Origin of the sequence: Agromyces sp. NPDC052230 (assembly GCF_040679595.1) — a bacterium.
Classification (GTDB): domain Bacteria; phylum Actinomycetota; class Actinomycetes; order Actinomycetales; family Microbacteriaceae; genus Agromyces.
Genome location: NZ_JBFAVC010000005.1, coordinates 110,983 through 224,359 on the forward strand (window position 1 = coordinate 110,983; position 113,377 = coordinate 224,359).

Here is a 113,377-nt window from a genome sequence, read left to right on the forward strand (position 1 = left end):
AGCGCTTCGCCGACTGGGACTCGGCCTATGTGCTGGGCGCCCTCTCACCTGCCGAACGTCGCGAGTACGAGGGCCACCTCGAGTCGTGCGAACGGTGCCGGAGAGCGGTCGAGGAGCTCGCGCCGATGCCGGGGCTCCTCGCGCGGCTCACGCCCGAGCGCGCCGAGGCGCTCCTCGAGGACGGCGACGCCGTGGGCACGGGGCCCGCTCCGGCTCCCGCGCCGCGCCCCGAGCTGCTGGCCGCGGTGCGCCACGAGGCGCGTCGTCGGCGCATCCGTCGCTCTCGCGTGCGCTTCGCCGTAGCCGCCCTGGCCGGGGCCGCTGCGATCACGGCCGTCGTCGTGCCGCTCGGGCTCACGAGGACGCCACCCGGTGTCGAGGTCATCGCCTTCGAGACGGTCGCCGACGTGCCGGTGACGGCGACGGCCGAGCTGACTCCGGTCGCCTGGGGGACGCGCATCGACCTCGACTGCACCTACGAGACCGATGGCACGGATGCCGCGGGCGCACCGGTCGACGGATGGCCGTACGCCCTCTACGTCGTCGACCACGACGGCGAGCGCCGCGAGTTGTCGAGCTGGCGGGCGAGTCCCGGCGCGACGGCGCGACTCGAGGCGGGCACTGCGGTGGAGGTCGACGACATCGCGTCGCTCGAGATCCGGTCGGTGACGAGCGGCGACGTGCTCCTGCTCGGCGAACCCGAGTGAGTTCCGGCGAGTCCCGGCCGAGTGAGTTCCGCCCGGGGAGTTCCGTCGGGGCGTGAACCACGAGGCGCCGCCTCTCGTGTTCTCAGCGGACCGCCCTCGCGGTCCCGAGAATGAGAGAGGTTCCACCATGAAGCTCCGAATCGCATCCGGGCTCGCCGTCGCTGCGCTGGCCGTCGCGCTTGCCGGCTGTTCCGCTACCGCCGGCACCGACTCCGAGGCCCCTGCAGGCGAAGGCTACGGCGCTCCGGCCGAGACCGCATCGCCGACCCAGGAGTCGGCCGCGGGGGAGGCGGCGCTCACCACCGCCGACTCCGACCTCGGCGAGATCGTCGTCGACGGCGAGGGCATGACCGTCTACATGTTCGACAGCGACACGCAGGGCGCCGGGGCGAGCACGTGCGAAGGGCAGTGCGCCACGAACTGGCCTGCCGTCACGACCGACTCCGAGGTGCCCGTGGTCGAGGGCGTGACCGGCGAGGTCGGCACGATCAGCGGAGTCGACGGCGCCACCCAGGTCACGCTGAACGGCTGGCCGCTCTACTACTTCGCGGGCGACTCGGCCGCGGGCGACACGACCGGCCAGGGGGTGGGCGGCGTGTGGTGGGTGCTGACTCCTTCGGGGGAGAAGATCGGCGGCTGACGACGCAGCCGAGCGGTCACGCGCTCCTCCGCCTCGCGGATCTCGGCTTCGGTCGAGCGGTCGCGGCGCTCGGTGGCGCGGGCCGCGAGGCCGCTCGCGATGATGGCGTGTGGCAGGTCCATGATCGATCCCCCAGACCCGCGGCCGGTTCGACCGCGGTCGCCGTCCATGCTCGATGCGCCGGCGATGCGCCGGATCCGGGATGTCCCTCCTGCGCCGCCCGGGAGTACACTGAGGTTCTCTCGGCTCTGGGGGTTCGCATGTTCTCGGTCGATCTCATCGCAACGCTCGCGTCCGTCGCGTTCGTGGGCCTGCTCATCGGAACCTCGGTGCTCGCGGCCGGCGGCCTCGGCCCCGAACGACGCGCCGACCTCCTCGAGCGCCGCGACCCCGGTACGGCGGAGGCACTGCGCCGCGCCCAGTCGTTCACGGGCTTCGCGAGCGGAGCCGTATTCGGCGCGGAGGGGTTCTCCGCGGTCTGCACGCCGAGTCGGCGGAGCTGGCATGAGATGGCACGCGTGCGCGCCGCCGATTCCGATCTGCGGGTCGAGCCGCCCGAGGAGGCGCTGCCGCCGATGCCCGCGACCGTCGTCGCGCTGCGGCGCAGCGAGCACGTGGCGCAGGCGCCGCGGCCGCGGCATCCGCTGCGTGCCGTTCAGGCCGCGGACGGCACGAAGGTTCAGGCCGCGGACGGCACGAAGAGCTCGGGCCACCAGCCGACCGCGAGCGGATAGCCCACGAACGACACGACGTCGAGCACGAAGTGCGCGACGACGAGCGGCATCGTGCGCCCCCAGCGGTGGTAGCACCAGCCGAACAGGACGCCCATCGCCGCGTTGCCGATGAACGGGCCGAAGCCCTGGTACAGGTGGTACGTGCCGCGCAGCAGGGCGCTCGAGACGATGGTCGCCCATGGGCCGACGCCGAGCTCGCGGAGCCTCGTGAAGAGGTAGCCGACGGCGATGACCTCCTCGGTGAGCGCGGCCTCGAGGGCACGGAACACGAGGATCGGCACCGTCCACCAGAACCAGTCCGCCGGTGACGTCTGCACGGCGACCGTCACCCCGAGCGCCCGCCCGGCGGCGTAGAGCGCGAGCCCCGGCACGCCGATCACGGCGACGAGGAGCAGGCCGGATGCCGCGTCCCGGCCGAACCGTGAGGCATCGAGTCCGATGCGACGGAACGGGTCCACCCCGGGGTGCCACAGCAGGTAGAGCACGAGCGCGACCGCGAAGAGGCCGAACAGCGGATCGAGCAGCTGGTACGTGAAGTCGAGCCACTCGCGGGGCGATCGCGAGGGATTGAGTGCGACGGACTGGTCGCCGAGCGCACGCTCCTCGGTGAGCTTCGCGATGAGCGAGACCACGGCGTACACGGCGGATGCCCCGAGCGAGAGCCCGAGGACGATGACCATCTCGACCCGCAGGCGCCGTGCAGCCGACATGCGGATATCCTCGCACGCTGCCCGAGGACGCAAGAATCCTGCGCTGAAAACGAGGAATCCGCACGGCCTCCGATTGGTAGATTGCGCGTCGGTAACGGTTTCCCGAAGAGTTTGCGCCCGGGGTGGCCGCTTCATAGTCTCGGGGTACCAGCGCTCCAGCGCGGCCAGAAGCCGAGCTGTCGACGCACATCTCACAGGAGGAACATTGAAGATCAAGAGAACTGGCGTTGCCGCCATTGCTCTTGCGGCTGCGGGGGCGCTCGCGCTCTCCGGCTGCACCAGCGGTGACGCCGGGTCGACCGGCGCTGCCGGCGACTCGGCCGCAATCGTCTCGGTCGACAACATCGAACCCCAGAACCCGCTGTGGCCGACCAACACGAATGAGGTCGGTGGTGGTCTGGTCATCCAGAACCTCTTCGCCGGCTTGGTCTACTACGACGCCGAGGGCGCCGCGCACAACGACGTCGCCGAGTCGATCGAGACCGAGGACGCGCAGACCTACACGATCAAGATCCGCGATGGCCTCACGTTCACCAACGACGAGCCCGTGACCGCTGAATCGTTCGTCAAGGCCTGGAACTACGGCGCTGCACTCGACAACGAGCAGCTCTCGAGCTACTTCTTCGAGAGCATCGAGGGCTTCAGCTACGACGAGAACGTCGACGAGCTGTCGGGCCTCGAGGTCGTCGACGACCTCACGTTCGAGGTGACGCTGAGCCAGCCCGAGTCGGACTTCCCGCTGCGCCTCGGCTACACGGCGTACTTCCCGCTGCCCGAGGCGGCGTGGGAGGACCCCGAGGCCTTCGGTGAGAACCCGATCGGCAACGGCCCGTACATGCTCGACGGCGAGGGTGCCTGGCAGCACGGCGAGCGCATCGACCTCGTGAAGAACGAGGACTACGATGGCCCGCGCGAGGCGCAGAACGCCGGCGTCGACATGATCCTCTACGCCAGCAACGATGCCGCGTACGCCGACCTTCAGGGCGGCAATCTCGACGTCATCCAGACGATCCCCGACAGTGCGCTCCAGACGTTCGAGACCGACTTCGAGGGCCGCGCGGTGAACCAGCCGTCGGCCGCGAACGCCACGATCACGATCCCCGAGCGACTGCCGCACTGGAGTGGCGAGGAGGGCAAGCTCCGCCGGGCCGCCGTGTCCCACGCGATCGACCGCGAGGAGATCACCGACGTGATCTTCAACGGCACCCGCACGCCTGCGAAGGACTTCACGGCGCCGGTCATCGACGGCTACTCCGAGGACATCCCCGGTGCCGAGGTGCTCGAGTTCGACCCCGAGCTGGCGAAGGAACTGTGGGCGCAGGCTGACGCCATCGCCCCGTGGTCTGGTGCGTTCCAGATCCAGTACAACGCCGACGGCCCCAACCAGGGCTGGGTCGACGCGGTCGCCAACCAGCTGAAGAACAACCTCGGCATCGATGCGTCGGGTGCACCCATCCCGACCTTCGCCGAGCACCGGACGATGATCACGAGCCGCACCACGCAGACCGCGTTCCGCACCGGATGGCAGTTCGACTACCCGTCGATGTTCAACGCCCTCGGCCCGCTCTACGGCACGGGTGCCGGTTCGAACGACGGCGACTACTCGAACCCCGAGTTCGACAAGCTGCTCGACGAGGGCGCTTCGGCGACCGAGGTCGAGGAGGGCATCGAGAAGTTCCAGCAGGCTCAGGAGATCCTCTTCGAGGACCTTCCCGTCATCCCGCTCTGGTACACGAACGCCATGGGCGCCTGGGGTGAGCAGGTCGAGAACGTGAAGTTCGGCTGGGACGGCTGGCCGATCCTGCACGAGGTCACCAAGAGCGAGTAAATTCTCGTTCCGAGGCGAGCCGGGGTTAGACTCTGACCCGCCCGTGGGGCGGCGGCCGACAGGCTGCCGCCCCACTCCCACGTAATCCCGCGACGCCCGCCCGATCGGCGTAGCATCGTGTGGACGAACCCACGACGACGAGGTTTAATCGATGTCAACTCTCACGAACTGCGGGGCATGATCCATGACCGGCTATATCGTGCGCCGATTGCTGCAGACCATCCCCGTGCTGCTCGGCACCACCTTCCTGATCTACTTCATGGTCTTCGCGATGCCCGGAGATCCGATCATCGCCCTCTTCGGCGAGAAGTCCCCGCCCCCGCAGGTGCTCGAGGCGCTCCGTGCGCGGTACCACCTCGACCAGCCGTTCATCGTCCAGTACCTGATCTTCCTCGGCAACATCTTCCGTGGTGACCTGGGCGTCTCGTTCTCCGGCCAGCCGGTCACCGAGATCCTCGCGCAGACCTTCCCGGTCACACTCCGTCTCGCGGCGCTCTCGACGTTCTTCCTGATGGTCGGCGGCATCACCGTCGGGCTGATCTCGGGTCTCCGCAAGGGGGGCATCTTCGACGCGAGCGCGCTCGTGGTCGCCCTCATCTTCATCTCGCTGCCGATCTTCGTCGTCGCCTTCGTCGGCCAGTACGTCTTCGGCATCCAGCTCGGCTGGTTCAGAACCACGGTGGGCACGGGTGCCCCCCTCCAGGATCTGGTGCTACCCGCGCTGGTGCTCGCAACGGGCAGTTTCGCCCAGATCGTGCGACTGACGAGGGCGTCGGTCATCGAGACGGAGAGCCTCGACTTCGTTCGCACCGCCGCGAGCAAGGGCCTCTCCCGTCGGCGCATCGTTCCGGTGCACATCCTGCGCAACTCGCTGATTCCGGTCGTCACCTACCTCGCGGTCGACTTCGGCATCCTCATGGTGGGCGCCGTCGTCACCGAGGGCATCTTCAACGTGCCGGGCGTCGGTCGCACGGTGTACCAGGCCATCATCCGCGGTGAGAACCCGACCGTCGTCGCGTTCGTGACCGTGATGGTGCTGATCTACCTCCTGGTCAACCTGCTGATCGACCTGCTGTACGCCGTGCTCGACCCGAGGATCCGCTATGCCAAGTAACGCCAACACCCGACCCGATCAGCAGCACTTCGTCGCTCCCCTCGAGGAGACCCCGCTCGTCGCGATCGATTCCGTCAAGGCGGAGGGGAAGCCCTCGAACCTCTGGCGCGATGCCTGGGCCGACGTCCGCAAGCGGCCGATGTTCTGGATTTCAGCTGCAATGATCCTGCTCGTCGTCATCGTGGCGCTGTTCCCGAGCTGGTTCACGCAGGTGGCGCCCAACAACGACTGCCAGCTGGCGAACAGCAACGGCGGACCGGCCGACGGGCATCCGCTGGGCTTCACCAAGCAGGGATGCGACATCTACTCGCGCATCATCCATGGCACCTCGACCTCGCTCTCCGTCGGCCTCATCGTCACGTTCCTCGTGGCGTTCCTCGGCATCGTCTTCGGGGCGCTCGCCGGGTTCTACGGCGGATTCATCGACTCGCTGCTCTCGCGACTCGGCGACATCTTCTTCTCGATCCCCTACATCCTCGCGGCCGTAGTCGTGATGTCGGTGCTCTCGAAGTACGCCAACGTGTGGGTGATCTCGCTCGCCATCGGCATCTTCGCGTGGCCATCCACGGCTCGCGTACTGAGAGCCGAGGTGCTCCGGGTGAAGAACGCCGATTTCGTGATGGCGGCAACCGCCCTCGGTGTCTCCCGATTCCGGATCCTGCTGCGCCACGTGCTGCCCAACTCGATCGCCCCGGTCATCGTCATCACGACGATCTCGCTGGCCTCGGCGATCGTTGCGGAGGCGACGCTCTCCTTCCTCGGGGTCGGATTGCCCTCGAACACCATGTCGTGGGGCAACGACATCTCGGCGGCGCAGATGGACCTGCGCACCGCACCGCAGACCCTCATCTACCCGTCCATCGCACTGTCGGTGACCGTGCTGAGCTTCATCATGCTCGGCGAAGTCGTCCGTGATGCACTCGACCCGAAGGCGAGGGCCCAGCGATGACCGAGACCGTGCACGGAACCGACGTGTTCCAGGACAACGACGGCCGCGGTGAGCGTCCGATCCTCGAGATCAAGGACCTCCAGGTCGGGTTCAACACCCAGGAGGGCCTTCTGAAGGCCGTCGACGGCGTCAACATCACGCTGTATCGCGGGCAGAGCCTCGCCATCGTGGGGGAGTCCGGATCAGGCAAGTCGACGACCGCCCACGCGATCATCAACCTCCTCCCCGGCACCGGACACATCTCCGGCGGCCAGATCCTGCTCGACGGCGAGGACCTCACCAAGGCGTCGAAGAAGGAGATGGAGGCGATCCGCGGTCGCAAGATCGGCTTCGTCCCCCAGGACCCGATGTCGAACCTCAACCCGGTGTGGTCGATCGGCTTCCAGGTCGAGGAGGCCATCAAGGCCAACGGCATCGCGACCGGTCGCAGGGAGGTCAAGAAGCGCGCCATCGAGGTGCTGAAGCAGGCGGGGCTCCAAGACGCGGATCGCCGACTGAAGCAGTTCCCGCACCAGTTCTCGGGCGGCATGCGCCAGCGCGTGCTGATCGGCATGGGCCTCGCGGCCGACCCCCAGTTGCTCATCGCCGACGAGCCCACCTCGGCGCTCGACGTCACGGTGCAGCGCGTGATCCTCGACCACCTCGAGTCACTCACCCGTGAGCTCGGCACGACCCTGCTGTTCATCACCCACGACCTGGGCCTCGCGGCCGAGCGTGCGGAGCAGCTCGTGGTCATGTACAAGGGCAAGGTCGTCGAGTCGGGCCCGTCGGTCGAGATCCTGCAGAACCCGCAGCACCCGTACACGCAGCGGCTCGTGGCCGCGGCGCCGAGCCTCGCCTCACGCCGCATCCAGGCGACCGGCAGCGTTCAGGCCGCCGAGGCCGCGATCTCGGAGGATGCCTCGGCGGTCGCCGGCGAGGAGATCGACTTGGTCGCCACGGCGGAGGCTCGAGCCGAGATGCTCGAGACTGCGGCATCCGCACCGCCCGCGATCATCGTCGAGCACCTCACCAAGGTGTTCAAGATCCGCGGGTCGGGCGAGTTCACGGCGGTCGACGACGTCTCGTTCGAGATCGCCAAGGGCACCACGACGGCGCTCGTGGGCGAGTCGGGTTCGGGCAAGTCGACCGTGGCCAAGATGCTCCTCAAGCTGGAGGAGGCCACGAGCGGCAAGATCGTGGTCGGCGGCAAGGACCTCGCGTCCACCACGGGCCAGGAGCTGTTCAAGCTGCGCAGCCGCATGCAGCCGGTCTTCCAGGACCCGTACGGCTCGCTGAACCCGCTGCGCAACATCGGCAACACCATCGCTGAGCCGTTGTTCACGCACAAGGTGGGCACGAAGGCCTCGCGTCGCGAGCGCGTGTACGAGCTGCTCGACCAGGTGTCGTTGCCGAAGTCGCTCGTCGGCCGCTACCCGAACGAGCTCTCCGGCGGACAGCGCCAGCGCATCGCCATCGCGCGTGCGCTGGCCCTGAAGCCCGAGATCGTGGTGCTCGACGAGGCGGTCTCCGCGCTCGACGTGCTCGTGCAGGCGCAGATCCTGCGCCTGCTCGCCGACCTGCAGGCCGAGCTGCAGCTCACCTACCTCTTCATCACCCACGACCTCGCGGTCGTGCGCGTCATCGCCGACAACGTCTGCGTGATGCAGAAGGGGCGCATCGTCGAGGCGGCGGCCACCAACGAGGTGTTCGACGACCCCAAGGAGCAGTACACCCGCGACCTCCTCGCGGCCATCCCCGGGGCGAGCATCGAGCTCGGCGCCTAGCCGACCGCATGCCGCGAACGCCCGGTCTCCGCTCGTCGGGGACCGGGCGTTCGTCGTTCCCGCCGGCGCGCGCCGGAGGCACACGGCGTTCGTTCGGGCGGGCACGGTAGTGTAGAGGCGCGCGAACCGTCGATTCACGGTCGTCGCGCTCCCACAGACTCTCATCAAGCGCTTCCGCGCCGTCGATCCGAGCCCGCACGCTCGCGATCGACCGACGGATGCCCCACCGCGAGGAATCCACCACATGGCTAACGCCACCCGCAACGACCTGCGCAACGTCGCGATCGTCGCCCACGTCGACCACGGCAAGACGACGCTCGTCGACGCGATGCTCAAGCAGACCCACTCCTTCGCCGAGCACGCCCACGTCGACGAGCGCGCGATGGACTCGAACGAGCTGGAGCGCGAGAAGGGCATCACGATCCTCGCCAAGAACACGGCGATCGAGTATGCGGGCGTGCACGCGACATCCGGCCCCGTCATCATCAACGTCATCGACACCCCGGGCCACGCCGACTTCGGCGGCGAGGTCGAGCGCGGCCTCTCGATGGTCGACGGCGTGGTGCTCCTCGTGGACGCAAGCGAGGGCCCCCTGCCGCAGACCCGGTTCGTGCTGCGCAAGGCGCTCGAGGCGCGGCTGCCCGTGATCCTTCTCGTGAACAAGACCGACCGTCCCGACGCCCGCATCGACGAGGTCGTCACCGAGAGTCAGGACCTCCTGCTCGGGCTCGCGTCCGACCTCGCCGACGACGCGGTGTCGGCCGGCACCGACGGCGAGCTCGATCTCGATGCCGTCCTCGACGTTCCCGTGGTGTACGCGTCCGGCAAGGCCGGCCGAGCCTCGACGACGAAGCCCGAGAACGGGAGCCTGCCCGACAGCGACGACCTCGAGCCGCTGTTCGAGGCGATCCTGAAGCACATCCCCGCACCGACGTACGACGACGAGGCCCCGCTGCAGGCGTGGGTCACCAACCTCGACGCGTCGCCGTTCCTCGGCCGACTGGCGCTGCTTCGCGTCTTCAACGGCACGATCCGCAAGGGCCAGACGGTCGCGTGGGTGCGCCACGACGGCTCGCACTCGAACGTGCGCATCACCGAGCTGCTGAAGACGAAGGCCCTCGACCGCTTCCCCGCCGAGGAGGCGGGCCCGGGCGACATCATCGCCGTCGCCGGCATCGAGGAGATCACGATCGGCGAGACGCTCGCCGATCCCGAGGACGTGCGCCCCCTTCCCGCGATCCACGTCGACGACCCCGCCATCTCGATGACGGTCGGCACGAACACGTCGCCCCTCGTCGGCAAGGTCAAGGGCCACAAGCTGACGGCGCGCATGGTGAAGGACCGCCTCGACCGCGAGCTCGTCGGCAACGTGTCGCTGAAGGTGCTCGACATCGGCCGTCCCGACGCGTGGGAGGTGCAGGGCCGCGGCGAGCTCGCCCTGGCGATCCTCGTCGAGCAGATGCGCCGCGAGGGCTTCGAGCTCACGGTCGGCAAGCCCCAGGTGGTCACGAAGACGGTCGACGGCAAGGTGCACGAGCCGTACGAGCACCTCACCATCGACGCACCCGAGGAGTACCTCGGCGCCATCACGCAGCTGCTCGCCGCCCGCAAGGGCCGTATGGACAACATGGCGAACCACGGCACCGGCTGGGTGCGCATGGAGTTCATCGTGCCGAGCCGCGGGCTCATCGGCTTCCGCACCGAGTTCCTCACCATCACCCGTGGCACGGGCATCGCGAACGCGATCTCGCACGGCTACGGCGAGTGGGCCGGCAACATCACGACGCGCAGCAACGGCTCGATCGTCGCCGACCGCGCGGGCGTGGTGACCCCGTTCGCGATCATCGCCCTGCAGGAGCGCATGACCTTCTTCGTGAATCCCACCGAAGAGGTCTACGAGGGCATGGTCATCGGTGAGAACTCGCGCAATGACGACATGGACGTGAACATCACGAAGGAGAAGAAGCTCACGAACATGCGTCAGTCCACTTCGGACACCTTCGAGTCGATGACGCCCTCGCGCCAGCTCACGCTCGAGGAGTGCCTGGAATTCGCGCGCGAGGACGAGTGCGTGGAGGTCACTCCCGAGAAGGTGCGCATTCGCAAGGTCGAGCTCGACCAGACGGCGCGGGCGCGTGCGGTGTCGCGCCTCAAGAAGCAGGCCTGAGCTCGGCTGAGCTCAGCCGAGAGCGGATGTCGCGGGCTCACGCGGCATCCGCTCTCGTCGTTTCGGCCGTGGTCTTCGGCACCGGATGCCAGATCACGGAACGGTAACGGGAAATTCTCAGACTCGATGCGTACGGTGGCCGCTTACCGTCCGAAGCCCCCGAACCCGAACTTCGCAACTGAATGAATCCCCCAAAAACCCACGGCCGCCGTGCGGCCGCCCCCGCTCCTGTCCGAATCCGACCCCGTCCCTCACGTGAACCCGGCGCTCCCCGCGCCGTTCACACCGCGGCGAGCGCTCCCAAGTCGCAGCCGACCCGCGGTCGCCGACGCACTGCGTCGCGCGGTCTTCGTCCCGCCCTCTCGACGATCGCGATGACCTTCGTCGGCGGCATGATGATCGCGACGAGCGTTCCCGCGCTCGCCGTCACGGCCACCGACCCCGAGCACCGCGCCTCCGTCTACGCACCCGTCGTGGAGGACACGATCTCACTGCGCTCGCAGACGATCGAGGTCGCGAGCGAGGCCGAGCTGTCGCCGATCGCGAGCGAGAGCTACGCGATCGAGGCGGCACCGCCGCCCATCGTCTCCCAGGTGGCCGGCATCGGCACCGTCGCCGTGATCGAGTCCGACCTCATCGTGTGGCCGGTCATCAACGCCGAGAAGCGTGCCTCGGGCTTCGGTCCGCGTGCGGCGCCCTGTTCCGGCTGTTCCACGTACCACGACGGGGTCGACTTCAATCCCGGCAACGGAACCCCGGTCATGTCCATCGCCGATGGCGTGGTCGTGCTCGCCACCGAGAACGGCGGCGGCCTCGGCGTGAACGTCGAGGTGCAGCACAACATCGGCGGCGAGCTCATCACCTCGTCGTACGCGCACATGCAGTACGGCTCGCTCGCGGTGTCCGAGGGCCAGCGCGTGAGCGCGGGTCAGCAGCTCGGCCTCGTCGGCTCGACCGGGCAGTCCACCGGCCCGCACCTGCACCTCGAGATGTTCGGTGCCGACGGCGTGCGGTTCGACGGCTTCGCCTGGCTCAGCGCGCGCATCGGCTGAGCCGAGGCAGCCCGAGGTTCGAGTCAGCCGCCGAAACGCGGTTCCCGCTTCTCCAGGAAGGCGCTGACGCCCTCCCGCATGTCATCGGTGCGGAAGGCGCTCTCGAAGCCCTGCACCTCGAGGGCTGAGGCGACGTCGGTCGGCGTGCCTGCCGCGGAGACGAGCACCCGCTTGGCGATCGCCACCGCGGTCGGCGAGTTCGCGGAGATCTCGGCAACGGTGGCGCGGGCGCCGGCGAGGAGCGCGTCGCGGTCGGCGAACCGGCGCGCGACGAGGCCGAGGGCGACCGCCTCGTCGGTGCCGATGCGCCGCCCGGTGTAGATGAGCTCCTTGGCCCGGGCGAGGCCGACCGCGCGGGGGAGTCGCACGGTGCCGCCGAACCCGGGGATGAGTCCGAGCCGCACCTCGGGCTGGCCGAAGGCCGAGGCATCCGTCGCATAGATGAGGTCGCAGGCGAGCGCCACCTCGAGCCCTCCGCCGAGGGCGAACCCGTCGACGCACGCGATCACGGGAGCGGGCAGCGCCTCGATCGCCGCGGCGACGCGGTGGCCGAGGCGGGCGAGGTCGGCAGCGGGCTCGGGCTGGAGCGAGGCAAGGCCGCGGATGTCGGCCCCGGCCACGAACGCGCGGCCGCCGGCACCCACGAGCAGTGCGCCTCGGAGGTCGCGCTCGTCGGCGAGCCGGGTGAAGACGGACTCGAGCTCGGAGAGCACCTGAGCCGAGAGGGCATTGAGCGAGGACGGTCGATCGATCGTGACGACCGCGACCCCGCCTTCCAGCTCGACCCGCACCGCCGGGCCCTCGGTGGTCGCTCCTCCTGCTGCGGCATCCGACATCGTCATCGATCCTCCCCGAGCGGCCCCTGCCGCACCGCTCACCACGCTACGGCATCGTCCCGACGGCCCCGGCCGATAGAATCCGACACGAGCGGATGCCGCGTGCGCCGCGACCCCCTTCGCACCCTCGAGGAGCCCGCATGCCCACCCTGCCCATCACGACCCGAGCCGCGATGGCCGTCGCGATCGCCGGCGTCACCGCGTCGCTCCTCACCGGATGCTTCGCGAACCCGATCGAAGAGCTCGTGAACCGCAGCGTCGAGGGCGCGGTCGAGGAGGCCACCGGCGGAGACGTGAGCCTCTCGGGCGAGCTGCCCGCCGACTTCCCGGCCGAGGTGCCCGTGCTCGAGGGCAAGATCGGCCTGTCAGCGGGCGCCGGTGGCACCGAGGGCTGGATCATCGCGGTCACCACGACGTCGAGCGATGCGCTCGCCGACGCGGCCGGCGAGCTCGAAGCGGCCGGCTTCACCGAGGACACGTCGGTCTCGGGCGGCCAGCTCGGCGCGAAGGTCTACACCGGCTCCGCATACCTGGTGCTGCTCGCCGGCGAGGGCAGCACGGTCACCTACACGGTGACGCCGAAGGCGCAGTGACCCCCGCGGCCGACACGTCGACCTGGACCTCACGCGCGGGCATCCTCGCGCTGGGGATCCTGGTCGGCATCATCTACGGCTCCGTGGCGACGATCGGCCACCGCAACGAGCTGTCGATCGGCGCCGTGGTGGTGCCGTGGGGGCTCGTCGCAGCGATCGTCGGCGTGCTCGCGCTCCTCGTCGGCGTCCGGCTCGTCGCCGGCGGCCGGCTGGCGGCCGTCGGTGCGGCGGTGGGCATCGTCGGCACGGTGGCGCTGCTGACGCTGCCCGGCCCCGGGGGGTCGGTACTCGTCACCGGTGACGTCCGCGGCACCGTGTGGGCCGTCGCGCCCGCGCTCGTTGCCGTGCTCGTCGTGGCGTGGCCCGAGCTTCCCGCTCGGCGACGCGCGGCGACCGGGGCCGCATAGACTGGAAGCCCAGCCCTCCGAGAGGACACCGAGCCAAAGTGACCTACGTCATCGCCCTGCCGTGCGTCGATGTCAAAGACCGCGCCTGCGTCGACGAGTGCCCCGTCGACTGCATCTACGAGGGTGAACGCTCGCTGTACATCCACCCCGACGAGTGCGTCGACTGCGGCGCCTGCGAGCCCGTGTGCCCGGTCGAGGCGATCTACTACGAAGACGACCTCCCCGAGCAGTGGGCCGACTACTACAAGGCCAATGTGGAGTTCTTCGACGACATCGGGTCGCCGGGCGGCGCCGCGAAGATCGGCGTGATCCCGAAGGACCATCCGCTGGTCGCCGCCCTGCCGCCGCAGGTCCACTGAGCATGGCGCGCGGCGAGCTGCCCGACTATCCGTGGGACCTCATGGGTCCGTACCGCGAACGGGCGGCGGCGCACCACGACGGCCTCGTGGACCTGTCGATCGGCTCGCCCGTCGACCCCACGCCGGTGATCGTGCGAGACGCACTCGCGGCCGCCACCGATGCGCACGCCTACCCCACGACCGTTGGCACGCCCGAGCTGCGCACCTCGATCGTGGAGTGGTTCGAGCGGCGGCGAGGCGTGACGGGTCTCACCGAGGCGAACGTGCTGCCGACCATCGGATCGAAGGAGCTCGTCGCGCTCCTGCCGTTCCTGCTCGGCCTCGGCGAGGGCGATGTGGTGGTGCATCCGCGCGCCGCGTATCCCAGTTACGAGATGGGTGCCGTGCTCACCGGCGCAACCGCCATGGCGTCCGACGACCCGTCGGAGTGGCCCGCGCAGACCCGGCTGGTGTGGCTGAACAGCCCGGGCAACCCCGACGGCCGGGTGCTCACCATCGAGGAGCTCCGTGCGGCCCGCGCCCGGGCCCGCGAAGTCGGCGCGGTCATCGTGGGCGACGAGTGCTACGCCGAGCTCGGCTGGGAGGGCCGCTGGGCCGATGAACCGGTGCCCAGCCTGCTCGACCCCGCAGTGACCGACGGCGATCGACGCGACACGCTCGTCATCTACTCCCTTTCGAAACAGTCGAACATGGCCGGCTACCGGGCCGCGTTCGTCGCCGGATGCCGCACCGTGATCGCCCGGCTCACGAACGTGCGCAAGCACGCGGGCCTCATGCTGCCCCAGCCGTTGCAGCACGCGATGGCCGTCGCCCTGCGCGACGAGGTGCACGTCGTGGAGCAGAAGGAGCGCTATCGTGCCCGCCGCGCCACGCTCAAGTCGGCGCTCGAGGCGGCCGGCTTCCGCATCGACCGCAGCGAGGCGGGCCTCTACCTCTGGGCGACCGAGGGTCGCGACGCGTGGGACAGCCTGGGCCGGCTCGCCGACCTCGGCATCCTCGGTGGTCCCGGGCACTTCTACGGCGTGCACTACCCCGAGCACGTGCGGCTTTCCCTCACCGCCACCGACGAACGCATCTCGGCCGCGGCGGAGCGGTTGCGGGCCTCCGCGGCCGTCTGACGGCGCGACTGTGCGGTCGGTCCAACGAATGCCGGTCCCTCTTGGCGGATGTCACAGTGTGCCCCGAGCACGTCTAGGCTGTATTCGGGCCGCGGCCATCGGCCCCTGACCGAAGGCAGGTGACCGCGCAAGTGACGATCACAGGAGGCGCCGTGAGCGACGTCGTGAACCAGCAGGCACCCGGGCACGAGCCCCGGACCGCCACCCTCAGCTTCGCCGACGGCACGGCCGAGTTCCCGGTCCGGGAGGCGGTCGACGGCCACTCGAGCATCGACCTGTCGACCCTCACCCGCCAGACCGGTCTCACCGCGCTCGACTACGGCTTCGTCAACACCGCGTCCACCCAGTCGAAGATCACCTACATCGACGGCGAGCAGGGCATCCTCCGTTACCGCGGCTATCCGATCGAGCAGCTCGCGGAGCACTCGACCTACCTCGAGGTGGCCTGGCTGCTCCTCTACGGCAGCCTCCCCACCGCCAACCAGCTCGGCGAGTTCGACGAGCGGATCCGCCGCCACACGCTCCTGCACGAGGACCTCAAGCGATTCTTCTCAGCGCTGCCGCACACGGCGCACCCGATGTCGGTGCTCTCGAGCGCGGTGTCGGCGCTCTCCACGTACTACGAGGACTCGTCGGACCCCCACGACCTCAACGACGTGGAACTCACGATGATCCGGCTCCTCGCGAAGCTCCCGGTCATCGCGGCGTACGCGCACAAGAAGAGCACCGGGCAGGCCTTCCTCTACCCCGACAACTCGCTGAGCTTCGTCGACAACTTCCTGCGCCTCAACTTCGGCAACATGGCCGAGCCGTACATCATCGACCCCGTGCTGTCCAAGGCGCTCGACCGCCTCCTCATCCTGCACGAGGACCACGAGCAGAATGCCTCGACGTCGACCGTGCGACTCGTGGGTTCGACGGGCGCGAACCTGTACGCGTCGATCTCCGCGGGCATCCAGGCGCTCTCGGGCCCGCTGCACGGCGGTGCCAATGAGGCCGTGCTGCAGATGCTGGCGCAGATCCGCGACTCGGGCGAGGGCGTCGCGAAGTTCGTCGAGCGCGTCAAGCGCAAGGAGGACGGCGTGAAGCTCATGGGCTTCGGCCACCGCGTCTACAAGAACTACGACCCGCGCGCGCGGCTCGTGAAGGAGTCGGCCGACGAGGTGCTCGCCGGCCTCGGCGTGAACGACCCGCTCCTCGACCTCGCCAAGGAACTCGAGCAGATCGCGCTGGAGGACGACTACTTCAAGGAGCGTCGCCTCTACCCCAACGTCGACTTCTACACGGGCGTCATCTACAAGGCGATGGGCTTTCCCACGCGCATGTTCACGGTGCTCTTCGCGATCGGCCGGCTGCCCGGCTGGATGGCGCACTGGCGTGAGATGAACCTCGATCCCCAGACGAAGATCGGTCGCCCGCAGCAGCTCTACGTGGGCGAGCCCGAGCGGCGCTACCCCGGGGCCTGAGCCGCCCTCGGGCGGTGCTCGACGTCAGTCGGTGCCCGCCGGGCGCAGGTGCAGGGTGTCGTGCGCGGCATCCTGCAGCGACCTGAGCGTGAACGGCCACTCGCGCATCTCGCCGCGCTGCCACAGCTTGGCCTGATCGTCGTAGTGCGGGTGGAACGCGTGGCCCGACGCACCCGTGAGGTTCACCCAGCGCGAGGCGTCGAAGTCGCCGACGTCGACGACCATGCGCATCGACGGAACCCAGTTGACCTCGTAGCCCTGCGACACGTCCCAGCCGATGGCGTTCACGATGTCCGAACCGCCGCCGAGCGCGAACGGCCCACGGTTGAAGAGCCATTCGATCGGGGCGATGCCCGATTCGCCGAACGTCGAGTTCGTGAGGGTCAGGGTGTGCAATCTGCCCCAGCGCCACGAGTCGCTGGCGGGGCCCATGCGGTCGGATGCCTCGCGCCACGCCGCCTCGAGCGCGTGCCCGATCATGGCGTCACGGCCGGCGACGCCGAGGTCGTCGTTCGTCCACCACCGGGCGTCGGGCTCGTCGAGGAGGTCCCCGACGACGGTGAACCAGCGATCGCCGCCCTTCGGTCGGGTGTCCTCTGGCAGGGACCCGAACATGCCGTCGAGGAGGTTGCGCCAGAACACCGCGAAGTACGCCGCGTCGGCGCTGTCGGCGTCGGCGCGCGCGTTCCAGCCCTCGAGGAGCGCCGCGCCGCGTGCGGCGTCGCCGTCGAGCTCGAGCTCCGCGATCACGGGAAGGAGGGTCGCGGCGTTCGCGTCGGCGGTGTCGAGCTGCATCTCGGCGAGCTCGTCGACCGTGAGCTTCTCGCCCGCGGCGATGCGCTCGTCGAGCAGCCCCTCGATGCCCGCGGCGCGATACCCGTGGTCCCAGTCGCGCGTGAACATCGGGCCGTTCGCGCTCACGGCGTTGTTCGCGGTGACGAGGTAGCCGCGTTCGGGGTTCTGCACCGAGGGCAGCTGGTCGAAGGGCACGGTGCCCGACCAGCCGTTCGCGCTCGTCCAGCCGGGCAGCGGCACGGTGCCGTCGCCGGACTTCCTGATGGGGATGCGTCCGGGTGCCTGATAGCCGATGTTGCCGTCCACGTCGGCGTAGAGGAGGTTCTGGGCAGGGACATCGAAGAGCGCGGCGGCCTGACGGAATCCGTCCCAGTCGCGTGCGCGGTTGATGTTGAAGACGGCCTGCGCCGTGCTGCCGGGCGTGAGCGCCGTCCACTGCAGCGACACGGCGTTGCCGACGTCGCCCTCAGCGGATGCCGCGGCGGGGCTCTCGGCGATCGTGGCGTAGTCGCCGCCCGCGTCGCTGACGAGGGGTCCGCGGGCGGTGGAGCGCACGGTCACGGTGACTGCATCGCCGCCGGCGACCTCGATGACCTCCTCGCGGACGGTGAGCGGCAGCATCACGCCATCGAGCTCGTAGGTGTCGCCCTCGACGCGCTCGAGGTAGAGGTCGGCCACGTCGGGGCCGAGGTTGGTGAACCCCCAGGCGATGCGCTCGTTGTGTCCGATGATGACGCCGGGCAGCCCCGAGAACGTGTAGCCGGCCACATCGAACGCGCAGTCGTCGCGGAGCTCGGCGCAGTGCAGGCCCATCTGCGTCCAGATCGACGGCATCGCGGGGCCGAGGTGGGGGTCGTTCGCGAGCAGCGGCATGCCCGACTCGGTGTGCGCGCCCGAGACGACCCACGAGTTGGAGCCGAGGTCGCCGCCCTCGGGGCCGAGCAGTTCGGGGATGGCGTCGACCGCAGCGCGAAGCGACGCCAGGGGAGCAGCGTACGTCGTGAGATCGGTGGTCGGGGCATCCGGAGCATCCGGAGCATCCATCTTCGCACTCGCGTCGACCTCGCGAAGCGGGGTGACCCCCAGCGTCGCGGGGGCCGCGGCGAGGCCATCGACGATGGTGGGCTTCTCGCCCCACGGGAAGTCGGGATGGAGCCGGGCGACCTCGTCCGGCGGCAGTGCGGTCGCGAGGAGCGCGCGGTCGATCTCGTTACCGAGGTTCGACCGGAGGTCCCAGGCCATGGCCTTCAGCCACGCGATCGAGTCGACGGGCGACCAGGGCTCGGGGGAATAGCCCGGGTTCTGGAGTCCGAGCACGGCGTATTCGAGCGAGAGCGCGGAGCCGTCGCGTTCGTCGAGGTAGGCGTTCACACCGGCGGCGTACGCCTCGTAGAGGGCGCGCGAGGTCTCGTCGAGGAGCTGGTACTCCTGCTCGGCGATGCCGCGCCAGTCGAGGGTGCGGATGAACGTGTCGGTCGCGATCTGGGACTCGCCGAAGAGCTCGGCGAGGCGCCCCGCGGTCACGTGCCGGCGGAAGTCCATCTCCCAGAACCGGTCCTGGGCGTGCACGAAGCCCTGGGCGAAGAACAGGTCATGGTCGGTCTCGGCGACGAGCTGCGGGATCCCGGCGTCGTCGCGATACACCGTGACGGCGGCCCTCAGACCCGGCGCCTCGATGCGGCCGGCGGTCGTTGGGAACGAGCGCTGCACCGTCCACCAGCCGAATCCTGCTGCGGCGACCACGAGCACGAGCACCGTGACCAGCATCACGGTGAGGAACCGGAGGCCCCCGTGCCGACGGGTTCTCGGTGCGTCGGTACCCACGTCACTCCTTCGTGCGGCGCATGGCGACGGCCGCCCCGCGGCGGCCTGAGCACACCACTGTACCGCTCCGGAGTTCGAGGAGCGCGGGCGCCGGCGACGCGTCTCGAGACCGTCAGGCGTGCAGCGCGGCGTTCAGCACGATGCCCTCGCCCGTGCGGGAGAGCACCTCCACCCGACCGTTGAGCGAGTTGCGGCGGAAGAGCAGGTTCGGTTGTCCCGACAGCTCGAGGGCCTTCACGGTGCGGCCCTCCCCGCCGGCGCCGCCGAGCACGACGACCTTGGTGCCCGCGGTGACGTAGAGGCCCGCCTCGACCACCGAGTCGTCGCCGATCGAGATGCCGATGCCCGAGTTGGCGCCGAGCAGGGCCCGCTCGCCGATCGACACGCGTTCGGTGCCGCCGCCCGAGAGCGTGCCCATGATCGAGGCGCCGCCGCCGATGTCGCTGCCGTCGCCCACGACGACGCCCTGCGAGATGCGACCCTCGACCATCGAGGCGCCGAGCGTGCCGGCGTTGAAGTTCACGAATCCCTCGTGCATGACCGTCGTGCCGGGTGCGAGGTGCGCGCCGAGACGCACCCGCGAGGCATCCGCGATCCGAACGCGGTCGGGCGTGACGTAGTCGAGCAGGCGCGGGAACTTGTCGAGGCCCGTGGCGTGGATCCCCGCGCGCTGCAGTCGCGGCCGCAACCGGTCGAAGTCGGCCGGATGCACCGGGCCCGCGCTCGTCCAGACCACGGCCGGCAGGTGCGCGAACACGCCGTCGAGGTTGAGCCCGTTGGGACGCACGACGAGGTGCGAGAGCAGGTGCAGGCGCAGGTACGCGTCGGCCGTGCCTGCGGGTGCCGCGTCGAGGTCGATCGTGGTGGTGACGGGCCGCACGGTGACGGCGCGCCGCACGTCGGGGCCGGCGAACTCGTCGAGGTCCGCCGACGACGGGCCGCCGTCGTCAGGCGTACCGAGCGCCGGCGCGGGGTACCAGGTGTCGAGCACGGTGCCGTCGGCGGCGACCGTCTCGAGACCGTGACCCCAGGCGAGGCGGGCAGGGGGGGAGGCGGTGTCGTCAGCGGGCATGCATCCAGCGTATCCGCGCACGCCGTGCCTCGTTTCCGGATGACGACACGGAGACGGACCCCGGGGCATCCGTAGACTCGTGGCATGCCGACTCCCGCCTCGCCCAGGGCCGCGCTCGACCTCACCGCCGACTCGGTCGCCATCACGCAGGCCATCTGCGACGTGCCGAGCGTCTCGGGCGACGAGCAGACGCTCGCCGACCTCATCGTCGCCGCGCTCGCCGGTGCATCCCACCTCCAGCTCATCCGTGACGGCGACACCATCGTCGCCCGCACGAACCTCGGACGCGATCGCCGGGTGGTCATCGCCGGCCACCTCGACACGGTGCCGATCAACGGCAACGTGCCCACCCGGTACGAGACCATCGACGGCCAGCGCTACCTGTGGGGCCGCGGCACGGTCGACATGAAGGCCGGCGTCGCCGTGCAGCTGAAGCTCGCGCTCGAGCTCACCGAGCCCATCGTCGACCTGACCTGGATGTGGTACGACCATGAGGAGGTCTCGGCGGAGCTCAACGGACTGGGCCGGCTCGCCCGACACCGACCCGACCTGTTCACCGGCGACTTCGCGATCCTCGGCGAGCCGTCGAACGGACAGGTCGAGGGTGGATGCAACGGCAACCTGCGCGTCGAGCTGCGGGCGTACGGGCTCCGCGCGCACTCCGCGCGCAGCTGGGTCGGCGAGAACGCGATCCACAAGCTCGCGCCGGCCATCGAGCGGCTCGCGGCGTACGAGCCCGCGACGGTCGAGGTCGACGGACTCGAGTACCGCGAGGGGCTCAACGCGGTCGGCATCACGGGCGGCATCGCCGGCAACGTCATTCCCGACGAGGCGATGCTGCACGTCAACTACCGCTTCGCGCCCAACCGCACCGTGGCCGAGGCGATCGACCACGTCGCCGCGCTGTTCCCCGAGTATGAGCTCACGGTGGTCGACGAGGCCGAGGGGGCTCGGCCGGGTCTCGACGCGCCGCTCGCGCAGCAGTTCGTGCGTGCCGTCGGCGCGCAGGCGAAGCCGAAGTACGGGTGGACGGATGTCGCGCGGTTCAGCGCCCTCGGCATCCCGGCCGTGAACTTCGGCCCGGGCGATCCGCTCAAGGCGCACGCCGACGACGAGCGCGTGGCCTGCGACCAGATCCTGTCGTGCGAACGGGCGCTTCGGGCGTGGCTGACCGGCGCGGCCTGAGCGACGCGGTGACGAGCGCGTCACTCGAGCGGGAGAACGACCCCCTCCGGGCGACGCGATGGTCGCCGCGCGTGCGGTGGCGACTGGCACCGTGGTGGGCGAAGGTGATGCTCGTCTACGTCGCCGCGCGGGCGGTGACGACCGCGTTCGTCCTCGGGCTTGCAAGCGTGCAGGCGGCCAATCCGTGGACGGGGGCGAGTCCCGACCTGTTCGAGTACTCGAACCTGTGGGACGCGCGCTGGTACCAGGTGATCCTCGCCGCCGGATATCCCGCCGAGCTGCCCCTCACCGACGACGGGCACGTGGCCGAGAACGCCTGGGCGTTCCTTCCCGTCTACCCGGCGCTCGTCGGGGCGTTCATGCTCCTCGGGTTGTCGTGGAACGTGGCCTCGGTGCTCGTCGCCACGCTGGCCGGGCTCGGCGCCGCCCTCGTCTTCCACCGGCTCATGTCGCGCTTCCTCGAGCCCGATCGCGCGCTGTTCGCCGTCGTGCTCTTCTGCGTCGCCCCGGTCGCGCCGATCATGCAGTTCGGCTACGCCGAGTCGCTCGGATTCCTCTGGCTCGCCCTCGCCCTGCTGCTGCTCGTCGATCGTCGGTACGCGTGGCTATTCCCGGTGATCGGGGTGTGGTCGTTCACGCGCCCGGGCGCGCTCGCCTTCGCCCTCGCGCTCGGACTGCACTGGCTGTGGCGCTGGTTCCGTCGGAACCGGGAGGCGTTCCCCCTGCGAGAGCGCGTGCTCGTGGCATCCGTCGCCGTGTTCGCCGGTCTCGCCGGTCTCGCCTGGCCTGCGATCGTGTGGGCCGTGACCGGCGAGCTGCACGGCTACACCGAGACCGAGCTGGCCTGGCGCTCGGCGTACATCGGCTACGAGGAGCTCGTGCCGTTCACGGCCTGGTTCCAGTCGGGCGGATGGTGGCTCGGGCAACCGCTCGGAACCATCTCGGTCATCGCGGTCGTCGTCGCATTCGGCCTCGTGATCGCGTCGCCGGCGGTGCGGCGGCTGGGCGTCGACATCCGGCTCTGGAGCGTGAGCTACGCGCTGTACCTGCTGGCGGTGTTCTTCCCGCAGTCGAGCACGTTCCGCATCCTCGCTCCGCTGTTCCCGCTGCTGGGCGCGATCGCACTCCCGCGCGCCCGGTGGTACCGATGGGCCGTGGTCGCGCTCTCCCTCGCGCTCCAACTGGGGTGGCTGCTGCTCTGCTGGGGCATCGACGGCCGGGATTGGACTCCGCCCTGATGAGGCGACGAATCGGCACGCGGCGAGCCTTCACGCGTGGTGACCGGGCAGTAAACGTTGTCCACAGACCCGGCGAGGATTTCCCAGCGCCGCTTCGCATGGCCGATAATGGAGGGGACAGCCACGAAAGGGGTAGCTCAATGGCGGCCATGAAGCCACGCACCGGAGACGGGCCTATGGAGGCTGTGAAGGAGGGTCGCCTCATCATCGTGCGGGTTCCGCTCGAGGGGGGCGGTCGCCTCGTCGTCTCGGTGAACGACGCTGAGGCCAAGGAGCTGTACGACGTCCTCGGCGGCGTCGTGAACCCCGCCTGAGGCGAGGGTCAAGCGCCCAACTTCACGATCTGCAACAGGCCGTCTCCCGCAGGGGAGACGGCCGTTGCCACTGCTGGGGACGCTGACAGCTCCGCGATGAGCTCCCGGAACGCCGTGGCAGCGTCGTCTCGACGGGCGGGATCGGCGACGCGTCCTTTCCAGAGGGCTCGTGCGACGAGCACGCAACCGCCGGGCTTCGCCAGGCGCAGGCCGTGCTCGACGTACTCGATCACCGACGGGGCATCCGCGTCGATGACGACCACGTCATAGCTGTTCTCGTTCATGCGCGGCAGCACCTCGCTCGCCCGGCCGGCGATGAGCCGCACGCGTGCGGGCGCAATGCCCGCGTCGGCGAAATGCTCGCGCGCGTGCTGCTGGTACTCGTTCTCGGTGTCGATCGAGGTCAGCAGCGCGCCGCGCACGGCCTGCAGCATCCACAGTCCCGAGACGCCCACTCCGGTGCCGACCTCGATGATGGACTCGGCACGCGCGGCAGCGGCGATGACGGCGAGCTGCGCGCCGACCGCCGGGGAGACGGGTTCGATGCCGAGCTCGAGTGACTGCTGACGGGCTTTCACGACCGCCTCGGTCTCGACGACGGAGTCGTCGACGTACTTCCAGTTCAGGTCTCTTTCGGACACGTGGCGACTCCCGGTGGCTGGCTCTCGACCCATTAGCCTACGGGCCCGCGGGCGACGGCGTTCGCACGCCTCGCCGCCCGACTATCCTGTAGGGGTGTTCGGTCTGACGTTCGAGAAGCTCCTCATCATCGGGGTGATCGCCGTCTTCCTGCTCGGACCCGATCGTCTGCCTCACTACGCTGCGCAACTCGGCCGTCTCGTGCGTTCCATGCGCGACATGGCGAACGGGGCGAAGACCCGCATGAAGGAGGAGATGGGTCCCGACTTCGACGACGTCGACTGGCGCAAGCTCGACCCCCGCCAATACGACCCGCGACGCATCATCCGCGAGGCGCTGACCGAGGTCGATCCGTTCGCCGAACCCGAGAAACCCGTCGTCGCGCGCGCCGCGGTGAACGAGAACTCCGCCTACCTCCAGCGCAAACGCAAGCTCGACGCGCTCGGCGCGGGCGAGGCGGCGCCGTTCGACTCCGAGGCGACCTGACGACGGCCGCCTGACGATCGAGGGCTCGCGCCGCGGTTCAGCGCCGCCGCACGCCGCGCAGCACGCGCGCGAGCAGCACGAAGAGCTCGGCGAGCGCCCCGTACTCGCGCCCGGTGCGTGGCAGCTGCAGGAGGCCCGTCGAGCGGGACACGGTGATGGAGTCCGCGAAGCGGAGCAGACCTTCGGGTCCGTTCCGGCGGCCGACACCCGATGCCTTGAGGCCGCCCATCGGCGCGTCCACCGAACTGAACGTGCCCCGGTAGCCCTCGTTGATGTTGATGCTCGCAGCCTCGAGCGCGTCGGCCACGCGCTGTCCCCGGCGGGCCGAGCGCGTGAGCACCGAGGCGTTGAGACCGTACTCGCTGTCGTTCGCCGCCAGCACCGCCTCCTCCTCGGTATCGACGAGGTAGAGCGAGACGATCGCGCCGAACGTCTCCTCGGCGTACACGCGCATCTCGGGCGTGACGCCGGTGAGCACGGTCGGCTCGAAGAACCAGGGCCCGAGGTCGGGGCGGGGGTTGCCCCCCACCAGCACGGTGGCGCCCTTCGAGAGGGCGTCGTCGAGGTGCGCCTGCACGTTCTCGAGCTGCTCTCGGCTCGTGAGCGACCCGAAGTCCATGGTGTAGTCGCGCGCCGTGCCGACCTCGGCCGAGCGGAGGCGCTCCACGAGCGCCCGGGTGAACTCGCCCGCCACCGCCCGGTGCACGTAGAGCCGCTCGATCGAGACGCAGAGCTGGCCCATCGCCGAGAAGCACGCGTACGCGGCATCCGCCGCCGCCTTCGCGGGGTCGACGTCCTCGAGCACGATGAGCGGGTTCTTGCCGCCGAGCTCGAGCGACGCGCCGATGAGACGGCGGCCCGCCTTCTCGCCGATGCGGCGGCCCACCGCCGTGGAACCCGTGAAGCAGATGTAGTCGACGTGGTCGGTGAGCGTCTCGCCCACCTCGTGCGCCGTGCCGGTGACGACGGCCCAGAGCGCCTCGGGCACGCCCGCGTCGATGAACGCGCGGCGGAGCGCGAGGATGGTCAGCGCCCCCTGGTCGTCGGCCTTCTGCACCACCGCGCAGCCGGCCGCGAGTGCGGGCACCACGTCCATCGCGGCGAGGCTCAACGCGAAGTTCCACGGCGTGATGACGCCGACCACGCCCTTCGACCGGTACCGCACGCGCGTCGTGGTCACGAGCGGAACGCCCGCGCGACGGCGCCGGCCGCGGAGCACCCGCTGTGCCGACAGCGCGTTGTACCGGGTCACCGACGCCGACTGGAAGACCTCCTCGAGCGCCTGGCCGCGGCTCTTGCCGCTCTCGAGCTGCACGAGGTCGAGGAGCGTCTCGCGCCGGTCGAGCAACAGGTCGTGCGCGCGCAGGAGCACGCGACGGCGCTCGGCGAAGCCCGCACGGGCCCATGCCAGATGGGCCAGCCGGGCCCGCGCGATGGCGTCGCGTACGTCGTCGGCGCTCGAGCGCGGGAGCTCATGGATGCCTTCGCCGTCGAGCGGGGAGGGCATGCTGATCGTCTCGGTGCCCGAAGCGACGACATCGTCGGCGAGGCTCGTGAAGAGTTCGGGGGAGGCCGTCGGCGCACGCATGGGCACAGTCTAGGTCAGACGTCCCACTTCGCTGCGGGATGAGTACACTGCCACCATGACCGCACCGGAGCGACTCCTCTCCCGCGGCGTCGTCACCCGGTATGCGATCGGTTCGATCGGCACCGGCGGCTTCGCGACGCTGCCCGGACTCGTGCTCGTCTACTACCTCACCGACACGCTCGGGGTGACAGCGCTCCTCGCCGGTCTCGTGGTCACGGCCGCGAAGGTGTGGGACGTCGTCGTCGACCCGTGGATCGGTGAGCGCAGCGATCGGGCGCTCGTCCGCACCGGCACTCGCCGCACGTGGATGACGATCGGCGCGGCGGCGCTGCCCGTGGGATTCCTGCTGACGTTCGCGGTTCCGGCGGGGCTCGTGCCCGAGGCATCCGCCGTCTGGGTCTTCGTCGCGTTCCTCGCGACGGCCACCGCCTTCAGCGTGTTCCAGGTGCCGTACATCGCGCTGCCCGCCGAGCTCACGCCTGATTACGACGCCCGCACGAGGCTCCTCACGTGGCGGGTCGTGGTGCTGACGGTCGCGATCCTGTTGTTCGGCGCGGGCGGTCCCGAGATCCGCGCCGCGTTCCCGGGTGATGAGCGCCTCGGGTACCTCGTGATGGCGCTCGTCGCGGGTGTCGTGATCGGGGTCGGCATGCTCATCGCCGCGACGACGGCGGCGCGCGGCATGGCGGTGTCGGATGCCTCGGCGACGGCCGCTCCGGTGTCGGAGGTCTCGGCGACGGCCGCCCCGGTGTCGGAGGTCTCGGCGACGGCCGCCCCGGCCGGACACCGCATCGGCGTCGGCTACGCCGAGGGCATCGCGGCCCTGCGGCGGAGCGCGCCGTTCCGCGCACTGCTCACCGCGTTCGTGCTGCAGGGCCTGGCGACGGGTGCCATGCTCGCGGGCGCCCAGTTCGTGGCCACGTGGGTGCTCGGCAACGAGCGCCTCGTCACCGCGCTGTTCGTGGCGCTCATCGCGCCCGCCGTGCTCTGCGCCCCCGCGTGGGAACGGGTGGCACGCCGGATCGGCAAGGAGCGTGGCTTCGTGATCGCGAGCGCGCTCTTCGCGGTCGCGGCGGCGAGCCTCGTCGGCATGCTCTGGGCGCCGGGCCCGTGGGTGTACGCGCCGGTGGCGCTCGCCGGCGCGGCCTACGCGGGCATGCAGTCGCTGCCGATGGCGATGCTGCCCGACGTCATCTCGCACGACGCCGGGCGTCACGGCGCCGGCCGGGCCGGCAGCTTCGGCGGCGTCTGGACGGCGGGCGAGACGGCGGGCATGGCGCTCGGCGCGACGCTCCTCACGATCGTGCTCGCGGTGACCGGCTACGCCGAGTCGACCGGATCCACCGTCGTCGAGCAGCCCGGTGCGGCGATCGCCGGCATCACCATCGCGTTCAGCCTGCTGCCCGCCGCCCTGGTGCTCCTGAGCCTCCTCCCGCTGCGCCGATATCCGCTGCGCAAGGGCGACATCGACGCGGATGCCGCGGCACCGGCGGCGCTGCGATGAGCGCCTTCGAGCGCAGCCCCGACGAGGTGCTCGCGGAGCTGGAGGCGTTGCGCCGCGCCGATGCGCCGACCCACGGCGGACGCGTGCTCTCGTACGTGTACGACTCGGGGCTGCCCGAACTCGACGACCTCGCGGCCCGCGCGGCGCGGATCGCGCAGGCGGTGAACGGGCTCGATCCGACCACGTTCACGTCGGTCGCCGCAATGGAGGCGGACGTCGTCGGATTCGCGCGGCGGATCTTCCACGGCGAGTCCGCCGCCGACGGTGAGGAGGTCATCGTCGGCTCCGTCACATCGGGCGGCACCGAGAGCTGCCTGCTCGCCGTGAAGACGGCCCGCGACGTGTGGCGCGCGGCACGCGCCGGCACGCCGCGCACCCCCCGGATCGTCGCTCCGACGACGGTGCACGCGGCATTCCACAAGGCGGCGCACTACTTCGGACTCGCGCTCGATCTCGTGCCCGTCGATCCCGACACCGGTGCGCCCACGCCGGCCGCGATCGAGGAGCGCCTCGGCGATGATGTCGCGCTCGTCGTGCTCAGTGCGCCGTCGTACCCGTTCGCGACCCTCGACCCGATCGCCGACGTCGCGGCGATCACCGCGCCGCGCGGCATCGCCCTGCACGTCGACGCGTGCATCGGCGGGTTCGCGCTGGCGTTCTGGCCCGAGGCCGTGCCCCCGTGGGACTTCCGCGTGCCGGGCGTCACGAGCCTCTCGGCCGACCTGCACAAGTACGGGTACGCGCCCAAGGGGGTCTCGGTGCTGCTCACGCGGGGGCGCGACCGGCAGCGCCACCAGTACTTCGCGACGACCGACTGGCCCGGCTACCCCGTGGTGAACCCCACGATGACCGGGTCGAAGCCCGCAGGGCCCCTTGCGGCCGCCTGGGCGATCGTCCGCGTGCTCGGCACCGGCGGCTTCGCCGAGCTCACGGCCCGAGCCGCCTCGGCCACCCGCGAGCTCCGCGACGTGATCGGCGGCATCGAAGGACTCCGGGTGGTCGGCGAGCCGACCGGTCCGCTCCTCGCGGTGGCTGTCGACGAGCGGGCGCCGGTCGAACGTCGGGTCGACCCGCATCAGTGGGCGGATGCCGCGCGCGAATCCGGCTGGCACGTGCAGCTGCAACCGGGCCGTACGCAATCCGACGGTTCACGCCTGCCGCATACCACGCACCTCACGGTGACCCCCGTCACGGACGCCGTCGTGGGAGAACTCGCCGTTGCGCTCATCGATGCGGCCGACCGGGTTCGTGGCGTGCCCACGATCGACGGCGGCGAGCTCGTCGCGGGGCTCGCCTCGCAGGTTCCGGGCGGGGCGGACGCGCTCGCCGAGGCATCCGTTGCCGGGATCGACTCCGACGGTGCCGCGGCGCTGCTCGGCGCCTTCGGACTCCTCGCCGGCGAGGGAGCGGGCGGAGCGCTGCCCGATCGCCTCGCGCCCGTGCTCGCGCTCGTCGAGGCGCTGCCCGGGCCGCTCACGGAGCGGCTGCTGATCGAACTGCTCGCCCGCGTGGTCGAGCCGCGCGACTGAGCGGGCGCGGTCGCCCCGGGCCGCATCGCCCTCGAGGGTCGAGAAGTCGCGTTCGCAGCGTGCGACCGTGCAAACGCGACTTCTCGATTCGAACGGACGAGCTGTCGCAGCATCCGGTCGTGCCCGCCCCTGATCGAAATGTCGCGTTCGCAGGGTGGCACCGTGCATTCGCGACTTCTCGATCCGCGGCGCCTCAGCCGGCGGGCACGGCGAGGCCGCAGCGCTCGCCGTAGTAGGCGTACAGCTCGGCCTTGAGCCCATTGTCGGACGGCACGTCGAGGCGGCCGGCCCGGCCGTCATCGGTCGCGATCTCGAACGGGAGGATCGTGCCGCGCTTGTCGTCGGCGATCGCGTGGGCGTCACAGCGCGCGGGCCGCACCGGCAGGCTGATCGTGAACGGCGCGTCGCCACCGGCGACGTCGAGGCCGAGGGTCCAGTCGATGCCGTCCTCGGCGTTCAGCAGCGTGGTGCCGTAGACGCGCTCGATGCGCATCGATCCGTCGGCGGATGCCACGGGCTCGACGCGGACATCGATGAAGGCACGCCGCTCGGCGCCGGCGCCGGTCGAGCGCAGGTGCTCGGGCATGACGAGTGCCGCGATGGCGGCGACCGACTCGCCGAGGCAGTCCGCCGCATTCACCCGGGCGATGGTGTCGAACGGGTCCTCCGCGGTGAGGCGACCCTCCTGAGCGCCATCGGCAGTCGCCACCGTGAGGTCGACCTCGACCGGGTTCGGCTCGGCATCGCAGACGCTCGCCGGAAGGTCGAGCCTGATGTCGATGGCGTCGCCGGCGTCGAGCTCGATCGGCTCAGAGCGCCCGAGCCCCGGTTCCAGGGTCGGGATGTCGAGTGCGAACGACTCGATCGTGACGGGCGTGGTGCCGTGGTTCTCGAAGTGCACGACGAGGCGGCCCGCCGGCACGTCGAGGCGGCCCTGCTTGATGGAGACCGCGAGCCCGTCGGGGAGCGCGGGTGCCGGGGCGGGTGTCGCGCACCCGCCGAGCACGGGCGCCACGGTCGCGAGGGCGGCGACGAGCGCGAGCGAACGGAGACAGTGGGCGCGAGGCATCCGACTCATCGCTCGATCACCGCACCGAGACGTCGAGCCGGCGTCCGGCCAGGGAACGGGGGAGGGCGGCCAGGTGCTCGGCGACCTGCTCGATCGCGCGGGCCGCCGGATCGTCGGGCGCCGAGACGACCACCGGGGTGCCGGCATCGCCGCCCTGGCGGAGCGCGATGCTGAGCGGCACGCTCGCGAGGAGTGGAACGGGCGAGGGCTGCCCTTCGGAGAGCCGGTCGGCGACGAGGGCGCCGCCGCCTGCGCCGAACAGCTCGACGACGCCACCGTCGGGCCCGGCGAAGCCCGCCATGTTCTCGACCACGCCGACGATGCGCTGCCCGGTCTGACGCGCGACCACGCCCGACCGCTCGGCCACGTCGGCCGCGGCGGGCTGCGGTGTCGTGACGACGACGACCTCGGCGTTCGGCAGCAACTGGCCGAGCGAGATCGCGACGTCGCCCGTGCCGGGCGGAAGGTCGACGAGGAGCACGTCGAGGTCGCCGAAGTACACGTCGGTGAGGAACTGGTTGAGCGTGCGGTGCAGCATCGGCCCTCGCCAGGCCACCGCGACGGATGACGCGCGTCCGCCCGGCTCGGTCGGCTCCACGAACATGCCGATCGAGATGACCTTCACGCCGTGCGCGACCGGCGGCAGGATCATGTCGTCGACCCGCGTGGGGCGGGCGGCGTTGCCGTGCTCGTCGACGAGCCCGAGGAGCCCGGGGATCGAGAAGCCGTGCACGTCGGCGTCGACGAGCCCCACGCTGAGACCGCGTGCGGCGAGTGCGACCGCGAGGTTCGCAGTGATCGTCGACTTGCCCACGCCGCCCTTGCCGCTCGTGATCGCGATCACACGGGTGAGCGTGCCCGGTCCGAACGGGTTGCCGCGCGCCGCTCGGCCGCCGCGGAGGCGTTCCGTGAGCGCCTGACGCTGTTCGGGCGTCATCACCGTGAGGTCGACCTCGGCGTTGCCGGCCCCCACGACCGTCTCGGCGGCCTGCCGCACGTCGCGTTCGATGCGGTCGCTGGCGGGGCATCCGACGATCGTCAACCGGATGCCGACCCGCGCGCGACCGTCGTCGCCGACCGCGACCGACGCGACCATGTCGAGCTCGGTGATGGGCTTGCGGATCTCCGGGTCGATGACACCTGTGAGTGCGGCGCGGACGCCCTGCTCGAGCGCCGCGGCGTCAACGTGCGGCATGCTCGGCCTCCTCGTCGGACTGACGGTCGAGCTCCTCCATCGCGGCGCGGAGCTCGGCGCGGATGAAGTCCTTCGTCGCGAGCTCCTTCACCACGAGCCGGAGCGCCACGACCTCGCGGGCCAGGTACTCGGTGTCGGCGAGGTTCCGCTCGGCCCGCTGGCGGTCCTGCTCGATCTGCACGCGGTCGCGGTCGTCCTGGCGGTTCTGAGCGAGCAGGATGAGCGGGGCTGCGTAGGAGGCCTGCAGCGAGAGCACGAGGGTCAGCGCGATGAAGCCGAGCTCGATCGAGTCGAACCGCAACCGCTCGGGCGCGAAGGTGTTCCACAGGATCCACGCGATGACGAAGACGGAGAGGCCGAACAGGAACCACGGCGTGCCCATGCCGCGCGCCACCCATTCGGTGAAGCGGCCGAACCGGTCGCGATCGCCGGCCATGCGGAAGGCGGGCGATCGGCGGATGCCCTTCGGGGTGTCGAACCGGCGGTTCTCGACGTCAACGCGTGCCATCTCCTGCCCTCCTTCCATGCGGGATCGGGATGCTACCTGTGGTCAGCTGTGCGCGCGCCGCGGCGCGGCGCCCCACTTCGGTCTCTTCGGGATGACTTCGCCAGTCATCGGGCAGGAGGTAGTCGAGCACGTCGTCAATCGTCACCACCCCGACGAGTCGATGCTTCTCGTCGACGACCGGCACCGAGACGAGGTCGTAGCTCGCGAGGATGCGGCTGACCTCCGCGGCGGAGGTGTCGGCGCGGACGGGCTCGAGGCCCTGGTCGATGAGCGTGCCGAGGCGCTCGTGCGGGGGGTAGCGGAGCATCCGCTGGAAATGCACGAGACCGAGGAAGCGCCCGGTCGGCGGCTCGTACGGGGGCAGCGTCACGCACACCGCCGCGCCGAGCGCCGGCGGAAGGTCGTGCCGGCGGATGAGCGCCAGCCCCTCGGCCACCGTCGCGTCGGCCGAGACGATGATGGGCTCGGTCGTCATGAGGCCGCCCGCGGTGTTGGCGCCGTACGAGAGGAGGAACCGCACGTCGTCGGCCTCCTCGGGCTCCATGAGTTCGAGGAGGTGCTCGCCGCGCTCCTCGGGGAGCTGGGCGATGAGGTCGGCGGCGTCGTCGGGCTGCATGTGGTCGAGCACGTCGGCCGCGCGGTCGTCGCCGAGCTTGGCGAGGATGTCGACCTGGTCGGACTCGGGCATCTCCTCGAGCACGTCGGCGAGCCGGTCGTCGGGCAGCTCCGCGGCCACCTCGTGCCGGCGCAGCGGCGGCAGGTCGAGCAGCGTGTTCGCGAGGTCGGCCGGCTTCAGCTCCGAGTAGGTGGCGATGAGCTGCTCGGCGGACTGCGCCTCGCCCTTCGCCGTGAACTCGCGCACCTCGCGCCAGGTCACGTACGCCGACTGGCCCTTCGAGAACGGCGAGGCGCCCTTGGGGCGACGCACGAAGAGCTGGTCGACCTCCCACTCCCCGGGTTCCTGCTCCTCGATCGCGACATCCTCGATCGTCGCCTGACCGGAGCCGTCGTTGAAGACGACCTTGCGACCGAGCATCTCGGCGATGACGCGCACCTCGCCGCCGCGCTGCTCGAAGCGGCGCAGGTTGATGAGACCGGTCGTGATGATCTGGCCGCCGCCGATCGACGTGACGCGCCCGATGGAGACGAACACGCGCCGCTTGCCCGGGATCTCGACGATGAGCCCCACGACGCGCGGAGGGTCGTTCTTGCGGTACACGACGAGGACGTCGCGCACCTTGCCGACCCGATCGCCGGCCGGGTCGAAGACCGCGCAGCCGGCGAGTCGGGCGACGAAGACTCTCGTTGCGCTCACGCTACCAACTTAGCCCCCGAACGTGGATTCCCGACCGGTTCCCGGCGGCGGCACGTGCCCGCATGGGAGAATGGCCGCGTGAGCAACCAATCCCCGTTCGGCGGCCGAATGGCACGCGCATACCCGACCCTGCCCAAGGGCGAGACCGTGGCGAGCTTCGAGACCTACGCCGAAGCGCAGGCCGCCATCGACACGCTCTCGAAGGCCGACTTCCCGGTGAAGGAGCTGGCCATCGTGGGCACCGACCTCACGAGCGTCGAACGCATCACGGGCAAGCTCAGCTGGGGTCGGGCGGCAGGTGCCGGTGCACTGTCGGGCGCCTGGTTCGGTACCTTCCTCGGTCTGCTGTTCTTCATCTTCGCGCCGACGGGCGCGTCGCTCGGCATCCTCGGCTCCGCGATCCTCATCGGCGCCGGATTCGGCATGATCTTCAGCGTCGTCTCGTATGCCGCCAACCGCCGTCGCCGCGACTTCACCTCGATCGCGCAGGTGCTCGCCACGCGCTACCTGATCATCGCCGAGCCCGCTCACGTCACGCGTGCGCGCCAAGTGCTCGGCACATCGGATGTCGCGGCGACCGCCACGCCATGGAGCTCGACGGCGGCGGCACCGGCCGCTCCGTCGGCTCCCGCAGCCCCCTCGGCTCCGCCCGCGCCCGCTGATGCGACGGCCGCCGCGCCGACGCCGATCGCCGGGGAGGAGCACGTCGCGGTATCCGACACCGGAACCGAGCAGCCGGCCGACGAACAACCGCGCGGCCTCACCTACGGCGAGGCGCAGGATGCGGCGCGCCGCGCAGCGCGCGAGCGACGCGACGCCCCCGAGTCCTGAGCGTTGGGGAGTGTCCGCCGCCTACCAGGTGACGGGCTTCTCACCCGTGTAGAGCCACACCTCGAAGAACGCGTCGAGCTCGTCGCCCGACACCTCCTCGGCGAGGGCGATGACGTCCGCCGTCGAGGCGGTGCCGCCGCCGAAGCGCTCCACCCACGCCCGCGCCAACTCGAAGAACGCGTCGTCGCCGAGCTCCACGCGCAGGGCGTGCAGGGTGGCGGCACCCCGGTCGTACACCGGGTTCAGGAAGAGCCCGAGTGGACCCGGGTCGGCGACGATGAGGTCCCATTCCTCGTCGTCGGCCGGGATCGATAGGTAATCGTCGAACGTCGCCTGGGCCGTGTCACCGCCGCGATGCTCGGCCCACATCCATTGCGAGTACGTGGCCCAGCCCTCGTTGAGCCAGATGTCGGACCAGCGATACGGGCTCACGTGGTCGCCCATCCACTGGTGGGCGAGCTCGTGGGCCACGGTGCCCTCGCGCGCGGTGCGCGAGAAGAACGATCGCGTCTGCGTCTCGAGGGCGTAGCCCACCGAGTCGTCGTCGACGATCGCGCCGTACGAATTGAAGGGATACGGGCCGTAGAGGCCCTCGAAGAAGACGAGCATGTCGCTCGTGAGCGCGAGGGCCGCTGACGGGTCGCCGAGACGTGCCGGATCGACGGCATCGAAGATGGGCGTGCCGTTCGCCGCGACGTACTCGTCCACGACGTAGTCGCCCACGCTGGCCGTGGCGAGGTACGCGGCCATCGGATCGGGTGCGTCCCAGTACCAGGTGGTCTTCCCCTCGGCCGTGGCCGCGGGAGCGCTGGGCAGCCCGTTCGCGACCGCGACCAGGCCTTCGGGCACGGTGATCTCGAAGGAGTAGGTCGCCTTGTCGGTGGGGTGATCGTTGACCGGGAACCACGTCGCGGAGCCGTCGGGCTCGCTCACGACCATCGCGCCGTCACGCGTGGTGACCCAGCCGTAGAGCGCACCCTCGATGTCCGTCGGGCGCGTGGTCGTGCCGCCGTAGGTGACCACGACCTGGGCCGGCTTGCCCGCCTTGACCTTCTTCGTGGGCGTGATGACGAGTTCGTTCGCCGTCTGCGTGAAGGTCGCCGGCTTGCCGGCCACGGTCACGTCCGTGGCGGTGAGGCCGCGCAGATCGAGGTTGAACCGGCTGAGATCCTGCGTCGGGATGAGGTCGATGGTGGCGACGCCGTCGAGCTGGCCCTCGAGCGGTGCCGGATCCGGTGGCGCCGGTGTGTAGTCGAGGTCGAGGTGGTAGTGCACGACGTCGGTGCCGCCGTTGCCCGCGAGGGGGAAGTACGGGTCGCCGGCTCCGTCGGAACCGGGCGTGTACTCGATCGGCCCGGCCAAGGCGGCCGACGGTGCCGTCAACAGGGCGGCCGCGGCGACCGCCGATCCGAGAGCGAGCAGTGCGGTGCGGCGGGTCGGCATGGAATCCTCCTGCGTATCGGCGGTGCTGCCCAATGTAGACCCCGCGACGGAATGGCCACCAGAGTCGCGGCGCATTTCCAGACTCGAGATATATCGTGTGCGCATGATGCACGAGATCACGCAGCGAGAGATCGAGCGCGAGATCGCCGAGGGCGAGCGGCCCGATCGACCGATCAGGCGGATGCTCCGTGGCATCCGTCGCTGGATCGACCGCCACCCGCGACTTCGGCTGGCCTACCGGATCGGCGTCGGCGTGCTCGGCGGCGTCATCGCGATCGGCGGGCTGCTGCTCGTGCCGCTGCCCGGTCCCGGATGGCTCGTCGTCTTCCTCGGCCTTGCGATCCTCGGCACCGAGTTCGCGTGGGCGAAGCGGCTCGCCGCCTTCACGAAGCGCCAGTTGGCCCGCTTCTGGGCATGGTGGAAGGCACGCCAGGCCGAGCGCGCCTGAGCGGCACCCGATCGCGCGCAGCGGTCAGGACGAGGCGCCGCTGCCGCGCACCCACGCCTCGACCTCGTCGGCCGTGCGCGGGATCGCCGCCGAGAGGTTCTCGGCGCCGTCGGCGGTGACGAGGATGTTGTCCTCGATGCGCACGCCGATGCCGCGGAACTCCTCGGGCACCGTGAGGTCGTCGGACTGGAAGTAGAGCCCCGGCTCGATCGTGAACACCATGCCCGCTTCGAGCACGCCGTCCATGTACATCGAGCGACGCGCCTGCGCGCAGTCGTGCACGTCGAGCCCGAGGTGATGGCTCGTGCCGTGCACCATGTAGCGGCGGTGGAACTGGTTCTCGGGCTGCAGCGACTCCTCGGCCGACACGGGCAGGAAGCCCCACTCGGCGGTCTTGCGGGCGATGACCTCCATGGCGGCGGCGTGCACCTCGCGGAAGATCGCACCGGGCCTCACGACGCGGAACGCGGCATCCGCAGCCTCGAGCACGGCCTCGTAGACCCGACGCTGCACCGGCGAGAAGGTGCCGTTCACCGGGAACGTGCGCGTGATGTCGGCGGTGTAGTACGTGTCGCGTTCGACGCCCGCGTCGAGGAGCACCAGGTCGCCGGGTACGACGGGGCCGTCGTTCCGGGTCCAGTGCAGGAAGGTCGCGTGCGGCCCTGCCGCGGCGATGGAGCTGTAGCCGACGTCATTGCCGTCGAGCCGGGCGCGCGTCGCGAAGACGCCCTCGATGACCCGCTCGCCACGTACCTCTGCGGTGATGCGGGGAAGCTCCTGGAACACCTCGGTGAAGCCGCGCGCCGTCGCGTCGATCGCGGCGCGCATCTCGGCGACCTCGAACTCGTCCTTCACGAGGCGCAGCTCGCTCAGCACGCGCGCGAGGTCGGCGTCGGGTTCGTGCTCGCCGCCCACCTCGAGCGAGAACGGGGCATCCGACGCATTGGTCGACAGGGCCACCTCGGCGGCGTACCGGATGCGCGCGTGGTCGACCCGCTCGGTGATCGCGGGATCGGCCTCACGCACGACGAGCGTGGCGGTGTCGACCGCATGGATCACGTCGTCGAAGTCGGCGATGCCGCGGGTCGCCAGCCCCAGGTCGGCGGCGACGTGTGCGAGCGATGGGCGCGGCCCGATCCAGAACTCGCCGATCGACGCGTCGGCGTAGAACTCCTCGGTGTCACGGCCGGCGCGCTCGCGGAAGTACACGGTGGCGTCGTGGGCGTCGCCGTTCGGTTCGAGCACGAGCACCGAGCCGGGCTCGGAGTCGGAGCCCCAGCCTGTCAGGTGCGCGAAGGCCGAGTGGGCGCGGAACGGGTAGTCGGTGTCGTTGGCACGCTGCTTCATGTCGCCGGCGGGAAGGATCAGCCGCACGCCCGTGAACGCCGCCGAGACCTTCGCGCGCCGCGCCGCAGCGAAGCTCGCCTGCTCGCGGGCGGAGGGCAGGGCCTCGTCGCGCTCGGCCCAGCCGCTGCCGATGTAGCGCTTGAACCCCTCCGATCCGGGCGTCGTCGAGCGGTTGGCATTGCGGTCCTCGTCCTCCGACGTCGGGCGTGCGGTCGTCGTGCTCGTGTCGGTGTTCGCCATGCCGTCCATTCTGGCACCGGTGGCCGAGCGGATGCCGCGAGCCGAGGTCACTCCGCAGGGCGCAGCGTCGCCACTACGGGTCGGTGGTCGCTGCCCGACCCGTCGACCTCGCCGATCACGCGGAAGGCGTCGACCTGCCAGCCGGGCGTCGCCATGACGTGGTCGATCGGGCTGCCGAGGAGTTTCGGCAGGAACGTCGGCCAGGTACCGATCGCCCCGCCGCCAGCTGCGACTGCGGCATCCCGGCATCGTCCCAGATCTCCGCCGTCGACGCCGCGCCCCGCGAAGTGGTCGACGGTCGCGTTGAAGTCGCCGGCCATGATCACGTTCTCCCCGGCGCACTGCTCGGCGAGCCAGTCGAGGTCGCTGCGCCAGTTGCGCAGTTCCCACCGGATCGGAGCGACGGCGTGCACGGCGACGATGCGGGGGCCGTCGCCCTCGACGGGGTCGGCCACGATCGACGGCAGCGTGTTGGTGTTGCCGGGCGGTCCGGGTACGAGCGCCGAGGTGACGGTGTAGTCGCCGAGCCCCGGCGTGATGAGGATGGTCGTCGAGCGCGCCTTGGCCACGTCGTCGAAGGCGACCGTGTGCACCCACATGGGACTGCCGCCCACGCGCATCGCGATCGCGACCTCCTCGCCGAGCGGTCCGGTCGACTCGGGCAGCACGATCACGTCGGCGCCCTCGTCGAGCGCGAGCGTGGCGATGGTCGACGCGTCGGGCACCTCGCCGAGGGTGTTCCAGGACAGGACGGTGACGGATGCCTCGTCGGCCGCGGCATCCGTACCGCTCCCGCCGCGCGCGGCGAGGACCGCCAGGTTGCCCGCGGAGAAGAGTGCGAGCACGACGGCCATGGCGATGCCGAAGCGTCGCGTGGGGCGGGGGATCGTGAAGAGCAGGAAGCCTGCTGCGAACACGGCGCCGCCCAGGGCGGCGGCTCCGCGCAGGGCGACGACGTGCGCGGCGACCCACTGGTTCTGGAGTCCGAGCCCCTGCGGCCACACCAGCACGGCCGCGAGGACGGCGGTGCCGAGCACGACGATCCAGCCGAGGAAACGGAGCATTCAACCAACCCTAGGGGAGCACCCCGGGTCGTGGCCGCGGTGCTGCCGCCGATGCGCTGGGAGTCGGCGGTGAGGATGCCGCGACTAGCATGAAGGGATGTCCGAAACCCCCGTCGGCGCCGGGATCGCCGACCTGCACACGCACACGACGGTCTCGGACGGCACGGAGTCGCCCGCCCGCCTCATGCAGCAGGCCGCGGCCGCGGGGCTCTGGGGCATCGCCCTCACCGACCACGACTCGACGAGCGGATGGGCCGAGGCGGCGGCGGCCGTGTCAGAGACGGGTGTCGTGCTGATTCCCGGCATGGAGCTCTCGACGCGCGAGCAGTTCATGAGCGTGCACCTGCTCGGGTACCTCATCGACCCGCTCGACGAGGCCCTGCTCGCCGAGACCGCGCACATCCGCGAGTCACGCCTGACGCGTGCCGAGGAGATCGTGCGCCGGATCGGGCGCGACTACGCGCTCACCTGGGACGACGTGCTCGCGCAGACCACCGAGGGCGCCACCATCGGGCGGCCGCACATCGCCGACGCGCTCGTCGCCCGTGGGCACGTGTCGACCCGGTCGGCGGCGTTCGCCGGGATCCTCGATCCGGGGGCCGGGTACGCCCGGCCGCACTACGCGCCCGACCCGCTCATGGGCATCCAGCTCATCCGCGCGGCCGGCGGGGTGCCCGTGCTCGCGCACCCCGGCACCCGCGGCGCCGAACGTGTCATCCCACCCGCGCGACTGCGGCAGCTCGTCGACGCCGGCCTCTTCGGGCTCGAGATCGACCACCCCGAGAACCGCGAGGACGCGAAGCCGCGGCTCCGAGCCCTCGCCCGCGAATTCGGACTCGCCGTCACGGGGTCGAGCGACTACCACGGTGCCGGCAAGCCGAACGTGCTGGGGGAGTGCCGCACCGCGGCCGACGTGGTCGAGCGCATCATCGCCGAAGGGCGCGGCTCGGCGCCGGTCAGGCCTTAGGGCTCACGCCGCGGGCGCGGCCGGAAGGCTCACGCCGCGGACGTTGTCCGGCAGCCTCACGCTGCGGGCGCGGCACCGCCGGTCGAACCGCCACGACGACGACGGCGACGGCGGGGTGCGGCATTGCCGTCGTGGTGCTCGTGCCCTTTGCCGTCGTGCGTTCCCGTGCCGGGCTCCTTCGTGACGGCTGTCGAATCGGCCGTCTCGTTCGCGGCGACCGATTCGCCGGTCGGCGTGCCGCCGCGCGTGCGCCGGCGTGAGCGCGAACGCGGTGCGCGGTCGGCGTCGGCCTCGGCACGGCCCTCACTGCGGCCGGCAACGCTCGAACGCGCCGGGGCGGCGGTGGCCGTGGGCTTCAGTCGTCCCTTCGTGCCGTGGGGGATGTCGAGATCGGAGTAGAGGTGCGGGCTCGACGAGTAGGTCTCGGTCGGCTCGGGCTGCCCGAATTCCAGCGCGCGGTTGATGAGCGCCCACTTGTGGAGGTCGTCCCAGTCGACGAACGTGACGGCGATGCCGGTCTTGCCCGCGCGGCCGGTCCGGCCGACGCGGTGCAGGTACGCCTTGTCGTCATCGGGGATGGTGTGGTTGATGACGTGCGTCACGTCGTCGACGTCGATGCCGCGGGCTGCGACATCCGTGGCGATGAGGACGTCCTTCTTGCCGGCCTTGAAGGCGGCCATGGCGCGTTCGCGCTGGTCCTGGTTGAGGTCGCCGTGCACCGCCGCGGCGTTGAAGCCGCGGTCGTTGAGCTCCTCGACGAGCTTCGCCGCCGCACGTTTCGTGCGCGTGAAGATGACGGTCTTGCCGCGGCCGTCGGCCTGCAGGATGCGCGCGATCACCTCGTCTTTGTCGAGCGAGTGCGCGCGGTAGACGAGGTGCTTGATGTTCGCCTGCGTGAGGCCCTCGTCGGGATCGGTCGCGCGGATGTGGATCGGGCGGGTCATGAAGCGGCGGGCCAGCGCGACGATCGGTCCGGGCATGGTGGCCGAGAACAGCATCGTGTGCCGGGTCGGCGGCGTCTGCGCCATGATCTTCTCGATGTCGGGGAGGAAGCCGAGGTCGAGCATCTTGTCAGCCTCGTCGAGCACCATCTCGCTGACGTTGCGGAGCGACAGCAGGCGCTGCGACGCGAGGTCGAGCAGGCGCCCGGGCGTGCCGACGACGATCTGCGCGCCCGCCTTGAGCTGCTCGATCTGGCCCTCGTACGCCTTGCCGCCGTAGATCGAGACGATCTGCGTCGGGCGGTTCGATGCCGCGATCTCGAGGTCCTCGGTCACCTGAACGCACAGTTCGCGCGTGGGCACGACGACGAGCACCTTGACGCCGTGCTCGGGGTCGTCGCCGAGGCGCTGGATGATCGGCAGGCCGAACCCGAAGGTCTTGCCCGTGCCGGTCTTGGCCTGGCCGATGATGTCCTGGCCCGAGAGGGCGAGGGGGATGGTCTGTTCCTGGATGGGGAAGGCATCGATGATGCCCTTCGCGGCGAGCGCGTCGACGATGTCGGACGCGACCCCGAGGTCACTGAAAGTAGTCAAAGTTCTGCCTGTCGAATGTCGCTGATGAGGGTGCGCCTCGTCTCGACTCCAGGCGCACGGCCGCGGATCCATCGTCCGCATGCCCTGCCAGCCTATCCGAGACTCCCTGAGAGCCTCCGATAGGCTTGCCCAGTGGTGTTCCGGACGAATCGACGCGGCTCGCGTCCCGAGACGCCGCGACTGCGCCCGCGCGTCGCCCCGACCGAGCTGGCGCGCGTCGACTTCCACGAACTCGTGCCCGAGCAGGTGCCGTTCCTCGGGCAGGCGGCCTACATCCAGCTCGAGTTCTTCGAGGGACTCGCGAAGGCCGTGGCGACCGCACCGACCCTGCCGTCGAAGGAGGGGCTGAGCGCCGCCGCGGGCGTCGCCCTGCGCAAGCACCACGCGCTCATCGCCGAGATCCGCCGGCTCGAGGTGGAGCCCGACGACGTCATGGCGCCGTTCGCGCCCGCCACCGACCGCTTCCGCCAGGCGACGGCGGGGGCGGACTGGTACGAGCTGCTCCTCGGCATCCACCTCACCGCTGGCATGCTCGACTCGTTCTTCTCACGCCTCGCCGAGGGCCTCCCGGCCGACCTCGGGGCTCGCGTGCGCGCCATCCTCGATGAGGAGGGCGCCGCGGTCGTGCTCGAATCCGAACTGCGCAACGCGATCCACGGCGAGCCCGGGCTGGCCGACCGGCTCGCCCTCTGGGGGCGCAGCCTCGTGGGTGACACCCTGCTCATCGCCAGGTCGGCGCTCAGGGCGTCGGATGCCTCGGCGCGGGCCGGCGAGCAGGTGGAGCCCGTGTTCACCGACCTCATCGCCGACCACACGCGTCGCATGGACGCGCTCGGCCTCACGGCGTGACTGGGGTCGGGCCGGTCGAGCCGGGTTGAGCCCGGTCAGGCCCGGCGGGCTGACGCTCCGGGGCGTGCGAGACGCTCGAAGAGCGCCTCGTCACCGCGCTCGCGGCGCGGCCCGATGAGGAGCACGGCCACCACGGATGCCACGGCCGCCGCGGCGAGCGAGGCGACCCAGATCCAGCCGCCATCCCATGGCCAGCCGAGCCACGTCAGCCCGACCCACACGACGGCGGCGACGCCCGTGCCGATCGCCGGCACGACGGCGCTGCCGTAGGTGTGTCGTCGGGGGAGCGAGTAGCGTGCGGCGAGGCCGAGGATGGCCCCGCCGAGCGCGACGAACAGGAGTTCCATCGTCAGGCGACGAACCCGACGCGGCGCGATTCCTCCGAGCCGATCTCGACGTACGCGAGGGCCGCCGAGGGCACCACGTACACGGCGCCCTTGCTGTCGGAGAGCTTCAGGTGCGCCGACTGCCCGGCGAGCGCCGCTGCGACGGCCTGCTCCACCTCCGCCGCCGACTGCGAGGTCTCGAATCCGAGTTCACGGGGGGAGTTCTGGATGCCGATGCGAACGTCCACTGTGCGCCTTTCTGCTTGTGACCAAAACACTACGTCACGGGCCGCGCCGGGCCGCACCCGTTCACTGTCGGCGGAACGGGTTACCGTTCAGGCATGCCCGCCATCGCGACCCTCCCGAACCCCGTCGCGATCCTCGCCGACGACGAGCACGCGGCGGTCTTCGGCGCCCCCGGAACGGGCAAGACGAGGCTCGTGGTCGAGCTCGTCGCCGACCGAGTCGAGCGCCGCGGATACGACAGCGATGAAGTGCTCGTGCTCTCGGCGACGCGGGCGTCGGCCACGGCACTGCGCGACGAGCTCGCGGTGCGCCTCGGCGTCACGACCCGCGGGCCGCTCGCCCGAACGGCCAACTCCATCGCGTTCCAGCTCGTCCGAGCGGCGACCGGCGCGCCGGTGACGCTGCTCACGGGCGCCGAGCACGACCAGATCGTCGGCGACCTGCTCGAGGGCGGCATCCGCGACGGGTTCGGCCCGGCCTGGCCCGATCCGCTCGGCCCCGAGGTGCGCGAGTTGCGCGGCTTCCGGTCGGAGCTTCGCGACCTCATGATGCGCGCGGTCGAGCACGGTGTCGACGCGGCGGCGCTCGCCGAGCTCGGCGAACGCGCCGGGCGGCCCGAGTGGGTCGCGGCGGCGGCCTTCCTCGGGGAGTACGCCGACGTGAAGGAGCAGGTTCGCCCGAACCAGTTCGACTCGGCCGAGCTGGGCGCGTTCGCCGCCGCGATCGTGCGTCGCAGCACGACGGATGTCGCGGCATCCGCTGCGCTCGGCGACCTCGCCCGGCTGCGTCTGATCGTGGTCGACGACGCCCAGGAGGCCACCGAGGCCGCCGCCGCCATGCTCGGTGCGTTCGCCGCACGGGGCGTCGCCGTGGTCGCGTTCGGCGATCCCGACGTGGCGAGCAACGGGTTCCGCGGTGGCCGGCCCGAGCTCCTCGGCTCCCTCACGACCGTGCTCGACGGCGCCCCCGTGCGACGCATCGATCTCGCGCGTGTGCAACGCGGCCGTGTGGGGATCCGGGAGGTCGTGCGCTCGGTCACGTCGCACATCGGTGCGGCGCTCGGCGGCACGCATCGCCAGGCGGCCTTCGGCGAGCACGACCCGGCCGACGATGCCGATCCGCTGGCCCCGGTGCTCGGCATCGAGGCGCCCTCGCACGCGGCCGAGTGCCAGTCCGTCGCGGCGCTCCTGCGCGAGCGCCACCTGCTCGACGGGGTGCCGTGGTCGTCGATGGCGGTCGTGCTGCGCTCCGGCGCCGACGTGCCCGGGTTCGAGCGGGGCCTGGCGCTCGCCGACGTGCCCACCGCCGGCGATGCTGCCCGCACGGCACTGCGCGATGCACCGGCGGCCGCTGCACTGCTGGCCGCCGCTTCGCTCGCGCTCGATCGCGAGCCGCTCACTTCCGAGCGGGCGATCGAGGTGCTCACCGGCCCGCTCGGGCGGCTCGACGGCGTCGGCCTCCGCCGACTCCGCCTGGCGCTCCGGCACGAGGAGCTCGCGAGCGGCGGCTCCCGCTCGGGCGACGAACTGCTCGTCGACGTGCTCTCCGCGCCGGGCGGCTTCGAGACCATCGATGCCGCGCCGGGTCGTCGCGCCGCACGCATCGCGAAGCTCCTCGCCGCCGCTCGAGGCGTCGCTGCCGACGGCGGCACCATCGAGGAGGTGCTCTGGTCGCTGTGGGAGGGGAGCGGGCTCGCGACCGAGTGGGGCGCGCAGGCGCGCGGCACGGGCGTGCTCGCGGAGGAGGCGAACCGTTCGCTCGACGCAGCGGTCGCGCTGTTCGCCGCGGCCACGCGCTTCGTCGAGCGCGAGCCCGAGGCCCCGGCCGGCAGGTTCGTCGACGACGTGCTCTCGAACGAGCTCCCCGAAGACTCGTTGGCGCCGCAGCGCAGTGCCGAGACGGTGGTCGTGACCACGCCCCCGGCCCTGATCGGCCGTGAGTTCGACGTCGTCGTCGTGGCGGGCCTGCAAGACGGCGTGTGGCCGAACCTCCGGCCCCGCGGCACGCTGCTCCACGCCGTGCTCCTGCCGCGGGTCGTCGCCGCGGCGCGCTCCGGTGCGCCGCTGCCTGGGCCCGAGAACGCGGCCGAATCGCGCGCATCGGTGCGTGGCGACGAGTTGCGGCTGTTCGCGCTCGCCGCCTCCCGCGCGAGGCGCCAGCTGGTGCTGAGCTGCACCGCCAACGACGACGAGCAGCCGTCGATGCTCATGGGCTATGCCACCGAACGGGTTCGGCCACGGCGCAGGCCACTGCACCTGCGCGGCATGGTGGGGGCGCTCCGGCGCGAGGCCGTCGGCACGGCCGATCCCGAGGCCGCGGCCGCGCTCGCACTGCTCGCCGAGGAGGGCGTCGCGGGCGCGCACCCCGACGACTGGTACGGGCTCGCGGAGCCGTCGACCACCGCGCCACTCGTCGACCTCGACGACCCCGAGGCGTTCGTCGCGGTGTCGCCCTCGCAGATCGACCGCGCCGAGGAGTCGCCGCTCGGATGGTTCATCGACCACGTCGCCTCGCCGCCGTCGGGGCTCGCCGCATCGATCGGCACCATCGTGCACGCCGTGGTCGAGGAGGCCGGAGCCCGCGACGACGGCGACACGAGCGTCGAGACGCTCTGGGCGGCCGTCGAGGCGCGGTGGCGCGACCTCCGCTTCGAAGCGGGCTGGGTCGCCGAACGCGAGAAGCGCGGCGCACGGCGCATGACCGAGGGTGCGGCCGACTACCTCGCGACGTTCGCCGACGACGGCAAGGTGCTGCTCGGCGCCGAGGGCCGGTTCACGCTCATCGTCGACCGGGTGCGCATCACGGGCACCATCGACCGCGTCGAGGCATCCGCCGATGGCACCACCGTGATCGTCGACCTGAAGACCGGCCGCACGCCGCCGACGGTCGAGCAGGCGGCGCGGCATCCGCAGCTCGCGGCGTACCAGCTCGCCGCCCGCGCCGGCGAGGTGCCGAACGCCGGCGTCATCGGCGGCGCGAAGCTCGTCTACCTCGCACGCCCCGCACGCGGGGTCGGCTACACCGAACGCGTGCAGCAGCCGTTCGACGACGAGGCCGAGACGGCGTTCCGCGAGCGACTGGCGGCGGTCGGCGGGATCATGGCCGGCAGCACGTTCGAGGGGCCCGGCGAGCTCGGCTTCCGGTCGCGTTTCGGCGCCTGGCAGTACCGCGTGCACCTCGTTCCGGCGGTGTCGGCATGACCGGCGGCGTCGACCTGAGCGGGGGCGGCACGAACGTGGGTCGTCGGCCGTCGATCAGCGCGGCGGCGATCGCCACGCGACTGGGCCTGCACCAGCCCACCGACGAACAGCGCGCCGTCATCGAGGCCGACCCGCACGGCGCGAGCATCGTCGTCGCGGGCGCGGGCAGCGGCAAGACCGAGACGATGGCCAACCGCGTGGTGTGGCTGCTCGCCAACGGCCACGTCGCCGTGCCCGAGGTGCTCGGCCTCACGTTCACACGCAAGGCCGCCGGCGAGCTCGCCGACCGGGTGCGTGAACGCGTCGGGCAACTCGTCGCCGAGGGCATCGCCGAGGTCGAGCTCGATCCGCTCGAGGCGGCGGCCGTCAGCACCTACAACGCCTTCGCGAGCACCATCTACCGCGAGCACGCGATGCTCATCGGGCGCGAGCCCGACGCGTCGGTGCTCGGCGAGGCATCCGCGTGGCTCCTCGCCCGTTCGGTGGCGAGCGCGTCGGCCGACCCGCGGCTCGTGGAGCTCGACGCCTCGCTCGACCGCGTCACGGGCGCGGTGCTCGCGCTCAGCCGCGCGCTCGCCGAGAACGTCGCCGACAGCCGCGATGTCCGTGCCTTCGCGCGCGACTTCCTCGCGATGGAGGGCCTGCCGATCGAGGCGCCGCGCAAGCGCACCGACTTCCAGACCTTCACCGATGCACTCGGCGTGGTCGCCGCGCTGCCGCCCCTCCTCGATCTCGCCGACGCCTACGCGGCGGCCAAGCGCGAGCGCGGCTACGTGGAGTTCTCCGATCAGGTGGCACTGGCCCTCGCGATCTGCGAGCGGCATCCAGAGGTCGTCGACGCGTACCGCGAGCGAGCACGCACCGTGCTCCTCGACGAGTACCAGGACACGAGCGTCGTGCAGACCCGACTGCTCTCGACGCTGTTCCGGGGGCACTCGGTCATGGCGGTCGGCGACCCCGACCAGTCGATCTACGGATGGCGCGGCGCGAGCGCCGCCAACCTCGCTCGCTTCGCGAACGACTTCGCCCCCGAGGGCGTCTGCGGCGTGTACGACCTCTCCACGAGCTGGCGCAATCCACGCATCGTGCTCGACGCGGCCAACACGCTCATCGGGCCGCTCGACGCCGGCATCCCGAAGGCGCCGCTCGTGGCCTCGCCGTTCGCCGGGCCGGGTCGGCTCGAGGTGGCGTGGGCTGAGACCATCGAGGAGGAGGCCGACCTCGTGGCGCGCTGGTTCGCCGAACGCCTCGGGCGGGCTCGACCGGGCGTGGCCCCGAGCGGGGCGCTGCTCTGTCGCACGTTCGCGAACGTGGGCGTCTTCACCGATGCGCTGCGCGCGCGGGGTGTGCCGGTGCACGTGCTCGGGCTCGCGGGGCTGCTCGACCAGCCCGTCATCGCCGATCTCGTGTGCGTGCTGCGTGTGCTGCACGATCCCACCGCCGGCTCCGAGCTCGTGCGCGTGCTCGGCGGGGCACGGTGGCGGATCGGTCCCGCCGACCTCGCCGCGCTGCACGATCTCGCCCGCTGGCTCGCCGACCGCGACCTCGCGAGCCATCGCCTCGACGACGAGGTACGCAATGGGCTCAGGGCCTCGATCGCACCCGACGAGTCGCCCTCGATCGTCGACGCGCTCGACTTCCTGCTCACCGCGCCCGACGAGCACCGCGCGCTTCGCGGCTTCAGCGAGACGGGGCTCGGCCGCATGCGCCGCGCCGGCGCACAGCTCCAATCGCTGCGGCGTCGCGCCGGCCTCGGGCTCGTCGACTTCGTGCACCTCGTGGTGCAGGAGCTCATGCTCGACATCGAGGTCGCGGCGAACGCGTCGCAGCCCCTCGGAGCACCGAGCCTCGAGGCGTTCGACGAGTTGCTGGCGAGCTTCGCCGACGTGGCGGAGCATCCCACGCTCGGTGCGTTCCTCGGCTGGCTCACCGAGGCCGAGCAACGCGACCGGCTCGCACCCCGGCAGGACGAGCCCGAACCGGGTGCCGTGCAGGTGCTTTCCATCCACGGGTCGAAAGGCCTCGAGTGGGATCTGGTGGCGATTCCCCGCATGGTCGACGAGGAGCTCCCGTCGAAGCCGCGCACCACGAAGGGATGGCTCGCGTTCGGCGAGCTGCCGTTCGACTTCAAGGGCGACCGCGACGAGCTGCCCGAGCTGCAGTGGCGGGGCGTGCAGAGCCAGTCCGAATTCGACGTCGCGGTCAGGGCGTTCGCCGACGAGAACCGCGATCGGCACGCGGAGGAGGAGCGGCGGCTCGCCTACGTCGCACTCACGCGCACCCGCGACGAGCTGCTGCTCACCGGCTCGTGGTGGTCGACCCAGAAGTCATCGCGCGAGCCGAGTCCCTTCCTCCGTGAACTCGGTGTCGCCCGTGTCATCGATCCGGTGGCGCTGCCGATGGCCCCCGCAGCCGACGAGAACCCCCGCGAGGGTGCGACGACGCGCCAGCAGTGGCCCCTCGACCCGCTCGGCGCGCGACGCGACCGGGTGCACGGCGCGGCCGACGCCGTGCGCGGCGCCGCCGAGGGACCGAGCGGCGCGGGCATCGGGCCCCGGCTCGCCGACGAGCTCAGGCTGCTCCTCGAAGACCGGCGGCGCCGGTTCGAGGGCGCCGGTGCGGCGCAGATCCCCGCCCGCGTGCCCGCCTCCCGGTTCAAGGACTACGTCGACGACCCGGCGGCCGTCGCCGAACAGCTTCGCCGGCCGATGCCGCAGCGTCCATACCGCGCCACCCGCATCGGCACGCTCTTCCACGCCTGGGTCGAGCATCGATCCACGGGTCTGGGCGACGCCGCCGCGATCGACGACGGCTGGGCCGCCATCGCCGACGACGCCGAACAGCAGGGTTCCCAGCTCACGGATGCCGCGCCCGAGCGCCTGCGCGCCCTGCAGGCCACGTTCGAGGCCTCCGAGTGGGGCGGGCGTCGGCCCATCGCGGTCGAGCTGGAGCTGCACCTGCCCATCGACGGGCACGTGTTCGTCTGCAAGCTCGACGCGGTGTACGAGGTGCCGGCGGGCGGGGAGCTCGCGGCACGGGGCATCCGGTACCAGGTCGTCGACTGGAAGACGGGCGCCGCACCGCGCGACGCGCACGACCTCGAGCTCAAGCAGACGCAGCTGGCCCTCTATCGCCTGGCGTACGCGACGTGGGCCGGTGTCGCGCCCGAGGAGATCGACGCCGTGTTCTACTTCGTCGAGGAGGACCGGGTCATCCGACCCGATCGCCTCTACGACGAGGCGGCGTTGCGCCGCTCCTGGGCATCGGTTGCACGACCTGCGGCGGCGGCGGATGCCGCGTCGGTGCCGTCGGTGTCCGCGTCGTCGTGAGGGCGAGGCGGCTCGGGCGGCGCCGCGTCGCCCCAGTCGCTGAGGTCGAGCGGGATCGGCGCCGTGGCATTCATCGCCGCCATCGGCCGCTCACCGGCCTCGCGGCGTTCGAGCTCCGAGAAGTCGTAGCTGTCGGTGAGCAGGGTCGCGCCGCCGTCGCGCGGCTCGTGGTCGCGGGGGGTGTCGTCGAGCATCCGCTCCACTTCGCCGACGGCGAGGATGGGCCCCGTGTCGGGTGAGAGGGGTTCGCTCGAGTGGTCGTGCACCCGCTCGACGAGGCCGTCGAGGAGCGACACCGCGTCGTCGATGATCGCGGCGTCGCGCCGCTCCACGCCGTGCAGGAGCCACCGGGCGAGCTCGAGCTCGCCGTAGAGCAGGGCGCGCTGCGGCAGATGGGCGTCTGCCACGCCGGCCCGACCCCGGGTGTAGGCCTCCAGGGCGAACTCGGCCGCCACCCCGCGCGAGTTGAGCAACCAGTGCAGGTCGCGCGCCGGGTCGCCGACCGACAGCGCGCCCCAGCCGACGATCGCCGTGACGATGTCGCCGTCGACGAGGATCGAATCCGCGGTGAGCGAGCCGTTGATGACGGTTGGCCGGAACCGCCAGAGGGTCGCGTCGTCGGTGGCCTGCTCCCAGCGGCGCAGGATCGCCGCGGGCAGGTGACCGGTGTCGGCCGCACGGCCGACGAGCTCGACGACGGCGTCGTGCGCCTCGTCGGCGGTCTCGCGGGGGAGTCCGGCGTCGCTGATGAAGCCGCCGGGCAGCGTGTGGATCGCGGCGACGGCGGTGCCCACCGCCCACGCCAGGGACTCGTGCTCGGTGAGCTCGTCGGCGGTCAGCACCACGCCCGGCAGGAACTCCGTGACGATGGCGCGAGTACCGTCGATGGGCGCCTGGCCGACGAAGGACGGCACCCGGAAGGGCAGGAGCGAGCGGATGCCGGGCGTGAGCGCACGAATGGCGACGAGGTCGGCGGACTGCTCGCTCTCGGCGCTCTGCGAGCGCGGCGCACGGATGACGAGATGCCGGCCGTCGGCCGCCGTGAGTTCGACGCTGTCGTACCCGCCGTTGCTCCGGCGCGTGTGCGTACGGGCCCCGCGCACCTCGAGGCCGGGCACCGCCGCCGTGGCCAACGCGGCTAGAGTGAGAGGGGGTCTGGCCATGGCCACAGCTTAAGCAGGTGAGTCCGCCTCCCGGGCGACCGCCACGCCTTCACGCCGACTCCGCTCCGAACGTGCAGAGAGGTGTCCAGTGCGCGAAACGTCCGCTCCGCCGCTCGCGCGCGCGGCCATCGACCGCGACGGGGAGGCTCGCGCCGACGACGAGTTCGCCGCGCACTTCGACGCAGACCCGGCCGCACGGGTCATCGCGCTGCACCGCGGGCGAGTGCTCCTCGCCGAGCGGGTCGAAGGCTCGGCACCGGTGCTCGACTTCCGTCGGCCGGCCGACCTGCCCGAGCCCGCCCTGCGCTGCTACCTCGGGCGGACGATCACCGACGACGGCGTGCCCGCCCGCACGCCGATCGAGGTTCGGGTCTTCGACGCGGATGCCGCGTCCCGCATCGAGCCCGAGGAGGCGCGGTGGGCGAGCCTCCGCGCGGCGGCGCCCGTGCTCGGCGACCGCGACGCCGGGCTCTTCACCGAGGCCGTCGCCCTCGCGAACTGGCATGAGGCGAGTCCGTACTGCCCACGCTGCGGGTCGTCGACGACCGTGATCCAGGCGGGCTGGGCCCGCAAGTGCGACCGCGACGGCACCCTGCTCTTCCCCCGAACCGACCCCGCCGTGATCGTGCTCGTGACCGACGACGCCGACCGCGTGCTGCTCGGGTCGAACGCCCTCTGGGAGCAGAACCGCTTCTCGCTCCTCGCCGGGTTCGTCGAACCGGGGGAGTCGCTCGAGGCGGCCGTCGTGCGCGAGATCGGCGAGGAGGCCGGGCTCGTCGTCGACCGGGTGGAGTACGCGGCGTCCCAGCCGTGGCCGCTCCCCGCGAGCCTCATGATCGGCTTCACCGCGCGGGCGGCCACGACTGCCGCGGCGGCCGGTGCGAAGCCCGACGGCGTCGAGATCCTCGAGCTGCGCTGGTTCACGCGTGAGGAGCTCTCGGGAGCGAATCCCGACATCGGGCTCCCGGGCGACACCTCGATCGCACGATGGATGCTCGAGCGCTGGTACGGCGGCCCCATCGACGAGGGGATTCCGTGGATCACGTCGTGATCGCGGCATCCGACGATCCCCTCCTCGGCGCCCTCGACGACGACCAGCGGGTGGTGGCCGAGGCGCTGCTCGGCCCGGTGTGCGTGCTCGCCGGCGCGGGCACCGGCAAGACCCGCGCCATCACGCATCGCATCGCGTACGGCGTCGCCTCGGGCGCGTACGACCCGGCACGCGTCATGGCGCTCACCTTCACGGCGCGCGCGGCGGCCGAGCTGCGGGCCCGGCTCCGGATGCTCGGAGCAGGTGGCGTGCAGGCGCGGACGTTCCACGCGGCCGCGCTCGCGCAGCTCAACCACTTCTGGCCGCTGGTGGTGGGCGGCAACGCGCCCCGCGTGCTGGAGTACAAGGGACGTGTGCTCGGCGAGGCCGCCGAGCGGCTGAAGCTCCGCGTCGACGTGGCGACGCTGCGCGACGTCGCCGCCGAGATCGAGTGGCGCAAGGTCAGCGCGCTCGGCATGGAGGACTACGAACGACGGCTCGCCGGCCGGGGCGCGCCGGGCTCGCTCACGCCCGACCAGATGCGCGCCCTCGTCGCGGGCTACGAGCAGTTGAAGGACGAGCGGCGCATGCTCGACTTCGAGGACGTGCTGCTCGCGACCGCCGGCATGATCGAGTCGGAACCCTCGGTGGCCATGCACGTTCGCGAGAGCTACCGGCACTTCGTCGTCGACGAATACCAGGATGTCTCGCCGGCGCAGCAGCAGCTCCTCGACCTCTGGCTCGGCGGGCGCCGAGACCTCTGCGTGGTCGGCGACGCCAGCCAGACCATCTACTCCTTCGCGGGCGCCACCCCCGACTACCTCCTCGACTTCGAGCGGCGCTTCGAGGAGGCGACCGTCGTGCGGCTCGAGCGCAACTACCGGTCGACCCCCGCGATCATCGGCGTGGCGAACCGGCTGATGCGCGGCCGACCCGGTGCCCTGCAGCTCGTCGCGGTCGCGGTCGCGGGGCGCTCGGTCGGATCGACGGATGCCGCCGCGGCATCCGCCATCGAACCCGACGTGGTGTCGTACGCCGACGACCTCGCCGAGGCCAGGGGCGTGGCCACCCGCATCCGCGAGCGCGTCGATGCGGGCGTGCCGCCCGAGACCATCGCGGTGCTGATGCGCGTGAACTCGCAGACCGCGATCCTCGAGAAGGCGCTCGACGAGGTGGGCGTGAGCTCGCGGGTGCGCGGCGGGGTGCGCTTCTTCGACCGTCCCGAGGTGCGCGAGGCGGTGCACTCGCTCCGGGCGGCGGCGCTCACCATCGCGGGGGAGCCGCTCTTCAAATCGGTGAGCGACGTGCTGCGTTCGCTCGGCTGGACGGTGCAGCCGCCCGACGGTCCGGGCGCTGTGCGAGCACGGTGGGAATCACTCAACGCGATCGCCCGCCTGGTCGACGATGCGCCGAAGGGCACGACGTTCCGCCAGTTCGCCGACGACCTGCGCGCTCGCGCCGAGGCGCAGCACGAGCCGACCGTCTCGGCCGTGACGCTCGCCACGCTCCACTCCGCGAAGGGCCTCGAGTGGGACGAGGTGTTCATCGTCGGCCTCACCGAGGGCATGCTGCCGATCTCGTACGCGAAGGGCTTCGACGCCATCGACGAGGAGCGGCGCCTGCTCTACGTCGGCATCACGCGGGCACGGCGCCGGCTCTCGCTGAGCTGGCCTCGTGGGGGTGGCGGGCAGCGAGGCGAGCGGGAGCCGTCGCGGTTCCTGCAGGAACTCGACACCCGCAATCGGGATGCGGCTCGTGGTGTCGGCGCATCGGGAGGGCGCCCGGTCGCCCCAACGTGAGCGACGCGGCCGAGAGCCCCGTCAGGCCGTGGGCGAGTCGGTCATCGACGACCGCCGCGGCCAGTGCGCTCGCGTCGAGCTCGGCACGCGGCGTTCGGCTGGCCGCCGGCCTTCCCGCCAGCTGTGCGGCGATGGCCGGCCAGGCGGCGTCGGCATCGCGCCGGGTGAGGTCGAGGCACCGCAGGCATGGGCCCGATCCGGGTTCGACGAGCGGACCGACCCTGACGCCGGTGTCGTCGAAGACGATGGCCAGGTGCGGCACATCGCGGCGGAGGAGCGGCAGGTAGTGCGCCGGCCGGATGACCCAGGGCGCGGCGAGCACCGCGAGGGTGGCGTCGTCGAGGCCGTCGCGCGCGTCGGTCACGTCGTAGCCGAGCGCGCTCAGGCTCGATGCCAGACGACTGCCCACGAGCCCGTCGGCGTGGAGCGCGACGATGGGCGGAGCACCTCGGGGTGCGGTGCCCGCGGCCTCGTGGACGGGCTCGAGGTCGGGGGCACGCTCGGCGGCCTGGCCAGCCTCGGGAAGGAACGCCGGAGCCAGCGCCCTGAGGAGACGGTGCACCTGCTCGGGGGCGGCCCCGAGGCCCGTGCCCATGGTGAGCAGGGTCGACGTGCTCACCCCGTGGCGCAGTGCGGTGATGAGGTTGGCCTCGACGTCGCCGGCGTCGGAGAGGATGACCGGTGCCCTCGACGCACCGAGCTGCAGGTCGGTCGGCGAGCGCCACACGAGGGGCAGGAGTGGATCGATCCGCGGTGCCATGCCGGGAGCATGCCCGAGATGACGCTGCGCGCGCGGCATCCGTCCACAGGGGAAGGGCCGGCCGGAGCGGGTCCGGCCCGCGCGGGGCCGCTCCCCGCGACTCAGCTCTTCGGTTCCTCGCCGTCTTCGCCGGGCGCTGCCGGCGTCTCGCCGCGAAGCAGCTGTTCGAGTGCCGCATCGAACTCGTCGTCGGCGTCGGACTCGGCGGTGCGGGTGCCCGTGAGTCGAGCGACGAGCGCGCTCGGGTCGTCGAGATCGGCGGCCGTCGGCAGCAGGTCGGGGTGCGCCCAGAGAGCGTCGCGGCCCTCGACGCCCACGGCCTCGGTGACGGCCCGCCACATCGCCGTGGCCTCGCGCATCCGGCGGGGTCGGAGCTCGAGGCCCACCAGCGTGGCGAACGCCGACTCGGCGGGGCCGCCCGACGCGCGGCGGCGGCGGATCGACTCGGCGATGGCGTCGGAGCGCGGCAGGCGCTCCGTGGCATCCGCCGTGACCGCGTCGACCCAGCCCTCGACGAGCGCGAGCATCGTCTCGAGGCGAGCGAGCGCGCCCTGCTGGGCCTCGCTCTTCGGGCGGATGAGCGCACCGTTCACCACCGCGTTGCGGAGCTCCTCGGTGTTCGAGGGGTCGAAGCCCTCGGCGAGCTGTTCGAGTCGGTCGGTGTCGATGTCGATGCCGCGTGCGAAGTCGGTGATCGCGGTGATGAGGTGCAGGCGCAGCCAGCGTGCGTGGCGGAAGAGGCGGGCGTGTGCGATCTCGCGCACGGCCAGGTACAGCTCGACCTGGTCGAGTGGGATGTCGAGGCCTTCGCCGAACTCGGCGACGTTCTGCGGCACGAGCGCGGCGCGACCATCGTTCTGGAGTGGGATGCCGATGTCGCCGCCCGAGACGACCTCGGTCGCGAGCTGCCCGACGACCTGGCCGAGCTGCATCGCGAACAGCGCGCCGCCGATGCCGCGCATCATGCGGCTCGCGCCCTGGATCATGGGTCGCAGCTCCTCGGGCGCCTGCTCGCTCATCACCCGGGTCAGCGAGTCGGAGATGCTGAGCGCGACCGGCTCGGCGAGCTGGGTCCACACGGGCATCGTGGCGGTGACCCATGCGCGACGGGTGAGGAGCTCGGGGCTCTCGGGGAGCGCCGAGAAGTCGACCGTCTCGTCGAGCCACAGCGAGGCGACCTGCAGGGCCTGGCCGAGGCGCGCCCGGTCGTCGTCGCCGATCTGGCGCTGGCCGGATGACGCGCGCTCCTCGCCCTGGCGGAGCGCCACGTTCCAGTCGATGCCGTCGTCGCCCCGGTTCATCGCCTGCTGCAGCTGGCCGAACAGGGCGGCGATGCTCGCCGGATCGTTCGGCAGTCCGGCGGCACCGGCGAGCTGCGACGGATCGATGCCACCGGCCCCGGACAGGAGCTCGCGGAGCATCTCGCGGAACTCCTCCTCGGGGTTCCGGTCGCCAGGCTCGTCGTCCCGATCGGCCACGTGAGCCACCTCCAGTCGCGTTCCTTCAACCGTAGCCCCGGCTCAGGGTGCGGGTCTGGGAAATGGCCTAGGCTTGGCCTTCCGGGTGTCCGCCCTTCGCGAACAACGCCCGCCCTGGCGCTCGCGCACGGCGACTCCGTCGCCCGGAAGGAACGAATCACGGATGGCCCTCTTCGACGATGATGCGTCGACGCGCCCGCAGGGCCGCTCCCGGAAGGAGCGCATCGGGCGGGCCGCGATCGTCGTGGCCGCGGTGATCGCCCTGCTCTTCGCCCTGCTTCCCTCGCCGTACGTCATCGAGCAGCCCGGTCCCGTCTACGACACCCTCGGAGCCGCTGAGCGCGGCGACGAGGAGGTGCCGCTCATCGAGATTCCCGACGAGGAGACCTTCGAGACCGACGGCGAGCTCAACCTGCTCACGGTCACCGTGCTCGGTCGCCCGGGGCAGACGCCGAACTGGCTCGAGGTGCTCGGTGCCTGGTTCGATCGCACCCGCTCGGCGGTACCCGTGGAGGCGATCTTCCCGCCCGGCTTGAGCGACGAGGACCGGGACGCGCAGAACGAAGCCGCGATGGTCGACTCGCAGCAGGACGCCATCGCGGCCGCGCTCGTGGAGCTCGAGTACGAGTTCCCACGCGAGGTGACCGTCGCGGGAATCGTTGCGGACACTCCCGCCGACGGCGTGCTCGAGGAGGGCGACGTGATCAAGCGCGTGAACGGCGCCGCCGTGCACGCCGTCGACGAACTGCGCAACGCGCTGCGCGAGAACGGCACCGACGCTCCCGCCGAGCTGCGCGTGCTCCGCGACGGCGTCGAGGAGACGGTGTCGGTGACCCCGGTCGGGCGTGACGACACGGTCGTGATCGGGGTCGGCGTGCAGATGCGCTACGAGTTCCCGGTCGACATCACGTTGCAGCTCGACGACGTCGGCGGGCCGAGCGCCGGCATGATGTTCGCCCTCGGCATCGTCGACAAGCTCACCCCGGGGGCGATGACGGGCGGCGAGATCGTCGCGGGCACGGGCACCATCGACTCGGCCGGGCAGGTCGGGCCGATCGGCGGCATCCGTCAGAAGCTCTGGGGTGCCGAGGACGCGGGTGCCGAGTGGTTCCTCGCGCCCGAGTCGAACTGCGGCGAGGTGACCGGACATGTCCCCGACGGCATCACCGTCTTCGCCGTGTCGACCCTCGACGAGGCGCGCGACGTCGTCGAGGCGGTGGGCGAGGGTGCCGACACCTCCGCGTTCGCCTCCTGCCCCGTTTCGTGAGCAGCCGATTCCAAGCCTCGCGACCATAGGATGGAATCTCGATCCCCCCGCGACCGAACACGAGGCCGAGATTGTCAGCACAGCCGCAAGCACCGAGGATTCCGCGCCGACGCGCCCCCATCGCCGTCACGATCGGGGTACTGGCGGTGCTCGTCATCGCGTTCTTCGTCTTCGTCGGCCTCTACGCCGACGTGCTCTGGTACGACCAGCTGGGATTCCTCCCGGTCCTGACCACTGAGTGGATCGCCCGCGCGGTGCTCTTCGCGATCGGGTTCGTGGCGATGGCGGTGCCCGTCTGGGCATCCATCCAGCTGGCGTACCGCACCAGGCCCGTCTACGCCAAGCTGAACTCGCAGCTCGACCGCTACCAGGAGGTGTTCGAGCCGCTGCGCCGCCTCGCCATGTACGGCGTGCCCGTCCTGCTCGGCGTCTTCGCGGGCGTCTCGACGTCGAGTCGTTGGGAGCTCTCGCTCACCTGGCTGAACCGCACGCCGTTCGGCACGACCGACCCGCAGTTCGGGTTCGATGTCGGCTTCTTCGTCTTCGAGCTGCCGTTCTACCGCTCGATCGTCGGGTTCGCCTCGGCCGTGGTGCTGCTCTCGCTCCTGCTCGTCATCGCCACCGCCTATCTCTACGGCTCGATCCGGGTGAGTGGCCGCGAGGTCGTCATCTCGAAGTCGGCGCGTGTGCAGATCGCCATCACGACGGGCGTGTACCTGCTGCTGCAGGCGGTCAGCATCTGGCTCGACCAGTACGCCACCGTCTCCGAGGCCGGGCCGATCATCACCGGTGCGGCATACACCGACGTCAACGCCGTGATCCCCGGTCGCGGCATCCTCGCGGCCATCGCCGCCGTGGTCGCGGTGCTCTTCTTCATCACGGCGGCCATCGGCCGGTGGCGGCTGCCGCTCATCGGTACCGCACTGCTCGTGGTGTCGAGCATCATCATCGGGTCGTTGTATCCGTGGGTCGTGCAGCGGTTCCAGGTCGACCCGAGCGCCAAGACGCTCGAGGCGCCGTACATCGAGAAGGCCATCGACTCGACGCGCGAAGCGTACGACGTCGCCGGCCTCGAGCTCACCCCGTTCGAGGCGAAGACCGACGCAGAGCCCGGCGCGCTGCGGTCCGACGCCGAGACCACGGCGAACATCCGTCTCATGGACCCGCTGGTGATCAGCCCCGCGTTCCGGCAGCTCGAGCAGTTCCGCCAGTACTACCAGTTCCCCGAGGCGCTCGACGTCGACCGCTACGAGATCGACGGTGAGACGCGCGACACCGTCGTGGCCGTGCGCGATCTCGCACTCGACGGACTCGGCGACGCGCAGACCTGGTTCAACTCGCACATCGTCTACACCCACGGCTACGGCTTGGTTGCGGCGGCAGGCAACCAGCGGTCGGTCGACGGCCAGCCCGTGTTCCTGCAGTCGGGCATCCCGTCGTCGGGCGCGCTCGGCGAGTTCCAGCCGCGCGTGTACTTCGGCGAGGACTCGCCCGACTACTCGATCGTCGGCGCGCCCGAGGGCGAAGACCCGGTCGAGCTCGACTATCCGGCGGGCGGCGACAGCGAGCGGGAGACGCGCACCACGTTCGAGGGCGACGGTGGGCCGAGGCTCGACAACGTCTTCACGAAGCTCGCGTACGCGCTGAAGTTCCAGTCGGAACAGATCTTCCTCTCCGACGCCGTGAACAACGAGTCGCAGATCCTCTACGACCGCGACCCGATCGACCGAGTGCGCAAGGTCGCGCCGTACCTGACCCTCGACTCCGACACGTACCCCTCCGTCGTCGACGATCGGATCGTCTGGATCGTCGACGGCTACACGCTCACCGACCAGTACCCGTACTCCAACAAGGTGAGCATGAGCGAGGCGATCGCCGACAGCGAAGGCCTGCCGACCGCGCTCCCCTTCGATGAGGTCAACTACATCCGCAACTCGGTGAAGGCCACCGTCGACGCCTACGACGGCTCGGTCACGCTCTATGCGTGGGACGAGGAAGACCCGATCCTCCAGACCTGGCAGAAGGTCTTCCCCTCGACGCTCGAGCCCATGGAGGAGATGTCGGGCGAACTCCTCAGCCACGTGCGCTACCCGGCCGACCTGTTCAAGATGCAGCGCGCCGTGCTCGGGCGCTACCACGTGACCGACCCGGGATCCTTCTACTCCCGCGAGGACGCCTGGACGACGCCGAGGGAGCCGACGGCAGGAGCGAACGCGACGCTGTTGCAGCCGCCGTACTACCTCACGATGCAGATGCCCGGTCAGGAGGCTCCGTCGTACTCGCTCTACTCGACGTTCATCCCCGAGGCACGCGGCGAGCAGAGCCGCAACGTGCTCCGCGGGTACCTCGCGGTCAACTCCGACGCCGGCTCCACCGACGGCGAACGCGCGGAGGACTACGGCAAGCTCCGACTCCTCGCGCTGCCCGAAGACGACAACGTGCCCGGGCCCGGCCAGGTGCAGAATCAGTTCGACGGCGACCCGAGCATCTCGGCCCAGCTGAACATCCTGAAGCAGGGCCAGTCCGACGTGATCAACGGCAACCTGCTCACGGTGCCGGTGGGCGGCGGTCTGCTGTACGTGCAGCCCGTCTACGTCCGCTCGACCGGCAACACGAGCTACCCGCTGCTGCAGAAGGTGCTGGTGGCGTTCGGCGACCAGATCGCCTTCGAGGACACGCTCGACCTCGCCCTCGACGTGCTCTTCGGCGGCGACTCCGGTGCCGACGCCGGCGACAACGAGGTGGATCCCGACGCCGAGCCCACGACCCCGCCCGCCGACGGCGAGGGTGAGCCGACGACGCCGACGACGCCCGCCGAACCCAGCGATGAGATGCAGGCCCTCCTCAACGAGGCCAACCAGGTGCTGCAGGAGAAGCAGGCTGCACTCGCCGCGGGCGACTGGGCGGCCTACGGAGCCGCCGACGATCGGCTCGCCGAGATCATCTCGGAGCTGATCGCGCTCAGCGAAGCGGAGGCGGAAGCGGCGCAGTGAGCAGGGCCGCCGCGTGACCGATCCGATCGACCTTCGCGGCGGCCACTTCCTGAAGCCCGGCGGCCGGCTCTTCTTCGCCGACGGCCACCCTGCCGCATTGGTGTTCGATGGCGACGACGGACCCGGTGGCATGCCCACGTTCCAGTACGCGTACGCGAAGGCCGGGCCCGACGTGATCGAGGACGACTCCGACGACGCCGACCCCGAGGCGCGACTTCCGCATGCCCGCACGTGGGAGTGGATGCATCCGCTCGGCGAGGTCTTCGGCGCCCTGCGCGAGGCGGGCCTCGCGATCGACGAGTTCACCGAGCACTACGAGGTGCCGTGGCAGCCCTTCAGCGTGACCGAGCCGAAGGGCGACGGCATGTTCGGCTGGCCCGCCGAGCAGTGGCCGCCGCCGTCGTACGAGCTGGTCGCGTCGGCGCCAGCGTCGGCACCGGGCTCCTGAGCCTTCGGGGTCGCCCTCGATTGGACGAGTGATGAACCTCCTGCTAGTGTTATCTCTTGTGCCGCGGGGTGGAGCAGTTCGGTAGCTCGCTGGGCTCATAACCCAGAGGTCGTAGGTTCAAATCCTGCCCCCGCAACAGATGAAGGCCCGGAATCCTCGGATTCCGGGCCTTCGTGCTTTGCGGCGCGAGCCCTGTCGCGGGTCGATGCCGGCCTGCTCATCCCGGCCCGCGTCGGCCGACCACTCCCGCGAACAGGGCGTGCAGCAGCGGCGCCGCCGACGCCACCATCAGCACGTTGCCGAAGACCATGTCAGCGGGACGCAGCAGGATGCCGCCGATGAGCAGCCCGGCGAACAGGATCGCCGAGACGACCCGCCGCCCGGTGCGTTCGAGCCGCCGGAGACGCTGGTCGAGGCGCGGTGTCTCCACGGCGAGCTTGCCGTCGTCGATCCGGGTGACCAGGTCGTCGATGCGGCGCGGCAGGCGAGCCACGACGCCGGCGACGGAAACGGCCTCCTGCCCGAAGGCCCGGACCACGCCGCCACCCTCGTCGCGCAGCAGCCGAGCGGCATAGGGCTCGACGGCATTCCAGACGTTGAACTGGGGATCGAGGCCGCTGCACATCCCGGAGGTGAGCGACACCGCGCGGATGATGAGCAGGAAGTTCTCGGGGAGCTGGAACGGCAGCGAACGCATCGTGTCGCCGAACTCGATGGCGAACCCGCGGAGCTCGCGTTCGTCGATCTGTCGGAGCTCCGCGAATCCCATTCCGCCGAAGCGCGCGAACAGCTCGGTCATGGCCCGCTCGAGTTGTGCGGTGTCGGCGGACGGCAGCAGCACCCCGAGACCTTGGATGCTGTCGACGAGTTGCCGCCCGTTGCGTGCGGCGACCGCGATCAGGAACCGCTGCAGTCCCTGACGCAGGGCGTCGGGGACCTCGCCCATCATCCCGAAGTCGACGAATGTCAGGACCCAGCTGCGTCCGGCGGGGCCGGTACCGACCGGGACGGGCGTGACGAAGATGTTGCCGGGGTGCGGGTCTGCGTGGAAGAAGCCGTTCACGAACAGCTGGTCGAACATCACGGTCGCGAACTCCGCCGCGACCGCCGACGGGTCGATGCCGGCGGCGCGCAGCCCCACGAGGTCGTTGATCTTGATCGCGGTCACGTCCTGCAGGGTGAGCACGCGCCGCGTGGTTCGCTCCCACGCGATCTCGGGGACGCGAACGCGCTCGTCGTCGGCGAACGTCTCGGCGAATCGCTCGGCGTTCTGCGCCTCGTGCAGGTAGTCGATCTCCTCGAGGCTGGTCTGGGCGAACTCCTCGACCAGCTCGGGGAGGTCCACGTGGCCCGAGACGAGCTTCACCCGGTTCAACCATCCTGCGACCCGGCGCAGCGCAGCCAGGTCCACGGCGATGATCGCCTCGATCCCCGGCCGCTGCACTTTCACCACGACCTCCGCGAATCCGGTGTCGGTCGCCACCGCGGGCGCCAGGCGGGCGCGGTGGGCCTGGCCGAGGGATGCCGCCGCCAGGGGCGACGGATCGAAGAGGGAGTACGCGTGCTCCAACGGAACACCGAGCTCGGATTCGGCGAGGGCGCGGATGCCGGCGAACTCCTCCGGAGGAACCTCGTCCTGGAGTCCTTCGAGCTCCTTCGTGATCTCGGGCGGCAGCACGTCGAGTCGGGAGGACATGAACTGCCCGACCTTGATCATCAACCCGCCGCGCTCGACCGCGAGCGTGTGGAAGTTCCGCGCGATGCGCCGGAGCCGCGCCGGACGCCCGCGTGCGGCCATCCGTGACAACCCGATCCAGGGCAGGACGAGCTCGAACCACCAGGCCTGAGCCATGTACCGCAGCGCGAAGCGCATGAGCCGCCGGTAGCGGGCGCGCATGTGCCTGACGTCGGCCATCGAATCTCCTTGACGCCGACGTGCTCGCGGCACGCGGTCAGCCTTGGGCGAGGATCGAATACAGCCTACGTCGGGCCTCGTCGAGCACTGCGACCGCTTCCGTCACCTGCTCGGGCGATCCACTGCGTGCCACCTGGGCGGCGGCCTGGGCCAGCTGGGCGCCGGCCTTCGGAATCGCGGTCGCGCTCGTGGCATCCCGCTTGCCGGACATCTCCCAGGGAGCCGAACGGTCCTTCGACTGCTCGGTCTCCTCGCGCCCCGCGTCGGTCAGCGAGTACGTCTTCCTGCCGCCGGACTCTTCCGCCGTGATGAGCCCCTCGTCGGTCAGCATCTGCAGCGTCGGGTACACCGAGCCCGCGCTCGGCTTCCACGCGCCGTGGCTGCGCTCCTCGATCTCGCGGATGATCTGGTAGCCGTGCATCGGCCGCTCTGCCAGAAGCGCGAGTACGGCCGCGCGCACGTCACCTCTCCCCATGCGGGTGCCGACACGCTGCTCGAAGACATCCTTCAGCTGATCCATCGCCTCCCACAACCCGGCACCTGACCACCCTGCGCCGGGTCCGCGAGAATGCGACCCGAATGGATCCCCGGAGTACGAACCGTTCATGACGACCTCCCTGCGAACGTGGCCTCGTTCGGCCCTAACGATATATAACGATACATCGCTCACGTGCGCCGAGCCAGTGCTCGGTTCCCTGGCCGGGACCTTCGGCCCGTGGCGCCGAGCAGCCCAGCCGCATCATGGGGCCATGTCCACGAATCCGCGGCCGTCGTCGTCCACGTGGGCGACCGCTCGGCCGCGTGCGTCCGGCCGGCGGACCGGCTACGTCGCCGCGATCGTGGTGAACGTCGTGCTGTTCCTCCTGATCAACGCGTGGCCGACGTGGCGGGCACTGCCGTTCCTCACCGAGGCGACGCTCGAGCTCATCCCGCTCGTCGATCTCTCCCTGCTCGCCGGTGTCGTCGTCAACGTCTTCAACCTCGTGCTCGATCTCACCTGGGTCAAGGCTGTGGGAGAGGTCATCACCTCCGTGATCGCGCTGATCATGCTCGCGCGGTTCTGGGCCGTGTTCCCCTTCGCGTTCCCGGAGCCGGGCTTCGACTGGGCACTGCTCACGCGGGTGGTGCTCGGCGTCGCCATGGCAGGCTGCATCATCAGCGTGATCGTGCAGGTCGTGGTGCTCGTGCGACTCGGGGCACGGAGTCGCCCGGGGCGGCCGGAGCAGGCGCCGGACTGAGACGGGACCGGCCGCCTAGACGCCGGCGCCGTTGATGCGGAACGGCACGGTGACGATGTTGGAGGCGACACCGATCTCCTCGAGGTCGTGCTTGTCGATCACGCCGTCCTGGTTCGCGTCGGGCACCACCGCCGGTGCGTCGTCGAGGACGCCGTTGCCGTTCAGGTCGTCCACCACGGCCACGGTCAGCACGGTGTCGACGTCTTCGCCGGCGATCGCCGCGCCGACGAGCCAGGTGTCCCAGATCTCCGCCGCGACGCTGGAGCGGTCGGTGATCCCGGTGAGGTTGAACAGGTTGGCCAGGTTGGTGCCCGGTCCGGCGAAGCCCGGGCGAGTATCGTTCGTCGTCGACGTCAGCACCACGAGCCCCGGCACCCGGTCATCGGCGCCCGTCGAGAAGGTGCCGGGGAACGGGGCGACGTTGTTGTGCGTCGCGGGTCCGGTGAGCTGGAGCCCGGTGAAGCCCGCCGCGGCGAGCCCGTCACGGTACTCCAGTGAGAGGTCGACGAACCAACCGGCACCGTCGATTCCGGCATGGTCGCCGCGGCTGGGCGCCAGCACGTCCACCTTGACGGCGGTGTCGTTCGGATTCGCCTGGTCCTTCGCCGACGCGTCGGACGCGGACGCGGCCGAGGTCGAGGCGATGACGGCGACGGCGAGTGCTCCGGCGGCGACGGTGACGGTCGCAAGACGGGTCATGTTCTGCTTCACGGGATCTTCCTTCGGTCGGTGCGAGTACCACGTGGGGCGGTGATTCCCGTCCCTCCCCGTAAGACGAGGCCGACGGCGAATCGGTTCACGCGACGCGACCGGCGGCGGGCATAGGCTGTTCCGCATGGCCGACACGACCCCGACGGATGCCGGTTTCGCGATCGCCGTGGCACAGTTCGCGCCCGGCGCCGACGCCTCAGCCAACCTGGCCGAGATCGAACGTCTCGCCGCCCTCGCCGTCGGTCGCGGTGCGCGCCTGGTGGTCTTCCCCGAGTACTCGAGCTACTTCACGCCGACGCCCGACGAGTCGTGGAAGGTTGCCGCAGAGCCCGTCGGCGGCCGGTTCACGACGGCGCTCGCCGCGCTCGCCGACCGGCTCGACGCGCATCTCGTGGTCGGCATGATCGAACGGCTCGACGATGACGAGCCGCGCGTCGCGAACACGGTCGTGGCGGTGGCTCCCGGCGCCGGTGTCGTCGCCCGTTACCGCAAGCTGCACCTCTACGACGCGTTCGGGCAGCGCGAGTCGGAGTGGGTGGCGCCGGGCGAGATCGGCGCGCCCGAGGTCTTCGAGGCGGGCGGCATCCGCTTCGGCCTGCAGACCTGCTACGACGCGCGCTTCCCCGAGATGACCCGGCGCATCGTCGACGCCGGCGCCGACGTCGTGTGCATGCCCGCCGAGTGGGTGCGCGGCCCGCTGAAGGAGGCGCACTGGCGGGTGCTCACCACCGCCCGTGCGCTCGAGAACACCGTGTACGTCGCGGCGGCCGACCACGCCCCGCCGGTCGGGGCGGGCAACAGCATGATCGTCGATCCGATGGGCGTCGAGGCGGCCACGATCGGCGAGGCGACGGATGTCGCGGTCGCATGGGTCTCGCGTGAGCGCATCGAGCGGGTGCGACGGGTGAATCCGGCGCTGGAACTGCGCCGGTTCCGCGTCACCGAGCGCTGAGCGCGGCGAGCCGCGACGACGCCTCCTCGAGCACGTCGCGGCGCTTGCAGAACGCGAACCGCACGAGGTTTCGGTACGCGTGGCGACGGTCGGGGTGCACGAACGCCGAGACGGGCACGCCGACGACGCCGGCCCGCTCGGGCAGCTCCCGGCAGAACACGGCACCGTCGTCGTAGCCCAGCGGGGCGGCGTCGGCGACGATGAAGTAGCCCGCGTCGGGCAGCGCGACGGTGAAGCCCGCCGCCTCGAGGCCGGTTGCCAGCACGTCGCGCTTCGCGCGCAGGGTGGCGGCGGCATCCGTGAACACCGCATCGGGCAGGCCCAACCCCAACGCGATCGCCGGCTGGAACGGAGCACCGTTCACGTACGTGAGGTATTGCTTCACGGCGAGCACGCTCGTGACGAGGTCGGCCGGTGCGGTGAGCCAGCCGATCTTCCAGCCGGTGGTGGCGAAGGTCTTGCCCCCCGACGAGATGGTGATGGTGCGCTCGCGCGCTCCGGGCCGCGTCGCGATCGGCCGGTGCGGCACGCCGAACGTGAGGTGCTCGTAGACCTCGTCGGTGACGATGACCGCGTCGTGCCGCACCGCGAGTTCGATGATGCGGTCGAGCACCTCGTCGGCAAGGACCGTGCCCGTCGGGTTGTGCGGCGAGTTCACGAGGATCATGCGGGTGCGGTCCGTGACCGTGGCCTCGAGCTCGGCGAGGTCGACGCGCCAGTCGCGCCGGTGCTGCTCCGACGACCAGTGCAGCGGAACCGCGCGGTGCACGCCGCCGGCGCGCGCGATGAGCGCCGCGTACGCGTCGTACGAGGGCTCGAAGGTGACGACCTCGTCGCCGATGTCGACGAGCGCGAGGATCGTCGCCGCCAGCGCTTCGGTGGCACCGGCGGTCACGAGCACCTCGGATGCCGCGTCGACCTCGATCCCGTACCACCTGGCCTGGTGCGCGGCGATCGCCTCGCGGAGCACGGGTGCGCCGATCCCCGGCGGGTATTGGTTGACGCCGTCGGCGATGGCCTGACGGGCGGCCTCGAGCACCTCGGCCGGGCCGTCCTCGTCGGGGAAACCCTGCCCCAGGTTGATGGCGCCGGTGCGCTGGGCGAGCGCGCTCATCTCGGCGAAGATGGTGGCGGCGATGGTGCCGTCGGCAGCGAGGAGCCCGGCACCGGCGGCGGTGCGCTGCCACGGGCGGAGGCCGGGTGCGGGGGAGAAGTCGCTCACCTTCTCACCGTACGTCAGGCTTCGGCCGCTACGCTGGCGCAGGGGTTGCCGGGCGGATTCCGTCCTCGGTCGAAACACGGCTGAGGGATAGCCCGCTCACAGACTTCGCCGATGCCGCACACAGGTTCCGGCCGGATGCTGGCATCGCCTTGGAAGGAGCAGACCATGACCGACACCACCGATGGCCCCACCGGCGAGGCCCGCAAGGGCGAGGTCGCCGAGACCGCCCCGACGAACCCGCCTGCCGGGAACGCCGCCGTTCGCGGGTCTGCCGAGACTCCTGCGCCGCCGGCAACGCCGACGTCCACTGCAATGCCGCCGGCAACGCCGCCGTCAACTGCAACGCCGCCGTCCGCTGCCACGCCGCCTGAGGCGGCTCCGCCTGCGTCTGCCACCGGCACCGTGTACCACCCCGGCCAGGCGCCGCAGCCGTACCACGCGCCGCACTACGAGCACCAGGGCGCCCCCGCTGGTGGAGACACCCGTCCGCTCCAGGGTGACGTCCCGCCGGCGTTCGGCGGGCCGCGCCCGGGAGAGACCCAGCCCACCACCCCGCTGGCCGGCGTGCCGCCGTACCGCACCGATGCCGGCGGCCCCGGTGGTCCCGGCCACCACGGAGGACCTGGAACTGCTGCCGAACCCGCTCCGAAGCAGCGCCGCGTGGGCCTCGGCGTCGCGGCCGCGATCGTCGCGGCCGCCCTCATCGGCGGCGTCTCCGGTGCGGGTGTCACGGCCATCATCACCGCGAACGACTCACCCGTGACGAACGGCGGCTCGGGCACCCCGCAGAACATCGTCGTGAACGACACGGACTCGGTGAACCAGATCACCGCGGTCGCAGCGAAGGCGAGCCCGAGCGTCGTCACCATCTCGGTCTCGGGGAGCCAGGCCGGCGGCACCGGCTCGGGCATCATCCTCTCCGACGACGGCTACGTGCTCACGAACACGCACGTCGTGACGCTCGACGGTGCGACCGGCGACCCGGCCATCAAGGTGGAGACGAGCGACGGGCGACGATACGACGCCGAACTCGTGGGCACCGACCCGCTCTCCGACCTCGCGGTCATCAAGCTCGTCGACGCCTCCGACCTGACGCCGCTCGAGTTCGCCGACTCCGACGAGCTCAACGTCGGCGACACGGCGATCGCCATCGGCGCGCCCCTCGGCCTCTCGGGCACCGTCACGAACGGCATCATCAGCGCGCTGAACCGGTCGATCGACGTCGCCTCGTCGGCGGCGCCCACCACTCCCGACGACCAGGGCGAGGGCGATCAGGGCGAGGGCTCCGAGAGCCCATTCGACTTCTTCTTCGACCTGCCCGACCCCGAGGGCGGCCAGCAGCAGCCGCAGGGCAACGCGGGCCGGGTGTCGCTTCCGGTGATCCAGACGGATGCCGCCATCAACCCGGGCAACTCGGGCGGCGCACTCGTCGACTCGGAGGGGCGCCTGATCGGCGTGAATGTGGCGATCCTGTCGGCCGGCGGCGCGGCCAGCGAGGCCGGCAACATCGGCGTGGGCTTCGCCGTGCCCTCGAACCTCGCCGAGCGCATCGCCAAGGAGATCATCGAGAACGGGTCGGCGACGCACGGCCTCCTCGGCGCGACCGTGACGGCGGCCGAGACCGACGAGACGAGCACCATCGTCGGCGCCCTCATCTCCGAGGTCACGCCGGGCGGCGCCGCCGAGCAGGCGGGCCTCCAGGCCGGCGACGTGGTGACCGAGTTCAACGGGGTGCCCATCACCGACCAGACCGACCTCACCGCGCAGGTGCGTGCCATGCCGGGCGGCGCGGAGGCCGAGATCACCTTCACCCGCGACGGCGACTCGAAGACGGTCGACGTCACGCTCGGCACCTTCGAGGGCTGATCCACACGCCGGCGGGCCGGGGCTCCAGGGCCCCGGCCTTCCTCGTTCGCCGGGCACGTGACTGCTAGGCTCGATCGACCCGAGCGAGTGAGGAACATGCCCGAGCAGCACCACCCGGCGACACCCTCGTCGCTCATCGGCGTCTCGTATGTCATGCCCGTGCTGAACGACGTGACGCACGTGCGTGTCGCCGTCGAATCGATCCTCGCGCAGGACTACGAGGGGCCCGTCGAGGTGCTCATCGCCCTTGGTCCGTCCATCGACGGCACGGCCGAGCTCGTCGCCGATCTGGCGCAGCGCCATCCCGACGTGCGCGTGCTCGAGAACGAGGTCGGGTCGACGCCGGCGGGCCTCAACATCGGCATCCGGGCAGCGCGGCATCCGGTCGTCGTGCGCGTCGATTCGCATTCGATGCTGCCGAGCGACTACGCACGCATCGCCGTCGAAACGCTCGAGCGCACCGGCGCCGACAACGTGGGCGGCATCATGGCCGCCCGGGGCGAGACGCCCTTCGAGCAGGCCGTCGCCCTCGCGTACACCACCAAGGTCGGACTCGGCGGGTCGGCGTTCCACGTCGGCGGCGAGGAGGGTCCCGCCGACACCGTGTACCTCGGGGTGTTCCGGCGCAGCGCCCTCGAACGGGTCGGCCTCTTCGACGAGACCATCAAGCGCGGGCAGGATTGGGAACTCAACCGACGCCTGCGTGAGACCGGCGGCACGGTCTGGTTCACGCCGGCGCTCGGCGTGACCTACCGGCCGCGCTCGACGGTCGAGCGGCTCGCTCGACAGATGTTCTCGACCGGGCTCTGGCGCGGCGAGCTCGCACGGCGGTTCCCCGCTTCGAACGGCCTCCGCTACTTCGTGCCGCCCATCATGGTCGTGGGCGTCGCGCTGGGGGTGCTCGCCGGCATCGGCGGCATCGTGCAGGCCGCCATGGACGTCGCGCCCTGGCTCCTCCTCGGCTTCGCCGTGCCTGCCGTCTACGTGCTGTTCGTCATCGTTGCGACGCTGGTCTACGGGCGCGGACGGGGCACACGCACCGCCGCCTGGTTTCTCGTAGTCTTGCCCTGCATACACGTGTCGTGGGGGGTCGGCTTCGTGCTCGGCTACCTCTCGCTCACGAGCAACATCGCCAAGCACACGGGAAGGTGACGACGATGTCACACACCGGTCAGGCCGCCGCCAGGCCCACATCGATCGCCGAACTCCGGGCCGTCACCCAACCCCCCGAGGTGCGCGGTCGTCGCAACGCCGAGCATTGGACGGCATCGCTCTACCTGCGACGCTTCTCGCCGTACCTCACCTGGCTGTTCCTCAAGACATCGATCTCGGCCAACGGCGTCACGGGGCTCATGATCCTCGTCGGCTGGTCGACCGCGGCGGCGCTCCTCATCCCGGGCGTCTGGGGTGCGCTCCTCGCCGTCGTGCTCGGACAGCTGCAGATGCTCGTCGACTGCTGCGACGGCGAGGTCGCCCGTTGGCGCCGCACGTCGTCGCCCGCCGGTGTGTTCCTCGACAAGGTGGGGCATTACACGACCGAGGCGCTCATCCCGATCGCGCTCGGCATCCGCGCCGCCGCCTACCCGCTCGAATTCCCGGCCGACTTCCTCTGGACGACGCTCGCCGCGCTCCTCGCCCTCGTCATCGTGCTGAACAAGGCGCTCAACGACATGGTGCATGTCGCCCGCGCGAACGCCGGCCTGCCCAAGCTCGCCGACACCCACGGCGAGACGGCGCCGCGTGGCGGCCTCATCGCGAAGCTCCGCAAGGCGGCACGGTTCCTGCCCTTCCACCGCCTCTACCACTCCGTCGAGCTCACGCTCATCGCGTTCGCCGCGGCGCTCATCGGCCTCGTCGTCGGTCAGCCGCTCGTCGACCGCATCGTGGTGGCCGCGCTGCTGCCGCTCGCGGTGCTCTCGCTCCTCGGTCACTTCATCGCGATCATGGCGTCCCGCCGTGTCCGTGCCTGAGCCGGCGCGCGCGTCGACGGGATCAGCGAACCGTCCCCACCGTCCCGACGTCGGCGTGGTGGTGCTCACCATGGGCACCCGGCCCGACGACCTCGCCCGCGGCATCCGGAGCATCCTCGATCAGGAGCACGTGACCGTCGACGTCGTCTGCGTCGGCAACGGCTGGGACCCGGCGACCGCCGACCCGGCGCTGCCCCCCGGCGTGAAGACCCTGCACCTACCCGAGAACCTCGGCATTCCCGCCGGACGCAACCGCGGGGTGCCGCACGTGTCGGGCGAGGTGCTCTTCTTCCTCGATGACGACGCGTTCCTGCCCGATCGGCGATTCCTGGCGAGCGGATGCCGCCTCCTCGCCGATCGGCCCGAGCTCGGGCTCGTCCAGCCCCGGGTCGTCGACCCCACCGGCCGGATGTCGCCGCGTCGGTGGATCCCGCGCATTCGCAAGGGGGACCCCGCGCACTCAAGCGCCGTGTTCTCGTGCTGGGAGGGCGCGGTGCTGATGCCCCGAGCGGTCTTCGACGCCACGGGCGGCTGGGCCGCCCCGTTCTTCTACGCGCACGAGGGCATCGAGCTGGCGTGGCGGGTCTGGGACACGGGCCATGTCGCCTGGTACGCGGGCGACCTCCAGGCGGGGCATCCGGTGATCGACCCGGCCAGGCACGCGTATTACCACCGGCTCAACGCCCGTAACCGCGTGTGGCTCGCGCGCCGCAACCTGCCCGCCGTGCTCGTGCCGCTGTACGTCGGTTCGTGGACCGCGATCCAGGTGCTGCGCTGGGCGCGCAACCCATCGGCGCTGCGCGCGTGGTTCGGCGGCTGGCGCGCAGGGTGGCGGGAGGATCCGGGGGAGCGGCGGCCCATCCGCTGGCGCACCGTGTGGCGCATGACGCGCGCCGGACGTCCGCCCGTGGTCTGACGCGTAACGATCGGCTCTCGATCGGCACTCGGTGGTCGAGACCGGCGCCACCGGGACATCCGCGGTCCACCTGCTCGTTACCCTTGGACGGTGGGACTTCTGAGAGACGCGCAACGCGCCGTCAAGCTGGCCAAGGACATCATGTGGTCGCGCCGCGCGCAGCGGCAACTGCTCGCCCGTCTCGCCGCGCAGCCGCCCCTCGAGCCGCACCGCTACCGCATCGGCGTGTACTTCGCCGACGGTCGCGTGAACCTCTACCAGCTGCGCCAGTGGTACAAGCCGCTCGTCGAGCTCGCCCGCACCCACCCGGTGCTCATCCTCACGAGGGCTTCGGGCACCGCGCTCGAGCTGCTCGACGAGTCGCCCCTGCCCGTCGCCTACGTGCGCCGGGTGATCGACCTCGAGCAGGTGATCCACGAGCAGGACCTGCACCTCGTGTTCTACGTCAACCAGAACGCGAAGAACTTCCAGATGATGCGCTACGGGCGTCGCTGGCACGTGTTCATCAATCACGGCGAGTCCGACAAGATGTACATGACCACGAACCAGTTCAAGGCGTACGACTATGCGTTCATCGCGGGCGATGCCGCGCGGGCGCGGCTCGAGAAGGTGCTGTGGGACTACGACCTCGACAAGCGAGCCATCCCGATCGGGCGACCCCAGGCCGACCATTACCTCGACGGAACCCCGCTGCCGTACACGCCCGATGAGCGGGAGGTGGTGCTCTATGCGCCGACCTGGGAGGGCGACCGTGGGGCGGCCGCCTACGGTTCCATCGCCTCGCACGGCGTCGCGCTCGTGCGCGGACTCCTCGCGACGGGCCGTCACCGCGTGATCTACCGCCCGCATCCGCGCTCGGGGGTGGTCGACCGCGACTACGGCGCCGCCAACCGCCAGATCATCGCCGCGATCGCCGCGGCCAATGCCGCAGATCCCGCGGCCCGGCACGTGTACGACGACGGGCCCTCGCTCGGCTGGCAGCTGGCGGCGGCGGATGTCGCGATCGTCGACATCTCAGCGATGGTGTACGACCGGCTCGCGGCGGGCAAGCCGCTGCTCATCACGCGGCCTCTGAACCCCGAGGCGCAGATCGACACGGGCGGCTACCTGCAGGCCTGCGAATGGCTCGAGGCGACGGATGCCGCCTCCATGGTCGCCCGCGTCGACGAGGTGTCCCACGACGAGGCCGCACTCGAGCGGCTCGGGCACTGGGTCGAGCACTACTTCGGCGACACGACTCCCGGTGTCACCACGCGGCGGTTCCACGCTGCCGTCGACCACCTCATGGCCGAGTGGGAGCGCTTCGCGGCGTTGCACGCGGGCGAGGAGGAGATCGACGAGTTCGAAGTGGAAGACGAGGACGAAGCCGAGGCGCTCGGAGCCTAGGGCTTGGGAGTGCCGGGGGTTCCGTCGGTCTCCATCGGGGCGTCGCCGGCCTCCGAGACGCCCGCGCCCTCGATCGCGTCCTGCGGCGCCTTCGAGCCCTTGCGCCCGCGCACCGCGCGACCCGCGGCAGCCCGCAGCCCACGGCTGCTCGTGACCGCGAATCCGCCGAGGCCGGCGCCGGCCCGCGACACCCGGAGAGCCGCCGACTTCACGGCCGAATCGCCCGCACGCGGTTCGAGCTCGAGCGGCAGCGTCGCGGGCGGCGCACCGAACGCGAGCCGGGACTGCTGGAGCACCTTGCGGCCGAGCAGGTGGTTCCCGGTTCCGCCGATGACCGCGCCGATGCCGAACGGGATCGCCTTGCCGATGATGCCGGCGCCGCCGCGCACGGCGAACTGGCGGAGGAAGATGCCGCGCAGGCGGTCGACGACGGTGCTCATGACGGCCTTCGGCATGCTGTTCGTGATGAGCTCGCCCCAGTAGGCGTTGCGGGCGACGCCACGGCCGGCGGCCTGCGACGCGAGCTGGCGCACGAGGTCGATGCCCTCCCGACCGAGCATCAGGGTCATCACGAGCGCCCGTGCGCGCTCGGGGTTCTCCACGGCGATGCCGTGCACCTCGGCGACGGACTGCGCGAAGAGCGCCGTGGCCTCGAGGAAGCCCGCGGTCTCGACCCCCGAGAGCGCGAGGGTGACGCCCGTGCCGATGCCGGGCACGACCGCGGTGGCCCCGACGGCCGCGCCGCCCGTGGTGACCGCCGCGAGGTACCGGCGCTCGAGGATGCGCACGATCTGCTCGGGGGTGGCGTTCGGGAATCGGCGGCGGATGCCGCGGATGTGCGCCACGACGACGGGTCGCTGGATCGAGAGCACCGTGTCGATGCCTCGCTCCACGCCATGGGCGCGGCCCAGATCGGCGCCTGAGGCCGCGCCGGGGGCGTCCGCGGAATCGTCGCCCTCACGGGGCGCGCTCGTGCCGAGTGAGGTGATCTTGTGCACGCGTTCGCTCATGGTGGGTCTGATCCTAGGCGGCGAAGCCGAGCGGATGCCGGGGGTTGCCCTCGTGTCGGACGCCGGTTATCGGCCGTCGGCTCGACCTACTTCGCCGTGCCCTGCTCGGCGTTGTAGCGGTCGAGCACCGCGTCGATCGGGCCGTCGAGCACGAGCGCGCCCTTGTCGAGGTAGAGCCCGCGGGTGCAGAACCGGCGCAGGTCGCGTTCGTTGTGGGATACGAAGAAAAGCGTGCGGCCGCCACTGAGCATCTCGTCGATGCGCCGGTAGCACTTCTCGCGGAACGCCTTGTCGCCGACGGCGAGCACTTCGTCGACGAGGATGATGGGCTCCTCGAGCTGCGAGATCACGGCGAAGGCGATGCGCACCTTCATGCCGCTCGACAGGTGCTTGTAGGGAGTATCGAGGAAGTCGCCGATGTCGGCGAACCCGATGATCTCGTCGAACTTCTCGTCGATCTGCGCGCGCGTCATGCCGTGCAGGCCGGCCGTGAGGTACACGTTGTCGCGCACCGTGAGGTCGTCGACGAAGCCGCCGGTGATCTCGATGAGGGGAGCGACCCCGCCGGTCACCTCGACCGTGCCCTCATCGGGAATCATCACGCCCGCCACGAGCTTGAGGAGCGTCGACTTGCCCTGGCCGTTGCGACCGACCACCCCGATGGCCTCACCCGGCCGAACGTCGATCGAGACGTGTCGCAGCGCCCAGAACTCGTCGGGACGGGTGCGGCGCCGGCGTCCGGCGAAGAGGTCTTTGAAGAGGCGGCGGCCGCGCCGATTGCGCCGGAACCGCACGCCGAGGTTCTCGACGCGGATGGCGTGGGTCGCGCTCATGGCCGGCGCCTCGGCCGTGGCGTCCGTCATCAGATCTCCTTCAGCACCTGGCGGATGCTTCCACGGAAGACGAGCAGGCCGATCGCGAGGAACGCGAGCGACATGGCCGCCGAGATGATGACGTTGAACCAGTCGAGCTCGTCGGGGAAGAACCCCGCGCGGTACAGCCCGAAGATCCCCGAGAGCGGATTGAACGCCGCCCAGAAGTGCAGCTCCTCGGGAAGGTTGGACACCCCGTAGATGATCGGCGACGCGTAGAAGAGGAATCGCAGGATCAGCTTCACGGCACGTTCGAGGTCGCGGAAGAAGACCACGAGCGGAGCCACGATGAGCGACACCCCCACCGTGAGCACGCCCTGCACCAGCATGGCGAGCGGGAAGAACACGAGCTGCCAGCCCACCCCCGCCCCGAACACGATGGCGAAGAGCGCCAGCACGGGCAGGGCGAGCACGAACTCGATGCCCTTCGAGAGCACGATGCGGTTGACCCAGATGGTGCGGGGGATCTTCGTCGAACGCACGAGCTTGGTATCCTTGAGGAAGGCGCGCGTCGAGTCGGACACGGCGCCGTTGAACCACATCCAGGGCAGCAGCGCCGACAACAGGAACACGATGTACGGCTCGGTGCCGGCGATGCGCTGGAACACCTGCGTGAACACGAACCAGTAGATCCCGGCCATGACCAATGGGTCGAGCACCGACCAGAGGTACCCGAGCGCCGACGTCGAGTACCTGACCCTGAGGTCGCGGGTGGTGAGGAGCCAGAGCGAGTGACGATACCGAGCCCACGGCGTCCGCTGCAGCGGATGCGCGTCGCGATACGCGACGGGTGCGGTGCTCATCACGATCTCATCGTAGATGGCCGCGGCGGTAGGTTTGGTTGAGGCGGTCAGCGCGCGCCGCGACCGGTCGAAAGGAGCGTCGTGCACCGCACCAGTACCCGGGTCCTCCTGAGTTGCGCCGCCATCGGCGTCGTCGGGGGAGTGGTCGCCGGCGCATCCGGGTATCTCGCCGCCGCGTTCGCCGTGTTCGGGCCGATGCTCTACGGCCTCACGGTCGGCACCCACTTCCTCCCGAGCGTCGTCGCCCTCGCCCTCTTGAAGCGTCCTGGCATGGCCGTGCTCGCGGGCCTCATCGCCGGGCTCGTCGGTGCCGCCTTCGCGCCGTGGTGGCTGTGGCGCTACGTCGGCGCGGGCCTGCTCGTGGGACTCCTCATCGAGGTCCCGTTCCTGCTGACCCGGTACCGCCGCTGGGATTCGTGGCTCTACTACGTGGCCGCGGGCTTCGCAGGACTCGTGATCGCGATCGCCGTGTTCATCGGCCTCGGCGCGGAGCACTATGCCTGGTGGGCTTGGGCGATCGCACTGCCCCTCTGGGTCCTGAGTCCCGTGCTGTTCACCTGGATCGGCCGGATCATCGCCGCGCGGCTGGCGAAGGCCGGGGTGGCGCAGGCGGTCTGACCCGTCCCCCCGCTGCCGGGCCGGGACGTGCGAAGAGCGGATGCCTCGAGGCATCCGCTCTTCACTGCTGTGGTGCGGTGATCACACGAAGTGGTTCGCACGCTCCAGGTCTTCGGCGAAGTCGATCTCGACCGCGTAGAGGTCGGAGATGTCCATCGGCTCGACGAGCATGCCGTTCTTCTCGATGGCCAGCTCGATGCCGCGCTCGAAGTAGTCCTGGTCGTCGACGCGCGAGAGGTGCGCGAGGAGCGTCGCCTTGTCGCGGCTCGAGACGTAGTTGATGCCCACCGCCTCGCCGAGGCCGCCCTTGACGGTCTTCGAGAGCTCCTTGATGTAGCCCTCGGCCGTGGTCGTGTACTTCACCTCTTCGTCGGACACCTTCGCGGTGTTGACCGTGACGAACGACTGGTCGCGGGCGACGAACGGCAGCGCCCGGTCGAGGATGCGCGGGTCGAACACGACGTCGCCGTTCATCCAGAGCACGCCGCCCGGCTGCGAGGCCGAAAGGGCGCGCATCAGGCTCTTCGAGGTGTTCGTCTGGTCGTACTCCTCGTTGTAGACGAACGACGCCTGCGGGAACGCCTCGATGATGTGCTCGAGCTTGTAGCCGACGACGATGGTCACGCTGGCGTTGCGGCCGAATGCGTGCTCGATGTTGTCGAACTGCTGCTGCATGATGGTGCGGCCGTCGGCCAACTCGGTGAGCGGCTTCGGCAGCGATCGGCCGAGTCGGCTCCCCATGCCGGCGGCCAGAATCACGATCTGGGTGGTCACTGCATCTCCTTCGGTGGTGCGGATGCCGCGACCCGCAACGTTGCCGTGCGTTCGTCGTCTGTTCATCCGGAAGTTCACATATGGACACGCCGTTATGCCGTCATTCAGGATATCTGCGCCTCCTGAAGAACTCAGCGGGCTTGACACGGTCGTAGTGGGATCGTGATGTCACGCTCAGGGAATGCACAGTTTACCCCCATTCGGGGGACGGTTGTGCGCGTCGAGCGGGTGCTCGTTGGTAGGTTGTGGTGGTGACTTCCGTTTCGCCTGCAGATCACGACGACGAAGCTCCCGAAGGCACCGGCACGGGGGTGCCCGCCGTTCGGGGGTCTTCCGCCGTGCGTCGTGCGCCGAAGGCGGAATCCGGTGAGGATGCGCCGGCCGCGGCATCCGGTGCAGCAAAGCCCGCGAGAGCGCCGCGAACTCCGCGTTCGACAGCTGCGAAGAACGCCTCGAAGGATGCTGCCACGAAGGGCGCCGCGGTGAACGGCGATGAGAAGACCGCCGCATCGAAGGCACGCACGGAGACCGCGCCGTCGAGTGACGAGGCGGCGAAGCCCGCCGCGTCGAAGCGCAACGCGACATCGCAGGCGGCCTCCTCCAAGGCGGCGGCGACGCGGGGCGAGGCAGCCAAGACGGCGCGCGCGGCCCGCACCTCGTCAGTCTCCGGCACGTCGAGGACGCGTGCCACGACCTCGACCTCGACCAAGCGGCAGAAGGTGGCTGCCGCGCTCACCGCCGAGACGACCGCCGCCGAGCGGTCCAATCGCAAGACCGGCGACGCTGATGCCGCAATCGGGGTCGATCTCGACGAATCGACGCAGGAACGGCCGGACGACTCCGTCAAGCCGGCGCCGATCGCGGAGCCGACGCCCGTCACCGAGGTCGACCCGCCGACAGCGGCGCTCGACCAGCCGGTGGTGGTCGACGCACCCGTCGATCCCGTGACCGAGGCACCCGTCGAGACGGAACCACCGATCGTGACGGAGTCGCCGGTCGAGGTCGAGTCGCTCGTCGAAGCGCAGGTCGAGGCGCCGACCGAAGCGCCGGCCGAGGAACCTCTCGTCGTGGAGCCGGTCACCGAGGAAGCCGGCGAGGGCGACGCGGTCGTGGCATCCGATGTCGACCAGGCGGTCGCGGTGATCCCCGCACCGCGCAAGCCCAAGCCGCGCAAGAAGCGCACGCTGCGGGTCGCTCGGCCGGCGCCTGCCGCCGATGCGCCGCGCGTCCTGACGATCCAGGGCCTCGTGAAGCGGTTCGGCAACAACACGGCAGTCGACGGCATCACGCTCGACGTGCGCGCCGGCTCGTTCTACGGCATCGTCGGCCCGAACGGCGCCGGCAAGACCACGACGCTCTCGATGGTGACCGGGCTCCTCCGACCCGACGCCGGCATGGTGCGCATCAACGACGTCGACGCGTGGAAGGATCCGCGTGCGGCGAAGCGGATGACGGGTGTGCTGCCCGACCGGCTGCGCCTGTTCGACCGCCTGACCGGCGCCCAGCTGCTCTACTACTCCGGCGCACTGCGCGGCCTCGACGACCGCACCGTGCGAGAGCGGAGCGTCGAGCTCATCGCGGCGTTCGGCCTCGAGGACGCCGTCGACCGGCTCGTCGCCGACTACTCCGCCGGCATGACCAAGAAGATCGCGCTCGCATGCGCGATGATCCACGCGCCGCGCCTCCTCGTGCTCGACGAGCCGTTCGAATCGGTCGACCCGGTCTCGGCGGCGAACCTCACCGACATCCTCGAGCGATACGTGGGCGGCGGCGGTACGGTGCTGCTGTCGAGCCACAGCATGGACCTCATCGAGCGTGTCTGCGACTCCGCGGCGATCATCATCGGGGGTCGCGTGCTCGCATCGGGCATCCTCGACGAGGTGCGCCGCGGGCAGACCCTCGAAGACCGCTTCGTCGAGCTCGCCGGCGGACGCAAGGCAGCGGAAGGCATGGAATGGTTGCACAGTTTCTCCGACTGAAACTGCGCCTGCTCGCGAACATCTTCCGACGAAGCCCCTGGCAGGTCGTCGGCATCATCGTCGGCCTCATCTACGGCGTCGGCGCTGCGGTGCTCCTCTTCGTCTCGCTCGTGGCACTGCGCTTCTCCGACGACGTCGAGGTCATCCGCGACGTCTTCATCGTCACCGGCGCGGCGACGTTCATCGGCTTCGTCGTGTTCCCACTCGTGTTCGGCGTCGACGACACCATGGACCCGCGGCGGTTCGCGCTGTTCGGGGTGGCCAACCGCACGCTCGCCATCGGGCTCGCGGCGGCGGCGGTGATCGGCATCCCGGCGTTCGTGCTCGCCATCGTGCTCACCGGCACGGTCGTGACGTGGTCGCGCGGGGTGGGGGAGACGATCCTCGCGATCCTCGCCGCGGCGGTGGCGTTCGCCAGCTGCCTGCTGCTCGCCCGACTCGCGACCTCGATCGCCTCGGTGCTGCTCGCGACCCGGCGCGCTCGCGAGGTGAGCGGCGTGCTGGGCGTGCTCCTCGTCGTGCTGCTCTCGCCGATCATCGTCGTGGTCATCTCGATCGACTGGGCGAGCTCGGGAGTCATGGTGCTCGAGTCGGTGGCAGACGTGCTCGGCTGGACCCCGCTCGGTGCCGCCTTCGCCGCTCCCGGCGACGCCGCAGCCGGTGCCTGGGGTGCCGCGGTCGTCAAGCTGGTCATCGCGGTCCTCACGTTGGGTGCGCTGTGGCTCGCGTGGGAGTCCGTCGTTGCGAGGGTCCTGGTCACGCCCGGCCGCGAGGCATCCGCCAAGCACTACCGGGGACTCGGATGGTTCGACCGCATGCCGCACACGGCGACGGGTGCCGTGGCCGCACGCAGCATCACCTACTGGGTTCGCGACGCGCGGTACTGGATGTCGGTCATCATGATCCCCGTGGTGCCCGTGCTCGTGCTCGTGCCGCTCAGCCTCGCCGGAATCCCGCTGGCCTACACGGCCCTCGTGCCCGTGCCGCTCATGTGCCTGCTGCTGGGCTGGGCGCTGCACAACGACACGGCGTTCGACAGCACTGCCGTGTGGCTGCACGTCGCCTCGGGCGTACGCGGCGCGGCCGACCGCGCCGGTCGGCTCGTGCCGGTGCTGATCGCCGGCACGGTCGTCATCGGACTCGGCAGCGCCGTGACCGCGCTCGTACTCGACGACTGGCGATTGCTGCCGTCGGTCATCGGGGTCAGCACCGCACTGCTCCTCGCTGGCCTCGGTGTGGGTTCGATCGCCTCGGCACGGTTTCCGTACCCGGCGGTGAAGCCCGGCGACAGCCCGTTCCAGCAGCCGCAGTCGACGTCGGCGATCACCGCCCTCGTGCAGTCGATCACCATGCTCGGGTCCGTCCTCGTCGCGCTTCCCGCGGTGGTGTTCGCCGCGCTCGGGCTGTTCGTCGACCCCGCCTGGCATGCGGCGTCGTTCGCGGCGGGCGTGGGCCTGGGTGTGCTCGTGCTCGTCGTGGGCATCTGGCTGGGCGGTCGCGTGTTCGACCGCCGCGGACCCGAGATCCTCGCCGCGGCCGTGCGCGCGTAGCCGATCGCCGGGATGCGTCCCAGCGGCGCCGGCCGCGGCATCCGCGCGTAGAATCGAGCGCATGATCGAACCCGTACGAGCGAGCATCGCCGACCCCGACGCGCCCGGCGGAGGCACCTCCGTGCTCGACCGCGAGCTCGAGAAGCTCCTCGAAGAGGAGACCATCGAGCCCGGCGATCACGAGCGGTTCTCGCACTACGTGAAGAAGGAGCAGATCCTCGAGTCGGCCGTCACCGGCAAACCCGTGCGGGCGCTGTGCGGCAAGAAGTGGACGCCCGGGCGCGACCCCGAGAAGTTCCCCGTGTGCCCCACCTGCAAGGAGATCTACGAGCGACTGAAGTCGCAGTAGGTCTCGGTCAGCTGTAGGTGGTCGGGATGACCGGCTCGCCGCGGCCGAGTCGGAACGCCTCGATGGGCAGCTCCTGCATCACCTGCGCGCGGTGCGCGCGTGCCGCGGCGGTGCCCGCCGGCCCGAGGTAGGCGGGATCGGCGACGCCGTCGTCCATGAGCTGCACCATGAGCGGCCGGAGCCGATCGCCTGGCTCGAACTCGGCCTCGCCCTCGGGTCCGTCGCCGAGGTAGATGAGCTCCTCGCGCGCGGTTCGCGTGGAGTCGAGTCGTCGCGCCGCGTTCTTGCGCCCGCCGACGCTGAGCTTCTGAGTCGACGCCTTCGCGACCGAGATCCATTCGCCGGCGTCGTTGCGGCGCGCGACGAGCTTGTAGACCATGCCGGCCGCGGGGAAGCCCGAGCCCGTCACGACCGCCGTGCCCACGCCGTAGGCATCGACCGGCGCGCCCGAGAGGCCCGCGATCGTGAACTCGTCGAGGTCGCTCGTGACCGTGATCTTTGTGTCGACGGCACCGAGCCCGTCGAGTTGCTCGCGCACGGCGGCGACAACCGTCGGCAGGTCGCCCGAGTCGATGCGCACGGCGCCGAGTTCGGTGCCCGCCGCCTGCACGGCACGCTCGACGCCCTGTGGGATGTCGTAGGTATCGACGAGCAGCGTCGTCTTCGGGCCGAACGCCGCGACCTGCGCCCGGAAGGCGTCCTCCTCGGTGTCGTGGAGGAGCGTGAACGCGTGCGCGGCGGTGCCCATCGTGGGGATGCCCCAGGTGCGGCCCGCCTCGAGGTTCGACGTCGCGTCGAAGCCCGCGATGTACGCGGCCCGGGCGGCGGCGACGGCGGCGTGCTCGCTCGTGCGGCGCGAACCCATCTCGGCGATCGGCCGGCCGAGCGCGACCGACACCATGCGCGCGGCGGCGCTCGCCACAGAGGAGTCGTAGTTCAGCGTCGAGAGCACGAGGGTCTCGAGCATCACCGCCTCGGCGAAGGTCGCCTGGATGGTGATGAGCGGCGAGCCCGGGAAGTACGCCTCGCCCTCGCGGTATCCCCAGATGTCGCCGCGGAACCGGTAGTCGGCGAGCCAGTCGAGGGTCTCGGGGCGCACCACCTCGTGTTCGCGCAGCCACTCGAGCTCGGCGTCCTCGAAGCGGAATCGGTCGATGAGCTCGAGGAGCCTTCCGGTGCCCGCGACGATGCCGTAGCGACGGCCGTCGGGCAGGCGCCGCGCGAACGCCTCGAAGAGGCTCTCGCGGTGGCCGGCGCCGTCGCGGAGCGCGGCATCCACCATCGTCAGCTCGTAGCGGTCGGTGAAGAGCGCAGCAGAACCGGTCACAGGGTCAGCCTAGCGGCGGCCCGGGCGCGGGCCCGCGGCATCCGCTGACCTAAGCTTGGGTGTCGTGACGGATGCACCGATCGGGATCTTCGACTCCGGCGTCGGCGGTCTCACGGTGGCCCGCGCCGTGAAGGACCAGCTGCCGCAGGAGTCGATCCTGTACATCGGCGACCTCGAGCACTCGCCCTACGGGCCGAAGCCCATCGCCGACGTGCGCCGGTATGCGCTCGCGGTGCTCGACGACCTCGTCGCGCAGGGCGTGAAGATGCTCGTCATCGCCTGCAACACCGCATCCTCGGCGATGCTCCGCGACGCGCGCGAACGCTACGACGTGCCCGTCGTCGAGGTGATCCAGCCGGCGGTGCGCCGTGCCGTGGCCACGACCCGCAACGGACGCGTCGGCGTGATCGGCACGGTGGGCACCATCCAGTCGCGCGCCTACGACGACGCGTTCGCCGCAGCACCGCACCTCGAGCTCGTCTCGGCGGCGTGCCCGCGTTTCGTGGAGTTCGTGGAAGCCGGCGTCACGAGCGGCGACGAGCTGCTCTCGGTCGCCGAGGAGTACCTCGCACCGTTGCGGGAGGCGGAGGTCGACACGCTCGTGCTCGGCTGCACGCACTACCCGTTCCTCAAGGGCGCCATCTCGTACGTCATGGGGGAGCAGGTGGCCCTCGTCTCGAGCGACGTCGAGACCGCCAACGACGTCTACCGCGTGCTCGTGTCGAACGGCATGGAGCGACGCGCGGCCGTGCCGCCCACCTACCGGTACGAGGCGACCGGCGACTCGACCAGCGCGTTCCTCGACCTCGCGCACCGGCTCATCGCGCCCGAGATCCCGAGCGTCGAACTCGTCGAGACCGGCGCGCTCACCATTCCCCACCACTCGCTTCGACAGCTTCGACAGGAGAACGCATGACCGAGGCATCCGACCAGCAGACCGCCGACGCCGACCTGGTGCGCGCCGACGGCCGCGCATCGCACGAGCTGCGGCACGTGACGATCGAGCGCGGCTGGAGCGCCCACGCCGAGGGCAGTGCGCTCATCTCGTTCGGCAACACCAAGGTGTTGTGCACGGCGTCGTTCACGAACGGCGTGCCGCGCTGGATGGCCGGCAAGGGTCGCGGCTGGGTGACTGCGGAGTACGCCATGCTGCCGCGGGCCACGAACACCCGCAACGACCGCGAGTCGGTGAAGGGCCGAATCGGCGGCCGCACCCACGAGATCAGCCGTCTCATCGGGCGCAGCCTGCGGGCCGTGGTCGACACGAAGGGCCTCGGCGAGAACACGATCCAGATCGACTGCGACGTGCTGCAGGCCGACGGCGGCACCCGCACGGCGGCGATCACGGGCGCGTACGTCGCACTCGTCGACGCGATCGAGTGGGCGCGCACGCAGAAGTTCATCGGGCAGCGGGCGAAGCCGATCATCGACACGGTCTCAGCCATCTCGGTCGGCATCGTCGACGGCACGCCCATGCTCGACCTCGCGTACGTCGAGGACGTGCGTGCCGAGACCGACATGAACGTCGTCGCCACCGGGCGTGGCCTGTTCGTCGAGGTGCAGGGCACCGCCGAGGGCGCGCCGTTCGACCGCCGCGAGCTCGACTCCCTGCTCGACCTCGCGCTCGCCGGCACCGCCGAGCTCACGCTGATCCAGCAGGCGACGCTCGCCGCGACCGACGACGCGACGGGGGCGGCCTCCGCGTGAGCCTCGAGTTCGTGCTCGCGAGTCACAACGCGCACAAGGTCGCCGAGTTCCAGCGCATCATCGGCGAGCGGATGCCGCGGGCCGCCGTGCTGCCCTACGACGGCCCCGAACCCGTCGAAGACGGCACCAGCTTCGACGAGAACGCGTTCATCAAGGCGCGAGCCGCGGCATCCCGCACCGGACGCATCGCGCTCGCCGACGACTCGGGCATCTCCGTCGACGTGATGGGCGGCGCCCCGGGCATCTTCTCGGCTCGCTGGGCCGGACCCGGCCGCGGCGCCGAAGCGAACCTCGAACTGCTGCTCGCGCAGCTCGGCGACATCCGCGACCCGCACCGCACGGCGCATTTCCACTGCACCATCGCACTGGTGGTGCCGGATGCCGCGGGCGGATCGCTCTTCGAGTTCGCGGCCGTCGGCACGTGGCCCGGCCGCATCGCCACCGAACGCGCGGGCGTCAACGGCTTCGGGTACGACCCGATCTTCCTGCCCGACGGCTTCGACGTGTCGGCCGCCGAGCTCGCGCCCGAGGTGAAGAACGCGCACAGCCACCGCGCGCGCGCGTTCGCGGCGCTGCTCCCCGAACTCGAGCGCGTCGCCGAACGCCTCGGCGGATAACGCCGCCCGACCGTCACCCAGGGGACTCAGACCCTGGTACCACCACGTCGGCGAGTGCCGGGGCACGTCGGCACCCAGGTCGGAAGATCGCACCGCCGCACGCTTCTACGGTCGACACCATGATCGAAGTAGAACACCTCACCAAGCGCTTCGGCGCGACCACCGCGGTCGACGACCTGTCGTTCACCGTGCGTCCCGGAACCGTCACCGGGTTCCTCGGCCCGAACGGCGCGGGCAAGTCCACGACGATGCGCGCCATCGCCGGGCTCGTACGCCCCACCACGGGCACCACCCGCGTGAACGGCATGGCCGTCGCGAGTCATCCGGCACCGTTGACCGAGATCGGAACCCTGCTCGACGTGCGCGCCGCGCACCCGGGGCGCACGGCGCACGCCCACCTGACCGCGCTCGCCGCCACGCATGGCATCGGACGCAGCCGGGTGCGCGACGTGCTGCAGCTCACGGGCATGGAGGCCGCCGCCGACCGGCGCGTGGGCTCGTTCTCGATGGGCATGGGCCAGCGGCTCGGTCTTGCGGCCGCGCTCCTCGGCGACCCGCAGACGCTCATGCTCGACGAGCCGATCAACGGCCTCGACCCCGACGGCATCATCTGGGTTCGCCGGTTCCTGCGGGCACTGGCGGCAGAGGGCCGCACCGTGTTCCTGTCGTCGCACCTCATGAGCGAGATGGCCCAGACCGCCGACCACCTCATCGTGATCGGCCGCGGCCGGCTCATCGCCGACGCGCCCATCGCGGAAGTGCTCGCCGACGTCGGCGCGTCCCGGGTCGCGGTGACCTCACCGGAGGCCGACCGACTGGCCGCGGCGATCGCGGCCCCCGGCGTTGCGGTGACGAACATCGCCCTCGGCGAACTGGAAATCACCGGCCTCGACGCGGCCGCGATCTCGACCGTTGCCCGCGAGCTGGACATCCCCGTCCACGAGCTCGTCACGCGCACCGCCTCGCTCGAGGAGGCGTACCTCGCACTCACCGACTCCGCGCTCGAGTACCAGGCCGAGCCCGTCTCCGGTCGCTGATCCATTCCCACCGATTCCTCCCGAAGATTCCTCCCACCGAAACAAGGAAGTCCTGAACGATGTCCACCTCGACCATGTCCACCTCGACCGTGCCGGCGCGCGCCGGCACCGTCCGCACCGCCCGGGGCACGGCCCCACGCCTCACCTTCGCGCGGGTCGCCCGCGCCGAATGGATCAAGACCGGAACCCTTCGCTCGTCGTACTGGACGGTCGGATCGACGCTGGCGTTCACCCTGTTGTTCGCCGCCGGCGTCCTGCTCGTAATCCCGCTCGCCCCAACGGCGGAAGTCCCCGATCCGGCCGCCGTCATCATCGACAACTACGGGGCCGCGCCTGCCCTGGGGGTGATCGGATTCGCCGGGATGTTCGCCTACGCACTCGTGGCCATCTACGGCGTGCTCATCGTGAGTTCCGAACGGTCGAGCAGCGGACTCATCGCCACGACGCTCGCGGCGGTGCCCCGGCGCACGCCCGTCCTCCTCGCGAAGCTGCTCGTGTCGTCGGTGGTCGGCGCCGTCATCGGCCTCGTCGCCGGTGCCGCGTCGTTCCTCCTCGTGCAGCCCACGCTCGCCGGCTTCGGACTGGGCTCGAACCTCTTCGACCTCGACACGCTGCAGGCGCTCGCCGGCGGTTCGGTCTTCCTGGGCCTGATCGCGGCGATGTCGACGGCGATCGGTTCGCTGTTCCGCAGCACCGCGGCTGCCATGGGCGCGGTGCTCGGGCTCCTCGTGCTCGCGCCGACGATCCTGCCCATCATCCCGGGAATCGGCGGAATCGTCAGCGAGTTCCTGCCCAGCACCGCGGGTATGATGCTGTTCCAATCCGCAGCCCAGGTCGGTTGGCAGCCGATCGTCACCGGGGGAGCCGTGCTCCTCGCGTGGACCGCCGGGGCAGCCGTCGTGGGCGGAGTGCTCTTCACGAGACGAGACGTGTGATGGTCGAGCGGGGATCCACCGGAACCGGAGCGGTGCGCCGTTCCCCCGAGGAATCCCCGCCCGCGGCCGCGTCGCCGGTCCGGCGGTTCCTCCGAACCCGTCCGTGGCTCGTCGACGCGGCCGTGTCGCTCGTCTTCACCGCGATCGTCGTGGCCACGCTCGCGTCGCAGGTCGTCTCGCGCGGCGTCGAGGTCACGGCGTGGCACGCCGTCGCCATCGGCGGCACCGCGGTCGCGCTCCTGTTCCGCCGGCGCGCGCCGCTCACGGTACTGGCCGCGGTCACGCTGCTCACCACCGTGGTGACCTTCTCGGCCGAGACCAACCTCGTGCTCGCGGTGCCCATCGCGCTCTACGCGGTCGCCGCCTTCCGCTCACCGGCACTCGGGTGGATCTCGGCCGCGGTCACGCTCGCCGTGACCGCGGCGAGCCTCGTGTTCTGGCTACCCGAGCTCGCGGCGCGACTCGGTGCGCCGACCGTCTTCGACGTGCCGGTGGTGCTGCTCACGCTCGCGATGGCCGACGTGGTCGGTGTGCTGCTCGGCGCGAACACCTGGGAACGTGCGGAGCGGGTGCGGGCTCTCACGGAGCGCGCCGATCAGCTCGCGCGCGAGCGTGACAGCCAGGCGCAGATCGCCACACTCGCCGAGCGCGGTCGCATCGCCCGCGAGATGCACGACATCGTCGCGCACAGCCTCTCGGTGATGATCTCGCTCGCCGACGGTGCACGTGCCACGCTCGAACGGAATCCCGCGCAGGCCACGCTCGCCCTCGACCAGCTCACCGAGACGGGTCGCGGTGCGTTGCGCGACATGCAGCAGGTGCTGTCGGTGCTCGGCGAGACGACGGATGCCGCGGCGTCACGTGAACCGGCGCCGGGTCACGGCGACCTGGCGATCCTGATCGAGCGGTTCCGCACGGCGGGCGTGCCGGTTCGGTTCACGGTCAGCGGCGCGCCCGTGACCAACGCCGCCGTCGAGCTCGCGGTCTATCGGATCGTGCAGGAGGCCCTCACCAATGCCCTGCGATACGCCCATGACGTGCGTCAGGTGCACGTCGCCGTCGACTACGGTCCGGCCGCGACCACCGCCACGATCATCGACGACGGTCGGGTGGAGGTTGGGGCGCGCACGGTCGGTTCCGGCCGCGGCATCATCGGCATGGGCGAACGCGCGGCGGTGTTCGGCGGCACCGTCGAGGCGGGACCGCTCCCCGCGGGTGGTTGGCGCGTCCGTGCCGTACTGCCGCGGGTCCGCGAGGGAGAACAGGGAGGCGGACGTGGCCATGAGTGACTCATGGACAGGCGGCGGGTCATCGGCCGGTCGCATCCGGGTGCTGCTCGTCGACGATCAACCGCTCATCCGGCTCGGCTTCCGCATGGTGCTCGAGAGCGAGCCCGACCTCGAGATCGTCGGTGAGGCGCAGGATGGCGGCGAGGCGTTCGCCATGGCCAACGAGCTCGTGCCCGATGTCGTGGTCATGGACGTGCGAATGCCCGGCGTGGACGGCATCGCCGCCACCGCTCGCATCGCTGAGCGTCTGCCGGGGGTGCGCGTGCTCATCGTCACCACGTACGACCTCGACGAGTACGCGTTCGAAGGCCTGAGGGCCGGTGCGAGCGGCTTCCTGGTCAAGAACGCGCCGCCCGCCGATCTCGTGCGGGCGATCCGAACGGTGGCCGCGGGCGACGCCATCGTGGAACCGCGCATCACCCGGCGCCTATTGGAGCTGTTCGCCGGGAGCCTTCCGGTCGCGGGCGCGGTGCCGGGCGGACCTGAGCTGACGACGGATGCCTCGATGGCGGATGCCTCGCCTGCGATCACTCCACCCGCGACCAGCCCGCTCGCCGACGCGCGTTCGCACCCGCGCCTCTCCTCGCTCACCGACCGTGAGGCCGAGGTCTTCACGGCCATCGCGCGGGGGATGAGCAATACCGAGATCACGGCGGCCCTGCACCTGTCGGAATCGACCGTGAAGACCTACGTCGGGCGAATCCTCATGAAGCTCGGTCTGCGCGATCGCATCCAGGCGGTCGTGCTCGGCTATGAGACCGGGGTGGTCGCGCCCGGATCGTCCGCCGAGTAGCCGCCGCCGTCGTCACCACCTCCGCGGGAGACGAGCGCACGGAGGTCGCCGACCGGCCCGAGGTGGCCGAGCTTCGCGGGGTCGAGCTGGTTGCCGAGCACGGCGACGCGACCGGCCTCGACGTGCACGATCAGGACGCTCAGCGTGGCGCCGTCGGCATCCGAGACCCGCAGAGCGGGCTCGCCGTTCATCACCGTGCGCTCCAGGCGCACGCGCATGTCCCGGCCGCGGCGCACGAGGCCCGCGAGGAAGCGGGCGACCGCCACCGCGCCGTGGAGCGGGTGCCGGATGGCCGGCGCACGTCCGCCGCCGTCGGCGTAGAACACGACGTCGTCGGCGAGTACGCCCGCCAGCATGTCGACGTCGCCGTGCTCGATGGCGGCGAAGAACGAGTCGACGAGGGCTGCGTCGCGCGCGGCATCCCCTTCGAACCGGGGGCGCCCATCGCTGATCCGTGCGCGGGCGCGGTGCATGATCTGTCGGCACGCCGCCTCATCGCGTTCGACGATCGTGGCGATGTCGGCGTACTCGAGGTCGAACACCTCGCGAAGGAGGAACACGGCCCGTTCGACGGGTCGAAGGCGCTCGAGGACGGTCAGGAATGCGAACGAAAGCGTCTCGTCGCGCTCGACGCGATGCGAGGGGTCGGTGTCGTCGTTGAGCAGGGGCTCGGGCAACCAGGTGCCCGCGTGCACCTCCCGATTCCGCCGCGCCGAACGCAGCGCGTCGATCGCGAGCCGGGTGGCGACGGTCGAGGCGTACGCCTCGGGTCGTTCGAAGGTCTCGCCGGCGAGCTGTCGCTCGTGCATGCGCAGATACGCGTCCTGCACGACGTCCTCGGCCTCGGTCACGCTGCCGAGCATGCGGTACGCGATCGAGAACATGAGCGGGCGGAGCTCCCGGAGCGCTGGACTGGGGTCGGTCACTCTCCGAGCATGTCACAGCAGATGTCGGGCGCTGTCACAATCCACGTCGGTCATCCGTCGGAGGGGGTGAACCAACAGAAAGGCAAGGCAAATGCGAGTTTTCATCGCCGGAGCGACCGGCGCAATCGGGAGCCGGCTCGTGCCGTTGCTCGTCGCGGCCGGACACGAGGTGACCGGAACGTCGCGCTCGGTCAGCGGCGTGCGACGGATCGAGGCGGCGGGTGGCCGCGGCGTCGTCATGGACGCGCTGGACGAGGGATCCGTGCGTCGCGCCGTGCTCGACGCGAAGCCGGAGGTGCTCGTGCACCAGCTCACCTCGTTCTCGGGCGGGTTCGACTTCCGGCACATCGACACGTCGTTCGTCGTCACGAACGAACTCCGAACGCGCACCACCGACGCGCTGATCGCGGCGGCACAGGAGGCCGGCACGCGGCGCATCCTCGTGCAGAGCTTCACCGGATGGACCAATGAGCACGCCGGCAGCCGGGTGAAGACCGAGCAGGACCCGCTCGATCCGCACCCCGTCCCCTTGGCCCGGACCGCGCTCGACGCGATCGCCCACGCCGAACGCGCGACCGTCGCGGCGGGCGGGCTCGCCCTGCGGTATGGGTCGTTCTACGGCCCCGGCCAGTCGATCGGAGCCGGCGGGGAGACCCTCGAGGCCGTGCGCAAGCGCAAGGTACCGATCGTGGGTGACGGCGGAGGCGTGTGGTCGTTGTGCCACATCGACGACGCCGCGAGCGCCACGGTCGCCGCGGTCACGCACGGTGCCCCGGGGATCTACAACATCGTCGACAATCATCCGGCGCCCACCTCGGAGTGGGTGCCAGGCCTGGCGCAGGCGATCGGTGCGAAGCCGCCGATGCGCGTGCCGGCATGGCTCGCACGCCTGATGATCGGTGATTTCGGTGTCGCGTGGATGACCACGGCGCGCGGCTCGTCGAACGCGAAGGCCAGGGCCGAGCTCGGGTGGGCGCCGCGGTACGGGAGCTGGAGAGAGGGGTTCCGAACCGGGCTCGGGCTGGCCGAGGCATCCGACGCCCGGGGTGCGCGAGTGGCCTGAGAACGCGACGCATTCCCGTCCGCGCCGCCCGACACCCACATGGCTGAGATCGCAGGTGTCACAGACGGCGGCACTGATCCGTCGGAAGAGGTAACACGAGAAGGGACGAGACATGCGAGTCTTCATCGCCGGCGCCACCGGGGCCGTGGGGTCGAAGCTGGTGCCGCTCCTGGTGGCCGAGGGGCACGAGGTCGTCGGCACGTCGAGGAGCCGGGAGCGGCTCGGCGTGCTCGAGCGGGCGGGTGCGACGGGCGTCGTCATGGACGGGCTCGACGCGGCATCCGTTCGCACCGCCGTCCTCGACGCCCGGCCCGACGTGATCGTGCACCAGCTGACGGCCCTCAGTGGTCCCGCACTGGACCTCAAGCATTTCGACCGAGGGTTCACGACCACGAATGCGCTTCGCACCAGGGGCACCGATCTCCTGCTCTCCGCCGGAGCCGCGGCCGGCGTCGGGCGCTTCATCGCGCAGAGCTTCGCAGGATGGCCGAATGAGCGCACGGGCGGACCGATCAAGACGGAGGAGGATCCACTCGATCCGACGCCGACCGCGGCGTCGCGCGAGACGCTCGCCGCGATCCGCCACCTCGAGCGGGCGACGACGGATGCCTCGGGGCTCGTGCTGCGGTACGGCGGGCTCTACGGGCCCGGCAACGCGATGGGTCGCGGCGGCGACATCCTCGCCATGGTGCAGTCGCGGAAGATGCCGGTCGTCGGCGGCGGAACCGGTGTGTGGTCGTTCTGCCACGTCGAGGACGCGGCATCCGCCACCGCGATCGCCGTCACGCGAGGGGCGCCCGGCATCTACAACATCGCCGACGACGAACCCGCCCCGGTCGCGGAATGGCTCCCCGAGCTGGCGCGCATCATCGGCGCGAAGCCGCCGATGCGCATTCCCGCGTGGATCGCACGGCCGCTCATCGGCGAGCACGGCGTCTCGCTCCTGACCCAGGTTCGCGGCTCGTCGAATGCGAAGGCGAAGCGCGAGCTGGGCTGGAGTCCGCGGTACGCAAGCTGGCGGGAGGGATTCCGCACGGGACTCGGGTGAGTGCAGTGGCGCCGGTGGTCCGCCGCCGCCGACCCCCTGAGAACGCGACTCATTCCCATCACGGCGGGCTCGCGGCATCCGCGCCTACGCTGGGAGGGACATGGCACATTCCCACGATCAGGCGCACGCCCACCTGGCGTCGGCGAACCGCACCCGGCTCCGGGTGGCGATCGCGATCATCGCAGCGTTCCTGGTCGTGCAGGTCGTGGGCGGAATTCTCAGCGGGTCGCTCGCCCTGCTCGCCGATGCCGGGCACATGGCGAGCGACCTCATCGGCCTGGTCGTCGCGCTCGTCGCGGCGGTCGTGGCCGCGCGCCCGGCAACCGACCGGCAGACGTACGGCTACCGGAGGGCGGAGGTGCTCGGCGCCCTGGTGAACGGCGTGGTGCTCGTGGTCGTCGCCGTGTCGGTGGCGGTCTCGGCGTTCGGCCGGCTGGTCATGGGCGAGGGCGGCGAGGCGCACGAGGTGCAGGGCTGGCCCATGCTGGTCGTGGCGGTGCTCGGCATGGCGGCGAATGTCGCGGCCCTGCTCGTGCTGCGGGGCGGCGCGGCCGACTCGGTGAACATGCGCGGTGCGTACCTCGAGGTGCTCGGCGACCTGATCGGGTCGGTGCTCGTGATCGCCGCGGCCGGCGTGATCCTGCTCACCGGGTTCGATGCCGCCGACCCGATCGCGTCGCTCCTGATCGCGGCGCTCATCGTGCCGCGGGCGCTCACCCTGCTGCGCGATGTCGTGCGTGTGCTGTTCGAATCGGCTCCGCCCGACACCGACGTGGCCGAGATCCGCGACCACCTGTTGGGAGCGCCCGGTGTCGTCGCGGTGCATGATGTGCACGTGTGGCAGATCACCTCGGGCTCGCCGGTGTTCAGCGCGCACGTCGAGGTCGACCCCGACGTCTTCGCGGCGGGTCGCGCAGGCGAACTCCTCGACGAGCTCGGCGGATGCCTCTCCGACCACTTCGACGTCGCGCACTCGACGTTCCAGCTCGAGCCGGCCGGCCGGGCGGGACATGAGCAGCCGCACCACCATCCGTGAACGACGGCGAAAGAGCGGGGGCACGGATGTTCCGTGACGAACTGCGGGCGCTGCCCGCGCTCATCGGGCGATCGCCCGACTTCGACACCACGATGCTTCCGCCCGACCCTCGGGAGCTCTTCGTCGACTGGTTCCGGGCGGCGGTCGATGCCGCGGTGCCGGAGCCGCACGCGACGACCCTCTCGACGGTCGACGACGACGGGATGCCCGACGCGCGCGTGCTGCTGCTGAAGGATCTCACTCCCGAAGGATGGTGGTTCGCGAGCGAGGAGGGCAGCGCGAAGGGCCGGCAGCTCGCAGCGAACCCGCGGGCCGCGCTCACGTTCTACTGGAGCGGGCTCGGTCGGAGTGTGAGGATCCGCGGACACGTCGAGCGCGGTTCGGACGCCCGTGCGGCGCACGACCAACGCGAGCGGGGCATCGGCGCACGCGCCGTCGGCCTCGTGGGGCGCAGCGGCGCTGTCGTGGGGGCAGCGGACGCCGACCGCGAGATCGACGCCGCCATCGACGCGGCGCTGCGGCGGATCCGCGACGCGGGGCCCGAATTCGTGGACCCGGGCTGGCGGGTCTGGGTGGTGCACGCGGGATCCGTCGAGTTCTGGCAGGCGCACCCCGAACGCCGGCACGTTCGCGTACGTTACGAGCGCGCGGGCGAGGGATGGGCGATCACGCGGCTGTGGCCCTGACAGCCCGGCGCGCGTTTCACACGGCGAGCAGCCGCGTGAAGGAGGTTCGGATGTCGCCGACGAGGTCGCCCGGCGCCTCCATGGCGGGGAAGTGCCCGCCGTTCGGGTGCTCGTTCCAGAACGCGAGGTGTCCGTCCGGGTCGAGGATGCGCCGCATGAGCGGCTCCTCGCCGAACGCCACGATGCCCTGTGGGCGGTCGTGGCTGCGGCCCCACGCGGCCTCCGCGTGCGCGGTCTCATAGAGCAGGTTCGCCGCGCCGTCGCCTGCCCGACCGAACCACGACACCGTGACGAGCGTGAGCAGGTCGTCGAGGTCGACGGCGTCCTCGGGCAGTGCCCGGCCGGGATCGGTCCATTCCTGGAACTTCTCGACGATCCAGGTGGCCTGGGCGATCGGGGAGTCGGTGAGTCCGTAGGCGACGCTGAGGGGCCGGGTGGACTGCAGCTGCAGGTACCCGTAGTCCTCGCCTCTCGCGTCCTTCAGCTGCTGATGGCGCGCACGCTCCTCGTCGGTCAGGTGATCGGTCGGCGGTGTGTACTCGGTGGCGATCGCTCCCGGATCGGTCGCGGCGATGGAACCGAGCACCCGGTCGCCGGCGTCGAGGCAGAGCTGCTCGCTGATGCCCGCCCCGATGTCCTCGCCGAACACGGCATACCGGTCGTAGCCGAGCGCCTGCATGATCTCGTCGAAGGCGTGCGCCGTGCGGGCGATGTCCCAGCCATGGCTCGCGAGCGGGGTCGAGAATCCGTATCCCGGGATCGACGGCGCGACGACGTGGAACGACGGCGCCGTGGCATCCGCCCCCTCGTCGCTGTCAGGGTCGGCGAGGATCGGCGCGATGCCCGCGAACTCCACGAACGATGACGGGTAGCCGTGCAACAGCAGGAGGGGCACGGCCTCGTCGCGAGCGGAGCGCACGTGCAACCCGTGGATCGGCTGGCCGTCGACCTCCGCGATGAACTGCGGCAGCCGGTTGAGCCGTGACTCTTGGGCTCGCCAGTCGTATTCGTTGCGCCAGTAGCGCGCGAGGCGCTGCGCGTAGGGCACGGGCGTGCCACGGCTCCACTCGTCGGTGAGTGCGGCGGGCCAGCGCGTGCGGTCGAGCCGGGCGTGCAGGTCGTCGAGCTCGGCGTCGGGGATCGTGATCGCATAGGGCCTGATGTCCATGGGTTTCCGTCCTCTCGGTGGGGTGCGACCCGTCGAGTGAAGCGGATGTCCCGCGCGGCGTCTTGAACCGGAACGACACCGCCGGCGCGCCTACACGGGCTCGTCGCGACGTTGCGACTCCGCCGGCGTGTACCCGGTGAGCCGCTTCACCTCGCGCGTGAGGTGCGACTGGTCGGCGTACCCGAGCTCGTACGCGACCTCCGCGATCGCTTCGCCCGCGCGGAGGCGCGCGACCGCCTTCCGCGCACGCGTGACCTGCCGTACGTGCCGGGGGCTCTGCCCCGTGATCCGCTCGAAGTGACGCTGCACCGAACGCGCGGAGACGCCCGGCTCGGCCCCGCTGAGTTCGGCCGCGATCACGGGATCGTTGGCGAGGAGGCCGTTCGCGTCGAACGCGGCGAGCAGCACGTCGATGCGGTCGTAGTCGGGCATGGTCCAGGAGCGGCCCGCGAGTTCGAAGCACCCGTCGGTGAGTATGGGCAGCCGGATGGTGCGATCGCACATCGAGTGCGGATCAATATGCGTGAAGTAGGAACCCTGCGTGAAGCGCACGCCGATGCTGCGGTTGCCGGTGCGGTACGGCACGGCCGTCGGTCGGGATGACGGCCCGCTGAGCAGCACGCGGGAGCCGCCTGCGGCCAGGATCGTGAAGATCATGTCCCAGCAGGCGTCGGCGGCGGCGATGTAGGTGCCGTCGCTCGTGTCGACGGTGTGCCAGACGACGTCGACGAAGCGGGAGGATGAGGCTTTCTCCTCGTAGAGGAAGCTCATGCTGCCGACTGTACACGCGCCCTACGCGAGCATCCGCTCGCCCTCGCCGGCTCGCGATCGGTGGGATCTCGGGCACGCACGCCCACCAAGACGCGAACAGCGCCTCGATAGCATCGAAATGCGGGGACCGATCAGCCCCTGAGGAACTGGGAGGACACCCTCGCATGGACACCATCTATGTCAGGTTCGAGATCGAACCCTTCTCGTCGGTGCCGGTCGGCTACGCGGTGTGCGAGTTCGTCGACGGTCTTCCCACACGTCAGGTCTCGGTGGTCGGCGACCGACTGATCAGCTCACTGTCAGGCGAGGAGGACCCGGAGATCGGTCCGACACTGACCGAGTCGGCCCTGGAAGAGGACTGGCGCATCGAAGAGCCGGAGCTCGAGGAGGTCGACAAGGAATTCTTCGAAGGGCTCTGGGAGCAGGCCAACCGAGTTGGGAGGCGGCCATGACGGCCCCATGGCGCCGATCGACCCCTGAGCTCAGCGGTCGTGCGGCGGCTTCTCGTCGCCCGGACGCCCGGCGCCGTGGTCGCCGTGTCGGTCGCCCTCGAAGTGCGGCGGGCGGTCGAACACGTCGGGATCGAGCACGAGCTCCTCGGCCTCGACTTCGTCGGTGACGACGTCTTCGCCCGCGGCCTCGGCCTTCTTGGCCTTGCGGCGCTCGCTGAAGTAGTGCCAGAGCGTGATGAGCGCGGTGCCGCCCACCGCGACGAGCAGGATGATGTCGATGTACTCGCGAACGAGGAACGCGACCGGGGGGATGAACCCGATGAGGTACCCGAACATGGTGAGCCCGAAGCCCCAGAGCACCGCGCCCGTGAAGTTGTAGAGCGTGTAGCGGCCGCGCTGCATGTGGCCGACGCCCGCTGCGACGGGGGCGAAGGTGCGCACGATCGGCACGAAGCGCGCGAGGATGATCGTGAGCCCGCCGAACCGCTCGAAGAACGCGTTGGTGCGCTCGACGTTCTTGACGCTGAAGAGCCCGCTCTCCTTGCGTTCGAACACCCTCGGGCCCCCGCGATGCCCGATCTCGTAGCCGGCCTCGCCGCCGATGAACGCCGCGACCCCGATGAGGATCGAGACCCACCAGATGTTCACCCCGAACACGCCGTTGGGGGCGGCGGGGGTGGAGTGCGAGAGCAGGCCGGAGATGACGAGGAGCGTGTCGCCGGGCAGGAGGAAGCCGACGAGCAGGCCGGTCTCGGCGAACACGATGAAGCAGACCACCAGGAGCGCCCACGGGCCGGCCGAGGCGATGATCGTCTCGGGGTCGAGCCACGGAATGAGGGCGGTATGGATCACAGGGATCTCCTGTCGTCGTCGGGCACGGCGGATGCCGGTCAGCAGGCGGCGTGGTGTCGTTGCAGTCTACCCAGCGGATGCACCGCCCGACTGAGTGCTCGCACCGAATCATTCCCGAGGATGACGCCACCCGCGCGGCGTCCGACTCGCATCAATCCGCGCTCGGCGCTCGAGTTCAGGCGAGTCCGAACTGGCGGCGCATCATGGCGTCGAAGACCCGGTCGGGCAGCCGGCTCAGCGTGACCGCCGTCGATGCGCCGCGGCCGACCCGGTAGCGGATGCGCGGGCGCTCGGTCGTGGCCGCCTCGACGATCGCGGCGGCGACCGGTTCGACGTCGCTCGTGATCGCGGTGGTCTGGGTCGCGCGATGGTAGCGGGCAACCGCTCTGGCCATCTGGCGGTATGGGCCTTCGCCCGACGTCGCCTCGAGTCGCTGCATCGCCTCCTCGTGCCACCCGGTGCGCACCGGCCCCGGCTGCACGACGGCGACGCTGATGCCGAACGGTCGGAGCTCGGCGCGCAGACTGTCGGAGAGCGCCTCGAGCGCGAACTTCGACGCGTGGTACCAGCCGCCGAGCGGAGAACTGAATTCGCCCGCCAGGCTCGACACGTTGACGATGCGACCCGTCGATGAGTGGCGCATCGACGGGATCACGCGCTGCGTGAGGCGGATCAGTCCGAAGACGTTGACGTCGAACTGTTGGCGGGCAAGCTCGATGGAGGTCTCCTCGAGGGCGCCGAATTCACCGTATCCGGCGTTGTTCACCAGGATGCCGACGGGCCCGAGGTGCTGTTCGACCTGCTCGACGGCGCGGTCGATGCCATCGGCGTCGGCGAGGTCGAGCCGCACGGGCAGCACCGCGGGGAGCCGCTCGATCAACTCGGTGCGGCGCGCGGCACCGGCGACCCGGTAGCCGCGGTCGACGAGCATGCGCGCGGTGCGGGCACCCAGGCCCGAGGATGCACCGGTGACGAGGACGACGGGGAGGTTACTGTTCATGACGTTCACAGTTTCCCAAGGTACAGTGAACGTCATGCACAGTCAACCGAACGATCGCCTGCTCCGCGTGGCGTGGGGCGTGGAGGCGCCGCCACCGCGCGGGCCGCGGGCCCGATTCACCGTGGGGGATGTCGCGGCGGCGGCCTCGACACTCGCCGACGCGGGCGGCCTTGCGTCGGTCTCCCTCGCGCGAGTCGCCGGCGAGCTCGGGCTCACGACGACGGCGCTCTATCGTTACGTCGATTCCAAGGATTCACTCGTCGAACTCATGACGGATGCCGCGGTCGGTCCGCCACCCGCGCACGACTCGGCCGATTGGCTCGACGGCGTGCGGGCCTGGGCGCACGAGCTGCACGGGCGCTACACGCGGCATCCGTGGATCGCCGAGGTGCACGTGACCGGACTGCCCCGTTATCCCAATCGGCTGGCGTGGATGGAGGCACTCCTCGTGCTGCTCGATCGGGGCCGCATCGCGGATCCGATGCACGTGGCACTGCTGCTCGAGTCACTCGCCAGGGCATTCTCGTCGATCGCACCCGAGGAGACCGAGGCATCCGCCCCCGCCCGTTGGCTCGTGGAGGCGGTCGCCGAGCGTTATCCGCGGCTGTCGCAGGAGCTCGATCGTGACTGGGGCGACGTCGAACCCGAGCTCGCCCGCGCGGTCGACACGGTGCTGCGCGGCGCCGAACGCGTGGCCGAGCGCGGCGCCGAGCCAAGTGTCGGGGGTCGCCGATAGCGTCGCCGTCATGCGGCATGGATTCATCTTCACCGGTACGGAACCGAACCTCGCGGTCGAGCTCGCGCAGCTCGCCGAGGCATCCGGGTGGGACGCGTTCTTCGTGTGGGAGGGCATCTGGGCGACCGACCCGTGGTCGACGCTCGGCGCCGCGGCCATGGTCACCGAACGCATCCGCCTCGGCACCATGCTCACACCGGTGCCGAGGCGGCGCCCGTGGGAACTCGCCGGCCAGACCATGACGGTCGACCGACTGTCGAACGGCCGGGTCATCCTCTCGGCGGGGCTCGGAGTTCCCGACGAGGTCGAGCACCGGTTCTGGATCTTCGAAGACGATCCCGGGCGAAAGGTGCGCGCCGAACTCATGGACGAAGGCCTCGAGCTGCTGCAACACCTGTGGCGGGGCGAGCCGTTCGAGTACGAGGGTCGGCACTACCGCGCCGACCGCACCGACCAGATGCTCCCGCCCGCGATCGTGCAGGAGCCGCGCATCCCCACCTGGGTCGTCGGCCTCTGGCCGCGCATGCGGTCGATGCGGCGCGTGGCACAGTACGACGGCTGGATCCCGAACTATGCGCCGCCCGGAGGGGACGGCGTCGACCCGCTCGAGCAGCAGCGCACCTACACGCCCGAGATCGCCGCCGAGGCGATCGCGTGGATCCGCGAGGAGCGCGAGCGCCTCGGCCTCGGCGACCGGTCGTTCGACGTGGTGCAGGAGGGCACGACGAGTGGCGATCCGGCTGCGGATGCCGCGGTCGTGCGGCCGTGGGCCGATGCTGGTGTCACGTGGTGGCTCGAATCGGACTGGCAGGTTCCGGCGGAACGCGTCGCCGATTATGCGCGTGCGCGGATCGCGGCCGGTCCTCCGCGCGCGTAGACGCATTCAGCCCGCAGCGACGCGGCGCCTACCGCAAGTCGTCGAGGGGCTCGGTGTCGTTCTCCGCGACCCCCTCCGTGGCGGCGCGCTCATCGGCCACGGCGGAGTCGAGCAGGTCGTCGTTCACGTCGGGGTCGAGCGGTGCGTCGGGGTCGAGATCGAGGTCGCGGTCACGCGGGTTCTCGCGCGGATCGATGTTCGTCATGATGCTCCTCTCTGGCGCGGGCGGCTCCCACGCGCCTCGACGGTAACCCGACGGCCGTGAGGGCGATAGGGGCTTGCGCGTCGTCACGGCGTCAGCGCCGGCATCCGCCTTCGGGCACGCCGAAGAGAAGGTCGCGGCCGGCCGGAGGGGGAGGGGGTCGGCCGGCCGCGACAGGGGGTCGTCGTGAGCCCGAGGTGACGACGACGGGTGGGATCAGGCGGCCGACCAGCCGCCGTCGCTCGCGAGCACGACGCCGTTGATGTTCACGCCGTCGTCGCTGAGCAGGAAGGTGATCGATGCCGCGAGCGCCTCGGCTTCGGCGGCATCGGGGAGCACCGCCATCGCCTGCCGCACGCGCTGGGCGCCGAGCGGCGAGGCGAACGTGGCCTCGATGTTCGTGATGGTCGCACCGGGGGCCACGGCGTTCACGCGCAGGCCGCTCGGTCCATACATGAAGGCGGTCGACTTGGTGAGACCCACGACCGCGTGCTTCGACGCGGTGTACGCGACGCCGGCGGCCGATCCGCGGAGGGCGGCCTCGCTGGCGGTGTTCACGATCGAGCCGTAGCCCTGGGCCAGCATGACGGGAGCGACGGCGCGCATGAGCTTCATCGTGCCGTCGACGTTCACGGCGAACACGCGCTTCCACACGGCGTCGGTGAGCTCGCCGATGGGCGTCATGTCGTCCATGATGCCGGCGACGTTCGCGAGGCCGTCGATGCGCGAGCCTGCGGCGCCGACGATCTCGGCGACCTTGGCATCATCGGTGATGTCGGCGACGAGCGTGATGATGTCGGCGCCGGAGTGTTCTGCCGCGAACTCGTCGAGACGCTCCTGGGAGACGTCGACCGCGATCACGCGGCCGCCCTCGCGTGCGATGCGCGACGCCGTGGCGCGGCCGATGCCCGAGCCCGCCCCCGTGACGATCACGGTCTTGCCGGCGAAGCGACCCTGGTCGAGGCGCTCGACCCATTCGGGGCGCTCGACGGCCGGTACGGCTGCGGCATCCGTCGACCCTTCGGATGCTTCGGTCCCGGATGCCTCGGTGTGAGCCGTTGTGGCGTCTGCGCCGGTGCTCGCGGGAACGTCGCCGGCGGCGGCTCGGCGCACCAGCTCATCGAGCAGCTCCTGCGAGAACGAGCCCTTGCTCAGCTTGACGAGTCGCTTGATGGCGAGTCGGTGCACGGGACGCAGGACGCCGGCGTCCTGGCCGGACTGCGCGAGCAGGTCGCGCAGGATGGGGCCGCCGACCGGGTGCTCGAGCCACGTCTTGATGGAGTCGTCACCGGTGAGGGGCTTCGGAGTGCTCAATTCGGGTTCCTTCGCTTGAACGTTACCGGACAACCATGTCCGGTAGTAACGTTACACCGTGCCCGAGGTTGAGAAGCGGACTCCCAGCAATCGCAAAGCCAACCGCGGTCCGAGCGCCGGACCCGAGAATCGTCGTGCGCTCATCGCCGCCGCGCGCGAGGTCTTCGCAGCCGACGGCCTGAAGGCGCCGTTCAGCGCCGTCGCCAAGAAGGCGGGCGTGGGGCAGGGCAGTCTCTACCGTCACTTCCCCGATCGGCTCGCGCTCGCCGTGGCCGTGTTCGACGAGAACCTCGACGAGCTCGAGGCCGCGGTGGCGTCGCCCGACGCCACGCTCGACGACCTGCTGGAGGCCATCGTCGGCCAGGCCGTCGTGTCGACCGCGCTCATCGACCTCATCTGGCTCAACCGCCACGACGAACGCGTCATGCACCTCAGCGAGCGGCTCGCGAGTCTCGCAGGAATGCTCCTCGAACGCGAGCATGCCGCCGGCCGCATCGCCGACCATGTCGAGACGCAGGACGTGCTGCTCGCCATCACGATGCTCGCCGACCTGCTCTGGCGAACGGATGCCACGGAGCGACCCGATGTCGCCAGGCGGGCGCGCGCGATCTTCCACGCCGCGTTCAGTCCGCGCGGGTAGCCCGCCGGCGGCGGCGTATCGGGCAGGGCGGCGTATCTCCAGTGCGGAAGGTGGGACTTGAACCCACACGCCCGAAGGCACAGGAACCTAAATCCTGCGTGTCTGCCGATTTCACCACTCCCGCGAGTGCATCGATCAGTCTAGGCGCGGTTCGGCTCCGCCGACTCGTCGGAACGGACCGGTCGGAACCGCGGCATCCGGACGCCGTCGACCTCGACGGTCTCGCTGAACATCGCGAGCGGGCGCACCCATGCGCTGCCGTCACCGTACAGCTGGCGGTAGACGACGAGCTCCTCCTCGGTCTCACTGTGCCGCGCGACGAGCAGCACCTCGTAGCGGGCGCCCTTGTAGTGCTCGTAGACGCCGGGCTCGAGCGGTGACGCGCCCACGGATTCGGTCATCCGGCCATCGTACGGACCGTCCGTGAAGATGGGGACTGTTCGCGGGTGCGCTTCACCGCTACGGTGTAGCCAGAGATCGGCCTCCCGGGGCCCTCTTGCGGTGCATGACGAGGTGCACCTTCCGAGTCGTCGGGAGCGATGTTCGATCGCCCACGAAGCGGAAGAGAGGGAACCAACGATGCGAACCCCACCCCGATCGCTGCGATGGCGCCGACGTGCGCTCGCCGCAGCCGGAGCACTCCTGCTCGGCACGTCACTCATGGCTGGCACGGCAGCCTCGGCCGAGGAGGACGAGGACCCACGCGTGGGCCTTGCCCCGGGCTACCTGACCGACTTCGGTGTGGCGACGAACGGTATCGAGCTCCTCTCGAGCTCGCCGCGAGTGGCACCGTTCGACGCGAACCCGAACAACTTCGGGTTCGTCAACTCCGACCTCGCCTTCACCGGCGACAACGCCATCGTCGGCAACTTCAACGGCTTCCAGGTCTACGACGTGTCGGATGCCGCAGCGCCGACGCTGCGCTCGTCGTTCGTGTGCCCCGGCGGCCAGGGCGACGTTTCGGTCTACGGCGACCTCCTGTTCATGTCCGTCGAGGAGGGCCGCGGCCGCATCGACTGCGGCACGCAGGGCGCCAGCGGTTCGGTGAACCCCGAGCGGTTCCGCGGCGTGCGCATCTTCAACATCAGCGACATCGACAACCCGGTGCAGCTGCCGGGCGTGCAGACCTGTCGCGGCTCGCACACGCACACGCTCGTGACCGACCCCGATGACCCCGAGAACATCTACATCTACAACTCGGGCACCTCGGGCGTGCGGTCGCCGCTGGAGCTCCCGGGCTGCGAGAACGCCGCGCTGACGGCGGAACCCGTCACCACCGGTAACCCGACGCAGTGGCGCATCGACGTCATCAAGGTGCCGCTCGCGACGCCCGAGACCGCGTCGATCGTCAGCCAGCCGCGCATCTTCGTCGACGAGGCGACCGGCGCGTACAACGGCCTGCAGAACACCATGCCCGGCGCGCAGCACCCGAGTGGCACGAACTACAGCCCGCTGCCCAACACCAACACGTGTCACGACGTCACGGCGTTCCCCGAGATCGGCCTGCTCGCGGGTGCGTGCCAGGGCAACGGCATCCTCGTCGATATCTCCGACCCGGCGAACCCGGAGCGGCTCGACGCGGTCTCCGACCCGAACTTCTCGTACTGGCACTCGGCGACGTTCAACAACGACGGCACCAAGGTGATCTTCACCGATGAGTGGGGCGGGGGCACGGGAGCACGCTGCCGGGTCACCGACCAGCCTGAGTGGGGAGCCAACGCGCTCTTCGACATCGTCGATGGCAAGTTGGAGTTCAAGAGCTACTACAAGCTCCCGGCCGTGCAGACGTCGCAGGAGAACTGCGTGGCGCACAACGGATCGATCGTGCCGGTGCCTGGCCGCGACATCATGGTGCAGGCCTGGTACCAGGGCGGCCTGTCGGTGATCGACTTCACCGACACGGCGAACCCGGCCGAGATCGCCTACCTCGACCGTGGACCGATCAACTTCCCGAATGCCACTGGCCTGAACCTCGGCGGGTACTGGTCGACGTACTGGTACAACGGCAACGTGCTCGGCAGTGAGATCGCCCGCGGCTTCGACAGCCTGGCCTTCACGCCGAGCGCCCAGCTGTCGGCCAACGAGATCGCCGCGGCCGGCGAGATCCAGCTCGAGGAGTTCAACGCGCAGCTCCAGGCGCACCTCGTGCACGCGCCGAGCTTCGCGGTCGTGCGGTCGTACGTCGACCAGGCCGAGCGCAGCGGTACCCTGACCGGTGACGCCCTCGCAGAGGTGCGTCAGCGCATCGACAACGCCGAGAAGTTCTCGACCGGTCCGGTGAACAAGCGGGCGATCCTGGCACAGTTCAGCGAGGCAGTTGCGCTTTCGGGTGCACCCGCCGACTCGGACCTCGTGCTCGCGCTGAACGCGCTGGCGGACACCTTCCGCTGACGCGGCCCGAAGTGAAGGATGCCCGGCGGCCCTCGAGCCGCCGGGCATCTTCACGTTCGGGTCACGACCGCTCGGCGAGCATCTCCTGCATCCGGGCGATCTCGATGTTCTGGTCGGCCTCGACGTGACGGGCGAACTGGTCGACGGATGACTCCTGTCCGCCGCCGGCGCGGTAGAGCTCGTCGACCATCTGCACGGCGCCCTGATGGTGCTGGATCATGTACTCGAGGAACAGCCGGTCGAACGCGGCATCCGTCGACGACTCCAGGCTCGCGAGCTGCTCGTCGGTCAGCATGCCGGGCATGCCCTCCATGGCACCGCCGTGGGTGTCGTGACCCTCGCCCCGCAGCGGTTGGCCGCGGTCCTGCAGCCAGCGCGCCATGAGATCCATCTCGTCCTCCTGGCTGATGCGCATGCGTTCGGCGAGCAGTCGGATGTCGCGGTCCTGCGTGCGTTCGTCGACGTAGCCGGTCATCACGATGGCCTGGTCGTGGTGCAGGATCATGTTCCGCATGAAGGTCACGTCGGCCTCGACATGCTTCGGCGACCCCAGCTGCTCCGCCTCCTCGGGCGAGAGCGTGCGGTTCGGCTCGCCCGGCGCCCCGAGCTGCACGACCGGGCCGGTCGGGGCATCCGAATCGGGTGCACCCGCCGTGCACGCGGTCAGGCCGACTGCGAGCACGACCACCGTGCCGAACCGCCAGGACCGCCGCATCGCCGCCATCCCACCAGTCAACACGAAATGCGCGGGCGCTGCACGGTCACGATTCGATGGGCGCGCGGCTGGCCGCCGGCACGGTGATGGACGCCACTTCCTCGAGCTTCGGGTGCAGCTCGTCGTCGCCGTCCACCTTGCCGGTGTGCCACGTGAGGTGGAGCCCGTCGGGCCCCTCCTGCAGCAGGGCCAGGTTGTTGTCGAACCACGGACCCTTCACGGTGTGCCAGCGGAATGGGGCATCCGGAACCTTCACCGATCGCGCGGCCCAAGCACCCACCGGAGTCGCGGCCCCGTACGACATGACGACCGCGAACCAGCGCAGGAACCGGGGGAGCGGGTTGCGCACGGGCGAGCAGACCGTCTGCAGGATGCGACTTCCGCCCTCGCGCTCGACTTCGGCGAGGTAGGAGAAGTGCACGTCCCCAGAGAGGAACGTGACGGTCTGCGGTGCCGGCCCCCGTTCGCCGTCGGCGACCTCGGTCACCATTCGGGCCACGGCCTGGAACGTGTTCTGGAACGCCGCCCAGTGCTCGAGGTCGACGGCCTGCCGCAGGCGCTCGCCGATCCAGGCGGGCGGCTTCCCCCACGCGCCCTGGGCGATCGCCTCATCCCACGCCTCGACGTGGTGCAACCCCATCGGCAGGAGGAACGGCAGCGACGTGGCCACGAACACGTGCCGGAACCCGCCGCGCAGTTTCTCGTCGAGCCAGGCGAGCTCCTCGTCGTCGAGCAGCCCGCGCGCCGAGGGCGTGAGGTCGCGCGCGGCCCGGGAGTCGACCACGATGAGGCGCACGTCGTCGTAGTCGCGCGAGTAGCTCCAGCGGAAGCTCGTCGGATCCTTGTCGGCCCGGTCGGCGAACGCGTCGATCGCGTCGCTGAGGTCGAGTTCCTCGTCGCCGCGGTGTCCGGCGACCCGCCGCCACAGCTCGTCCTCGGCGCGCTCCTGCGGCGAGAGGTTGCCGAGGTGCTGGTACACCCAGTACGACGCGAGGCCGGCGACGATGCGGCCCTGCCACCACGAGGTGGCCTCCATCTTCTTCTTCCAGTCGACCGACGCGTTCCAGTCGTCGCGCACGTCGTGGTCGTCGAAGATCATGGCGGTCGACAGCGTCGAGAGCAGCCATCGGTTCGCGTCATCCGACCATGCCAGCCAATAGAGGTGCGCGTACTCCTCGAAGTCCTTCAGCTCCTTGCCGGGCTCCTTGCGGATGTCGCGCCGGCCCTTGATGAACTCCTGCATCTCCTTCGACGTGAGGTCGGCGTACACCTGGTCGCCGAGGAAGAGCAGCAGGTCGGGTCGGATGTCGCTGGCGCCCGCCAGGGCGAGGGCGAACGCGCGCATCGAGTCGACGCCGTGCGTGCGGTTGCCGGTGCGGTCGTGCGGAACGCTCGTGCGACACGATCCGTAGGCCATTCGCAGCGGACGGCCGGGGGTGAGCGTGGCGATCGTGGGCGCGGGGTACTCCGAGTCGGGCTCGGGCCACACCTGCTCGCCGTCGATCTCGACGCGGTACGGATGCTCCGAGCCCGGCTCGAGGCCGTCGAGCTCGACGAGCGCGTAATGGTGGTCGTGCACGGCGAACGTGCGGGCCTGCCACGAGTGGCCGCCGAGGTGCACGCTCACCCGGGAGTCCGCTCGCGTCTCCACCCAGACGCTCGCGGACGTCTCGTCGACGTACCGCAGCATCGGGCCCAGCACCAGCGGTGAGGTTGCCATGCGTTCTGTTCTACCTCCCGGTGCGCCCCCGGAACCATGGGTTGACTCGGCGGGTGGTGCTGCGCCCCGTGTGAGGAGTAGCGTGATCGCGCTGCAGGAGGTGAACGAGGATCTCGACGACTTCGAACGGTTGATCGACATCCTCGGCCGCAACTGGGACTACCTGCTCACCGACACGAGCGAGGGCAGCCGGGGCAACGGTGAGCGCATGGCGTTCCTGTTCAACCGCGACAAGGTGTGGTTCCGCAAGGTGGCCGGTGAGATCGTGCTCCCGAAGGTGCAGCTCGTGGTGCCGGTGCTGGCGTTCACGTGGCGAGGTTCCGTCCGCGCGCGGTGAAGGATGACTGTGCGGCTCGTGCGGCGATGTCCCGCAGGGCCTCGAGGGGAATATGTGCATCATGTTCCGCCCGGCGATACTCCTCACTGAGCCGGGTGTGACTCGGTGTGGGGTTGTCCGTGTTGAGGGTGACCGCGACACCTGCCGCGAGGAGGTCATGAATCTGGTGGGACTCAAACCCGGTAGACGCACGTGTCTGCGTGTTGCTGGTGAGCGCCACCTCAAGGGTGACGTCGCGCTCGCGTAGCCGTTCGAGCAGCCTTGGATCCTCGACGGAGCGGACACCATGGCCGATGCGCTCCGCCCCGAGGTGATTCATCGCGTCGGCGACGCTCTGAGGACCCGCGGCCTCGCCGGCATGCACGGTGATGTGCAGGCCTGCGTCTCTCGCGCGGGCGAACGCCGGGGCGAACGCGACGCAAGGGACACCTGCTTCGTCGCCAGCGAGGTCTATCGCGCACCAAACATCTCGTGTCTCGAGGATGGTGTCGATCTGCTTGTCTGCGGACTCGGGTCCGAGGTTTCGCAAGACGATCGCAATCAACCCGGCCGGCATCCCTGTGCGCGCGGAAGCCGCTGCGACACCTTCGCTTACAGCGTCGACGACGGCACGCGGGTGCAAGCCGGTCTGACGCGCAACGAACCAGGGGCTGAAGCGAAGCTCGAGATAGTCAAGTCCGTCGTCGTAGGCGTCCTCCACGGCATTCGCGCCGGCGTGAACCCAGTCGCCTGCTTCGGTGAGGATTGCCGCTGCGTGGTCAATTCGCTTCAGATAGGAGACCAGGCTGTCCGTGCTCTCATCGGCGGTCAACATTCGACGCAGCCCGCGGATGGTGTCCTCGCTGCTCACTGAGCGACCGAGCACATCGACCAGATGGCTGGGCCGGAGCGAACCCTCCAGGTGGCGATGAAGGTCGATCAGCGGATATGCAGTCATGCGTGGTCCTCCTGTGCCTGAGAAGCCGAGGTCGTCCTCAGATCGGTCTCCTTCCGAGATGCATGCTCGGTGTCGACATGCTCGCTGTTGAAGGTCGACTCGACCCACGCGAGCTCTGCCCTCGAGCGAGCGGCGGGCACCGAGATCTGGTATGCGCTCATGAGGCTGTTTCCGTTCTTTCGTTGGGTGGAACCGATCACGTTGCCGCTGCCGACGATGTTCATCACGGTGGTCTGTCTTCCCAGAGATGCGACTCAGCGGAGGATGTCAACGAGGCCGGCGGCGAGGGCGTGATTGATCACCTCTGGCACGGGGTAGGCGCCGGTAAACGGTGCGCCGCCGGCGGCGATGGTTCCCAGGCTCGCTGCTTGCAGTGACAGCCCGAGGTCCATGGCCTCGATCGGGTTGCCCTTCGCGGCGGTGAGATTGACCATCTTGGTTCCATGGAGGATGACGATCTCCCTCCCGTTCGGGAGGCGGTACGCGATGCGGGCGTCGGCGTCGGTCGAGGACGCCAGAGTGAGCGTCTGGGTGGCGGCGGCGGCGAGCGCGGGCAGATCGATCTCGTTCGGTTCGTGACCGACGCCGGCGATCATCGCGCCGTCTGGGAGCAGAGCGAGGTCATCGAGCGAAAGGATGTCGGCGCGTCCGGTCGACATGAAGAGGGCGTGCGCGGACGGCAACGCCTCCATGACGGGAGCGACGTGGTGACCGGCCAGTATCGCCTCCAACGCGCGGAACGGGTCGCGGTCGACGACGGTGACGCGCGACCCGAGTTGGCGCAGCGTGTCGGCGACGCCCTTGCCACACGGCCCGTATCCGATGACCGTGGCCTGGAGCCCGGGGAGCTGTCGGTTGGTGGCGTTCATGAACCCTTGCACGATGCTCTGTCCGACGCCGTATTCGTTCTCGACGAGCAACTTGAGCGGACTGTCGTTGATAACGATGACAGGGAAGTCCGGCTGCACCGGCAGATTGCGCACACGCGTACCGCCGGTGGTCGTCTCCTCGGTGCATCCGAGGAAGTTCGACGAGCGTTCGGCACCCTTTGTGAGTCGTTCGATCAGTTCGCCGCCGTTGTCGAGGATGAGGTCGGGGCGGCTGGAAATGACGGCGTCGAGATTGCGAGCGTGGGCGGCGGCGTCGTCGTCACGGCCGCCGATGACCTCGGCGCCGAGGCCGGCGAGGATCGCAGCGGTGCTCGATTCGGTGGTGCCGAGGTTCCCGGTGATCGTGACCTTCGCTCCGTACTCGAGAAGCCAGTAGCACAGCACCGCGGTCTTCGGTTCAAGGTGGAGGCAGATGCCGAGGTGACGGCCGCGGAAGACCGGACCGAACTCCTGCATGATACGGGCCAGCAGCGGCATGGATCGTGCGGCCCAGTCCACGTCGGGGTCACCGGTGGCGGGGAGCATCGGCGTCGCGCCCTGTCGGATATCGGAGGCGGTCATGCGAGGTCCTTTCGCGGGCAGCGGGGCCGGCTGCTCATCGTTCATGCCCCCACCGGTTCGGGCCCGTGATCCCGCACGTACCGAGGGTTGAGCATGACGGGCGGCTCATTGGGTTACGCAAGTATGCCCAAACGTTAAGCGCTTGACAAGCATCAGGTGGAAGATCTCGTTTTCGAGACCGGGCGATTCGTCGTCGATGCGTTGTGGATTGTTGCCATGTCGAGCCATTGCGTCGGCGCCCGTGCCCTACGCGACGTAGCATTAAGCGCTCGACGCGACGTAACACGGGCCCTGAAGGGTGTCGAAGCACGTGCTCTGTGCGGGGACGAGGGCCGCCGACGAAGGGAACGAGCAATGCGCGACGCCATTGGGGACCGCATTCCTCGGCCGCGCGTAACCCTCGCAGATGTCGCGCGTGAAGCTGGCTGCTCGGCCGCCGCCGTCTCCCTGTGGGTGAATGGTAAGAGCTCCGGACGCCTCAGTGTCGAGAACGCGGAACGCATCGAGCACGCGGTGGTGCGTTTGGGCTATGTACCCAACCGGACTGCGCAACGACTTGCCCTCGGTTCTTCGCAATCGGTGGCATTCTTGTTCCCCGGCGCCGCGTACGGAAATTTCTTCACGACGATCGTCGACGGCGTCGCCGATCGTCTTGGCCCCGAGTGGGAGATCACCTTTGTCGACGCAAAGCTCTCCGCAAGCGCCGCGTCCTCTGCGCCATTGGCGCGGGCACTGCGCAGCGACCCGTCCGGCTTGCTGGTGTCGGCTCCGTCACCGGACATCCTTGCCGCGCTCGAGGACGTGTGCGTTCCTACGGTGGTCATCGATGCCCCTTCCGCCCCCGCACATGTCTCGCTTGTCACGTTGGATCTCACCCCGAGCATCCATGCGCTTGTGCAACATCTGGACGAGCTCGGACACCGTCGCGTGGCATACGTGTCCTACGTCGCCGAGTCGCTCAGCCTCTCGAGCCGCCGGTCGCAGGTCCGCGACCAGCTCCTCAGACGAGGCATCGACATGGTCGACCAAGACCTCCTGCTCGACTCCCTCACGCTCACGCACGCTGCACAGGCGTTCACGGGAATTTGGCCTGCCTGGGAACGTGCTGGCGTCACAGCAGTAATCTGCGCGGACGATCGCCATGCCTACGGGGTCATGGCCGCCGGACGTGAACTCGGAATTGACCTGCCCGGACGCCTCTCTCTCGTGGGCTTCAACGATCTCGACCCCAATGCTCTCCTGTCGCCCGCGCTGTCAGCCATCGCACTGCCTGCCCTCGAAATGGGTACGGCGGCAGCCGACGCGTTCGCCGCCCACTTGTCCACGGGAACCCCGTCACGGCTGATGATTCCTACCCGTTACATTCGCCGGGAATCCACCGGCCCTCGCCGCTGATCGCAACCGGCACAGCGTCCCGTTGACGTTTTCGGGAACGTGTACCCACGTGAGGAAGCACCATGGGCATTGTGCCGTGATGAAGGCGGGCGTCGTGATCGCGGCGCAGGAAGCGCCTGATCGACTTGCCGGGTGTACGATCTGCGGTAATCGGCCGAATCGCGCGGTGATCGTTTCGCGACCCAGATGGCGTGCTCGGCTCAGGCAAGGAATGGCCGATGATGCTCACCGTGGAAGCCCGTCGCTCGCTCGACGACGTGCTCGACGTGCTCGACGCCGATGTGGCATCCGCGGCGCTGCGCTTCGATCTCGCCGGGCCACTCATGCAACTGCTCCGAGCGGACTTCTTCGCCTCCTACGTTCGCAGTCCGGTCGGGGACAGGTACGCCCAACGCGTCGCCGTGAACATGGGTGACGCCAACTTGGCTCGTTACGAGACGTACTTCCAGTTCAACGACCCGCTCACGCCACGGATGGCCGCCCAGTCCCGTGCGGCGATCGTCGACCGAGTCGTCGATCGCCGCACGCTGGAGCGCTCCGAGTTCTACAACGACTTCCTTGCCGTCGACGGGCTGCACCACGGCATCAACTATTTCGCCTACCGGGGTGGACGACACCTCGGCGACCTCCGTCTCTGGCGAGCGCGGTCGGGCCCTCCATTCGACGAGGACGACCGCGCGCTGCTCGACCTCGTCGCAACGGCATTCCGAGCTCGTCTCAGCCTCGAGCACGCACGGATCGAGACGGTGCTGCCGCCGCGGCTCGCGGAACCGCTCACCGCGCGTGAGCGCCAGATCGCCGTCGCCGTCGCCGACGGCGCGACGGACCGCGAGCTCTGCGTCCGATTCCACCTCTCGTACGGCACGGTGCGCACCCACCTCTCGCACATCTTCGAGAAATGGGGGATCGACAGCCGGCTCGGCATCGTCGCAGCCGCACGGCAGGGAATCGACGAATTCGCTGATGCCGCCGGGGCGATTTCGCGGCATCGTGATGGCCATGACGACAGGAGCAGGGCCGTCTGACCCGGTCGGCGTGACCGACCACGTCGAGCAATTCATCACGCACGTTCATGCGTTCGACGATCTCCGCATGTTCATCGGATTCGAGGAGGCGTCGTTGCGCCGCGCCGCCGCGAGGAGCCGGCAGGTCGCTGGTCCTGGGCCGCTGCACGGCGAGCTCTATGCGGTGAAGGACATCGTCAACGTCGCCGGTATGGCCACCTCAGGCGGAACCTCCGCGCTTGCCGATATCCCGATGCAGCAGGATGCACCGGTGATCGCGCGACTCGCTCGCGCTGGAGCGGTCGTCGCGGCGAAGACGAACCTCCACGAGCTTTCCTTCGGCATCACCTCGAACAACGCGGTTCACGGTGCCGTCGGCAACCCGTACGACGCGACCAGGATCGCCGGGGGAAGCAGCGGCGGCAGCGCGGTCGCCGTGGCCACCGGTCTGGTCCCGTTCGCGATCGCCGCCGACACGGGAGGGTCCGCGCGCCTTCCTGCCGCCCTCTGCGGGATTGTCGGCTATCGCCCGACCGTCGGCCGGTATCCGATGCGAGCAGTCCTGCCGATCTCACCGACCCGCGACACGCTCGGTCTCGTCGCAAGAACGGTCGACCTGGTGCGCACGGTGGACGCGGTGATCCGAGAGGAATCCGCGGCCCGATCGTCGGTGCCCGAACGACCGAAGCGTGGACACCTTCGGCTCGGCCTCCCGACCGACGTACGCGGCGCCGACCTGGACCCGGCAGTCGCGGCATCCCATCGCGCGACGCTTCGGGCCATCGAGGCGGCAGGGATCGAGCTCGTCGGAGTCGACCTCGCAGGAGCATTCGACACGGCCGGGCGCATCGGTCTGACGATCGCCTTGGCCGAGTTCCCCGGCGCCGTCGAACGGTTCCTCGCCGACGCGGGCATCGATATCGAACTCGAGACGATCGGCGCCGGCATCGGCAGTCCCGACGTGCGCCGTATCTGGGAATCGGCGTTCTCCGCTCCGACACCCGTCGATGTCTATCGGCAGGCCATGCGCGAGCGCGATCTGGCCCGAGGGCGCATCATTGCGGCGCTCGACCGGTCCGACGTCGACGCCATCGTGTTCCCGACCGCTCCCGTGACCGCTCGGCCGATCGGTGACGACGACACCATCGAGTTGCGGGGCGAACGCGTCGGGACGTTCGAGACGTACACACGATTCACGAACCTCGCCGGCGTGCTGGGACTCCCGGGCATCTCGCTTCCGTCTGGTCTCGATGATCGGGGTCTGCCGATCGGCGTGGAGCTCGACGCCCGCCCTGGCGACGACGATAGCCTGCTCGAGATCGCGGCGAAGATCGCTTCATTGCTCGACTCACCCCCACCCCCACCCCCGCGCCGGGCACCCGCGGGCGGATAGCCGCCCGGCGACACCCCCACGCCACCGCACACTTCGATGAGGAGGAAGAAATGTCCGAGAGTCCGACGATCCCGACCCGTTTCAGCGCTGCCTATGGCGTGCGCCATCCATTCGCGGGTGCCGGGCTCGCCTTCGCCGCCGAAACCCCCGACCTCGCGATCGCCGTCAGCGCCGCGGGTGGCATCGGAGCCCTCGGCGTCGGCTTCGTCCCTGCCGACCCGCTCCGGGCATCGATCCACGTCATCAGGGACGCGGTCGGCGATCGGCCCTTCAACATCAATTTCATCACCGTGTTCGACAACGACGCGCAGATCCGGGTGTGTGCCGAGGAGCGCGTGCCGGTGGTCTCCTTCCACTGGGGACACCCGTCAGCAGAGCATCGCCGGATGCTCCAGGACGCCGGAGTCTCCGTGTGGGAGCAGGTGGGCACGATCGACGACGCGAAGCGTGCGGTCGACGACGGTGTCGACGTCGTCGTCGCCCAAGGATGGGAAGCCGGCGGCCACAACTATGGTGGGCTGCCGACGTTCGTCCTGGTGCCGCGCATGCGCGATGCGCTCGGCGACGAACAGCTCATCCTCGCCGCCGGCGGCATCGTCGACGGCCGAGGCGTCGCGGGTGCGCTCGCGCTGGGCGCCGACGGCGTCTGGGTCGGCACGCGCCTCGTCGCGACCGTCGAGGCGAACGTGCACCCCGAGCATCACCGACGCCTCCTCGGCGCCGAAGGGACCGATACGGTGCGAAGCTCGATCTTCGGCCCGGAGATGCCCGACTTCAATCCGATGCGGCTTCAGCGCAACCGGGTCGTCGCGGAGTACACCGATCGGCTCGCGGAGGTGCCGACCGAACGATCCGGGGAACCCGAGATCGGCCGCACGGTGTTCCTCGGATCCGAGCACGTCAAGCGGAAGTTCGACGTGCTGCTTCCCACGCCCGAGACGACGGGCGACTTCGAGGAGATGCCGTTCCTCATGGGCCAAGGCGTCGGATCCATTCACGAGATCGAACCGGCCGGGGTCGTGGTCGAGCGCATGATGCGCGAGGCGCACGACATCATCGCCGGGCTCGGCGCCCGGTGATTTCGGCGGCGTGCCTGCTGGCCCACTCGCAGGAGGCGAGCAGCCCGCCGAACGGGTAGAAGTGCAGTCTCACGTCGTCCGAGACCGGGTCCTGGCCGAGCTTCTCGGCGAGGGCGGAGACGAACCGGGTGGGGCCCGCCCTGCCGACGAGCGCGCGCAGCGAGAACGCGTATCTCCCGACGGCCGTCGCGTTCGCGCGCACGCCGAAATCGCGCGCGAAGCCCACGAGACGGATGATGCCGACGGGACCGGAGACGCCCACGCGAATCTGCGTGTCGATGCCCATGGCGCGCACGGCGTCGATCCAGCCGACGACGGGTTCGGCCTCGAATGCGAACTGGGTGAGGATGACGCATCCCATACCCTGCTCCTTCAGCGCGGCATGCTTCGCCTCGAGGTGCTGCCAGAGCACGTCGTTCGGGATGTCGGGGTGGCCCTCGGGGTAGCCGGCGATCGAGACCTCACGCACGCCGTACTTCTCGAGCAGCCCCGACCGGATGATCGACAGCGCGTCGGGGTACGGACCGCTCGGGTCGGCGGGGTCGCCACCGAGCGCGAACACGTGCTCGGTCGCGCCGATCTGCTGCAGGCGGTCGAGGAACTCCTCGAGCTCCGCGGTCGAGTCGACGCGGCGCGCGGGGATGTGCGGAACGGGCACGAAGCCGAGGTCCTTCACCGCCTTCGCGGCGCTGACCCGAAGCTCGAGGTCCTCCCCGGCGAGGTACGTCACGGTGACCCTGGTGCCGGGCGGAAGCAGGCGCCGCGCCTGCTCCAGCTCGGGCACGTACTTGCCGGTCATCTCCAAGGAGTACCCGTCGAGGAGCTCGCGGGTGGCCGCGTCATTCGCGGTGGACGAGCTGCGAGACATGCGATCCCCC

General features: G+C 70.5%; 105 protein-coding genes and 2 tRNA genes (1 of these 107 cut by a window edge). 64 read left to right on the plus strand and 43 right to left on the minus strand.

The features are described from left to right. The 3 genes from AB0K73_RS12400 to AB0K73_RS12410 form a co-directional block, all read left to right on the plus strand. Positions 1-707: the 3' portion of a zf-HC2 domain-containing protein gene (locus AB0K73_RS12400; RefSeq protein WP_360513477.1), read on the plus strand. The gene continues 28 nt to the left of window position 1, outside the view; the window shows 707 of its 735 coding nt (coding positions 29-735); the start codon falls outside the window, past its left edge; its stop codon occupies positions 705-707. A 127-nt stretch (positions 708-834) separates the two neighbouring features. Beyond that, positions 835-1,347, plus strand: coding sequence for a hypothetical protein (locus tag AB0K73_RS12405; protein WP_360513475.1), 513 nt, complete (start codon positions 835-837; stop codon positions 1,345-1,347). A 260-nt stretch (positions 1,348-1,607) separates the two neighbouring features. Beyond that, complete coding sequence (locus tag AB0K73_RS12410; RefSeq protein ID WP_360513473.1) at positions 1,608-2,081, plus strand: hypothetical protein; 474 nt, start codon at positions 1,608-1,610, stop codon at positions 2,079-2,081. On the opposite strand, the gene AB0K73_RS12415 is transcribed toward AB0K73_RS12410, so the two are convergent. Beyond that, positions 2,027-2,791: a CPBP family intramembrane glutamic endopeptidase gene (locus AB0K73_RS12415; protein ID WP_360513471.1), complete on the minus strand. Its 765-nt coding sequence runs from the start codon at positions 2,789-2,791 to the stop codon at positions 2,027-2,029. The genes AB0K73_RS12410 and AB0K73_RS12415 overlap by 55 nt on opposite strands. A gap of 205 nt (positions 2,792-2,996) precedes the next feature. Here AB0K73_RS12415 and AB0K73_RS12420 point away from each other — a divergent pair, with 205 nt between their 5' ends. The 6 genes from AB0K73_RS12420 (at position 2,997) to AB0K73_RS12445 (ending at position 11,667) form a co-directional block, all read left to right on the plus strand. Then, a complete protein-coding gene (locus AB0K73_RS12420) occupies positions 2,997-4,619 on the plus strand; it encodes an ABC transporter substrate-binding protein (protein ID WP_360513469.1) in 1,623 nt (540 codons plus the stop codon). A gap of 184 nt (positions 4,620-4,803) precedes the next feature. Further along, positions 4,804-5,733 carry an ABC transporter permease gene (locus AB0K73_RS12425; RefSeq protein ID WP_360513467.1) on the plus strand — a complete coding sequence of 310 codons (930 nt, stop codon included), beginning with the start codon at positions 4,804-4,806 and terminating at the stop codon, positions 5,731-5,733. After that, complete coding sequence (locus tag AB0K73_RS12430) at positions 5,723-6,682, plus strand: ABC transporter permease (protein WP_360513466.1); 960 nt, start codon at positions 5,723-5,725, stop codon at positions 6,680-6,682. Before AB0K73_RS12425 ends, AB0K73_RS12430 begins: the two co-directional genes overlap by 11 nt. Then, complete coding sequence (locus AB0K73_RS12435; RefSeq protein WP_360513464.1) at positions 6,679-8,448, plus strand: ABC transporter ATP-binding protein; 1,770 nt, start codon at positions 6,679-6,681, stop codon at positions 8,446-8,448. Before AB0K73_RS12430 ends, AB0K73_RS12435 begins: the two co-directional genes overlap by 4 nt. A 244-nt stretch (positions 8,449-8,692) precedes the next feature. Then, entirely contained in the window at positions 8,693-10,615 is a 1,923-nt protein-coding gene (typA, locus tag AB0K73_RS12440; RefSeq protein ID WP_360513462.1) for a translational GTPase TypA, read from the plus strand. Between the two features lie 374 nt (positions 10,616-10,989). Continuing rightward, complete coding sequence (locus AB0K73_RS12445) at positions 10,990-11,667, plus strand: M23 family metallopeptidase (protein ID WP_360513460.1); 678 nt, start codon at positions 10,990-10,992, stop codon at positions 11,665-11,667. Positions 11,668-11,690: 23 nt separating this feature from the next. On the opposite strand, the gene AB0K73_RS12450 is transcribed toward AB0K73_RS12445, so the two are convergent. Next, positions 11,691-12,503, minus strand: coding sequence for an enoyl-CoA hydratase-related protein (locus AB0K73_RS12450; protein WP_360513458.1), 813 nt, complete (start codon positions 12,501-12,503; stop codon positions 11,691-11,693). A gap of 140 nt (positions 12,504-12,643) precedes the next feature. Here AB0K73_RS12450 and AB0K73_RS12455 point away from each other — a divergent pair, with 140 nt between their 5' ends. The 5 genes from AB0K73_RS12455 (at position 12,644) to AB0K73_RS12475 (ending at position 16,446) form a co-directional block, all read left to right on the plus strand. Then, entirely contained in the window at positions 12,644-13,096 is a 453-nt protein-coding gene (locus AB0K73_RS12455) for a hypothetical protein (RefSeq protein WP_360513456.1), read from the plus strand. Beyond that, entirely contained in the window at positions 13,093-13,503 is a 411-nt protein-coding gene (locus tag AB0K73_RS12460; protein ID WP_360513454.1) for a histidinol dehydrogenase, read from the plus strand. The genes AB0K73_RS12455 and AB0K73_RS12460 overlap by 4 nt, the downstream gene beginning before the upstream one ends. Positions 13,504-13,541: 38 nt before the next feature. After that, positions 13,542-13,862 carry a ferredoxin gene (gene fdxA, locus AB0K73_RS12465; protein WP_360513452.1) on the plus strand — a complete coding sequence of 107 codons (321 nt, stop codon included), beginning with the start codon at positions 13,542-13,544 and terminating at the stop codon, positions 13,860-13,862. A 2-nt stretch (positions 13,863-13,864) separates the two neighbouring features. After that, entirely contained in the window at positions 13,865-14,980 is a 1,116-nt protein-coding gene (dapC, locus tag AB0K73_RS12470; RefSeq protein WP_360513450.1) for a succinyldiaminopimelate transaminase, read from the plus strand. 152 nt (positions 14,981-15,132) lie between these two features. Next, positions 15,133-16,446 carry a citrate synthase gene (locus AB0K73_RS12475; protein ID WP_360513448.1) on the plus strand — a complete coding sequence of 438 codons (1,314 nt, stop codon included), beginning with the start codon at positions 15,133-15,135 and terminating at the stop codon, positions 16,444-16,446. Positions 16,447-16,470: 24 nt separating this feature from the next. Here AB0K73_RS12475 and AB0K73_RS12480 read toward each other — a convergent pair whose 3' ends face one another. Beyond that, positions 16,471-19,065, minus strand: coding sequence for a penicillin acylase family protein (locus AB0K73_RS12480; protein WP_360513446.1), 2,595 nt, complete (start codon positions 19,063-19,065; stop codon positions 16,471-16,473). Positions 19,066-19,177: 112 nt separating this feature from the next. After that, positions 19,178-20,137, minus strand: a complete 960-nt coding sequence (gene dapD / locus AB0K73_RS12485; RefSeq protein ID WP_360513444.1) for a 2,3,4,5-tetrahydropyridine-2,6-dicarboxylate N-succinyltransferase — start codon at positions 20,135-20,137, stop codon at positions 19,178-19,180. An 84-nt stretch (positions 20,138-20,221) separates the two neighbouring features. On the opposite strand from dapD, the gene dapE reads away from it, so the two are divergent. The 3 genes from dapE (at position 20,222) to AB0K73_RS12500 (ending at position 22,874) form a co-directional block, all read left to right on the plus strand. After that, complete coding sequence (dapE, locus tag AB0K73_RS12490) at positions 20,222-21,322, plus strand: succinyl-diaminopimelate desuccinylase (protein ID WP_360513442.1); 1,101 nt, start codon at positions 20,222-20,224, stop codon at positions 21,320-21,322. After that, positions 21,301-22,560, plus strand: coding sequence for a hypothetical protein (locus tag AB0K73_RS12495; RefSeq protein WP_360513440.1), 1,260 nt, complete (start codon positions 21,301-21,303; stop codon positions 22,558-22,560). Before dapE ends, AB0K73_RS12495 begins: the two co-directional genes overlap by 22 nt. Positions 22,561-22,700: 140 nt before the next feature. Further along, complete coding sequence (locus AB0K73_RS12500; RefSeq protein WP_067875042.1) at positions 22,701-22,874, plus strand: DUF3117 domain-containing protein; 174 nt, start codon at positions 22,701-22,703, stop codon at positions 22,872-22,874. An 8-nt stretch (positions 22,875-22,882) separates the two neighbouring features. Here the strand turns inward: AB0K73_RS12500 and AB0K73_RS12505 are convergent, their stop codons facing one another. Continuing rightward, positions 22,883-23,515, minus strand: a complete 633-nt coding sequence (locus AB0K73_RS12505; RefSeq protein WP_360513437.1) for a class I SAM-dependent methyltransferase — start codon at positions 23,513-23,515, stop codon at positions 22,883-22,885. 94 nt (positions 23,516-23,609) lie between these two features. Between AB0K73_RS12505 and AB0K73_RS12510 the strand changes: the two genes are divergently transcribed. Continuing rightward, the gene (locus tag AB0K73_RS12510) at positions 23,610-23,999 is read left to right on the plus strand and encodes a sec-independent translocase (protein WP_360513435.1); all 390 of its coding nucleotides are present in this window, start codon (positions 23,610-23,612) and stop codon (positions 23,997-23,999) included. A gap of 37 nt (positions 24,000-24,036) precedes the next feature. Here AB0K73_RS12510 and AB0K73_RS12515 read toward each other — a convergent pair whose 3' ends face one another. Further along, on the minus strand, positions 24,037-25,587 hold the full coding sequence (locus AB0K73_RS12515; protein WP_360513433.1) for a succinic semialdehyde dehydrogenase: 1,551 nt from the start codon (positions 25,585-25,587) through the stop codon (positions 24,037-24,039). A 55-nt stretch (positions 25,588-25,642) separates the two neighbouring features. Here AB0K73_RS12515 and AB0K73_RS12520 point away from each other — a divergent pair, with 55 nt between their 5' ends. Together AB0K73_RS12520 and AB0K73_RS12525 are read left to right on the plus strand one after the other, a co-directional pair. Further along, complete coding sequence (locus tag AB0K73_RS12520; RefSeq protein ID WP_360513431.1) at positions 25,643-27,091, plus strand: MFS transporter; 1,449 nt, start codon at positions 25,643-25,645, stop codon at positions 27,089-27,091. Further along, a complete protein-coding gene (locus AB0K73_RS12525) occupies positions 27,088-28,620 on the plus strand; it encodes an aspartate aminotransferase family protein (RefSeq protein ID WP_360513429.1) in 1,533 nt (510 codons plus the stop codon). The genes AB0K73_RS12520 and AB0K73_RS12525 overlap by 4 nt, the downstream gene beginning before the upstream one ends. 193 nt (positions 28,621-28,813) lie before the next feature. Here AB0K73_RS12525 and AB0K73_RS12530 read toward each other — a convergent pair whose 3' ends face one another. Genes AB0K73_RS12530 through AB0K73_RS12545 form a run of 4 tightly spaced genes read right to left on the minus strand, consistent with a single transcriptional unit; the run spans position 28,814 to position 32,707 of the window. Then, positions 28,814-29,689: a hypothetical protein gene (locus AB0K73_RS12530; protein ID WP_360513427.1), complete on the minus strand. Its 876-nt coding sequence runs from the start codon at positions 29,687-29,689 to the stop codon at positions 28,814-28,816. Between the two features lie 16 nt (positions 29,690-29,705). After that, positions 29,706-30,884 (minus strand): P-loop NTPase, encoded by a 1,179-nt coding sequence (locus AB0K73_RS12535; RefSeq protein ID WP_360513425.1) that lies wholly within the window; start codon positions 30,882-30,884, stop codon positions 29,706-29,708. Beyond that, complete coding sequence (locus tag AB0K73_RS12540) at positions 30,871-31,392, minus strand: DUF1003 domain-containing protein (RefSeq protein WP_360513423.1); 522 nt, start codon at positions 31,390-31,392, stop codon at positions 30,871-30,873. Before AB0K73_RS12540 ends, AB0K73_RS12535 begins: the two co-directional genes overlap by 14 nt. Beyond that, positions 31,379-32,707 carry a CBS domain-containing protein gene (locus tag AB0K73_RS12545; protein ID WP_360513421.1) on the minus strand — a complete coding sequence of 443 codons (1,329 nt, stop codon included), beginning with the start codon at positions 32,705-32,707 and terminating at the stop codon, positions 31,379-31,381. The genes AB0K73_RS12540 and AB0K73_RS12545 overlap by 14 nt, the downstream gene beginning before the upstream one ends. Positions 32,708-32,785: 78 nt before the next feature. Here AB0K73_RS12545 and AB0K73_RS12550 point away from each other — a divergent pair, with 78 nt between their 5' ends. Continuing rightward, positions 32,786-33,538 carry a general stress protein gene (locus tag AB0K73_RS12550; RefSeq protein ID WP_360513419.1) on the plus strand — a complete coding sequence of 251 codons (753 nt, stop codon included), beginning with the start codon at positions 32,786-32,788 and terminating at the stop codon, positions 33,536-33,538. Positions 33,539-33,559: 21 nt separating this feature from the next. Here the strand turns inward: AB0K73_RS12550 and AB0K73_RS12555 are convergent, their stop codons facing one another. Beyond that, complete coding sequence (locus tag AB0K73_RS12555) at positions 33,560-34,981, minus strand: M1 family metallopeptidase (RefSeq protein WP_360513417.1); 1,422 nt, start codon at positions 34,979-34,981, stop codon at positions 33,560-33,562. A 103-nt stretch (positions 34,982-35,084) separates the two neighbouring features. On the opposite strand from AB0K73_RS12555, the gene AB0K73_RS12560 reads away from it, so the two are divergent. Continuing rightward, positions 35,085-35,429, plus strand: coding sequence for a TIGR02611 family protein (locus AB0K73_RS12560; protein WP_360513415.1), 345 nt, complete (start codon positions 35,085-35,087; stop codon positions 35,427-35,429). Between the two features lie 24 nt (positions 35,430-35,453). Here the strand turns inward: AB0K73_RS12560 and AB0K73_RS12565 are convergent, their stop codons facing one another. Both AB0K73_RS12565 and AB0K73_RS12570 read right to left on the minus strand, forming a co-directional pair. After that, positions 35,454-37,016, minus strand: a complete 1,563-nt coding sequence (locus AB0K73_RS12565) for an aminopeptidase P family protein (protein ID WP_360513413.1) — start codon at positions 37,014-37,016, stop codon at positions 35,454-35,456. Between the two features lie 47 nt (positions 37,017-37,063). Then, the gene (locus AB0K73_RS12570) at positions 37,064-38,080 is read right to left on the minus strand and encodes an endonuclease/exonuclease/phosphatase family protein (RefSeq protein ID WP_360513411.1); all 1,017 of its coding nucleotides are present in this window, start codon (positions 38,078-38,080) and stop codon (positions 37,064-37,066) included. 97 nt (positions 38,081-38,177) lie between these two features. Between AB0K73_RS12570 and AB0K73_RS12575 the strand changes: the two genes are divergently transcribed. Next, positions 38,178-39,047, plus strand: coding sequence for a PHP domain-containing protein (locus AB0K73_RS12575; RefSeq protein WP_360513409.1), 870 nt, complete (start codon positions 38,178-38,180; stop codon positions 39,045-39,047). Positions 39,048-39,103: 56 nt separating this feature from the next. On the opposite strand, the gene AB0K73_RS12580 is transcribed toward AB0K73_RS12575, so the two are convergent. Continuing rightward, complete coding sequence (locus tag AB0K73_RS12580) at positions 39,104-40,582, minus strand: DEAD/DEAH box helicase (RefSeq protein ID WP_360513407.1); 1,479 nt, start codon at positions 40,580-40,582, stop codon at positions 39,104-39,106. A 132-nt stretch (positions 40,583-40,714) separates the two neighbouring features. Here AB0K73_RS12580 and AB0K73_RS12585 point away from each other — a divergent pair, with 132 nt between their 5' ends. Then, on the plus strand, positions 40,715-41,431 hold the full coding sequence (locus tag AB0K73_RS12585) for a ferritin-like fold-containing protein (RefSeq protein WP_360513405.1): 717 nt from the start codon (positions 40,715-40,717) through the stop codon (positions 41,429-41,431). 35 nt (positions 41,432-41,466) lie between these two features. Here the strand turns inward: AB0K73_RS12585 and AB0K73_RS12590 are convergent, their stop codons facing one another. Beyond that, on the minus strand, positions 41,467-41,778 hold the full coding sequence (locus tag AB0K73_RS12590; protein ID WP_360513403.1) for a hypothetical protein: 312 nt from the start codon (positions 41,776-41,778) through the stop codon (positions 41,467-41,469). 2 nt (positions 41,779-41,780) lie between these two features. Further along, a complete protein-coding gene (locus tag AB0K73_RS12595) occupies positions 41,781-42,005 on the minus strand; it encodes a DUF3107 domain-containing protein (RefSeq protein WP_360513401.1) in 225 nt (74 codons plus the stop codon). A 93-nt stretch (positions 42,006-42,098) separates the two neighbouring features. Here AB0K73_RS12595 and AB0K73_RS12600 point away from each other — a divergent pair, with 93 nt between their 5' ends. Together AB0K73_RS12600 and AB0K73_RS12605 are read left to right on the plus strand one after the other, a co-directional pair. After that, positions 42,099-45,203, plus strand: coding sequence for a PD-(D/E)XK nuclease family protein (locus tag AB0K73_RS12600; RefSeq protein WP_360513399.1), 3,105 nt, complete (start codon positions 42,099-42,101; stop codon positions 45,201-45,203). Beyond that, positions 45,200-48,532, plus strand: coding sequence for an ATP-dependent DNA helicase (locus tag AB0K73_RS12605; RefSeq protein WP_360513397.1), 3,333 nt, complete (start codon positions 45,200-45,202; stop codon positions 48,530-48,532). The genes AB0K73_RS12600 and AB0K73_RS12605 overlap by 4 nt, the downstream gene beginning before the upstream one ends. Here the strand turns inward: AB0K73_RS12605 and AB0K73_RS12610 are convergent. After that, positions 48,433-49,695 carry a phosphotransferase gene (locus tag AB0K73_RS12610; protein ID WP_360513395.1) on the minus strand — a complete coding sequence of 421 codons (1,263 nt, stop codon included), beginning with the start codon at positions 49,693-49,695 and terminating at the stop codon, positions 48,433-48,435. The genes AB0K73_RS12605 and AB0K73_RS12610 overlap by 100 nt on opposite strands. Before the next feature lie 88 nt (positions 49,696-49,783). On the opposite strand from AB0K73_RS12610, the gene nudC reads away from it, so the two are divergent. Both nudC and AB0K73_RS12620 read left to right on the plus strand, forming a co-directional pair. After that, entirely contained in the window at positions 49,784-50,746 is a 963-nt protein-coding gene (gene nudC, locus AB0K73_RS12615; RefSeq protein ID WP_360513393.1) for an NAD(+) diphosphatase, read from the plus strand. Beyond that, entirely contained in the window at positions 50,683-52,524 is a 1,842-nt protein-coding gene (locus AB0K73_RS12620; RefSeq protein ID WP_360513391.1) for an ATP-dependent helicase, read from the plus strand. Before nudC ends, AB0K73_RS12620 begins: the two co-directional genes overlap by 64 nt. Before the next feature lie 861 nt (positions 52,525-53,385). On the opposite strand, the gene AB0K73_RS12625 is transcribed toward AB0K73_RS12620, so the two are convergent. Further along, the gene (locus tag AB0K73_RS12625) at positions 53,386-54,705 is read right to left on the minus strand and encodes a zinc-dependent metalloprotease (protein WP_360513703.1); all 1,320 of its coding nucleotides are present in this window, start codon (positions 54,703-54,705) and stop codon (positions 53,386-53,388) included. 220 nt (positions 54,706-54,925) lie between these two features. On the opposite strand from AB0K73_RS12625, the gene AB0K73_RS12630 reads away from it, so the two are divergent. The 4 genes from AB0K73_RS12630 (at position 54,926) to AB0K73_RS12645 (ending at position 59,606) form a co-directional block, all read left to right on the plus strand. Further along, positions 54,926-56,029: a PDZ domain-containing protein gene (locus AB0K73_RS12630; protein WP_360513389.1), complete on the plus strand. Its 1,104-nt coding sequence runs from the start codon at positions 54,926-54,928 to the stop codon at positions 56,027-56,029. A 71-nt stretch (positions 56,030-56,100) separates the two neighbouring features. Continuing rightward, positions 56,101-59,022, plus strand: coding sequence for a UPF0182 family protein (locus AB0K73_RS12635; protein WP_360513387.1), 2,922 nt, complete (start codon positions 56,101-56,103; stop codon positions 59,020-59,022). A gap of 13 nt (positions 59,023-59,035) precedes the next feature. Then, positions 59,036-59,470, plus strand: a complete 435-nt coding sequence (locus AB0K73_RS12640) for a hypothetical protein (RefSeq protein WP_360513385.1) — start codon at positions 59,036-59,038, stop codon at positions 59,468-59,470. Between the two features lie 62 nt (positions 59,471-59,532). Beyond that, positions 59,533-59,606 (plus strand) — tRNA-Met (locus AB0K73_RS12645). An 81-nt stretch (positions 59,607-59,687) separates the two neighbouring features. On the opposite strand, the gene AB0K73_RS12650 is transcribed toward AB0K73_RS12645, so the two are convergent. After that, the gene (locus tag AB0K73_RS12650; RefSeq protein WP_360513383.1) at positions 59,688-61,385 is read right to left on the minus strand and encodes an AarF/UbiB family protein; all 1,698 of its coding nucleotides are present in this window, start codon (positions 61,383-61,385) and stop codon (positions 59,688-59,690) included. A gap of 37 nt (positions 61,386-61,422) precedes the next feature. Then, positions 61,423-61,992 (minus strand): PadR family transcriptional regulator, encoded by a 570-nt coding sequence (locus AB0K73_RS12655; protein ID WP_360513381.1) that lies wholly within the window; start codon positions 61,990-61,992, stop codon positions 61,423-61,425. Positions 61,993-62,134: 142 nt separating this feature from the next. On the opposite strand from AB0K73_RS12655, the gene AB0K73_RS12660 reads away from it, so the two are divergent. Continuing rightward, the gene (locus tag AB0K73_RS12660; RefSeq protein ID WP_360513379.1) at positions 62,135-62,623 is read left to right on the plus strand and encodes a hypothetical protein; all 489 of its coding nucleotides are present in this window, start codon (positions 62,135-62,137) and stop codon (positions 62,621-62,623) included. 15 nt (positions 62,624-62,638) lie between these two features. Here AB0K73_RS12660 and AB0K73_RS12665 read toward each other — a convergent pair whose 3' ends face one another. Continuing rightward, positions 62,639-63,334, minus strand: a complete 696-nt coding sequence (locus AB0K73_RS12665) for a hypothetical protein (RefSeq protein WP_360513377.1) — start codon at positions 63,332-63,334, stop codon at positions 62,639-62,641. 124 nt (positions 63,335-63,458) lie between these two features. Between AB0K73_RS12665 and AB0K73_RS12670 the strand changes: the two genes are divergently transcribed. Then, on the plus strand, positions 63,459-64,286 hold the full coding sequence (locus AB0K73_RS12670; RefSeq protein ID WP_360513375.1) for a carbon-nitrogen hydrolase family protein: 828 nt from the start codon (positions 63,459-63,461) through the stop codon (positions 64,284-64,286). On the opposite strand, the gene AB0K73_RS12675 is transcribed toward AB0K73_RS12670, so the two are convergent. Continuing rightward, on the minus strand, positions 64,273-65,508 hold the full coding sequence (locus AB0K73_RS12675) for an aminotransferase class I/II-fold pyridoxal phosphate-dependent enzyme (protein ID WP_360513373.1): 1,236 nt from the start codon (positions 65,506-65,508) through the stop codon (positions 64,273-64,275). The genes AB0K73_RS12670 and AB0K73_RS12675 overlap by 14 nt on opposite strands. Before the next feature lie 165 nt (positions 65,509-65,673). Here AB0K73_RS12675 and AB0K73_RS12680 point away from each other — a divergent pair, with 165 nt between their 5' ends. From AB0K73_RS12680 to AB0K73_RS12700, 5 genes are all read left to right on the plus strand, one after another. Next, positions 65,674-67,374 (plus strand): trypsin-like peptidase domain-containing protein, encoded by a 1,701-nt coding sequence (locus tag AB0K73_RS12680; RefSeq protein ID WP_360513372.1) that lies wholly within the window; start codon positions 65,674-65,676, stop codon positions 67,372-67,374. 96 nt (positions 67,375-67,470) lie between these two features. Next, the gene (locus AB0K73_RS12685; RefSeq protein WP_360513371.1) at positions 67,471-68,526 is read left to right on the plus strand and encodes a glycosyltransferase family 2 protein; all 1,056 of its coding nucleotides are present in this window, start codon (positions 67,471-67,473) and stop codon (positions 68,524-68,526) included. A gap of 5 nt (positions 68,527-68,531) precedes the next feature. Then, positions 68,532-69,344 (plus strand): CDP-alcohol phosphatidyltransferase family protein, encoded by an 813-nt coding sequence (locus tag AB0K73_RS12690; protein WP_360513369.1) that lies wholly within the window; start codon positions 68,532-68,534, stop codon positions 69,342-69,344. Next, complete coding sequence (locus AB0K73_RS12695) at positions 69,337-70,260, plus strand: glycosyltransferase (RefSeq protein ID WP_360513701.1); 924 nt, start codon at positions 69,337-69,339, stop codon at positions 70,258-70,260. The genes AB0K73_RS12690 and AB0K73_RS12695 overlap by 8 nt, the downstream gene beginning before the upstream one ends. A 90-nt stretch (positions 70,261-70,350) precedes the next feature. Then, the gene (locus AB0K73_RS12700) at positions 70,351-71,646 is read left to right on the plus strand and encodes a CDP-glycerol glycerophosphotransferase family protein (protein ID WP_360513367.1); all 1,296 of its coding nucleotides are present in this window, start codon (positions 70,351-70,353) and stop codon (positions 71,644-71,646) included. On the opposite strand, the gene AB0K73_RS12705 is transcribed toward AB0K73_RS12700, so the two are convergent. From AB0K73_RS12705 to AB0K73_RS12715, 3 genes are all read right to left on the minus strand, one after another. After that, on the minus strand, positions 71,643-72,656 hold the full coding sequence (locus tag AB0K73_RS12705; RefSeq protein WP_360513365.1) for a hypothetical protein: 1,014 nt from the start codon (positions 72,654-72,656) through the stop codon (positions 71,643-71,645). The two genes, AB0K73_RS12700 and AB0K73_RS12705, sit on opposite strands and share 4 nt — an antisense overlap. An 86-nt stretch (positions 72,657-72,742) precedes the next feature. Further along, on the minus strand, positions 72,743-73,489 hold the full coding sequence (locus AB0K73_RS12710; protein WP_360513699.1) for an ABC transporter ATP-binding protein: 747 nt from the start codon (positions 73,487-73,489) through the stop codon (positions 72,743-72,745). A 29-nt stretch (positions 73,490-73,518) separates the two neighbouring features. Then, positions 73,519-74,331: an ABC transporter permease gene (locus AB0K73_RS12715; protein ID WP_360513363.1), complete on the minus strand. Its 813-nt coding sequence runs from the start codon at positions 74,329-74,331 to the stop codon at positions 73,519-73,521. 81 nt (positions 74,332-74,412) lie between these two features. Here AB0K73_RS12715 and AB0K73_RS12720 point away from each other — a divergent pair, with 81 nt between their 5' ends. Next, positions 74,413-74,949 (plus strand): ECF transporter S component, encoded by a 537-nt coding sequence (locus tag AB0K73_RS12720; protein ID WP_360513361.1) that lies wholly within the window; start codon positions 74,413-74,415, stop codon positions 74,947-74,949. An 81-nt stretch (positions 74,950-75,030) separates the two neighbouring features. Here the strand turns inward: AB0K73_RS12720 and AB0K73_RS12725 are convergent, their stop codons facing one another. Next, entirely contained in the window at positions 75,031-75,723 is a 693-nt protein-coding gene (locus AB0K73_RS12725; RefSeq protein WP_360513359.1) for a phosphocholine cytidylyltransferase family protein, read from the minus strand. Between the two features lie 274 nt (positions 75,724-75,997). Then, positions 75,998-76,432, minus strand: a complete 435-nt coding sequence (locus tag AB0K73_RS12730; RefSeq protein WP_360513357.1) for a hypothetical protein — start codon at positions 76,430-76,432, stop codon at positions 75,998-76,000. Between the two features lie 10 nt (positions 76,433-76,442). On the opposite strand from AB0K73_RS12730, the gene AB0K73_RS12735 reads away from it, so the two are divergent. The 3 genes from AB0K73_RS12735 to AB0K73_RS12745 all read left to right on the plus strand — a co-directional run bounded on the left by AB0K73_RS12735 (position 76,443) and on the right by AB0K73_RS12745 (position 79,601). After that, positions 76,443-77,702 (plus strand): ATP-binding cassette domain-containing protein, encoded by a 1,260-nt coding sequence (locus AB0K73_RS12735; protein WP_360513355.1) that lies wholly within the window; start codon positions 76,443-76,445, stop codon positions 77,700-77,702. Continuing rightward, entirely contained in the window at positions 77,678-79,252 is a 1,575-nt protein-coding gene (locus AB0K73_RS12740; protein ID WP_360513353.1) for a hypothetical protein, read from the plus strand. Before AB0K73_RS12735 ends, AB0K73_RS12740 begins: the two co-directional genes overlap by 25 nt. A 61-nt stretch (positions 79,253-79,313) precedes the next feature. Then, complete coding sequence (locus tag AB0K73_RS12745) at positions 79,314-79,601, plus strand: DUF3039 domain-containing protein (RefSeq protein ID WP_360513351.1); 288 nt, start codon at positions 79,314-79,316, stop codon at positions 79,599-79,601. 7 nt (positions 79,602-79,608) lie between these two features. Here AB0K73_RS12745 and AB0K73_RS12750 read toward each other — a convergent pair whose 3' ends face one another. Further along, positions 79,609-80,928 (minus strand): nicotinate phosphoribosyltransferase, encoded by a 1,320-nt coding sequence (locus AB0K73_RS12750; protein ID WP_360513349.1) that lies wholly within the window; start codon positions 80,926-80,928, stop codon positions 79,609-79,611. A gap of 64 nt (positions 80,929-80,992) precedes the next feature. On the opposite strand from AB0K73_RS12750, the gene murI reads away from it, so the two are divergent. From murI to AB0K73_RS12785, 7 genes are all read left to right on the plus strand, one after another. Next, positions 80,993-81,844: a glutamate racemase gene (gene murI / locus AB0K73_RS12755; RefSeq protein WP_360513347.1), complete on the plus strand. Its 852-nt coding sequence runs from the start codon at positions 80,993-80,995 to the stop codon at positions 81,842-81,844. Further along, entirely contained in the window at positions 81,841-82,635 is a 795-nt protein-coding gene (rph, locus tag AB0K73_RS12760) for a ribonuclease PH (RefSeq protein WP_360513345.1), read from the plus strand. Before murI ends, rph begins: the two co-directional genes overlap by 4 nt. Continuing rightward, complete coding sequence (locus AB0K73_RS12765; protein WP_360513343.1) at positions 82,632-83,252, plus strand: non-canonical purine NTP pyrophosphatase; 621 nt, start codon at positions 82,632-82,634, stop codon at positions 83,250-83,252. The genes rph and AB0K73_RS12765 overlap by 4 nt, the downstream gene beginning before the upstream one ends. Positions 83,253-83,371: 119 nt before the next feature. Next, entirely contained in the window at positions 83,372-84,289 is a 918-nt protein-coding gene (locus tag AB0K73_RS12770; protein ID WP_360513341.1) for an ATP-binding cassette domain-containing protein, read from the plus strand. Between the two features lie 59 nt (positions 84,290-84,348). After that, complete coding sequence (locus AB0K73_RS12775; protein WP_360513339.1) at positions 84,349-85,224, plus strand: ABC transporter permease subunit; 876 nt, start codon at positions 84,349-84,351, stop codon at positions 85,222-85,224. Beyond that, positions 85,224-86,513: a histidine kinase gene (locus tag AB0K73_RS12780; protein ID WP_360513337.1), complete on the plus strand. Its 1,290-nt coding sequence runs from the start codon at positions 85,224-85,226 to the stop codon at positions 86,511-86,513. The genes AB0K73_RS12775 and AB0K73_RS12780 overlap by 1 nt, the downstream gene beginning before the upstream one ends. Next, complete coding sequence (locus AB0K73_RS12785) at positions 86,506-87,306, plus strand: response regulator transcription factor (RefSeq protein ID WP_360513335.1); 801 nt, start codon at positions 86,506-86,508, stop codon at positions 87,304-87,306. The genes AB0K73_RS12780 and AB0K73_RS12785 overlap by 8 nt, the downstream gene beginning before the upstream one ends. Here AB0K73_RS12785 and sigJ read toward each other — a convergent pair. After that, entirely contained in the window at positions 87,264-88,232 is a 969-nt protein-coding gene (gene sigJ / locus AB0K73_RS12790) for an RNA polymerase sigma factor SigJ (protein WP_360513333.1), read from the minus strand. The two genes, AB0K73_RS12785 and sigJ, sit on opposite strands and share 43 nt — an antisense overlap. 91 nt (positions 88,233-88,323) lie before the next feature. Here sigJ and AB0K73_RS12795 point away from each other — a divergent pair, with 91 nt between their 5' ends. The 4 genes from AB0K73_RS12795 (at position 88,324) to AB0K73_RS12810 (ending at position 92,065) form a co-directional block, all read left to right on the plus strand. Beyond that, entirely contained in the window at positions 88,324-89,295 is a 972-nt protein-coding gene (locus AB0K73_RS12795; RefSeq protein WP_360513330.1) for an NAD(P)-dependent oxidoreductase, read from the plus strand. Positions 89,296-89,407: 112 nt separating this feature from the next. After that, positions 89,408-90,343, plus strand: coding sequence for an NAD(P)-dependent oxidoreductase (locus tag AB0K73_RS12800; protein WP_360513328.1), 936 nt, complete (start codon positions 89,408-89,410; stop codon positions 90,341-90,343). A 100-nt stretch (positions 90,344-90,443) separates the two neighbouring features. Next, positions 90,444-91,379, plus strand: a complete 936-nt coding sequence (locus AB0K73_RS12805; protein ID WP_360513326.1) for a cation diffusion facilitator family transporter — start codon at positions 90,444-90,446, stop codon at positions 91,377-91,379. A 26-nt stretch (positions 91,380-91,405) separates the two neighbouring features. Further along, a complete protein-coding gene (locus tag AB0K73_RS12810; RefSeq protein WP_360513324.1) occupies positions 91,406-92,065 on the plus strand; it encodes a pyridoxal 5'-phosphate synthase in 660 nt (219 codons plus the stop codon). A gap of 16 nt (positions 92,066-92,081) precedes the next feature. Here AB0K73_RS12810 and AB0K73_RS12815 read toward each other — a convergent pair whose 3' ends face one another. Then, entirely contained in the window at positions 92,082-93,233 is a 1,152-nt protein-coding gene (locus tag AB0K73_RS12815) for an epoxide hydrolase (protein WP_360513322.1), read from the minus strand. Positions 93,234-93,323: 90 nt separating this feature from the next. Then, positions 93,324-94,004 (minus strand): helix-turn-helix transcriptional regulator, encoded by a 681-nt coding sequence (locus AB0K73_RS12820; RefSeq protein WP_360513320.1) that lies wholly within the window; start codon positions 94,002-94,004, stop codon positions 93,324-93,326. A 164-nt stretch (positions 94,005-94,168) separates the two neighbouring features. On the opposite strand from AB0K73_RS12820, the gene AB0K73_RS12825 reads away from it, so the two are divergent. Next, positions 94,169-94,456 carry a hypothetical protein gene (locus AB0K73_RS12825; RefSeq protein WP_360513318.1) on the plus strand — a complete coding sequence of 96 codons (288 nt, stop codon included), beginning with the start codon at positions 94,169-94,171 and terminating at the stop codon, positions 94,454-94,456. Between the two features lie 30 nt (positions 94,457-94,486). Here AB0K73_RS12825 and AB0K73_RS12830 read toward each other — a convergent pair whose 3' ends face one another. After that, a complete protein-coding gene (locus tag AB0K73_RS12830) occupies positions 94,487-95,305 on the minus strand; it encodes a VTT domain-containing protein (RefSeq protein ID WP_360513697.1) in 819 nt (272 codons plus the stop codon). A 178-nt stretch (positions 95,306-95,483) separates the two neighbouring features. Further along, on the minus strand, positions 95,484-96,308 hold the full coding sequence (locus tag AB0K73_RS12835; RefSeq protein ID WP_360513316.1) for an oxidoreductase: 825 nt from the start codon (positions 96,306-96,308) through the stop codon (positions 95,484-95,486). A 34-nt stretch (positions 96,309-96,342) separates the two neighbouring features. Between AB0K73_RS12835 and AB0K73_RS12840 the strand changes: the two genes are divergently transcribed. Continuing rightward, a complete protein-coding gene (locus AB0K73_RS12840; RefSeq protein WP_360513314.1) occupies positions 96,343-97,044 on the plus strand; it encodes a TetR/AcrR family transcriptional regulator in 702 nt (233 codons plus the stop codon). Positions 97,045-97,054: 10 nt separating this feature from the next. Next, a complete protein-coding gene (locus AB0K73_RS12845; protein WP_360513312.1) occupies positions 97,055-97,921 on the plus strand; it encodes an LLM class flavin-dependent oxidoreductase in 867 nt (288 codons plus the stop codon). 28 nt (positions 97,922-97,949) lie between these two features. Here AB0K73_RS12845 and AB0K73_RS12850 read toward each other — a convergent pair whose 3' ends face one another. After that, complete coding sequence (locus tag AB0K73_RS12850) at positions 97,950-98,126, minus strand: hypothetical protein (protein WP_360513310.1); 177 nt, start codon at positions 98,124-98,126, stop codon at positions 97,950-97,952. A gap of 213 nt (positions 98,127-98,339) precedes the next feature. After that, entirely contained in the window at positions 98,340-99,437 is a 1,098-nt protein-coding gene (locus AB0K73_RS12855) for an SDR family NAD(P)-dependent oxidoreductase (protein ID WP_360513308.1), read from the minus strand. A gap of 58 nt (positions 99,438-99,495) precedes the next feature. On the opposite strand from AB0K73_RS12855, the gene AB0K73_RS12860 reads away from it, so the two are divergent. Continuing rightward, positions 99,496-100,077, plus strand: coding sequence for a helix-turn-helix domain-containing protein (locus tag AB0K73_RS12860; protein ID WP_360513306.1), 582 nt, complete (start codon positions 99,496-99,498; stop codon positions 100,075-100,077). Positions 100,078-100,119: 42 nt separating this feature from the next. Here the strand turns inward: AB0K73_RS12860 and AB0K73_RS12865 are convergent. Beyond that, a tRNA-Leu gene (locus AB0K73_RS12865) sits at positions 100,120-100,201 on the minus strand. 16 nt (positions 100,202-100,217) lie between these two features. After that, positions 100,218-100,478 carry a DUF1653 domain-containing protein gene (locus AB0K73_RS12870; RefSeq protein WP_360513304.1) on the minus strand — a complete coding sequence of 87 codons (261 nt, stop codon included), beginning with the start codon at positions 100,476-100,478 and terminating at the stop codon, positions 100,218-100,220. Positions 100,479-100,656: 178 nt separating this feature from the next. Here AB0K73_RS12870 and AB0K73_RS12875 point away from each other — a divergent pair, with 178 nt between their 5' ends. Beyond that, a complete protein-coding gene (locus AB0K73_RS12875) occupies positions 100,657-102,468 on the plus strand; it encodes a hypothetical protein (protein WP_360513302.1) in 1,812 nt (603 codons plus the stop codon). 61 nt (positions 102,469-102,529) lie between these two features. Here AB0K73_RS12875 and AB0K73_RS12880 read toward each other — a convergent pair whose 3' ends face one another. Both AB0K73_RS12880 and AB0K73_RS12885 read right to left on the minus strand, forming a co-directional pair. Continuing rightward, on the minus strand, positions 102,530-103,192 hold the full coding sequence (locus tag AB0K73_RS12880) for a DUF305 domain-containing protein (protein ID WP_360513300.1): 663 nt from the start codon (positions 103,190-103,192) through the stop codon (positions 102,530-102,532). Positions 103,193-103,229: 37 nt separating this feature from the next. Beyond that, the gene (locus AB0K73_RS12885) at positions 103,230-104,903 is read right to left on the minus strand and encodes an alkaline phosphatase D family protein (protein WP_360513298.1); all 1,674 of its coding nucleotides are present in this window, start codon (positions 104,901-104,903) and stop codon (positions 103,230-103,232) included. 82 nt (positions 104,904-104,985) lie between these two features. Between AB0K73_RS12885 and AB0K73_RS12890 the strand changes: the two genes are divergently transcribed. Further along, positions 104,986-105,240, plus strand: coding sequence for a hypothetical protein (locus tag AB0K73_RS12890; RefSeq protein ID WP_360513296.1), 255 nt, complete (start codon positions 104,986-104,988; stop codon positions 105,238-105,240). Here AB0K73_RS12890 and add read toward each other — a convergent pair. Genes add through AB0K73_RS12905 form a run of 3 tightly spaced genes read right to left on the minus strand, consistent with a single transcriptional unit; the run spans position 105,209 to position 107,628 of the window. Continuing rightward, positions 105,209-106,177, minus strand: a complete 969-nt coding sequence (add, locus tag AB0K73_RS12895) for an adenosine deaminase (protein ID WP_360513294.1) — start codon at positions 106,175-106,177, stop codon at positions 105,209-105,211. The genes AB0K73_RS12890 and add overlap by 32 nt on opposite strands. Beyond that, complete coding sequence (locus AB0K73_RS12900; RefSeq protein WP_364775328.1) at positions 106,174-106,401, minus strand: hypothetical protein; 228 nt, start codon at positions 106,399-106,401, stop codon at positions 106,174-106,176. The genes add and AB0K73_RS12900 overlap by 4 nt, the downstream gene beginning before the upstream one ends. 30 nt (positions 106,402-106,431) lie before the next feature. Further along, entirely contained in the window at positions 106,432-107,628 is a 1,197-nt protein-coding gene (locus AB0K73_RS12905) for an adenosylhomocysteinase (RefSeq protein ID WP_360513290.1), read from the minus strand. A 354-nt stretch (positions 107,629-107,982) separates the two neighbouring features. Between AB0K73_RS12905 and AB0K73_RS12910 the strand changes: the two genes are divergently transcribed. From AB0K73_RS12910 to AB0K73_RS12925, 4 genes are all read left to right on the plus strand, one after another. After that, positions 107,983-109,023 (plus strand): LacI family DNA-binding transcriptional regulator, encoded by a 1,041-nt coding sequence (locus AB0K73_RS12910; protein ID WP_360513287.1) that lies wholly within the window; start codon positions 107,983-107,985, stop codon positions 109,021-109,023. 218 nt (positions 109,024-109,241) lie between these two features. Continuing rightward, positions 109,242-110,048, plus strand: coding sequence for a helix-turn-helix transcriptional regulator (locus AB0K73_RS12915; RefSeq protein ID WP_360513285.1), 807 nt, complete (start codon positions 109,242-109,244; stop codon positions 110,046-110,048). Then, positions 110,023-111,420, plus strand: a complete 1,398-nt coding sequence (locus tag AB0K73_RS12920; RefSeq protein ID WP_360513283.1) for an amidase family protein — start codon at positions 110,023-110,025, stop codon at positions 111,418-111,420. Before AB0K73_RS12915 ends, AB0K73_RS12920 begins: the two co-directional genes overlap by 26 nt. A 50-nt stretch (positions 111,421-111,470) precedes the next feature. Then, positions 111,471-112,499: a nitronate monooxygenase gene (locus AB0K73_RS12925; protein ID WP_360513281.1), complete on the plus strand. Its 1,029-nt coding sequence runs from the start codon at positions 111,471-111,473 to the stop codon at positions 112,497-112,499. Here AB0K73_RS12925 and AB0K73_RS12930 read toward each other — a convergent pair. Beyond that, complete coding sequence (locus AB0K73_RS12930; protein WP_360513279.1) at positions 112,474-113,367, minus strand: methylenetetrahydrofolate reductase; 894 nt, start codon at positions 113,365-113,367, stop codon at positions 112,474-112,476. The genes AB0K73_RS12925 and AB0K73_RS12930 overlap by 26 nt on opposite strands. Between the last annotated feature and the right edge of the window lie 10 nt (positions 113,368-113,377).

Coding starts and splice junctions, on each gene's coding strand:
- AB0K73_RS12540 (WP_360513423.1), bottom strand. CDS start 31,392: ATGGCACGCGTTGACGTCGAGAACCGCCGGTTCGACACCCCGAAGGGC.
- AB0K73_RS12740 (WP_360513353.1), top strand. CDS start 77,678: ATGGTTGCACAGTTTCTCCGACTGAAACTGCGCCTGCTCGCGAACATC.
- AB0K73_RS12570 (WP_360513411.1), bottom strand. CDS start 38,080: ATGCTCCGTTTCCTCGGCTGGATCGTCGTGCTCGGCACCGCCGTCCTC.
- AB0K73_RS12435 (WP_360513464.1), top strand. CDS start 6,679: ATGACCGAGACCGTGCACGGAACCGACGTGTTCCAGGACAACGACGGC.
- AB0K73_RS12455 (WP_360513456.1), top strand. CDS start 12,644: ATGCCCACCCTGCCCATCACGACCCGAGCCGCGATGGCCGTCGCGATC.
- AB0K73_RS12605 (WP_360513397.1), top strand. CDS start 45,200: ATGACCGGCGGCGTCGACCTGAGCGGGGGCGGCACGAACGTGGGTCGT.
- AB0K73_RS12715 (WP_360513363.1), bottom strand. CDS start 74,331: ATGAGCACCGCACCCGTCGCGTATCGCGACGCGCATCCGCTGCAGCGG.
- AB0K73_RS12620 (WP_360513391.1), top strand. CDS start 50,683: ATGGATGCTCGAGCGCTGGTACGGCGGCCCCATCGACGAGGGGATTCC.
- AB0K73_RS12660 (WP_360513379.1), top strand. CDS start 62,135: ATGTCCACGAATCCGCGGCCGTCGTCGTCCACGTGGGCGACCGCTCGG.
- AB0K73_RS12415 (WP_360513471.1), bottom strand. CDS start 2,791: ATGTCGGCTGCACGGCGCCTGCGGGTCGAGATGGTCATCGTCCTCGGG.
- AB0K73_RS12405 (WP_360513475.1), top strand. CDS start 835: ATGAAGCTCCGAATCGCATCCGGGCTCGCCGTCGCTGCGCTGGCCGTC.
- AB0K73_RS12555 (WP_360513417.1), bottom strand. CDS start 34,981: ATGCCGACCCGCCGCACCGCACTGCTCGCTCTCGGATCGGCGGTCGCC.
- AB0K73_RS12565 (WP_360513413.1), bottom strand. CDS start 37,016: ATGGCGAACACCGACACGAGCACGACGACCGCACGCCCGACGTCGGAG.
- AB0K73_RS12915 (WP_360513285.1), top strand. CDS start 109,242: ATGATGCTCACCGTGGAAGCCCGTCGCTCGCTCGACGACGTGCTCGAC.
- AB0K73_RS12500 (WP_067875042.1), top strand. CDS start 22,701: ATGGCGGCCATGAAGCCACGCACCGGAGACGGGCCTATGGAGGCTGTG.
- AB0K73_RS12625 (WP_360513703.1), bottom strand. CDS start 54,705: ATGCTCCGCGAGCTCCTGTCCGGGGCCGGTGGCATCGATCCGTCGCAG.
- AB0K73_RS12425 (WP_360513467.1), top strand. CDS start 4,804: ATGACCGGCTATATCGTGCGCCGATTGCTGCAGACCATCCCCGTGCTG.
- dapC (WP_360513450.1), top strand. CDS start 13,865: ATGGCGCGCGGCGAGCTGCCCGACTATCCGTGGGACCTCATGGGTCCG.
- AB0K73_RS12520 (WP_360513431.1), top strand. CDS start 25,643: ATGACCGCACCGGAGCGACTCCTCTCCCGCGGCGTCGTCACCCGGTAT.
- AB0K73_RS12825 (WP_360513318.1), top strand. CDS start 94,169: ATGGACACCATCTATGTCAGGTTCGAGATCGAACCCTTCTCGTCGGTG.
- AB0K73_RS12430 (WP_360513466.1), top strand. CDS start 5,723: ATGCCAAGTAACGCCAACACCCGACCCGATCAGCAGCACTTCGTCGCT.
- AB0K73_RS12530 (WP_360513427.1), bottom strand. CDS start 29,689: ATGCCTCGCGCCCACTGTCTCCGTTCGCTCGCGCTCGTCGCCGCCCTC.
- add (WP_360513294.1), bottom strand. CDS start 106,177: ATGACTGCATATCCGCTGATCGACCTTCATCGCCACCTGGAGGGTTCG.
- AB0K73_RS12835 (WP_360513316.1), bottom strand. CDS start 96,308: ATGAACAGTAACCTCCCCGTCGTCCTCGTCACCGGTGCATCCTCGGGC.
- AB0K73_RS12780 (WP_360513337.1), top strand. CDS start 85,224: ATGGTCGAGCGGGGATCCACCGGAACCGGAGCGGTGCGCCGTTCCCCC.
- AB0K73_RS12905 (WP_360513290.1), bottom strand. CDS start 107,628: ATGACCGCCTCCGATATCCGACAGGGCGCGACGCCGATGCTCCCCGCC.
- AB0K73_RS12820 (WP_360513320.1), bottom strand. CDS start 94,004: ATGAGCTTCCTCTACGAGGAGAAAGCCTCATCCTCCCGCTTCGTCGAC.
- AB0K73_RS12910 (WP_360513287.1), top strand. CDS start 107,983: ATGCGCGACGCCATTGGGGACCGCATTCCTCGGCCGCGCGTAACCCTC.
- AB0K73_RS12450 (WP_360513458.1), bottom strand. CDS start 12,503: ATGTCGGATGCCGCAGCAGGAGGAGCGACCACCGAGGGCCCGGCGGTG.
- AB0K73_RS12880 (WP_360513300.1), bottom strand. CDS start 103,192: ATGGCGGCGATGCGGCGGTCCTGGCGGTTCGGCACGGTGGTCGTGCTC.
- AB0K73_RS12575 (WP_360513409.1), top strand. CDS start 38,178: ATGTCCGAAACCCCCGTCGGCGCCGGGATCGCCGACCTGCACACGCAC.
- AB0K73_RS12590 (WP_360513403.1), bottom strand. CDS start 41,778: ATGGAACTCCTGTTCGTCGCGCTCGGCGGGGCCATCCTCGGCCTCGCC.
- AB0K73_RS12680 (WP_360513372.1), top strand. CDS start 65,674: ATGACCGACACCACCGATGGCCCCACCGGCGAGGCCCGCAAGGGCGAG.
- AB0K73_RS12875 (WP_360513302.1), top strand. CDS start 100,657: ATGCGAACCCCACCCCGATCGCTGCGATGGCGCCGACGTGCGCTCGCC.
- AB0K73_RS12770 (WP_360513341.1), top strand. CDS start 83,372: ATGATCGAAGTAGAACACCTCACCAAGCGCTTCGGCGCGACCACCGCG.
- AB0K73_RS12885 (WP_360513298.1), bottom strand. CDS start 104,903: ATGGCAACCTCACCGCTGGTGCTGGGCCCGATGCTGCGGTACGTCGAC.
- AB0K73_RS12710 (WP_360513699.1), bottom strand. CDS start 73,489: ATGAGCGCGACCCACGCCATCCGCGTCGAGAACCTCGGCGTGCGGTTC.
- AB0K73_RS12525 (WP_360513429.1), top strand. CDS start 27,088: ATGAGCGCCTTCGAGCGCAGCCCCGACGAGGTGCTCGCGGAGCTGGAG.
- AB0K73_RS12775 (WP_360513339.1), top strand. CDS start 84,349: ATGTCCACCTCGACCATGTCCACCTCGACCGTGCCGGCGCGCGCCGGC.
- AB0K73_RS12445 (WP_360513460.1), top strand. CDS start 10,990: ATGACCTTCGTCGGCGGCATGATGATCGCGACGAGCGTTCCCGCGCTC.
- AB0K73_RS12930 (WP_360513279.1), bottom strand. CDS start 113,367: ATGTCTCGCAGCTCGTCCACCGCGAATGACGCGGCCACCCGCGAGCTC.
- AB0K73_RS12800 (WP_360513328.1), top strand. CDS start 89,408: ATGCGAGTCTTCATCGCCGGCGCCACCGGGGCCGTGGGGTCGAAGCTG.
- AB0K73_RS12535 (WP_360513425.1), bottom strand. CDS start 30,884: ATGCCGCACGTTGACGCCGCGGCGCTCGAGCAGGGCGTCCGCGCCGCA.
- AB0K73_RS12925 (WP_360513281.1), top strand. CDS start 111,471: ATGTCCGAGAGTCCGACGATCCCGACCCGTTTCAGCGCTGCCTATGGC.
- AB0K73_RS12805 (WP_360513326.1), top strand. CDS start 90,444: ATGGCACATTCCCACGATCAGGCGCACGCCCACCTGGCGTCGGCGAAC.
- AB0K73_RS12410 (WP_360513473.1), top strand. CDS start 1,608: ATGTTCTCGGTCGATCTCATCGCAACGCTCGCGTCCGTCGCGTTCGTG.
- AB0K73_RS12670 (WP_360513375.1), top strand. CDS start 63,459: ATGGCCGACACGACCCCGACGGATGCCGGTTTCGCGATCGCCGTGGCA.
- AB0K73_RS12690 (WP_360513369.1), top strand. CDS start 68,532: ATGTCACACACCGGTCAGGCCGCCGCCAGGCCCACATCGATCGCCGAA.
- AB0K73_RS12900 (WP_364775328.1), bottom strand. CDS start 106,401: ATGAACATCGTCGGCAGCGGCAACGTGATCGGTTCCACCCAACGAAAG.
- AB0K73_RS12685 (WP_360513371.1), top strand. CDS start 67,471: ATGCCCGAGCAGCACCACCCGGCGACACCCTCGTCGCTCATCGGCGTC.
- AB0K73_RS12785 (WP_360513335.1), top strand. CDS start 86,506: ATGAGTGACTCATGGACAGGCGGCGGGTCATCGGCCGGTCGCATCCGG.
- AB0K73_RS12600 (WP_360513399.1), top strand. CDS start 42,099: ATGCCCGCCATCGCGACCCTCCCGAACCCCGTCGCGATCCTCGCCGAC.
- AB0K73_RS12745 (WP_360513351.1), top strand. CDS start 79,314: ATGATCGAACCCGTACGAGCGAGCATCGCCGACCCCGACGCGCCCGGC.
- AB0K73_RS12610 (WP_360513395.1), bottom strand. CDS start 49,695: ATGGCCAGACCCCCTCTCACTCTAGCCGCGTTGGCCACGGCGGCGGTG.
- AB0K73_RS12560 (WP_360513415.1), top strand. CDS start 35,085: ATGATGCACGAGATCACGCAGCGAGAGATCGAGCGCGAGATCGCCGAG.
- dapE (WP_360513442.1), top strand. CDS start 20,222: ATGCCGACTCCCGCCTCGCCCAGGGCCGCGCTCGACCTCACCGCCGAC.
- AB0K73_RS12870 (WP_360513304.1), bottom strand. CDS start 100,478: ATGACCGAATCCGTGGGCGCGTCACCGCTCGAGCCCGGCGTCTACGAG.
- typA (WP_360513462.1), top strand. CDS start 8,693: ATGGCTAACGCCACCCGCAACGACCTGCGCAACGTCGCGATCGTCGCC.
- AB0K73_RS12650 (WP_360513383.1), bottom strand. CDS start 61,385: ATGGCCGACGTCAGGCACATGCGCGCCCGCTACCGGCGGCTCATGCGC.
- dapD (WP_360513444.1), bottom strand. CDS start 20,137: ATGCCCGCTGACGACACCGCCTCCCCCCCTGCCCGCCTCGCCTGGGGT.
- AB0K73_RS12850 (WP_360513310.1), bottom strand. CDS start 98,126: ATGACGAACATCGATCCGCGCGAGAACCCGCGTGACCGCGACCTCGAT.
- AB0K73_RS12840 (WP_360513314.1), top strand. CDS start 96,343: ATGCACAGTCAACCGAACGATCGCCTGCTCCGCGTGGCGTGGGGCGTG.
- AB0K73_RS12515 (WP_360513433.1), bottom strand. CDS start 25,587: ATGCGTGCGCCGACGGCCTCCCCCGAACTCTTCACGAGCCTCGCCGAC.
- rph (WP_360513345.1), top strand. CDS start 81,841: ATGACCGAGGCATCCGACCAGCAGACCGCCGACGCCGACCTGGTGCGC.
- AB0K73_RS12630 (WP_360513389.1), top strand. CDS start 54,926: ATGGCCCTCTTCGACGATGATGCGTCGACGCGCCCGCAGGGCCGCTCC.
- AB0K73_RS12795 (WP_360513330.1), top strand. CDS start 88,324: ATGCGAGTTTTCATCGCCGGAGCGACCGGCGCAATCGGGAGCCGGCTC.
- AB0K73_RS12845 (WP_360513312.1), top strand. CDS start 97,055: ATGCGGCATGGATTCATCTTCACCGGTACGGAACCGAACCTCGCGGTC.
- AB0K73_RS12705 (WP_360513365.1), bottom strand. CDS start 72,656: ATGAGCGAACGCGTGCACAAGATCACCTCACTCGGCACGAGCGCGCCC.
- AB0K73_RS12815 (WP_360513322.1), bottom strand. CDS start 93,233: ATGGACATCAGGCCCTATGCGATCACGATCCCCGACGCCGAGCTCGAC.
- AB0K73_RS12920 (WP_360513283.1), top strand. CDS start 110,023: ATGACGACAGGAGCAGGGCCGTCTGACCCGGTCGGCGTGACCGACCAC.
- AB0K73_RS12655 (WP_360513381.1), bottom strand. CDS start 61,992: ATGAACGGTTCGTACTCCGGGGATCCATTCGGGTCGCATTCTCGCGGA.
- AB0K73_RS12810 (WP_360513324.1), top strand. CDS start 91,406: ATGTTCCGTGACGAACTGCGGGCGCTGCCCGCGCTCATCGGGCGATCG.